The organism is Pseudenhygromyxa sp. WMMC2535 (assembly GCF_011083025.2).
Genome location: NZ_JABJWV010000001.1, coordinates 5,761,716 through 5,877,058, shown reverse-complemented (window position 1 = coordinate 5,877,058; position 115,343 = coordinate 5,761,716). Strand labels below are relative to the sequence as shown.

Annotated in this window: 59 protein-coding genes (2 of these 59 cut by a window edge); 29 read left to right on the top strand and 30 right to left on the bottom strand. The window is 71.9% G+C overall.

Translation table 11 applies throughout. The features are described from left to right. From G6O69_RS22860 to G6O69_RS22845, 4 genes are all read left to right on the top strand, one after another. A protein-coding gene (locus G6O69_RS22860; protein WP_172305633.1) for an SDR family NAD(P)-dependent oxidoreductase crosses the window boundary here: on the top strand, positions 1-12,913 show its 3' portion. The gene continues 5,588 nt to the left of window position 1, outside the view; only the last 12,913 of its 18,501 coding nucleotides appear in the window; its start codon lies beyond the left edge, outside the window; the stop codon is at positions 12,911-12,913. After that, positions 12,910-34,683 (top strand): SDR family NAD(P)-dependent oxidoreductase, encoded by a 21,774-nt coding sequence (locus tag G6O69_RS22855; protein WP_172305632.1) that lies wholly within the window; start codon positions 12,910-12,912, stop codon positions 34,681-34,683. Before G6O69_RS22860 ends, G6O69_RS22855 begins: the two co-directional genes overlap by 4 nt. Further along, a complete protein-coding gene (locus G6O69_RS22850) occupies positions 34,680-48,080 on the top strand; it encodes an SDR family NAD(P)-dependent oxidoreductase (protein ID WP_172305631.1) in 13,401 nt (4,466 codons plus the stop codon). The genes G6O69_RS22855 and G6O69_RS22850 overlap by 4 nt, the downstream gene beginning before the upstream one ends. Positions 48,081-48,201: 121 nt before the next feature. Then, complete coding sequence (locus G6O69_RS22845) at positions 48,202-50,028, top strand: MBL fold metallo-hydrolase (RefSeq protein ID WP_172305630.1); 1,827 nt, start codon at positions 48,202-48,204, stop codon at positions 50,026-50,028. 2 nt (positions 50,029-50,030) lie between these two features. Here G6O69_RS22845 and G6O69_RS22840 read toward each other — a convergent pair whose 3' ends face one another. Then, complete coding sequence (locus tag G6O69_RS22840; protein WP_172305629.1) at positions 50,031-50,576, bottom strand: hypothetical protein; 546 nt, start codon at positions 50,574-50,576, stop codon at positions 50,031-50,033. Further along, entirely contained in the window at positions 50,573-52,327 is a 1,755-nt protein-coding gene (locus G6O69_RS22835; RefSeq protein WP_172305628.1) for a hypothetical protein, read from the bottom strand. Before G6O69_RS22835 ends, G6O69_RS22840 begins: the two co-directional genes overlap by 4 nt. A 169-nt stretch (positions 52,328-52,496) precedes the next feature. On the opposite strand from G6O69_RS22835, the gene G6O69_RS22830 reads away from it, so the two are divergent. From G6O69_RS22830 to G6O69_RS42305, 3 genes are all read left to right on the top strand, one after another. After that, positions 52,497-53,600 carry a radical SAM protein gene (locus tag G6O69_RS22830; RefSeq protein ID WP_172305627.1) on the top strand — a complete coding sequence of 368 codons (1,104 nt, stop codon included), beginning with the start codon at positions 52,497-52,499 and terminating at the stop codon, positions 53,598-53,600. Continuing rightward, positions 53,597-54,580, top strand: a complete 984-nt coding sequence (locus G6O69_RS22825; protein WP_172305626.1) for a hypothetical protein — start codon at positions 53,597-53,599, stop codon at positions 54,578-54,580. The genes G6O69_RS22830 and G6O69_RS22825 overlap by 4 nt, the downstream gene beginning before the upstream one ends. A gap of 615 nt (positions 54,581-55,195) precedes the next feature. Further along, the gene (locus G6O69_RS42305) at positions 55,196-55,594 is read left to right on the top strand and encodes a glutathione peroxidase (RefSeq protein ID WP_346017152.1); all 399 of its coding nucleotides are present in this window, start codon (positions 55,196-55,198) and stop codon (positions 55,592-55,594) included. Between the two features lie 71 nt (positions 55,595-55,665). Here the strand turns inward: G6O69_RS42305 and G6O69_RS22815 are convergent, their stop codons facing one another. Next, on the bottom strand, positions 55,666-56,391 hold the full coding sequence (locus G6O69_RS22815) for a YebC/PmpR family DNA-binding transcriptional regulator (RefSeq protein ID WP_172305624.1): 726 nt from the start codon (positions 56,389-56,391) through the stop codon (positions 55,666-55,668). A 211-nt stretch (positions 56,392-56,602) separates the two neighbouring features. Next, positions 56,603-58,066 (bottom strand): catalase, encoded by a 1,464-nt coding sequence (locus G6O69_RS22810; RefSeq protein WP_172305623.1) that lies wholly within the window; start codon positions 58,064-58,066, stop codon positions 56,603-56,605. 70 nt (positions 58,067-58,136) lie between these two features. Between G6O69_RS22810 and G6O69_RS22805 the strand changes: the two genes are divergently transcribed. Next, the gene (locus G6O69_RS22805; protein ID WP_172305622.1) at positions 58,137-59,063 is read left to right on the top strand and encodes a LysR substrate-binding domain-containing protein; all 927 of its coding nucleotides are present in this window, start codon (positions 58,137-58,139) and stop codon (positions 59,061-59,063) included. Positions 59,064-59,245: 182 nt separating this feature from the next. Continuing rightward, the gene (locus G6O69_RS22800) at positions 59,246-60,421 is read left to right on the top strand and encodes a hypothetical protein (RefSeq protein ID WP_172305621.1); all 1,176 of its coding nucleotides are present in this window, start codon (positions 59,246-59,248) and stop codon (positions 60,419-60,421) included. A gap of 127 nt (positions 60,422-60,548) precedes the next feature. Here the strand turns inward: G6O69_RS22800 and G6O69_RS22795 are convergent, their stop codons facing one another. The 3 genes from G6O69_RS22795 to G6O69_RS22785 all read right to left on the bottom strand — a co-directional run bounded on the left by G6O69_RS22795 (position 60,549) and on the right by G6O69_RS22785 (position 64,584). Beyond that, the gene (locus tag G6O69_RS22795; RefSeq protein WP_176397036.1) at positions 60,549-60,776 is read right to left on the bottom strand and encodes a hypothetical protein; all 228 of its coding nucleotides are present in this window, start codon (positions 60,774-60,776) and stop codon (positions 60,549-60,551) included. 268 nt (positions 60,777-61,044) lie between these two features. Then, complete coding sequence (locus G6O69_RS22790; RefSeq protein ID WP_172305619.1) at positions 61,045-62,865, bottom strand: hypothetical protein; 1,821 nt, start codon at positions 62,863-62,865, stop codon at positions 61,045-61,047. A 12-nt stretch (positions 62,866-62,877) separates the two neighbouring features. After that, positions 62,878-64,584, bottom strand: a complete 1,707-nt coding sequence (locus G6O69_RS22785) for a DUF3556 domain-containing protein (protein ID WP_172305618.1) — start codon at positions 64,582-64,584, stop codon at positions 62,878-62,880. A gap of 56 nt (positions 64,585-64,640) precedes the next feature. On the opposite strand from G6O69_RS22785, the gene G6O69_RS22780 reads away from it, so the two are divergent. Beyond that, complete coding sequence (locus tag G6O69_RS22780; protein WP_172305617.1) at positions 64,641-64,961, top strand: hypothetical protein; 321 nt, start codon at positions 64,641-64,643, stop codon at positions 64,959-64,961. Between the two features lie 62 nt (positions 64,962-65,023). Continuing rightward, positions 65,024-65,932, top strand: a complete 909-nt coding sequence (locus tag G6O69_RS22775; RefSeq protein WP_172305616.1) for a serine/threonine-protein kinase — start codon at positions 65,024-65,026, stop codon at positions 65,930-65,932. A gap of 74 nt (positions 65,933-66,006) precedes the next feature. Here G6O69_RS22775 and G6O69_RS22770 read toward each other — a convergent pair whose 3' ends face one another. From G6O69_RS22770 to G6O69_RS22760, 3 genes are all read right to left on the bottom strand, one after another. Continuing rightward, complete coding sequence (locus G6O69_RS22770; RefSeq protein WP_172305615.1) at positions 66,007-67,689, bottom strand: serine/threonine-protein kinase; 1,683 nt, start codon at positions 67,687-67,689, stop codon at positions 66,007-66,009. 96 nt (positions 67,690-67,785) lie between these two features. Next, the gene (locus G6O69_RS22765; RefSeq protein ID WP_176397035.1) at positions 67,786-68,715 is read right to left on the bottom strand and encodes an STAS domain-containing protein; all 930 of its coding nucleotides are present in this window, start codon (positions 68,713-68,715) and stop codon (positions 67,786-67,788) included. Positions 68,716-68,871: 156 nt separating this feature from the next. Next, the gene (locus G6O69_RS22760; protein ID WP_172305613.1) at positions 68,872-69,147 is read right to left on the bottom strand and encodes a hypothetical protein; all 276 of its coding nucleotides are present in this window, start codon (positions 69,145-69,147) and stop codon (positions 68,872-68,874) included. A 56-nt stretch (positions 69,148-69,203) separates the two neighbouring features. On the opposite strand from G6O69_RS22760, the gene G6O69_RS40470 reads away from it, so the two are divergent. Then, entirely contained in the window at positions 69,204-69,329 is a 126-nt protein-coding gene (locus G6O69_RS40470; RefSeq protein ID WP_255215854.1) for a hypothetical protein, read from the top strand. Here the strand turns inward: G6O69_RS40470 and G6O69_RS22755 are convergent. Continuing rightward, on the bottom strand, positions 69,316-70,146 hold the full coding sequence (locus tag G6O69_RS22755) for an SDR family NAD(P)-dependent oxidoreductase (protein WP_172305612.1): 831 nt from the start codon (positions 70,144-70,146) through the stop codon (positions 69,316-69,318). The genes G6O69_RS40470 and G6O69_RS22755 overlap by 14 nt on opposite strands. Positions 70,147-70,577: 431 nt before the next feature. Between G6O69_RS22755 and G6O69_RS22750 the strand changes: the two genes are divergently transcribed. Further along, entirely contained in the window at positions 70,578-73,817 is a 3,240-nt protein-coding gene (locus G6O69_RS22750; RefSeq protein ID WP_172305611.1) for a LamG domain-containing protein, read from the top strand. Positions 73,818-73,900: 83 nt separating this feature from the next. Here the strand turns inward: G6O69_RS22750 and G6O69_RS22745 are convergent, their stop codons facing one another. The 3 genes from G6O69_RS22745 to G6O69_RS22735 form a co-directional block, all read right to left on the bottom strand. Then, complete coding sequence (locus G6O69_RS22745; RefSeq protein ID WP_172305610.1) at positions 73,901-74,719, bottom strand: SDR family oxidoreductase; 819 nt, start codon at positions 74,717-74,719, stop codon at positions 73,901-73,903. 108 nt (positions 74,720-74,827) lie between these two features. Beyond that, entirely contained in the window at positions 74,828-75,397 is a 570-nt protein-coding gene (locus G6O69_RS22740; RefSeq protein WP_172305609.1) for a TetR/AcrR family transcriptional regulator, read from the bottom strand. Positions 75,398-75,611: 214 nt separating this feature from the next. Then, positions 75,612-76,052 carry a DUF2383 domain-containing protein gene (locus G6O69_RS22735; protein WP_172305608.1) on the bottom strand — a complete coding sequence of 147 codons (441 nt, stop codon included), beginning with the start codon at positions 76,050-76,052 and terminating at the stop codon, positions 75,612-75,614. A gap of 228 nt (positions 76,053-76,280) precedes the next feature. Here G6O69_RS22735 and G6O69_RS22730 point away from each other — a divergent pair, with 228 nt between their 5' ends. Both G6O69_RS22730 and G6O69_RS22725 read left to right on the top strand, forming a co-directional pair. After that, complete coding sequence (locus G6O69_RS22730) at positions 76,281-77,690, top strand: APC family permease (RefSeq protein ID WP_217909890.1); 1,410 nt, start codon at positions 76,281-76,283, stop codon at positions 77,688-77,690. Further along, the gene (locus G6O69_RS22725) at positions 77,690-78,445 is read left to right on the top strand and encodes a DUF4397 domain-containing protein (RefSeq protein WP_172305607.1); all 756 of its coding nucleotides are present in this window, start codon (positions 77,690-77,692) and stop codon (positions 78,443-78,445) included. Before G6O69_RS22730 ends, G6O69_RS22725 begins: the two co-directional genes overlap by 1 nt. 25 nt (positions 78,446-78,470) lie before the next feature. On the opposite strand, the gene G6O69_RS22720 is transcribed toward G6O69_RS22725, so the two are convergent. Beyond that, positions 78,471-79,382, bottom strand: coding sequence for a YegS/Rv2252/BmrU family lipid kinase (locus tag G6O69_RS22720; RefSeq protein WP_172305606.1), 912 nt, complete (start codon positions 79,380-79,382; stop codon positions 78,471-78,473). Positions 79,383-79,725: 343 nt separating this feature from the next. Between G6O69_RS22720 and G6O69_RS40465 the strand changes: the two genes are divergently transcribed. Further along, positions 79,726-79,854, top strand: a complete 129-nt coding sequence (locus G6O69_RS40465) for a hypothetical protein (RefSeq protein WP_255215852.1) — start codon at positions 79,726-79,728, stop codon at positions 79,852-79,854. Here G6O69_RS40465 and G6O69_RS22715 read toward each other — a convergent pair. The 7 genes from G6O69_RS22715 to G6O69_RS22685 all read right to left on the bottom strand — a co-directional run bounded on the left by G6O69_RS22715 (position 79,851) and on the right by G6O69_RS22685 (position 88,088). Then, on the bottom strand, positions 79,851-80,807 hold the full coding sequence (locus G6O69_RS22715; RefSeq protein WP_172305605.1) for a sulfotransferase: 957 nt from the start codon (positions 80,805-80,807) through the stop codon (positions 79,851-79,853). The two genes, G6O69_RS40465 and G6O69_RS22715, sit on opposite strands and share 4 nt — an antisense overlap. A 32-nt stretch (positions 80,808-80,839) precedes the next feature. Then, positions 80,840-82,183 carry a sigma-54 dependent transcriptional regulator gene (locus G6O69_RS22710; protein WP_172305604.1) on the bottom strand — a complete coding sequence of 448 codons (1,344 nt, stop codon included), beginning with the start codon at positions 82,181-82,183 and terminating at the stop codon, positions 80,840-80,842. Then, positions 82,180-85,134, bottom strand: a complete 2,955-nt coding sequence (locus tag G6O69_RS42300) for an ATP-binding protein (RefSeq protein WP_172305603.1) — start codon at positions 85,132-85,134, stop codon at positions 82,180-82,182. The genes G6O69_RS22710 and G6O69_RS42300 overlap by 4 nt, the downstream gene beginning before the upstream one ends. Next, entirely contained in the window at positions 85,131-85,343 is a 213-nt protein-coding gene (locus G6O69_RS22700; RefSeq protein WP_172305602.1) for a hypothetical protein, read from the bottom strand. The genes G6O69_RS42300 and G6O69_RS22700 overlap by 4 nt, the downstream gene beginning before the upstream one ends. Positions 85,344-85,452: 109 nt before the next feature. After that, the gene (locus G6O69_RS22695; RefSeq protein ID WP_255216487.1) at positions 85,453-86,223 is read right to left on the bottom strand and encodes a LytTR family DNA-binding domain-containing protein; all 771 of its coding nucleotides are present in this window, start codon (positions 86,221-86,223) and stop codon (positions 85,453-85,455) included. A gap of 5 nt (positions 86,224-86,228) precedes the next feature. Then, positions 86,229-87,323, bottom strand: coding sequence for a histidine kinase (locus tag G6O69_RS22690; RefSeq protein ID WP_172305600.1), 1,095 nt, complete (start codon positions 87,321-87,323; stop codon positions 86,229-86,231). Positions 87,324-87,335: 12 nt separating this feature from the next. Further along, the gene (locus G6O69_RS22685; protein WP_172305599.1) at positions 87,336-88,088 is read right to left on the bottom strand and encodes a hypothetical protein; all 753 of its coding nucleotides are present in this window, start codon (positions 88,086-88,088) and stop codon (positions 87,336-87,338) included. Positions 88,089-88,548: 460 nt separating this feature from the next. Here G6O69_RS22685 and acs point away from each other — a divergent pair, with 460 nt between their 5' ends. The 5 genes from acs (at position 88,549) to G6O69_RS22660 (ending at position 94,806) form a co-directional block, all read left to right on the top strand. Then, on the top strand, positions 88,549-90,513 hold the full coding sequence (gene acs, locus G6O69_RS22680) for an acetate--CoA ligase (RefSeq protein WP_172305598.1): 1,965 nt from the start codon (positions 88,549-88,551) through the stop codon (positions 90,511-90,513). A gap of 14 nt (positions 90,514-90,527) precedes the next feature. After that, entirely contained in the window at positions 90,528-90,827 is a 300-nt protein-coding gene (locus tag G6O69_RS22675) for a DUF4212 domain-containing protein (protein WP_172305597.1), read from the top strand. 18 nt (positions 90,828-90,845) lie between these two features. Continuing rightward, positions 90,846-92,717: a sodium:solute symporter family protein gene (locus tag G6O69_RS22670; protein WP_172305596.1), complete on the top strand. Its 1,872-nt coding sequence runs from the start codon at positions 90,846-90,848 to the stop codon at positions 92,715-92,717. Beyond that, positions 92,714-94,315, top strand: coding sequence for a hypothetical protein (locus G6O69_RS22665; RefSeq protein WP_172305595.1), 1,602 nt, complete (start codon positions 92,714-92,716; stop codon positions 94,313-94,315). Before G6O69_RS22670 ends, G6O69_RS22665 begins: the two co-directional genes overlap by 4 nt. 95 nt (positions 94,316-94,410) lie before the next feature. Beyond that, positions 94,411-94,806, top strand: a complete 396-nt coding sequence (locus G6O69_RS22660) for a cupin domain-containing protein (protein ID WP_172305594.1) — start codon at positions 94,411-94,413, stop codon at positions 94,804-94,806. 94 nt (positions 94,807-94,900) lie between these two features. Here G6O69_RS22660 and G6O69_RS22655 read toward each other — a convergent pair whose 3' ends face one another. From G6O69_RS22655 to G6O69_RS22640, 4 genes are all read right to left on the bottom strand, one after another. Continuing rightward, complete coding sequence (locus tag G6O69_RS22655) at positions 94,901-95,971, bottom strand: coproporphyrinogen III oxidase (protein WP_172305593.1); 1,071 nt, start codon at positions 95,969-95,971, stop codon at positions 94,901-94,903. Continuing rightward, a complete protein-coding gene (locus G6O69_RS22650; RefSeq protein WP_176397034.1) occupies positions 95,968-98,751 on the bottom strand; it encodes a serine/threonine-protein kinase in 2,784 nt (927 codons plus the stop codon). The genes G6O69_RS22655 and G6O69_RS22650 overlap by 4 nt, the downstream gene beginning before the upstream one ends. A 335-nt stretch (positions 98,752-99,086) precedes the next feature. After that, positions 99,087-100,403 (bottom strand): TldD/PmbA family protein, encoded by a 1,317-nt coding sequence (locus G6O69_RS22645; protein WP_172305591.1) that lies wholly within the window; start codon positions 100,401-100,403, stop codon positions 99,087-99,089. Beyond that, positions 100,396-101,973 carry a TldD/PmbA family protein gene (locus tag G6O69_RS22640; RefSeq protein WP_217909889.1) on the bottom strand — a complete coding sequence of 526 codons (1,578 nt, stop codon included), beginning with the start codon at positions 101,971-101,973 and terminating at the stop codon, positions 100,396-100,398. The genes G6O69_RS22645 and G6O69_RS22640 overlap by 8 nt, the downstream gene beginning before the upstream one ends. 125 nt (positions 101,974-102,098) lie before the next feature. Between G6O69_RS22640 and G6O69_RS22635 the strand changes: the two genes are divergently transcribed. Further along, entirely contained in the window at positions 102,099-102,320 is a 222-nt protein-coding gene (locus G6O69_RS22635) for a hypothetical protein (RefSeq protein WP_176397033.1), read from the top strand. 44 nt (positions 102,321-102,364) lie between these two features. On the opposite strand, the gene G6O69_RS22630 is transcribed toward G6O69_RS22635, so the two are convergent. The 4 genes from G6O69_RS22630 to groES all read right to left on the bottom strand — a co-directional run bounded on the left by G6O69_RS22630 (position 102,365) and on the right by groES (position 107,864). Continuing rightward, positions 102,365-105,049, bottom strand: a complete 2,685-nt coding sequence (locus G6O69_RS22630; RefSeq protein WP_172305589.1) for a carboxypeptidase-like regulatory domain-containing protein — start codon at positions 105,047-105,049, stop codon at positions 102,365-102,367. 262 nt (positions 105,050-105,311) lie between these two features. After that, positions 105,312-105,776, bottom strand: coding sequence for a CBS domain-containing protein (locus G6O69_RS22625; RefSeq protein ID WP_172305588.1), 465 nt, complete (start codon positions 105,774-105,776; stop codon positions 105,312-105,314). A 133-nt stretch (positions 105,777-105,909) separates the two neighbouring features. Further along, a complete protein-coding gene (gene groL, locus G6O69_RS22620; protein WP_172305587.1) occupies positions 105,910-107,538 on the bottom strand; it encodes a chaperonin GroEL in 1,629 nt (542 codons plus the stop codon). A gap of 35 nt (positions 107,539-107,573) precedes the next feature. Continuing rightward, entirely contained in the window at positions 107,574-107,864 is a 291-nt protein-coding gene (gene groES, locus G6O69_RS22615) for a co-chaperone GroES (RefSeq protein ID WP_172305586.1), read from the bottom strand. 335 nt (positions 107,865-108,199) lie between these two features. On the opposite strand from groES, the gene G6O69_RS22610 reads away from it, so the two are divergent. The 7 genes from G6O69_RS22610 to G6O69_RS22580 all read left to right on the top strand — a co-directional run. Continuing rightward, positions 108,200-108,763, top strand: coding sequence for a hypothetical protein (locus G6O69_RS22610; protein WP_172305585.1), 564 nt, complete (start codon positions 108,200-108,202; stop codon positions 108,761-108,763). A gap of 136 nt (positions 108,764-108,899) precedes the next feature. Continuing rightward, complete coding sequence (locus G6O69_RS22605) at positions 108,900-110,339, top strand: trypsin-like peptidase domain-containing protein (protein WP_176397032.1); 1,440 nt, start codon at positions 108,900-108,902, stop codon at positions 110,337-110,339. A 119-nt stretch (positions 110,340-110,458) separates the two neighbouring features. Continuing rightward, positions 110,459-111,658, top strand: a complete 1,200-nt coding sequence (locus tag G6O69_RS22600; protein ID WP_176397031.1) for a hypothetical protein — start codon at positions 110,459-110,461, stop codon at positions 111,656-111,658. A gap of 81 nt (positions 111,659-111,739) precedes the next feature. After that, complete coding sequence (locus G6O69_RS22595; RefSeq protein WP_172305582.1) at positions 111,740-112,378, top strand: sigma-70 family RNA polymerase sigma factor; 639 nt, start codon at positions 111,740-111,742, stop codon at positions 112,376-112,378. Next, a complete protein-coding gene (locus tag G6O69_RS22590; RefSeq protein ID WP_172305581.1) occupies positions 112,375-113,679 on the top strand; it encodes a hypothetical protein in 1,305 nt (434 codons plus the stop codon). The genes G6O69_RS22595 and G6O69_RS22590 overlap by 4 nt, the downstream gene beginning before the upstream one ends. A 168-nt stretch (positions 113,680-113,847) precedes the next feature. Beyond that, positions 113,848-114,477 carry a hypothetical protein gene (locus G6O69_RS22585; protein WP_172305580.1) on the top strand — a complete coding sequence of 210 codons (630 nt, stop codon included), beginning with the start codon at positions 113,848-113,850 and terminating at the stop codon, positions 114,475-114,477. Between the two features lie 112 nt (positions 114,478-114,589). Continuing rightward, positions 114,590-115,343: the 5' portion of a hypothetical protein gene (locus G6O69_RS22580; protein ID WP_172305579.1), read on the top strand. Its footprint extends 350 nt past the window's final position; 754 of the gene's 1,104 nt are visible here — the first part of the coding sequence; its start codon is at positions 114,590-114,592; the stop codon falls past the right edge of the window.

Below are 115,343 nucleotides of genomic sequence, written 5' to 3'. Positions count from 1 at the left end.
GGCCTCGGGGATCAACCAGGACGGGCGCACCGCCGGGATCACGGCGCCCTCGGGCGACGCCCAGGCGGCGCTGATGCGCTCGACCTACGCGCGCTTCGATCTCGACCCCGCGTCGATCGGCTGCATCGAGGCCCACGGCACCGGCACCCGCCTGGGGGATCCGATCGAGTTCGAAGCGCTCAGCCGGATCTACGACGACGGCGGCCCCCGCCAGCGCTGCGCCCTGGGATCGGTCAAGACCAACATCGGGCACACGGCGACGGCCGCGGGCATCGCCGGCGTGCTCAAGGGCCTGCTCATGCTCGGCCACCGCGCGCTCCCGCCCTCGCTGCACTTCGATCGCGCCAACCCGCACATCGATCTCGAGGCCAGCCCCTTCTTCGTCAACACCGCGCTGCGCCCCTGGCAAAGCGAGGGGCCGCGGCGCGTCGCCGTCAGCTCCTTCGGCTTTGGCGGGACCAACGCCCACGTCGTGCTCGAGGAGGCCCCGGCCCGCCCCGCGATCGCCCCGCGGACCCGCGCGGCCGAGCTCTTCGTGTTCTCGGCGGCCTCCGAGGCGGCCCTGCGCGCCCTGATCGAGCGCCACCTCGCGCACCTCGACGCAGGCGCGGCGCTCGACATCGTCGACCTCGCCCACACCCTGGGCGTGGGCCGCAAGCACCTGCGCTTTCGCCTGGCCGTCGCCGCGCGCTCCCTCACCGCGCTGCGCCGCTCCCTGACCGACTGGCTCGCCGGCCAGGCCGACGCCCGCACCTTCGTTGGACCGCGCACGGGCGTGGCCGCCAACGCCGGCCACGATCCAGCCCAGCTCGCGGAGGTCCGCCGGCTCAGCGAGGCCGCCGCGCTCGACGAGGACGCCCGGCTCGAGCGCGCCGAGGCCCTGGCCCAGCGCTACGTCCACGGCTACGTCCCCGCGTGGGCGCAGTGGTTCGCGGGCCTCACGGCCCGGCGCCTGCCCCTGCCCACCTACCCCTTCCAACGCCAGCGCTACTGGATGCAGGCGCGTCCGCAGCACGGCTGGACCGAGCCCCGAGCCGCGCGCGACTCGTCCACCCCGGTCGCCGAGCAGCCCGCGTCCCTGCGCGAGCTCTACGCCACCCCTCGGTGGCGCCGCGCCGCGCCGACGCGCACCCGCGCCCAGATCGGCACCTGCCTGTTCGTCGGCGAGGGCGCCCTCGCTCGGGTGCTCGAGGCCGCGGGGATCGATGTCGTGCACCTCGGGTCGAGCTTCGACGCCCGCGACCCGCGGCGCTGGGCCGAGGCCCTCGCCCAGTTCGCGAGCAAAGATCCGACGCGCGCCCACGGGCTGTCGCTGGTGATCGACGTCGACGCCCCCCAGCTCGCGAGCCACGATCTCGTCGCGCGCTTCATCGCGCCGGTCGAGGCGGCCGCCCGCGCCATGCTCGAGCAGGGCGCGCCCAAGGTCGAGCACCTCTTCGTGCTCCACCGCAGCCCCCGCGCCGCCCCGGATCTCCGCTCGGCCTACGCCGAGGCCGTCGCCGGCTTCTCGGCCTCCCTGCGCCCGCTGCTGCCGAGCACGAGCTCTCGCGTGCTCCTGCTCGAGCCCAGCGAAGACCCGATCCGTCACGCCGAGGCCCTGGCCCGCGAGCTGAGCTGCGTCGATCTGGCCGACCTCGTGGCCTACGCCGAGGGCGAGCGCTGGGTCTTCGAGCTCCAGCCTTTCGAGCTGCCCGAGGCGAGCGAGCGCCCCGACGATCCCCGCGCCTGGGCGCTGCCCGAGAGCGCGCGCACGTGGTTGATCTCCGGAGGGCTCGGGGACCTCGGCCTGCGCTTCGCCGAGGCCCTGGCCGCGCGGCCCGGGACCCAGCTGATCCTCGTCGGCCGCTCGCAACCCGGCCAGCGCCAGCGCCAGCGCATCGCTCGCGTCGAGGCCCTCGGCGCGGCCGTCCACGTGGCCCAGGCCGACGTCGGCGATCCCCAGGCCATGGCGCAGGTCGTGGCCGCGGCCAGGCGTCGCTTTGGCCCGATCCACGCGGTGCTCCACGCCGCCGGCGTGGTCACCCGCCAGACCCTGGGCGACAAGTCGCGCGAGCGCTTCGCCGCGACCTTGCACCCCAAGCTGCGCGGCGCGGAGGTCCTCGACGCGCTCACGGCCGACGATCCCCTCGCGCTCTTCGTGGCCTTCTCGTCCGCCGCCGGCCGGCTCGGCGACTTTGGCCAGTGCGACTACGCCGTGGCCAACCGCTTCCTCGACGGCTTCATGCGCCAGCGGAGCCTCCGCGTCGCCGCCGGCGAGCGCCGCGGGCGGAGCCTGGCCATCGACTGGCCGCTGTGGCGCGGCGAGGGCATGCGCTTCGGCGACGAGCGAGAGGCCCGCTTCTTCCGGGTCAGCGGCATGCGCTACCTCGAGCCCGACGCGGGCCTGCGCGCCTTCGCTAGGATCCTCGCGGGGCTGCCCGCGGGCGTGTCCGAGGTCTTGATGCTGACCGGCGAGGGCGAGCGCGTGGCCTCGAGCCTGCGGGCCTCGGCCGCGACCGCCCCCGCGAGCGAGCGCCAGGTCCCCCCGCCCGCGGCCGCCTCCAGCGCGGCCGAATCCAGCGCGGCCGCGCCGGCGCTCGCAACGATCATCGCTGGCCTGCGCGCCCGCGTGGCCCGGCAGTTCCGCATCGCCGAGGCCCAGCTCGATCCCCAGCGCAACCTCGGCGAGCTCGGCCTCGACTCGCTGATGCTCACGGACTTCGCCGCCACCTTGTCCAGGGAGCTCGGCGCCGAGATCAGCCCCACGGTCTTCTTTCACAACGCGGACCTCGAGTCCCTCGCCGCACACCTCGCGGCCGAGCTCCCGGCAGCGATCGCCCGCGTGTTCGGTGAGGGCACGCGCGCAGCCCCGCGGCGCACGAGCCCACCCACGAACAAGCCCACGAACAAGGGCACGCCCGCGCCCTCCTCCTCGCCCCGCCACGACGCCAGCGCGGACCTGCCCGCCGACGCCGTGGCGATCGTCGGGATGAGCGCGAGCTTGCCCCACAGCCGCGATCTCGACGATTTCTGGCGGCTCCTCGACGCCCGCGGCTGCGCCATCGAGGAGGTCCCCGCCTCGCGCTGGGACTGGCGGACGCTGTGCGATCGCGACGGCGACCCGCGCCCGCGCTGGGGCGGCTTCATCGCCGACGTCGACCGCTTCGACGCGCGCTTCTTCAAGGTCGCACCGATCGACGCCGAGCGCATGGACCCCCAGCACCGGCTCTTCCTCGAGCACGCCTGGCGGGCGCTCGAGGACGGCGCCCAGCGCCCCTCGGACCTGCGCGGCCGCAAGGTCGGGGTGTTCGCCGGCGCCCAGTTCACCGACTACCGCGAGCTGCTCGCGGCCCACGGGGGCGCCGGCGCCCAGGGGCCGATCGGCAACGCCCTGGCGATGATCGCCAACCGCGTGTCCTACCTCCTCGACCTCCACGGCCCGAGCGAGACCATCGACACCGCCTGCTCGAGCAGCCTCGTCGCCCTCCACCGCGCGGTCACGGCCATGGCCACGGGCGCGTGCGAGTCGGCGCTGGTCGGCGGGGTGAGCTTGATGCTCACGCCCAGCTCGATGGTCGCGGCCGCGGACCTCGGCGTGCTCTCGCCCACCGGGCGCTGCTGGACCTTCGACGCCCGCGCCGACGGCTACGTCAAGGGCGAGGGCGTCGGCGTCATCTACATCAAGCCGCTGCGCGCCGCGCTCGCGGCCGGGGATCCGATCCACGCGGTGATCCGCAGCGTCGCCGTCAATCATGGCGGCAAGGCCCACTCGCTGACGGCCCCCAACGCCCGGGCCCAGACCGAGCTGCTCGTCGACGCCTACACCCGCGCCGGCGTGCCCGTCGACAGCGTGGGCATGCTCGAGCTCCACGGCACGGGCACCCGGCTCGGGGATCCCGTCGAGGTCGAGGCCGTCCAGGCCGCCTTCGAGACCCTCGCCGCAGCCCAGGGCGTCACCCCGCGCCCGGGGAGCTGCGCCCTCGGATCGGTGAAGACCAACATCGGTCACCTCGAGCCCGCGGCGGGCATCGCCGGGCTGCTCAAGCTCGCGCTCGCGGTCGAGCGCGGGCGGATCCCCGGGACCCCTGGCCTCGACGCGCAAAACCCCCTGCTCGACCTCGACGGCGGCCCGCTCTTCGTCGCCCGAGAGACCCGCCCGTGGGCGACCGGGCCCGGCCTGCGCCGCGGCGGGGTGAGCTCCTTTGGCTTTGGTGGCGCCAACGCCCACGTCGTGATCGAGCAGTGGCGAGGCGAGGACGCGTCTTCGCCCGCGCCCTCCCCCACGCCCTCCCCCCTTCCCACACACGCTCCCGTGCCGCGGCTCTTCCTGCTCTCGGCGCGGACCTTCGACGATCTCCGCCGCCGCGCCGCCCAGCTGCGCGCGCACGTCGAGGCCGAGCGCGACAGCTTCTCGCGCAACCCCGGGCGCCTCGACGCCCTCGCGGCCACCCTCGCCCGCGGCCGCGAGCCGATGCGCGCGCGCGCGGCCGTGATCGCCCCGAACCTGGCCGAGCTCCTGCGCCACCTCGGCGAGCTCGCGGACACCCAGGTCGCCGGCGAGCCCGAGCACGCGCTCTTGTTTGGTCACGCCCCGACGGAGGCCAGCGATCTCAGCGAGCGCGCCCGGCTGTGGCTCGCCGGCGAGGACTTCGAGTGGCCCGACACCGGCGCGCGCCTGCTCGCCTTGCCGAGCTACCCCTTCGCGGGGCCGCGCTACTGGTTCGACTCCCACGGCGCCGCGCCCGAGCGCGCCGACCAGGCCAGCCAGCCCAACCAGCCCGACCAGCCCGAACAGGCACGCCAGCCCGAGCGTCCGCCACGGGTCAGCCCGCTGCGCCCCCAGCCCTCCCCCGAGCGGCCCGAGATCGCGGCCGCCTGGCACGCCCGCGCCCAGCACTACACGGGCCGCGAGGTCAGCCTCGAGGTCGACGCCAGCGGGGTCGCCACGGTCGTCCTCGACGATCCCGAGCACCGCAACATGTTCTCCGAGGGCCTGGTCCTCGGGCTGCTCGCGGCCTTCGACGCCATCGCCACCCGCGGCGACGTCAAGGTCGTGCTGCTCACCGCCCGCGGGCCCTACTTCGCCATGGGCGGCACCCCCGACGCCCTCGCCGACATCGCCCACGGCCGCGCCCGCTACACGGATCTGCCCTTCTTCTACGAGGGCCTGCTGCGCTGCCCGGTCCCCGTGGTCTCCGCGCTCGGCGGACACGCCGTGGGCGCGGGGCTGATCTTCGCCCTCTACGCCGACATCACCGTGCTCGCCCGCGATCGCAGCTACGCCGCCAACTTCATGCGCTACGGCTTCACCCCGGGCATGGGCGCGACGGTGCTGCTGCCCGAGAAGCTCGGGCCGGCGCTCGCGAGCGAGCTGATGTTCACCGGCGCGAGCTTGCGCGGCGAGGCCCTCGAGCGCCGCGGCGCGCCGCTGCGCTTCGCCCCCGCAGCCGAGGTCGACGGCCAGGCCCGGGCGCTCGCCGACGAGCTCGCTCGCAAGCCTCGGCGCTCCCTCGAGCTGCTCAAGCGCGCGCTGTGTGACGATCTGCTCGAGCGCGTGCGCGCGGCCGTCCCCCTCGAGATCGAGATGCACGGCCAGACCTTCGCCCTGCCCGAGGTGCGCGCGCGCCTCGGCCTCGCCCTCGAGGGTGAGCCGCGAGGCGCGGCCACGGACGCGCCTCCCCGGATCGAAGCGCCTGCGACTGCGCCTGCGAGCTCGCCCCCCGCGCCCGAGGCCCTCGTGTTCGCGCCCATCGAGCGCGTGACCATCCAGCTCCCCGCCAAGTCCTCGCTCGGCCAGGCGCTGCGCTCGGCACCGATCGAGCGCGCGACCATCCAGCTGCCCCCGCGGTCCACCGCCTCTGCCTCGACCTCGGCGGCCTCGACCAGCGCCCCGCGCTCGCAGCCCAGGCCTGCCACAGCTCCCCCTGCGGCCTCGCCCCACTCCCCCCCAGCCGCGCCAGCGCCAGCCCTCGAGCTCGCCGCCGTCGAGGCCAGGCTGCTCTCGCTGATCGCCGACATCCTCCACGTCGGCCCCGACGAGCTCGACGCCCAGACCGTCTTTCAGGAGCTCGGCGTGGACTCGATAAACGGCGTCGAGATCGCCCGCGGGATCCAGCAGACCTTCGCCGTCGACCTCGACTCCGTCGCGCTCTACGACCACCCGACCCCGGCCGCCCTCGCCCGCGCGCTGGTCGAACAGATGCCCGCGCCGGTCCGCGAGCGAGCGCCCGCCCCAGCGCCAGCATCCGCGCCGACCCCTCGCGTCGACGCCCCCGCTGCCGCCCCCCTCGCCAGCCCGAGCCCCGCGCCCTCGCCAGCGGGCCACGGCGAGGCGGAGATCCGCAGCTGGCTGCTCGAGACCATCTCCGAGCTCGTCCACCTCGAGCCCGGAGAGCTCGCCCTCGACACCAGCTTGGCGGACCTCGGCGTCGACTCGATCAGCGGCGTCGAGATCATCCGCGCGCTCAACCGCGAGTTCGGCCTCGAGCTCGACGCGGCCGCGCTCTACGACCACCCAAGCGTCGCCCAGCTCGCGGCCTACCTCGCGGCCCAGCGACCCGCCGCTCCCGCCCAGGCGCGGGCCGAGACGCGAGACCAGGTCGCGACCCCGGCGCGTCGGCCTGCCCCCACACCACCTCGGCGACGCGCTGCCTCCAGGCCGCGCGCCGAGGTCCACGCGGCGGCTTCACCCGCCGGCACCTCGACCGTCCACGCCGGCGGCTCCAACGGCGCCCACGCCAGCCGCTCACGAGCTGTCCACGCCAGCCGCTCCAACGGCTCCAACGGCAACGGCTCCAACGGCAACGGCTCCAACGGCGCCCACGCCAGCGGCTCCAGGCTGCGCAGCGAAGAAGAGCTCACCGCCACGCTCCTCGAGGTCCTCGCCGAGGTCACCGGTCGCGCCCAGACCGAGCTCGATCCCAGCGTCGACTTCGGCAGCCTCGGCCTCGACTCGATCGCCGTGGTCCAGCTCGCCAAGGCCCTCGACGCGCGCTTCGACGTCCCCGTGGACGCGCCGCAGCTCTACGAGCACCCGGACCTCCCCTCCTTGCGAGCGTGGATCGCCGCGCGCACGACCCCGCCCCGGGAGCCGCCGCCGACCAAGCCGGGGCGCGCCCCCACGCGAGAGAGTCGCGCCACGCCGAGCGCGGGCGCGTCGAGCCCCGGCCCCACGCAGGCCAGCGCTGCGCGCCGCGATCCCAGCGCCGACGCGAGCCTCGAGCTCGACGCCATCGCGGTGATCGGCATGGCCGGGCGCTTCCCCGGGGCGGCGACCCTCGACGAGTACTGGCGCAACCTCAGCGAGGGGCGCTGCAGCGTGACCGAGGTCCCCAGCGAGCGCGGCTGGGACCCCGCCTTCTTCGACCCCGACCCCAAGGCTCCGGGGCGCTCGAGCTCCAAGTGGGGCGGCTTCCTGACGGGCGTCGACCGCTTCGATCCCGGCTTCTTCAACATCTCGGGCAAAGAGGCCGAGCTGATGTCGCCGGAGCAGCGCCTCTTTCTCCAGGCGGCCTACCACGCCCTCGAGGACGCGGGCCTGCCCGCCCGCGCCCTGGCCGAGCGCCGCTGCGGGGTCTATGCCGGGGTCTACGCCGGCGACTACCCCAAGCTCGCCCGCGAGCACTACACCCCCTACGCGCTGACGGGCCTCTCGACCTGTGTCCTGGCCGCGCGCATCGCCTACTTCCTGGATCTGCGCGGGCCGAGCCTGGCCGTGGACACGGCCTGCTCGTCCTCGCTCGTGGCCGTGGACCTCGCATGCGAGAGCCTCCGCGCCGGACGCTGCGAGCTGGCCATCGCCGGCGGCGTGTTCACCATGCTCACGCCCGACATGATGATCGTGTCGAGCAAGGCCGGGATGCTCTCGCCCAGCGGGCGGATCTCGGCCTTCGACGCCGACGCCGACGGCATCGTCCTCGGCGAGGGCGTGGGCGCCGTGGTCCTCAAGCCCCTCACCTGCGCCCTCGCCGACGGCGATCCGATCCACGGGGTGATCCTCGCCAGCAGGACCAACCAAGACGGCAAGACCAACGGCATCTCGGCCCCCAGCGCCCGCTCTCAGACGGCGCTGATCCGCGAGACCCTCGCGCGCGCCGGCCTGAGCCCCGACGCCCTCTCCCACGTCGAGGCCCACGGGACCGGCACCCCCCTCGGCGACCCCATCGAGATGCGGGCCCTCGACGCGGTCTTCTCGGGCCGCTCGCCCAGCTTGCCCAAGCTGACCTTGAGCTCGGTCAAGGCCAACATCGGGCACACCAACACGGCCTCGGGCGTGGCCGCCTTGCTCAAGATCCTGCTCGCCCTGCGCCACGAGTCGCGGCCGCCGGAGATCCACTACACCCGCGCCAACCCGATGATCGACTTCGAAGCCTCGGCCTTCCGCGTGCCGGTCGAGGCCGCGAGCTGGCCGCGGACGCAGCGTCCGCGCGTCGCCGGGATCAGCTCCTTTGGCTTCAGCGGGACCAACGCCCACGTGATCGTCGGCGAGGCCCCGGCGCGCCCTCGCCAGGGTCGCTCGCGCGCCGCCCACCTGATCCCCCTGAGCGCCCGGAGCGAGGCGGACTTCATCCGCGTCCGCGACCAGCTGCTGCGCTTCCTCGATCAACCCTCTCCGCCCTGCCTCGCCGACCTCGCGCGGACCCTGGGCGAGGGTCGCAGTCACCTGCGGGTCCGCGCGGCCTGTGTGGTCGGCTCCCTGGCCCAGCTGCGCCAGCTGCTGCCCGGCCTCGAGCCCGGTCAGGTCTGCGGGCCGGTCAGCTCCCAGGTCGCCCGCGAGCTCGTCGGCGTGGCCGAGGCCTACGTCGCCGGCCGAGAGCCCGACTGGGCCGCGCACTTCGAGGGCCTCGACGCCCGCCGCGGCCCCGCGCCGCTCTACCCCTTCGCCGAGCAGCGCTACTGGCTGCCGCCCCTCGACGACGCGGCCGCCTCCTCCCGCGCGCACAGCCCAGCCCAGTCCCAGTCCCAGTCCCAGTCCCAGTCCCAGTCCCAACCTCGCGCCGCCTCGCCCCGCGCGGCCGAGGGCGCGCGCACCTCGTTCCTCCACCTGAGCGCGACGCAGCCCCTGCTCGCCGATCACATCGTCGCCGGGCGGCCCGTGCTCCCCGGCGTGGCCTACCTCGCCGTGATCGCGGCCCTCGCCGCCGAGGGCAGCGAGCCTGGCGAGGTCGCGCCCGTGGTCCTCGAGCGCGTGATCTGGCAGCGCCCGCTCAGCCCCAGCGTCCGCGGCGTCGAGCTGAGCGCGCACATCGAGGCCTCGGCCAACGCCGCGGGGCAGCGGCGCTTCGAGCTGTCCACCGGCGAGGGCGAGGCTCGCGAGGTCCACGCCCACGGCCTGCTCACCTCCGTCGGCGAGCAGCCCAGCCCCTCGACGCTGGCGCCCGTCGATCTCGCGGCCATCCGCGAGCGCTGTCGCCCGCGCGACGCGGCCGCCATCTACCCGCGCTTCGCCGCCCTCGGCGTCGACTATGGCCCGAGCTTCTCCGGGCTCACCGGTGTGTGGGGCAGCGCCAGCGAGGCCCTCGCTCGCCTCGAGCTGCCGCCGAGCGCCAGCGCCCCCCTGCTCGCTCCGCCCGTCGCCCCGGGCGCCCTCGACTGCGCGCTCCAGGCCATCGCCGGCCTCGACGTCGACGCCGGCGACGAGCGCCTGCTGATGCCCTACGCCATCGGCCGCTTCGAGCTGCTCGCCCCCTTCTCGGGCCGCGGCTGGGCGCACCTGCGCCGGACCAGCAGCCAGCGCGTCAGCGTGTCCTTGCTCGACGACGACGGCCGGACCTGCGCGCGCCTCCACGACGTCGCCCTGCTGCCCTACCAAGACCCCCTCGCCGAGTTCTTCTACGCGCCGCGCTGGATCCAGCAGCCGCGCCCCGCCACCCCGACCACCGCGTCCTCGCCAGCCCCCCGCGTGGTGCTCGCGAGCGCCGACTTGCGCCCCCTCGCCGAGGCGGCGGCCGAGCGCCTCGGGGGCGCGCGCGTGGTCACCCTCGACGCCCAGACCTCGGCCGCGACGCTCACCGCCCTGGTCGAGTCCGTCTTCTCTGGTCACTCGACCGGGACCATCGTCCACCTCGGCGGCCTCGAGCGCGACGCCCGGGTCGACCGCGAGGCCCTCGACGCTCGCCAGCAGCTCGGGCTGATGAGCCTGTTTTGGCTGACCCGCGCCCTGCACCGCGCGGGCCTGCACCGCGCGGCGATCCACCTGCGCGTGATCACCAACGACCTGCACCCGCTCGCGCCCACGCGCACGCCTCGGCCGCTGGCCGCGTGCTTGCCGGGGCTGAGCAAGTCCATCGCCCGGGAGTACCCGCGCTGGGACGTGGCCTGCGTCGACATCAGCCTCGAAGAACCGCGCGACAACCAGATCGCGGCGATCGCCGCGGCCCTCGCCGAGCCGGGGCTGCGCTCCGGGATCGACGTCGCCCTGCGCGGCGGCGTCCGCTTCGTCCGCGAGCTGCGGCCGCTCACCCTCGGGCCCGGCCGCCCAGCTCGTGATGGTCGTGATGACAGCGAGGGCGTGCGCCTGCGCGACGCGGGCGTCTACGTGATCATCGGCGGAGCCGGGGGCATCGGACGCGCGCTCAGCCGCGAGATCGCCGAGCGCTGCGCCGACGCCCGCCTGGTGTGGATCGGCCGCAGCCCCCTCGACGCGGACAAGCGTGCGGCGATCACCGAACACGAGGCCCTCGGGGCCTCGCTCACCTACCTGCGGGCCGACATCGCCGCCCCCGGGGAGCTCAGCGCGGCGCTGGCCGAGGTCCGCCGCCGTCACGGGCGGATCCACGGCGTGTTCCACTCGGCCCTCGTCCTCGACGACCGCACCCTCGAGCGCATGGACGACGCGACCATGCGCGCCGTGCTCGGGCCCAAGGTCGAGGGCGTGGTCGAGCTCGCCGCGGCCATCGGCGACGCGCCCCTCGACTTCCTGGTGTTCTTCTCCTCGGGCCAGGCCTTCGAGGGCAGCGCCGGCCAGGCCAACTACGCCGCCGCGACCAGCTTCGCCGACGCCTTCGCCCACTACCTGCGCAGCCTCGGCCGCTTCCCGGTCAAGATCGTCAACTGGGGCTACTGGGGCTCCGTCGGCGTCGTCGCCGATCCCGAGTATGCGCGCCGCCTGGCCGCCCAGGGCATCGGCTCGATCGAGGTCGACGAGGGCCTCGAGGCCCTGCGGCGAATCATGGCCAGCGACGCGCCCCAGGTCCTGGCCATCAAGCTGACCGCGGCCCGCCGCGAGCTCGTCGACGCGGGCGTGGTCGAGCGCGTCCACGCCCGCACGCCCCTCGATCCAGCCAGCCTGCGCCGCCACACCCAGGCGACCCGCGCCCTCAACCGCTTCACCGCCTGGGGCCTGCTCTCGCGCGTCCACGACATGCGTCTCGTCGACGCCGAGGGCCGCGTCCAGACCCCCGAGGCCGCCGCGGTGATCCCCGCCTACCACCGCCAGTGGTGGGCGATCGTCGACGCCCTCGCCGAGCACGGGCTGATCGCGGGCGGCCAGGCCAGCGACTACGTCGGCGCCCAGCTGAGCGCGAAGGCCCGCAGCCCCCACGCGGCCCGGCTGATGCGTGACCTCGAGGGCGTGCGCGAGCGCCTGTGCCAGCGCTACCCCGAGCTGCGCCCGCACCTCGATCTGCTCGCGCCCTGCGTCGAGGCCTACCCCGAGCTGCTCACCGGCGCCCGCGATCACATGGCAGTGCTCTTCCCCAAGGGCAGCCTCGAGCGCGTCCAGGGCATCTACCGCGGCGACCCGATCCTCGACTTTCACCACGGCCTGGTCGCCGAGTCGCTGCGCACGCTGATCGCCGCCAAGCGGCGCGAGCGGCCCGGAGAGCGCCTGACCGTCGTCGAGGTCGGCGGCGGCACCGGGGGAACCACGGCCTTCGTGCTCCCGGCCCTCGCCGAGCACGCCGAGGCCCTGCGCTACGTGTTCACCGACATCTCGCCGGGCTTCACCGTCGCGGCCCGCAGGCGCTTCTCCGAGTACGGCTTCGTCGACTACGCCCGCCTCGACATCGAGAACTTCGCGGCCTTCGCCGCCGCCGCCCCCGGGAGCGTCGACCTCGTCGTCGGCAGCAACGTCTTCCACGCCTCCGGGCGCCTCGACGAGGCCCTCGCCGGCGCGCGCTCCCTGCTGCGCCCAGACGGCGCGCTGGTGCTCTACGAGGGCATCCGCTCCCAGCCCTTCGTGACCGCGACCTTCGGCCTGACCCCGGGGTGGTGGAAGCACGACGGCGTCGGCCGCCTCGCTCACTCCCCGCTGCTCGGCGAAGATCAGTGGGCCGCCCGCCTGCGCAGCGCGGGCTTCGGGGCGATGACCGCCCTCGGCCTGCCTGGCCTCGGCGCGGGTCGGCGCGCCCAGGCCGTGCTCGTCGCCGGCTGCGTGCCGAGCCCCAGCGAGCTGCGCCAGGGCGCCTCACGCTCCCGCGCCGACACGCCCGCCCGCCCCGACGGTGGCCCCAGCCCCGCGCGAGCTCCGGGCGCCACCACCACCGCAGCCGCGCCCAGCGAAGGCGGCCTCGAGCCCGCCTTCGCCTACGTCACCGGCGTGCTCGCCGAGGTGCTCAAGAACCCCCTCGACAGCTTCTCCCTCGACCAGACCTTCGAGGTCTATGGGATCGACTCCCTCGTCGGTCAGGAGATCAACGCCCGCTTCGAGCGCGACCTCGGGCCGCTGCCCGCCTCGCTGCTCTTCGAGCACCCGACGATCCGCGAGCTCGCTGCCCACCTGGCACGCGAGCACGGCGAGCGCCTGGCCGCGGTCCTCGCGGCCCAGCCCTCGGCCTCGCCGACGCCCGCCACCGCCCCCGCGGCCGCGCCCGCCACCGCGCAGGCCCCCACGGCCGCGCGCCCCTCCAGCTTGCGCGAGCAGGTCTCTCGGCTCAGCGACGCCGAGGTCGACGCCATGCTCGCCACCCTCCTGCACCAAGGATCCATGCCATGAAGGTCGACGCTCTGAGCACCGCCCGCAAGCGCGAGCTACTCCTCGAGCTCCTCGAGCGCCGCGCTCGACCCCAGGCCGAGCGCGGGGCCGCGGACGGCGTGGCGATCATCGGCGTCGCCGGCCGCTACCCCGGCGCCCCAAACCTCGCCCAGCTGTGGACGCTGATCGCCCGCGGCGAGTCGGCGATCACCGAGGTCCCGCGCGCGCGCTGGGACTGGCGCCAGCACCCCGAGACCTACGCGCGCTGGGGCGGCTTCATCACCGACGTCGACCGCTTCGACCCCGAGCTCTTCGGGCTCAGCCCGCGCGAGGCCGAGGCCATGGATCCCCAGGAGCGGCTCTTCCTCGAGGCCTGCTGGTGCGCCCTCGAGCACGGCGGGCACACCCGGGCGAGCGCCGCCGCCGACGGGCCCGTGGGCGTGTTCGCGGGGGTCATGAACGGCGAGTACCGCAACCTCGGCGTCGAGGCCCGGGTCCGTGGCCAGCGCGAGGTCGCGGCCTACTCGGACTTCCACGCCATCGCCAACCGCGTGTCCTACTGCCTCGACCTCGGCGGCCCGAGCCTCGCGATCGACACGGCCTGCTCGTCCTCGCTGACCGCGATCCACCTGGCCTGCGAGAGCCTGCGCCGGGGCGAGTGCGCCACCGCCCTCGCCGGCGGCGTCAACTTGATCCTCCACCCCGAGCACTACCGGCGGCTGTGCGCGATGCGGATGCTGTCGAGCGACGAGCGCTGCCGGGTGTTCGGCGAGGGCGCCGACGGCTTCGTCGACGGCGAGGGCGTGGGCGTGGTCCTGCTCAAGCCCCTCGCCCGCGCCCTGGCCGAGGGCGACCGCGTGCTCGCGGTCATCCGCGGCTCGGCGATCAACGCCGGCGGCAAGACCAGCGGCTACACCGTGCCCAACCCCGTGGCCCAGGCCGCGGTCGTCCGCGCCGCGCTGGCCCGCGCGGCCGTCGATCCCGCGAGCGTGTCCTACGTCGAGGCCCACGGCACCGGCACCTCGCTCGGCGATCCCATCGAGCTCGCGGGCCTCGAGCGGGCCTTCTCCGACGCCGGCCTCGGCCAGGGCGAGTGCGTCGTCGGCTCGATCAAGGCGAACATCGGGCACCTCGAGTCCGCCGCTGGCGTGGCCGGGCTGACCCGGGTCCTGCTCCAGCTCCGCCACGCCGAGCTCGCGCCCTCGCTGCACGCGGATCCGCCCAACCCCAAGATCGACTTCGATCGCTTCCGCGTGAACCGATCGCTGCGCGCGTGGCCGGCTGCCCGCGACGCCGACGGCCAGCCCCTCCCCCGGCGCGCAGGCATCAGCTCCTTTGGGGCCGGGGGCGCCAACGCCCACCTGATCGTCGAGGAGGCCCCGCCGCGCCCCGAGCCGGCCCACGTCCCCGGGCCGTGGCTGGTCTTGCTCTCGGCCAAGTCCGAGGCGCGCCTCGCCGCCCTCGCCGAGCGCCTGCTCGAAGCCTGCCCGACCTGCCCGACCCAGACCCAGACCGAAGAAGCCGCGAGTTCGACCCCAGCTCAGTGGCTCGCGCGCCTGGCCTACACCCTGCAAGTCGGCCGCGAGAGCCTCGAGGAGCGCGCCGCCTTCCTCGTCCGTGATCTCCACGAGCTGCACGCCGGGCTCGCGGCGCTCTCGTCCACCGCGACGCCGACGAGCGCTGCCCCCGAGCTCCTGCGCGCGCGCGTGGCCACGGGCGGCCGCGCCCGGCCGCTGACCCGCCCGAGCGAGGCCCCCTCGCTCGGCGAAGCCGTCCCTGCCGAGACCCTCTCCGCCCTCGCCCGCGCGTGGCTGGCCGGCGAGGCGATCGACTGGCGCTCGCTCTACGACAGCGGGCGCCCCGAGCTGCTCGAGCTGCCCCACTACCCCTTCGCGCGCCAGCGCCTGTGGGCCGACGAGCACGGCGGCTTCGCGAGCCTGGCCGCCGCCGCCCCTCTGCACCCCCTCATCGAGCGCCTCCACCTGGCGCGCTGCCTCGCGCTCCCCGGGCTGGTCTTCGAGGTCCGCCTCGCCGCCGAGGATCCCCTGGTCGACGAGCACCGCGTGGGCGGCGTGGCCACGCTCCCGGGCGTCGCCAGCGTCGAGCTGCTCCTCGCCTGCGCCCGCGCGGCCGACCCCAGGGGCGCCGCCGTGTCCTCGCAGGTCGTCGACTTGACCTGGGCCCGGCCCGTGCAGCTGTCCTCGGTGTCCAGCGCCGCGCTCGAGCTCCACCTGCGGCCCTGCGCCGCCCAGGACGGCAGCGAGCCAGACGCCCTCGAGCCGGACGCCCTCGAGATCGAGCTGCGAGATGCGCTCGGCCTGTGCGCCCGCGGGCGCGTGGTCCCCCGCGCCGACGCGGACCAGGCCCTGGGCGCCGCCGCCCTCGACCTCGACGAGATCCTCGCGCGCTGCCCCGAGCGCCTCGACGCCGCCCAGCTCTACGCCGAGTTCGAGGCCGCCGGGGTCCACCACGGCCCGGCCTTTCGCCGCCTCGACTCGCTCCAGCTCGGCGCCGACGAGGTCCTGGCCAGCTTGGACCCCGAGCACCCCGGCCTCCGCGGCTTCGCGCTCGACCCCACCTTGCTCGACGCCGCCTTCCAGGCCGCGGGCCCGCTCTCCCAGCGCGACGCGAGCCCGGGCGGCCTGCTCTTGCCCCACACCCTCGAGCGCGCCCTCGCCCTCGGCGCGGGCCGAGACGCCCGCTACGTCTACGTCCGCCGCCGGGCGCCGCGGCGCTTCGACATCGCGCTGCTCGACGCCCAGGGCCGCCCCCAGATCCTCCTCGCCGGGCTCTCGCTGCGCGAGCTTCGGCCCGCGACCACCGACACGCGCGCCGACACGAGCGCCGAGGCCTCGCTGATCTACGCGCCGGTCTGGGCGCCCTGCGAAGACCAGCCCGCCCCAGCCCCAGCCCCAGCGTCGCCACAGGCAGGGAGCTTGATCCTGCGCGCCGGCGCGACCTCCCTCGCCCTCGCCCTCGAGCGGGCCGTGAGCGCCCGCGGGCCAGTGCACGTCGTCGACACCAGCGCGGCGCCCGAGCGCTGGCGGGCCCAGCTCCTGGCCCACGCCAGCGACGGCCAGCTGAGCGCCGTCTACATCCTGCCGGCGCCGGTCTCCTCGGCGCGCCCCGAGCTCTCCGCCCTCGCCAGTCGCGAGCGCGCCTCCGCCCTCGCCACCCGCGAGCTGCTCGCCGCGCTCATCTCCCACGACGACGACGCCCGCCCCCTCGCGCTGACCGTCGTCGGCGTCGGGACGCGCGGCGCCCCCGACTTCGCCGGCGCCGCGGCCTTTGGCCTGGCCCTGAGCGCGGCCAAGGAGCGCCGGCGCTGGCGGGTCTCCTGCCTCGACCTCGAGCCCAGCGAGCTCACTGATCTCATCAGGGTCGACGCCTGCGCCGCGCGGATCCTCGCCGAGACGCAGGCCGCCCACAGCGGCGGCCGCGAGCTCGCCCTGATCGCGGATCGCCGCCTCGAGCGACGCCTGGTCCCCTGCGCGCTGGCCCCCGCGAGCGCCCCGGTGTTCGTCCGCGGCGGCACCTACCTGATCGTCGGCGGCGCGGGCGGGGTGGGCCTCGAGCTCAGCCGCGAGCTCGCCCGCCGGGCCGGGGCGAAGCTGGCGTGGATCGGCCGGCGCGAGCTCGACGCGGACATCCGCGCGCGCATGGCCGAGGTCGAAGCCTGCGGGGGCGTCGTCGCCTATCGCCGCGCCGACCTCGGCGACGGCGCGGGGCTGCGGGCCGCGATCGCCGAGCTCAGCGCGGCGCTCGGGCCCCTGCGCGGCGTCTTCCACTCCGCGCTCGTGCTCCGCGACCGGACCTTGGCGCACATGAGCGAGGCCGAGCTCCTCGACGTGCTCGCGCCCAAGGTCGAGGGCGCGGCCGAGCTCCTCGACGCCCTCGCCGATCGCCCCCTCGACTTCGTCGCGCTCTTCTCCTCGCTGATCGCCTTCACCCACGCCCCCGGCCAGGCCAACTACGCCGCCGCGAGCCGCTTCCTCGACGCCCTCGGCCTCTCCTTGCACGGCCGCGCCCCCTGGCCGGTGGTGACCATCGACTGGGGCTACTGGGGCGACATCGGGGGCGCCGCCGGGGCCGATCGCGTCGCCCGCTTCGAGGCCGCCGGGGTCGAGGCCCTGGGCGCGCGCGCGGCCGTCGACGCGACCCGCGATCTGATCGCCGCGGGCCTGCGCCAGGCCGCCGTCGTCCGCCTCAGCCCCGCGGCTCGCCGCGCGCAGATCGCCACGCAGCTGCGCGCCCGCGTCGACGCCAGCGGCCACGCCCAGCTCGTCGCCGACCCTCGATCCGAGCGGCCCGAGTCCGCCACCGCGCCCTCTCCAGCGGCCCCCCACCAGCCGCGCGCGCACGTCCAGGCTGCTGCCCAAGGCGGCGCCCAGGCCAGCGCCGGCCAGCTGCGCGCCGCGGCCAGGCGCTACCTCAGCGGCGTCGTCGCGGACGCCCTGCGCATGGACCCCGCGCAGATCCGCCCGGAGACCCCGCTGACCGAGCTCGGCGTCGACTCGCTCGTGGTCCTGTCGATCACCGAGCGCCTCGAGCAGGACTTTGGCGCGCTGCCCAACAGCCTGCTCTTCGAGCACGGCGACCTCGACAACCTCGCCGCGTACTTCGTGACCGAGCACCGCGAGCGCCTCGCCGCGCTGCTTGGGCCGGCCCCCACCGTGGACGCCGACGCGCTCTTCGGCGCCCCCGCCCAGGGCTCCCCCGGCACCGCGGGCGCCCGCGAGGACGACCCGCAGCCCGGCGCCCTCGCCCGGGCGCCCGCGCGCGCCCTCCCTGCCCCCGCCCTCCTCACCTCGTCCTTCGAGGCGCCCCCAGCCCACACCAGCGAGCCCATCGCTATCGTCGGCGTCAGCGGCCGCTACCCCGGCGGCGAGGATCTCGACGCGCTGTGGAACCTGTTGCGCGCGGGCGAGGACGCGATCCGCGAGGTCCCGCCGGCGCGCTGGGACTGGCGCGCGCTCGGGCCCGAGGTCAGCCGCTGGGGCGGCTTCCTCGACGACGTCGAGCGCTTCGACGCGCTCTTCTTCAACATCTCACCGCGCGAGGCCAAGCGCATGGACCCCCAGGAGCGGCTCTTCCTCGAGACGGCCTGGGCCACCCTCGAGGACGCCGGCTACACCCGCGCCGCGCTGCGCGAGCTCGACCGGCGCGTCGGCGTGTTCGCGGGCGTGATGAACGGGCACTACGAGCTGCGCGGCGCGGAGGCCTACGCCAGGGGCCTGCGCAGCGACGCCCTGGCCTCGCACTGGTCGATCCCCAACCGCGTGTCCTACTGCCTCGACCTCCGCGGCCCCAGCCTCGCGATCGACACGGCCTGCTCGTCCTCGCTGACCGCGATCCACCTGGCCTGCGAGAGCCTGCGCCGACGCGAGTGTGCCCTCGCCCTCGCCGGCGGCGTCAACCTGATCCTCCACCCTCTGCACTACCTGCGCATGTCGGCGATGCAGATGCTCGCCAGCGGCCCGCGCTGCCGCAGCTTTGGCGCCGGCGCAGACGGCTTCGTCGACGGCGAGGGCGTGGGCTGCCTGCTGCTCAAGCCGCTGTCCGCGGCCGAGCGCGACGGCGACCCGATCCGCGGCGTGATCCTGGCCTCGGCGATCAACGCCGGCGGCAAGACGGCCGGCTTCACCGTGCCCAACCCCCAGGCCCAGGCCCAGGTCATCCGCGAGACCATCGAGCGCGCGGGCGTCGACGTCGAGTCGATCGCCTACCTCGAGGCCCACGGCACCGGCACGAGCTTGGGCGATCCCATCGAGCTCGCCGGGCTGACCCGGGCCTACGCCCCCTTCACCCAGCGCCGAGGCTTTTGTGCCCTCGGCTCGATCAAGTCCAACCTCGGCCACCTCGAGTCGGCCGCGGGGGTCGTCGGCCTCACCAAGCTGCTGCTGATGCTCGAGCACGGCGAGATCGTACCCACCTTGCACGCCGATCCCGTCAACCCCAAGCTCGACCTCGAGCGCTCGCCTTTCGTGCTCCAGCGTGAGCCGATGGCCTGGCCGGCGACCGACCGAGCTGAAGACGGTGCCCCGCCGCGTCGGGCAGCGCTCAGCTCCTTTGGCGCCGGCGGAGCCAACGGTCACCTGATCGTCGAGGCGTGGCGAGGCGATCGTTTTGCCGCCGACGCGACGCTGGCCGCTGCGCCGTGGATCCCCGTGTTCCCCGTCAGCGCGGCCACGCCTGCGGCCCTCGACGCGGTCCTCGCCCGGCTGCTCGCGCGCCTCGAGGCCGACCCTTCCCTCGACCCGCGCGACGTCGCGGCCACGCTCCAGCGCGGGCGCGAGCCCCTGAGCGCGCGCGCGGCCGTCGTCGCCGAGGATCGCCCGACCCTGCTCGCGGCCCTGCGCAACGCCCTGGCCAGGCGCGGCGAACCCACGGCGCAGCAGACGACGCGCGCCGGCGAACTCGCCCTCCCCGAGGACCCCGAGGCCCTCGCGGCCATGGCCCGGACGTGGCTGGCCGCCCGCGACTGGCAGCGCTTTGCCCAGGCGTGGATCGCCGGCGCCGCCTTGCCCTGGTCGGCGCTGACCCGCGTCGGTCGCCGCGTCCACCTGCCGACCTACCCCTTCGAAGGAGAACGCTACTGGCAGGCCCTGCCCAGCCACGCGCCCGCGCTCCCCACCACCGAGCACACAGCCGCGCCAACACCCGCGACCCAAGAGGGCTGGCGCCTCGTCAACTGCTCGCGCTTCGGAGATCAGCGCTTCACCCTCCAGCTCGACGCCGGCGCGGCCCTGCTCGACGGCCACCGCGTCGCTGGCCGCCCCACGCTCCCCGGCGCGGCCGCCTTGCTGATCATGCTGCGCGCGGCCGAGGCCTCCTCCGGCCACGAGGTCGCCCAGGTGACGAGCCTGCGCTGGCTCCGGCCGCTCGACGTCGACGCCGGCCAGGGCCTCGACGCCGCGCTGCGCCTGCGCGCCCTCGACGGTGGCGCCGCCGTGGAGCTCGGGCGCCAGCTCGGCTCGCGCTTCATCCCCTGCGCTGCGGCCGAGCTGCGCTGGGGCGAGCCCACGCCCGCTCCCCACGACAACCAACATCACGGGGCCGCGAGCGTCCCCGCGCGCAGCGGCGCCGCGATCTACGAGCGCCTCGCGGCCGGCGGCCTCGAGCACGGCCCTGCGCTGCGCGCCCTCGTCGAGCTGCGCACCGACGACGAGGGCGTCCACGCCCGCATCGCGCCGTCGGCCGACGCCCGGGGGCTCACGGCCCAGGTCGCCGTCCTCGACGCGGCCATGCTCGCCATCGCCCCCCTCGCCGAGAAAGCCGGCCTCGAGCCCGGCCTCTACCTACCCAGCGCTCTCGCCGGGCTCCGCTGGCACGCCCCCTTGCCGAGCCGAGCAGATGCCCAGCTCGTCGCGCGCCTGCGCCTGGTCGCGGATGCCACCGCCGAGGGCCTGGCCGCCTCGCTGACCCTCGCCCTCGCCGACGGCCGCGCGTGCATGAGCGTCGAACGCTTCGAACTTTGCCGCGTCCAGCGAGGCGAGCCCGCGGCCAGCGAGCTGCTGCGCTTCGAGACCACCTGGGCGCCGCGCCCGATCCCCGCGTGGTCCGCCGCGCGAGGCCGCGAGCTGGTCCTGGTCGACGTCGACGAGGGCCTCGCCGACGCCCTGGTCCGCGCCTGCGCCGAGCAGACGCCCGCGCCGACGATCTCCCGAGTCACCGGCACCGATCTCCCTCGGCGCCTCGCCGCGCTCGACCACGAGGGAACGCAGCAGCTCGTCGTCATTCACCAGGCCCGCCCGCGCGCGCTCGACCCGCGCGCCAGCGAGGCTGCCCTGCTCGCGGCCACCGAGCGCGTGCGCGCGCTCCTCCGCACCCCCGGGCGCGCGTCGCTGCGCGCGATCGAGTGCTGCTTGGCGGGCGCCCCCACCGAGCAGGCGCTCACGGCCCTGGGCCGCTGCGTCGCCCACGAGGATCCCCGGCTCAGCGTCCGCGTGGTCCTCGGCGAGGGCCTCGCCCCCGACCTCCTCGCCGCCCGCCTGCTCGACGAGTGCAGCGACCCCAGCCCGGCCTGCGAGACCCTGCGCCTGCGCGGGGGGATCCGCGAGGTCCTCGGCTGGCGCGAGCGCGCCGAGCAACACGACGCACCAGCGCAGCGCGGCGAGACCTCGCCCTACCGCCGCGGCGGCGTGTACCTGATCACCGGCGGCCGCGGCGGCCTCGGCCAGGCCTTCGCCCGCGATCTCGCCCAGCGCTTCGCCGCCGAGCTGGTGCTCTGCGGCCGCGCTGCCCCCGACGACGCGAGCGCCCAGCGCTGCGCCGAGCTCCTCGCCCTCGGGGCGACCAGCGCCCGCTACCTCAGCCTCGACATCCGCGACGCCGGCCGGGTCCACGCCGAGCTCGCGAGCCTGCGCGAGCAGCTCGGGGGGATCCACGGGATCATCCACGCCGCGGGCGTGCTCCGCGACGAGCAGCTGGCGACCACCAGCGACGCCAGCGTCCTCGAGGTCCTCGGGCCCAAGCTCCGCGGCGCCCTCGCCCTCGACGCCGCGACGGCCGAGGACCCCCTCGACTTCTTCGCGCTGTGCTCGTCCTTCGTCGGCGTGGCCGGGAACGCGGGCCAGGGCGCCTACGCCCTCGCCAACGCGTGGCTCGACGACTTCGCCGCGGCCCGCGAGGACCTGCGCGCCCGCGGCCTGAGGCGTGGGGTCAGCGTGGCCTTCGCGTGGCCGGCGTGGACGGGCGAGGGCATGCGCCTGCCCGCGGCGACGGCCCGACTGCTCGCGGCCGCCGGCCTCGAACCCCTCGACGCCGAGACCGGCTGCGCCCTGCTCGAGGCCGGCCTGCGCGCCGCCGATCCGCGCTACCTCGCCGTGCGCGGGGACGCAGATCGGATCCGCGCAGCCTGGCGCGCCCAGGCCAACCGCGAGCAAACCAACCCCGGGGACACGGCGCCCCCCCTGCGCCGGGCCCCACACCCACGCCCTGCGTCTTCTCTGCCCGCGTCCTCTCCCGCCGACGCTCGCGTCGAGGCGGCCGTGCGCGAGGTCGTGGTCGAGGCCCTCGCCGCCGTGCTCGAGCTCTCCCCCGAGCTGCTGCGCGACGACGAGACTCTCGATCGCTACGGCGTCGACTCGGTCATGGTCCTCGAGGTCACCGAGCGCCTCGCTACGCGCTTTGGCGCCCTGCCCAAGACCCTCTTCTTCGAGCACCAGAGCGTCGCCGAGCTGACCGAGTACTTCTTGTCCGAGCGCCCCGAGGCGTCCCGCGCCCTGCTCGGGCCCGGCCCGAGCCAGCCCGGCACCTCGCCCCAGCCCGCCGACCACACGGACCCGCACGTGTCCACGGACGGCGAGCCCAATGCCGAGGCTGACGCCAGCGCTGACGCTGACGCCATCGCCATCGTCGGCGTCGCCGGCCGCTACCCCGGCGCCGCCGACCTCGACGACTTCTGGGCGCTCCTCCGCGACGGCCGCGACTGCGTCGAAGAGATCCCCGCCTCGCGCTGGGACCACGCGCCCTACTTCGATCCCGAGCGCGGGCAGCCGGGCAAGACGCCCTCGAAGTGGGGCGCCTTCTTGGCCGACGCCGATCGCTTCGACGCGCTCTTCTTTGGCGTGACCCCCCGCGAGGCCGAGGTCATCGATCCCCAAGAGCGCCTCTTCCTCGAGACCGCGTGGCACACCCTCGAGGACGCCGCCCTGTCCCGCGCCCAGCTGCGCGGCGCCGCCGTCGGCGTCTACGTCGGCGTCATGTATGGGCAGTACCAGCTGATGACCGGGGGCGGCGCGACCCCGGAAGGCACGATCACCGGCTCCTCCCACGCCTCCGTCGCCAACCGCGTGAGCTACTTCTTCGACTGGTCCGGGCCCAGCCTCGCCGTCGACACGATGTGCTCGTCCTCGCTGACGGCGATCCACCTGGCGATCGCGGCGCTGCGCCGCGGCGAGTGCAGCCTCGCCCTGGCCGGCGGCGTCAACTTGGCCCCGCACCCCCACAAGTACCTGCTCCTCGGCCAGGGCGGCTTCTTGGCCAGCGACGGGCGCTGCCACGCCTTTGGCGAGGGCGGCGACGGCTACGTCCCCGGAGAGGGCGTGGGCGCCGTGCTGCTCCAGCCCCTCGCCCAGGCCCGCGCCGCCGGTCGACGGATCCACGGGATCATCCGCGCCTCGGCGATCAACCACGGCGGCAAGACCAAGGGCTACACCGTGCCCAACCCCAGGGCCCAGGCCCGGGTGATCGCGGCCGCCCTCGAGGACGCGCGCTGGGATCCGGCGACGCTCACCTGCGTCGAGGCCCACGGCACCGGCACGGCCCTCGGCGATCCCATCGAGGTCCGCGGCCTCGCCCGCGCCTTCGCCTCGGCGACCACCGCCGCCACAGACCCGCGCCCCCACAGCTGTGCCATCGGCTCGCTCAAGTCCAACATCGGTCACCTCGAGTCCGCCGCCGGCGTGGCCGGCCTGACCAAGCTGCTCTTGCAGATGCGCCACGGCGCCCTCGCGCCCTCGCTCCACGCCGAGACCCTCAACCCCGCGATCGAGTGGGCGGGCACGCCCTTTTACGTGCAGCGCGAGCTCGGCACGTGGCAGCGGCTGCGCGACGCGTCGGGGCGCGAGCTGCCCCGACGCGCCGGCCTGAGCTCCTTTGGCGCGGGCGGAAGCAACGCGCACCTGTTGATCGAAGAGTGGATCGAGGATCGACCGGGCGCCGCGACGACCGACGCCAGCGTCGACACCCCCGAGCTCTTCTTGCTCTCCGCCTGGTCCCGGCCGCGGCTGCGCGCCGTGGCCGAGGCCCTCCTCGCCTTCGCCCAGCGCACGCGCGCGCAAGGTGAAGCCGCGCGTCGCTCGAGCCTGCGGCGGGCCGCCTACACCCTCCAGGTCGGCCGCGAGGCCCTCGACTGGCGCCTCGCCTTCGTGGCCACGAGCTGGTCCGAGGTCAGCGCGCAGCTCGAGGCCTGGCTCGACGATCGCGCGCTGCCTGAGCTCGTCTGCGCCCGCGCGGCCCCTGGCGCCGGCACGAGCGGCGACGCCGAGGCAGCGCCCTGCGCCGAGCTCTGGGCCCGCGACGCGCTCTCGACCCTGGCCACACGCTGGGCCGAGGGCGAGCGCATCGACTGGCTCGCCCTGCGCCGCGACGAGGGGCTGATCCCCTGCGCCATGCCCTCCTACCCCTTCGCTCGCAAGCGCCACTGGGTCGATCCCCTGCCCGCGCCCGCGCGCGCCCAGCCGCCCGCGCTCTCGCCCGCGCCAACACAGACCGACATCGCCCCGCTGACCCTCGCCCCCCTCGATCCTCCCCCGGACGAGACCAGCGCGCTGCTCTTCGAGACCGACTGGGTCCCGCGCCCGCGCGCCCTCGGCTCGGCGACCGCAGCCCCCCGCCGCGGCCGACTGCTGATCGTCTGCGACGATCCCGAACGCCTCGAGCGCCACGCGAGCGCCAGCCAAGACCCGCTCACGGCGACCAGCGACGCCGACTTCGACGCCCTCGTCGACGCCCAGCGGGCCGCGAAGCAGCCGATCACCCGGGTGCTGATGCTCGCCGACAGCGTCTCGCCAGGGCAGGCGCGAGCCGAGGCCCTCGCCCCCGCCCTCGCGCGCAGCTTGTACGCCCTCGTCCGCCTGACCCGCGCGCTGATGCGTGCCCAGGTCGGCGTCGGCGTGCGCCTGCTCTACGCCTACCCCGAGCGCGAGGACGCCCTGCCCGTGGACGCGGCGATCTCCGGCTTCGCCCGCTCCTTGCGCTGGGAGAACGCGACCTACGCCTACACCACCGTCGCCCTCGCCGACGATCCCTCGCCCGCGCGCTTGCTCGCCGAGCTCGACGACGACGGCGAGCCCGAGCTGCGCCTGGCCGGCGCCGACCAGCGCTTCGTCAGGCGGGCGCGGACCCACAGCCCCGGCGACGCGCCGCTGCCCCTGCGCGAGGGCGGCGTCTACCTGATCACCGGGGGCGCCAGCGGCCTCGGGCTGATCTTCGCCGAACACCTCGCCCGTCGCTACCGCGCGCGCCTGCTGCTCGTGTCGCGCTCGGCCCCTTCGACCGAGACCCAGGCGCGCTTCGAGCAGCTGCGCCGCGCCGGGGCCGAGGTCGAGCACCTGGCCGCCGACGTCTCGACACGGCCTGGCGCGAGCGCGGCCATCCACACCGCCCGCGCCCGCTTTGGCCGCCTCGACGGGATCATTCACGGGGCGATGGTCCTGCGCGACAGCTTCGTGCTGCACAAGACCGACGCAGACTACGCCGAGGTCCTCGCGCCCAAGCTCGACGGCGCGCTGCTCCTCGACGAGCTCACCGCCGCCGAGGGGCTCGACTTCCTGTGCCTGTTCTCGTCCATGGCCGGCGCCGTCGGCCAGGCTCTGCAGGCCGACTACGCCTACGCCTGCGCCTTCTTCGATCACTTCGCGCGCTGGCGCGAGCGCGCCCGCGAGGCCGGCCTGCGCCAGGGCATGACCCGGACCATCGACTGGACGCTGTGGGCCGAAGGCGGCACCGCGACCGGTCAAGACGGGCTCCAGGCGCTCTCGCGCGAGCACTATGGCTGGACCGAGCTGCCCACGAAGGACGGATTGACCGCCTGGGAGCTCGCCCTGCGCTCGCGCGCGGCCCAGCTCATCGTCGCCCACGGGGCGCCCCCTCCAGGGCCGCTCTTCGCCGATCTCGAGGCGCCCGAGCCCGAGCCTGCGCCCGCGCCCACACCCGAGCCTGCGCCCGCGCGTCGCGTCGAGCCGTCTACCGAGCCCGCTTCGCCCCTCTCCGCCCTCGGCGACCCCACCCCCGAGCCGAGCTCCCCCATCGCCGAGCCGCGCCCCTCTCTCTCCGCGCTCGACGACCTCGACGACCCCGCTTCCCCCACCTCCCCCGCCTCCCCCACGCCACCGCGCGCGCACGACCCCGGACTTGCGATCATGACTACCCCGGAGCCCTCGCCCACCGCCGCCCTCGAGCGCGCGACCCTCGACTACCTGCGCGAGCTGATCGCCCGCGCGACCAAGATCGACCTCGACGAGCTCGACCCCCAGCGCGAGTTCGCCGACTACGGCTTCGACTCCATCGTCGCCGTGCAATTCGTGATCGATCTCGAGAAGGATCTCGGCGACCTGCCCAAGACCCTGCTGCTCGAGCACACGAGCCTGGCCAAGCTCTCCGCCTACCTGCTCGAGCATCACGAGGCCAGTCTGCGCGCGCGCCTGGCTCCCGCCCTCGCCGCGGCCGCTCCAGCCCCACTTCCAGCCCCACACGCGCCGGCGGCCGCCCCTCGCGAGCGAGGCCACGACCCGCGCCAGGCCAGCGCCGAGGCCTCCCCGGCCGCCCGCCGCCCCGCGCCGGCTCCCCGCCCGACCCCGGCCAGCCCTCGTCACCACGGCCACAGCCACGCCCACGCCACCGTGCCCGACGACGCCATCGCGATCATCGGCATGGAGGCCCGGCTCCCCGGCGCCGCCAACGTCGACGACTACTGGCGCAACCTCGCGGCCGGGCGCGTGAGCGTCACCGAGGTCCCGCGCGATCGCTGGGACGCCCAGGCGCTCCACGACCCCGACCTCGCCCAGGCCTACGCGGGCAAGATCGCCTGCCGCGTCGGCGGCTTCATCGACGAGGTCGACTGCTTCGATCCCCAGCTCTTCGCCATGACCCCCGCCGCCGCCGCGGTCGCCAACCCCGAGGACCGCCACGCCCTCGAGGTCGTGCGCGCGGCCCTCGAGCGAGCGGGCATCGCCCCCAGCGCCCTCGCTGGCGAGCGCGTGGGCGTGTTCTTTGGCATGACCACGAACACCTATCCGCTGCTCGGGGTCGACCAGGGCGAGCGCTTCGAGGGCGCCAACCTCGACTGCTCACACTACTCCCTGGCCAACCGGGTCTCGCACCTCTTCGATCTCGTCGGCCCGAGCTTCACCCTCGACACGGCCTGCTCCTCGGGCATGGTCGCGCTCAACTGCGCCGTCACCAGCCTGCGCGCGGGCGAGTGCGAGCTGGCCATCGTCGGCGCCGCGAACCTCTACCTGCACAGCGCCAAGTACCTGAGCATGTGCAAGGGTCGGCTGCTCTCGCCCACCGGCGGGGGCGGGATGTACCGCGCCGGCGCCGACGGCTTCGTGCCCGGCGAGGGCGTGGCCGCCGTCGTGCTCAAGCGCTACGCCGACGCGATCGCCGACGGCGACCCCATCGACGGCGTGATCCGGGGGATCGGCGTCAGCCACAAGGGCAAGGGCGCCGGCGCGCTGCTGCCCTCGCCCACCTCCCAGGCGCGGCTGATCGACGAGGTCCTGACCCGCGCCGCGGTCGACCCCGCGTCGATCGCCTGCGTGGAGATCCAGGCCTACGGCGGCGAGCTGGCCGACCTCGCCGAGTGGCGTGGCCTGCTCGCGTCCTATGGCGCGCGCCTGAGCGGCCGCGGGCGCCTGGCCGTGTCCACCCTCAAGCCCAACATCGGCCACCTCGAGGCGACCTCCGGCCTGTCTCAGCTGATCAAGGTGCTGCTCGAGCTGCGCGCCGGTCAGCTCGCCCCGGTCAGCGTGGGCGAGCCGATGAGCCCCGAGTTCGACGTCGAGGCCTCGCCCTTCTACATCCCGCGGACCCTCGAGCCCTGGCCCACGCGCGCGGGTGAGCCCGCCCGCGCGGCGATCAACGGCTTCGGCGCGGGCGGGACCCAGGTCCACGTGATCGTCGAGGCGGCGCCGGCGAGGCCGCGCGCGCCCGAGCGCGTCGCCCCTGCGCTGATCTTGCTCTCCAATCGCCGCGCCGAGGGCCTCGACGAGCAGGTCCGCGCGCTGCTCGAGCGCCTCCGCGACCCCCGCGAGGACACCCTCCGCCTGGCCGACCTCGCGCTGACCTTGGCCCACGGCCGCGACGCCATGCGCGAGCGCCTGGCCGTGGTCGCTTCGACCCGCGTCGAACTCGAGGCCGCGCTCGAGGCTCACCTGCGCGGTGAGCCGGCCCGCGCCGGATCGCCGGCCCGCGCCGGATCGCCGGCCCGCGCCGGATCGCCGGCCCGCGCCGGCCGCTGGCGAGGGAGCGCCCGCCAGGCCACCAGCGAGGAGCTCACGCCGCGCCGGGCCGACGAGCTCGGCCACGCCGCCGCGCGCTGGATCGCAGGCGCGAGCGTCGACCTGCGCCCCTACACCGCCATGGACGCGGCCGCCCGCGTGCGCCTGCCGACCTACGCCTTCGAGCGTCGCCGCTGCTGGCTCGACCCCAAGGCGCACCCCTTCGCGCCCCAGCTGCCGCAGCAGCAAGAGCAGCAGGGCGCGGCCCAGCCCGTGGCGCAGCGAGACCCCGCCAGCCCGGTCGCCGCCTACTACGACCAGCTCAGCGATCACTTCGACCACGAGCGCGAGCAAGGCGGGAACCTCCTGCTCGCGCCCTTCCCCGAGATCCGCCCGGGCTTCTCCGCCGTGCGCATGCTCGCCGACCCGGCGCGCTACCCCGAGGCGCAGCGCTACGTGATCGAGCGCCAGCAGTACCTGCGCCAGCGCCTCTACGGCCTCGTCGATCTCGAGCGCGTCGGCCGGGTGCTCGACATCGGCTGCGGCGTGGGCACGGACATCATCGAGCTCGCGCGCTCCCGGCCGTCGCTGCGCGCCCACGGCTACAACATCTCGGCCCGCCAGGTCGAGCAATGCCGGCGCTCGATCGCCGCCGCGGGCCTGTCCGAGCGCGTCAGCGTGTCCTGCTGCGACAGCGCCCGCGACGACTTCCCAGGGGTCTACGACCTGGTCATCGGCTTCGAGGTCGCCTGCCACATCGGCGCCAAGCGAGAGCTGTTTGCGAACATCGCTCGACACCTCGCGCCCGGGGGCAAGGTCGTGCTCGCCGACATGGTCGCGGGCACGGTCACCGACGTCCGCATGCCCGAGCTCGGGCAGTTCACGGCCACCGAGGCCAACCTCGCGACCTTGCTCGCCGACGCCGGCCTGGCCCTGCGCCGGGTCGTGGACGCCAGCGACGCCATCGCCAACTTCCTGCACGACCCGGACTTCGAGGCCAACCTCGCGGCGGTCCACCGCGAGTTCCCCGAGCTCGCCGCGGGCGCGGACGAGCACCGCGGCTGGCACCGCTTTGGCAAGGCCCTGCGCACCCGGCTGTTCCGCTACGTCCTGCTCGAGATCGACGCCGCCCGCGAGGCCGAGCGCGACGATCGCCAGGCCCTCGCGCGGGCCAACCTCGCCGCGCTCGCGTCGGCGGAGGACATCTACCCGCGCCCCGGTCCGCGCGGACCTGCGCCCCAGCCCCGCCAGGCCCAAGGCCAGCATCAGGCCGCGGCGCAGGCACACGCCAGCACGGGCGGCAGCGCCCGCGTCGCGGTGCTCTCGACCATCACCGAGATCGCCGCCGCGGCCCTCGGCTTCGAGGCCGCCGAGATCGACGTCGACACCCCCTTCGCCGAGCTCGGCGTCGACTCGCTCCAGGGGCTCAAGATGCTCGACGACATCAACCGCGCCCTCGGCCTCGAGCTCCACGTCGAGGACCTCTACGACCAGCCGACCCTGCGCCGCCTGGCCCACGCGATCACGGCCCGCCACGGCGACAGCCTGCGCGCGCCCACGCCCGCTCAGCCGGCGCCCTCGCTCGACGCCAGCGCTGCCCACGACCCCGGCGACCGGGTCTCGGACAGCGCCCCCGCAGCTCGACCCGCGCGCCGCGGCCAGCGGGCGGCCAGCGACGACGCCGTGGCGATCGTCGGCATCGCCGGCCGCTTCCCGGGCGCGGACGATCCCGAGGCTTTCTGGGCGAACCTCGCCGCGGGCGTCGACTCGGTCCGCGAGGTCCCCCGCGATCGCTGGGACATCGATACGATCTACGACCCGGCCGGCGGCCACGGCCGCTCGCGCAGTAAGTGGGGCGCCTTCATCGACGGCGTCGACCGCTTCGATCCGCTCTTCTTCCGGATCTCGCCGCGCGACGCCAACTACATCGATCCGCAGCAGCGCCTCTTCCTCGAGGTCTGCTGGCACGCCCTCGAGGACGCGGGCTACGCCGGCGAGGGGCTCTCGCGGGCGCGGGTCGGCTGCGTCGCGGGCGTGGTCAACGACGACTACCGCGCGATGATCGACGCCTCGCGCGACACCCCCGTGGCCCGAGCCATGCTCGGCAACGCGAGCTCGCTGCTGTCCGCGCGCATCGCCTACTTCCTCGACCTGCGCGGGGCGGCGACGACCATCGACACCGGCTGCTCGTCCTCGCTGGTCGCCGTGCACATGGCCTGCCAGGCCCTCGCCCGCGGCGAGGCCGACATGATGATCGCCGGCGGCGTCACCCTCTACCTCAACGAGATGCCCTACGTGCTCATGAGCCACGCGGGCATGCTCTCGCCCACGGGCCGCTGCCGGGCCTTCTCCGCCGAGGCCGACGGCATCGCCCCCGGTGAGGCCGCCGCCGCCGTGATCCTCAAGCGCCTCGACGACGCGCTCGAGGACGGCGATCACATCTACGGGGTCATCCGCGGCTCCGGGGTCAGCCAGGACGGGCGGACCAACGGGATCACGGCGCCCAGCGCCGAGTCTCAGCGCGAGCTCGAGCTCGAGGTCTACGCCCGGGCGGGCGTCGGCGCCGAGCGGATCACCATGGTCGAGGCCCACGGCACGGGCACCCCCCTGGGCGACCCGATCGAGTTCTCGGCGCTGACCCAGGCCTTCCGCGCGCACACCGACGCGGAGCGCTTTTGTGCCCTGGGCACCGTCAAGTCCAACCTCGGACACACCTCGGCCGCGGGCGGCGTGGTCGCGCTGATCAAGGTCTTGCTGGCCATGCGCCACCGCCAGATCCCGCCGAGCCTGCACTTCGATCGCCCCAGCCCGCACCTGCGCCTGGACCACAGCCCCTTCTATGTCAGCCGCGAGCTCCACGACTGGCAGCCCGCCGGCCCGACGCGGATCGCCGCGCTCAGCTCCTTTGGCTGGAGCGGGACCAACGCCCACGTGCTCGTCGAAGAGCACCTGCCCGCGGCCCGCGAGCGCGCGCCCACGGGGCCCCAGCTGATCGTGCTCTCGGCCCGCAACCCCGAGCAGCTGCGCAGGCTCGCCGCCGACCTGCTCGCCGCCCTCGAGCGCGAGCCCCTGGCCCTCGGCGACGTCGCCACGACCCTCCAGCGCGGGCGCCTCGAGCTCGCCCATCGCTGCGCGTGGGTCGTGTCCAGCCACGCCGAGCTGCTCACCGCCCTGGCCGCGCTGACCCGCGGGCAGGTCGTGTCCGGGTGCTCGGGTCAGGTCAGCGCCCCCGACAACGCCGACCCGCTCACGCCGCGGCGTGGCCTGGTCCCGGGCTCCGCCAGCGAGCGCGCGGAGCTCGAGGCCCTCGCCCAGGCCTGGGTCGCCGGCCGGCGCGTGGCCTGGACCGCGCTCCACGAGGGCCGCGACCACCGGCGCGTGTCCTTGCCCGGCTACCCCTTCGAGCGCATGCGCTGCTGGTTCGACGTCGAGGCTGGCGAGCGCGCCTCGACCCCGGCGCCCGCCCCCGAGCCCGCTCCGAGCCCCTCGCCCGCCCCGAGCTCTGCGCCCGCCGCCGAGCTCGAGCGCCCCGGCGCCCGCGTCCGAGACCGCGATCCCGAGGTCGCGCGCTACTTCGCCCACGCCCGCTGGGAGCCCAGCGACACCCCCAACCTCCCCCTCGCGCCCCTCGACACCGGCCTGGTCCTGGTCGTCCATCCGCCAGGGTGGAGCGCCCTCGTCGACGCGGTCCACGGCGGCCTCGACGGCCTCGACCTCCAGGTGATCGGCGTCTGCTTGGGCGAGGTCGAGCGCCGCGTCGACGCGGGCTTCGAGATCGACGCCGACGACCCCGAGGCCTGGGACCGGCTGCTCGCCGAGCTCCTGCGCAGCGCCCCGGTCGCGGACCTGCACCGCGTCTACTGGCTGCCCGCGCTCTTCGACGCCGCGGCCCCCGGTCGCGCGCTCGCCGACTTCGAGCGCGCCCGCGAGCGCGGACTCGTGGGTCTGCTGCGCCTGGTCCGAGCCCTCCACGCCCGCGGCCTGCTCGCGCCCGAGCGCTGCCCGCAGCTGCGCGTGGCCACCCGCGACAGCCAGCGCGTCCTCCCCCAGCACCCGAGCACGCCCCACTACGCCGGCCTCGTCGGCCTGTGCCGCAGCCTCGCGGCCGAGCACCCCGAGCTCGAGGTCGCCTGCGTCGATCTCGACGGCCACGACCTCACTCGCGCCCGCGCCCAGGCGAGCACCGAGGTCGCCGCCTTGACCCGCTGGCTGCGCTGGATCCACCCCGCGGGAGAGCTGCGCACCGGCGGCGACGTGGCGATCCGCGGCGATCGTCGCTACGAGCGGCGCCTGCTCCCCCTGCACCTGCCGGCCGGCGCCCCTGCCATCACCCACGGCGGCGTCTACGTGCTCATCGGTGGCGGCGGCGGCGTGGGCATCGAGCTCGCCTCGCACCTCGCCGAGCGCTACCAGGCCAAGCTGATCCTCGTCGGTCGGCGCGAGCCCGACGCCCGCATGCGCGCGGCCTTCGAGGCCATGGCGGCCAGCGGCGGCGAGGTCGTCTACGTGCGCGCCGACGCCCGCCGCGTCGACGCCCTCGAGCGGGTGTTCACCGGCGCCCGCCGCCGCTTCGGCCGGGTCCACGGCGTGTTCCAGTCGGCCCTGGTGTTCAAGACCCAGGCCCTCGTCGAGATCAGCGACGACGATCTGCGCGACGTCTACTCGGCCAAGCTCGAGGTCAGCCACGCCCTGGCCACGGTCTGCGCCACGCTCGAGCTCGACTTCGTGGCCTTCTTCTCGTCGATGCTCGCCTTCTTCGCGGCCGAGCGTCAGGCCCACTACGCCGCCGCCTCGACCTTCTTCGACGCCTACGCGGCCTCCCTGCGCGGGCGCGTGCCCTGGCCGGTGCACGTGATCAACTGGGGCTTTTGGGACGTCAACGACATCGAGGACTCGAGCCGCGCGCGCATGGCCGGCCAGGGCGTGTTCTTCATGTCCCGCGAGGAGGGCAGCCTCGCCGTCGAGCGCGGCCTCGCCCACCAGCTCTCGCCGCTGCTCTGCGTCAAGGCGGACGACCACGGGGCGCGCTTTTTTGGCCTCGACCCCAGCGCCCGGGTCGAGCCCGCCGAGGCCGCCCCGCTCGTCGACCTCGAGCTCGTCGCGCCCCCCGAGCGCGCCCCGGAAGACCTCGACGCCCTCGAGCTCTTCCGCACGGCCAACGCCGCCGCCGTGCGCTTTTGCGAGGTCCTGCTGCTCGCGGCCTTCCAGCGCATGGGCGCCCTGACCCGCCCCGGCGAGCGCCACCGTCGCGACGATCTGCGCGCCCAGCTGGGCGTCGCCCCCAGCTTCCTCGGCCACTTCGACGTGCTCTTGCGCATCCTCGAGGACGGGGGCTTCGTCGAGCTCGACGGCCGCCAGGTCGTCAGCACCGCGGCGCTGCGCGACCCTGGCGTGCGCGCGGCCGTCGACGATCGCGCGGGCTACCGCGACGCCACCGTCGCCGCCCACGCCGAGGCCAAGGCCGCCATCGAGCTCGCCTTCGCCTGCCTCGAGCGCCTGCCCGAGGTCCTGCGCGGCGAGGTCCCGGCCACGGAGGTCCTGTTCCCCAACTCGTCGACGGCCCTCGTCGAGGGCGTCTACCGCGGCAACCTCGTCACCGACTACTTCAACGGCATCGTCGCCGAGGTCGTGACCGCCCTCGCCAAGGCGCGGGCCGGCACACGCGAGGGCCGCGTCGAGCTGCTCGAGATCGGCGCGGGCACGGGCGGGACCTCGAACTACGTGTTCGACGCCCTCGCCGGCGCCAGCGAGCTCGACGGGCGGCTGCGCTACGCCTTCACCGACATCTCCCGGGCCTTCGAGCTCATGGGCAAGGCCGAGTTCGGCCCGCGCTACTCCTTCGTCGACTTCGGGACGCTCGACATCGAGGGCGACGTCGAGGCCCAGGGTTACACCCCCGGCGGCTACGACGTGATCGTCGCCGCGAACGTGCTCCACGCGACCCGGCGCATCGACGAGACCCTGGCCCGCGTCGATCACCTGCTGCGGCCCGGCGGCGTGCTCGTGCTCTACGAGCTCACCCAGCTCCAGGCGGTGATGTCCCTGACCTTCGGGCTGATGGACGGCTGGCGCCTGTTCGAGGACAGCGCCCAGCGCATCGAGGGCTCGCCGCTGCTCTCCGTCGACATGTGGGAGGCCCGCTTCGAAGCGCTCGGCTGGCGCGCGCTGACCTACGGCGCCGCGGTGGCCGGACCCGAGGGCTGCACCCAGGCCGTGTTCGTCGCCCAGAAGTCCCCGTGGGTCCCCGCCCGCGCCCCCACGGCCGACTCGCCCGCCCTGCGCAGGCCCGCCGCGCCCGCCCTGCGCAGGCCCGCCGCGCCCACGCCTTCACCTGCGCCTTCACCAACACCGCAGGCGACCCCCAGCGCACCCCGACACGCCAGCGCGCCTCGACACACCAGCGCGCCCACGGCCGACTCGCCCGCGGGCATCGAGTCCCGCGTGCGCGCGTGCATCGTCCGCGTGCTCCAGATCCCCGCCAAGGACTACGAGCTCGACCTCCCCTTCGCCGAGATGGGCGTCGACTCGATCCTCGCCGTGGACCTCATCAACGACCTCAACGCCACCCTCGACGTGCGCCTGCGCGGCACGGACATGTTCAACCTGCCCACGCCCAGGGCGCTGTGTGAGTACCTCCTGCAGCACTACCCGCAGCTCGCAGACGCGGGCGGGACCCAGCGCGCAGACACACCTCCGAGCGCCAAAGCGCCGGCTCCACCACCGCCCAAAGAACCCGGCTCCAACGGCCACGACCGCGAGGACCAAGAGCTCCTCGACGTGCTGCGCCGGCTCGGATCGGGGCACGCGAGCATCGCCGAAGCCGAAGGGATCTTGACCGACCGATGACGACCCAGCGCCAAATCCTCGAGCAGGTCCAAGCTGGCCAGCTGTCCTATATCGAGGCCTACGAGCGACTCTCGCAGGTCCCCCTCTCGCCCCGGAGCGCCCGCGAGGCTCGCGGCTCGGGCCGAGCCCCCGCGCCCGAGCAGCCCGCCCCCGAGCAGCCCTCGCCCCGCGCCAGCGCCCCCGCCCTCGACAGCTCGCGGGTCGCCGTGATCGGCATCTCGGGTCGCTTCCCCGGCGCCCCCGATCTCGACGCCCTGTGGACCATGCTCCGCGAGGGCCGCTCGGCGATCACCGAGGTCCCCGCCCAGCGCTGGAACCACGCCGAGATCTACGACCCCGAGGCCAAGCAGCGCGGTCGGACCTACGCCCGGCGAGGGGGCTTCGTCGCCGACATCGATCGCTTCGACGCCCGCTTTTTCAGGCTCAGCCCGCGAGAGGCCCGCTTCCTCGACCCGCAGCAGCGCGTGTTCTTGCAGGAGTGCTGGCGCGCCATCGAGGACGCAGGCTACGCCGCCGACGCCCTCGCCGGCTCGCGCACGGGGATCTTCGTCGGCTGCAAGGGCGCCGACTACCAGCTGCGCTTGCAGTCCCAGGATCTCTCGGCCCTCGACGTGACCGACAGCCACCTCTTTGGCGGCAACGACATCTCGATGCTGCCCGCGCGCGCGGCCTACTTCCTCGATCTGCGCGGCCCGGCGATCCCGATCAACACCGCCTGCTCCTCGTCCATGGTCGCCCTCCACCTCGCGTGCGAGAGCCTGGCCAGCGGCCAGTGCGAGCTGGCGATCGCCGCCGGCGTGGAATTCATGACGACCCCGGGGCTGTTCGTGTCGATGGCCAGCTCCGACGCGCTCTCGCGCTCCGGCAGCTGCAACGCCTTCTCCAACGACAGCGACGGCCTCGTCCTCGGCGAGGGCGCCTGCGTCGTGCTGCTCAAGCCCCTCGACCGCGCCCTCGCCGACGGCGATCCCATCCACGGGGTGATCCGCGCCTCGGGCATCAACCAAGACGGCAAGAGCGCGGGGATCAACGCGCCCAACGGCGCGGCCCAGACCGCCCTCGAGGTCGCGGTCTACGAGCGCGCCGGCGTCGACCCGGCGCAGATCAGCTACGTCGAGGCCCACGGCACGGCGACCGCCCTCGGCGACCCCATCGAGTATCACGCGCTGACCGACGCCTTCCGCCAGTTCACGGATCGCGCGGGCTACTGCCCGATCGGGACGATCAAGACAAATATCGGCCACCCGCTCTCGACCGCGGGCCTCGCCGGCCTGGCCAAGGTCCTGCTCAGCCTGCGCCACGAGCAGCTCCCGCCCTCGCTCAACTTTCACGGCTTCAACCGGCTGATCGACGCCGAGGGCTCGCCCTTCTTCGTCAACACCAGCTTGCGCCCGTGGCCGCGGCGCGCCGACGCCCCGCGGATCGCCGCGATCAGCTCCTTTGGGTTCAGCGGGACCAACGCCCACATCCTCGTCGAGGAGGCCCCCGCGCCCGCGCCCCGCGAGCCACGGGCCGCGGGCGAGCCCCAGCTGATCTTGCTCTCGGCCAGGACCCAGACCGCGCTCGCGGCTCGCCTGCGATCGCTGCTCGACCTGTGCCAGGGCCCCGAGGCCGGGGCGCTCGAGCTCGCCGACCTCGCCCACACCCTGCACCGCGGGCGCGTGCACATGCGCTGGCGGATCGCCTGGGTCGTCGACGATCTCGACGAGCTGCGCGCGCAGCTGAGCGCCGCCCTCGCTCAGCCTAGCTGCGGGCGCGAGCTCGCGCCGCCGAGCCAGGCCCAGCGCGGGCTCTTCGACAAGCTCGGCGCGCTGCTCGCGAGCAGCGCCCTCGACCGAGGCTCTCGCCGCGGAGCCCTCGTCGCCCTCGCCGACCTCTACACCAGCGGCCTCGTCTGCGCCTGGGCGCTGCTCCACGACCCCGCCAGCGCCCGGCGGCTGCGCCTGCCGACCTACACCTTCGACGAGCGCGGCTACTGGCTCGACGCGCCGACCTCGAGCCTGCTGTGGCCTCCCCTCGAGCAAGCAGGGCGCGCCGAGCCTGCCGCCCCAGCGGCCCCAGCCCATCCAGCCCCCGAACCCGCGGCCACCACCTGCTACTTCGAGGCTCGCTGGCGGCCCTACCCGCTGCTTCCCGAGGGCCCGCGCAGCGCCGACGTGGTCGGCGACCTGCTGGTGCTCGACGACGACGGCCGGCTCAGCGCGCGGCTGCGGGCCGCGGCGCCGCGACGTCGCCTGATCCGAGTCTGCGCGAGCGATCGGACCCACGCGACCGAGGACGGCTGGCGCTGCCGCGTCGACGCTGCCGGTCGCTGGGACTGGGAGGCCCTGCTCACCGCCATGCGCGAGGCCGGCGTGCGCCCAGCCCAGCTCATCTTCGCCCCGGCCGACACGGCCGACACGACCAACCAGGCCAACCCAGCTGGAGGCGCCCTCGCCCTGCTCGGCCTGTGCCGCGCCCTGCTGCGCGCCCCCGCCAGCGCCGCGAAGACCGTCGACATCCTCGTCCCCCACCGCGAGCACGCCGGCCTCCCGACGCCGGCCAACGCGGCCTTTGGCGCCTTCGCGCGGACCTTGGCCGTCGAGAGCCGGCGCGTCCGCTGTCGCAGCGTCGGCTTTGGCGACGATATCGACGCAGCGCGCCTGCTCTCCGAGCTCGACGACTTCGCGCGAGAGGCCCCCGAGGTCCGCTGGCACGCGGGCGAGCGCAGGGCCCCGACCCTCGTCCGCGCGCACCAGCCCGCGCCCACGCCGAACACCGAGGGCCTGCGCCGCGGCGGCGTGTTCTTGCTGACCGGCGGCTGCGGCGGCATCGGCTCGCGCCTCGCCGCCCACCTGTGCCAGGCCCACGGCGCCCGCCTGGTGCTCACGGGCCGCGCCGAGGCGCCCCCGCCAGGTCTGCTCGACGAGCTGCGCGCGCGCGGTGGCGAGGCCATCTACCTGCGCTGTGATCTTGGCGTCGCCGCCGAAGTCGAGGCCCTCCTCGCCCAGGTCCGCGCCCGCTTCGGCCGCGTCGACGGGGTCTTCCATCTCGCCGGGGCCCTCGCCGACGCCCTCGTCGTCAACAAGCGCCCCGAGGACGCGGCCGCGACCTTCGCCGCCAAGGTCTCCGGCCTCGAGCACCTCGATCGCGCGACTCGAGACGACGACCTCGCGCACTTCGTGGTCTTCTCGTCCCTCGCGGCCGTGCGTGGAAACCCCGGCCAGGCCGACTACGCCTACGCCAACGCGTTCATGGACGCCTTCGTGCGCCGACGCGAGCGCCAGCGCCTCACCGGCGAGCGCAGCGGACGAAGCCTCGCGATCCAGTGGCCGCAGTGGGACGGGCCCGGCATGCGCCTCGCCCCCGAGGTCCGCGAGCTCATGGCGAGCCTGGGCATGCACGAGCTGCCCTTCGCCGCGGGCGTCGAGGCCCTCGAGCTGCTCTTGCGCAGCGAGGCCCCCGTGGTCGCCGTCGCCCACGGCGACCCCGAGGCCCTCACCCGGCTGATGGCGCCCCCGCCCAGCGCCTCCCCCGAGGCCTCGAGCCCGCGCCAGGACGCCCCCGACTACGACCCCCGCGCCCTCGAGGGCGCGGTCACCCGCCTGCTCGCGCGGATCTTCGCCGAGGTCACCGAGATCCCCCTGTCCGAGATCGATCCCGCGCTCTCCTTCGAGGAGTACGGCGTCGACTCCGTCATGGTCAAGAGCCTCAACGTCAAGCTCGTCCGCGAACTCGGCGAGCTGCCCAAGACCTTGATGTTCGAGTGTCAGACCCTCGGCGAGCTCGGAACCCTGCTCGTCGAGCAGCACGCCGACGCCCTCGCCAGCCGCCTCGGCCTCGCCAGCCCCGCCAGCTCGCCCGAGCTCGCCCAGGCGCCGCGCGACGACCGTCGCACGGACCTGCCCGCGCCCGCGCCCGTCGAGCCAGCGCCCGCGCCCAGCTTTCGCGCCCGCGCGCACGCATCGAGCGAGCCCGCCCCCGCCGAGCCCGGACAGCACCGCGCGCGCGCCAGCTCGGCGCAAGTCGAGGGCCTCGACATCGCCGTCGTCGGCCTCGCCGGCCGCTACCCCGACGCCCCGGATCTCGACATCTTCTGGCGAAACCTCTGCGCCGGACACGACGCCATCTCGGAGGTCCCCGCCACCCGCTGGGAGGTCGAGCGCTTCTTCGATCCCGACCCGCAGACCGCGGCCAAGGGCAAGTCCTACTGCAAGTGGGGCGGCTTCCTCGACGACATCGATCGCTTCGACGCGGCCTTCTTCCGCATCTCCCCGCGCGAGGCCGAGACCATGGATCCCCAGGAGCGGCTGTTCCTCGAGTGCGCCTGGCAGGCCTTCGAGGACAGCGGCCACCGCTTCCCCCTCGCCTCGCCGCGCAAGCGCCCGAGCCAGGCGAAGGTCGGCGTGTTCGTCGGGGTGACCACGAACACCTACCAGCTCTACGGCCCCGAGCAGTGGGCCAAGGGCAACTACGAAGCGCACCCCAGCTCCTCGCCCTGGTCGATCGCCAACCGCGTGTCCTATCTCTTCGGCCTCGAGGGGCCGAGCATGGTCGTCGACACGGCCTGCTCGTCCTCGCTCGTCGCCCTGCACCTGGCCTGCGAGAGCATCGCCCGGGGCGAGTGCGAGGCGGCCCTGGTCGGCGGGGTCAACCTCTACACCCACCCCGCCAAGTACGTGGTCATGTCGCGCATGCACATGCTGTCTCGCAGCGGGCGCTGCCACACCTTTGGCGCGGGCGCGGACGGCTTCGTGCCCGGCGAGGGCGTGGGCGCCGTCTTGCTCAAGCCCTACGCGGCGGCGCTGCGCGACGGCGACGCGATCCGTGCCCGCGTCCGCGGCAGCGCCGTCAACCATGGCGGCAAGACCACGAGCTACACCGTCCCCAACCCCAGCGCGCAGGCCGAGCTGATCCACGCCGCGCTCACCCGCGCCGGCGTCGATCCGCGCAGCGTCGGCTACGTCGAGGCCCACGGCACCGGCACCGAGCTCGGCGATCCCATCGAGCTGCGCGGCCTCGACCGCGGCTACGGCTCGCCCGCCACCGAGGGCGCCGAGCTCCCCGACTGCGCCATCGGCTCGGTCAAGTCGAACATCGGCCACCTCGAGGCCGCCGCGGGCATCGCCGGGCTGACCAAGATCGTCCTCCAGCTTCAACACCGCACCTTGGTGCCCTCGCTGCACGCCGATCCGCCCAACCCCAACCTCGACTTCTCGGCCAGCCGCTTCCGGGTCCAGCGCGCGCTCGCGCCCTGGCCCGCGCCAGACAGCGGCCCGCGCCGCGCCGCGCTGAGCTCCTTCGGGGCGGGCGGAACCAACGCCCACCTGATCCTCGAGGAGGCCCCCGGCCTGGTCGAGGATCAGTCACCCGCGCGCCACGACGCTCCACAGCTGGCGCAGCTCATCGTGCTCTCCGCCGCGAGCCGCGGGCGCCTGCGCGCCTCCGCCCGGGCGCTGCTGCGCTTCGTCGAGGCCCAGCGCGCGGGTGATCCGAGCGCGCGGCTTTGCGATCTCGCCTACACGCTCCAGGTCGGACGCGACGCCATGGCCGAGCGCTTCGCCGTCGAGGTCGACTCGTGGGCGAGCCTCGCCCACGCCCTGCGCCCCCTCGCCCAGGACAGCGCGGCAGTGACGGCCAAGCCCGGCCGAGACGGACACAAACGCGAGCTGCTCGAGCGCCTGCTCGAGGGCGAAGAGGGGGCCGCCTTCCTCGACGGCCTGTGCCGCGCCCGCAAGCTCACCAAGCTCGGGCTGCTGTGGGTCGAGGGCGCCGAGCTCGACTGGTCGCGGCTGCACGACGGCCCGCGCCAGCGCCTCGCGCTGCCGAGCGCGCCCTTCCAAGGTCGCCGCTACTGGTTCCAGACCCACAGCGGCCACGGCCACAATCTCGATCACAGCGGTCAGCGCCCGCACCCCATGCTGCTCGCCAACCGGACCACGCTCTCTGGCCTGCGCTACGAGATCGCCCTCGATCCCCAGGACTATTGGTTTCGCGACCACATCGTCTTCGCCGAGCCGGTGATCCCCGGCGTCGGTCTGCTCGAGCTCGCCCAAGCCGCGGGCTCCCTGGTCAGCGAGCGCCCCGTGACCCGCCTGCGCCGCGTGGCCTGGCTCGAGCCCCTGGCGATCAGCGCCACCGCCACCGAGCAGCGCAGCCACATCGAGCTCGAGCCGCGCGCCGACGCCCTCGCCTTCGAGGTCGACAGCCGCAGCGAGGACGCGCGCCGCGTCCACGCCCGCGGACTGCTCGACTGGGCCCCGCCGAGCAGCGCCTCGCCCACGCGCCTCGAGCTCGCGGCGATCCGCGAGCGCTGCGGGGCCCCCCTCGCCGCCGCCGCGCTCTACCCCGACGCCGAGAGCGTGGCCGCCGACGCGGCCCCGCCCGTGCGCATCGGGCCGTCCCTGCGCTCGATCCACACGCTGTGGGTCGGCGAGGACGAGGTCCTCGTCCGCCTCGAGCAGCCTGTCGACGCGGCCAGCGAGCAGCGCCTCCAGGTCGCCATGCTCGACGGCGCCGTCCAGGCCTCGGTGGCCTTCGGCGGCCTCGACCGCCTCGCCTCGCGCTCGCTCTTTCCGCTGTCGATCGACGCCCTCGAGATCCACGCGCCGATCCCCGCCCGCGCCTACGCCCACTTGCGCCTGGTCGCTACCACCGGCGACGCGCGCCGGGGCACCGCCCGCTTCGACATCACGATCGTCGACGACGAGGGCCGTCCGGTCGTCGACATCCGCGGCTACGTCGCCCGCGTCCTCGCCCTGCGCGAGGCCGAGCCCACCAGCTTGCTGCTCGAGCCCGCCTGGACCCCGCTGCGCTCACCCAGCCCCGCTCGCGCCCAAGCGACGGCGAGCCCCGGCGCCGCGCTGCTCATCGGCGCGGACCCTGCCCTGGCCACGGCCATGTCCGCGGCCATGCCTGGCGTGCCCCTGATCTGCGCCGAGGCTGGCCCGGACTTCAGCGCGCGCTCGGGCGAGGGGTCGCTCGCCAGCCGCGTCGCCCTGCGCCTCGGCCACGCCGGGGATCTTCGCCGCCTCGTCGAGCTCGCCCAATCCCACGCCCAATCCCACGCCCAATCAGGGCCCCTGTGGATCGTCCTCGCCAGCACCCTGGCCGAGCGCGCCCCCCTCGACGAGACCTCCGACGCCGCGACAGCCCTCGACGCCCCGCTCGAGGCCGGGCTGTTCACGCTCTACGGCCTCGCCGCCGCCCTGCTCGAGGGCGGCGATGCGACTGGTCGCAACCCGGCCGGCGGCAATGCGGCCGGCGCCAGGTCCCCGGCGGCGCGCGCCTGCGTGGTGATCGCGACCCGCTCCCCCGAGGGCCGCGAGCACCCCGTCCACGCCTCCCTCGGCGCCTTCACGCGCTCGGCCAATCAAGAGCGGAGCGCCCTTCGCTTCACCCGCCTCGACCTCGTCGATCCCCTCGCGCCGCCGCAGCTCGCCGCGCAGGTCGTCGCCGCGCTCGCGGACATGTCCGCGGGCGACGACGACACCCTCGAGCCCGAGCGCCGCGTCCGAGATGGCCTGCGCTGGCGCCGAAGCCTGCGCGAGCTGGGCGTGGGTGAGGCCGACGTGGCCCCGCCCTGGTCCGAGCTGCTCCCGCCCGCGCCCCGGGTGGTGATCGCCGGCGGCACCGGCGGACTCGGTCTCGCCATCGCCGAGGACCTCGCGCCCCTCGAGGGCGCCCGGCTGCTCCTCCTCGGCCGCAGCCCCGGCGACCACGTGCGCGTGCGCGCGGCGCTCGAGCGCCTGCGCCAGCGCGGCGCCGAGGTCGAGTACGCCGCCCTCGAGCTCGCCGACGACGGCCGCCTCAGCTCGCGCCTCGCCGCCCAGCGCGAGCGCTGGGGTGCCTTCGATCTCGTCGTCCACGCCGCGGGCGAGCTGCTCGAGGGCTACGTCGGCGAGCGCCCCCGGGAGCAGGTCGAGGCCGTGCTCGCCGCCCGCGTGCGCGGGACCGTGGCCCTCGACCGCGCCACGGCCGGCGATCCCCTCGCCCGCTTCGTGCTCTGCTCCTCGCTCTCGGCCGTGCTCGGCAACCCCGCGCAGACCGACAGCGCCTTCGCCCACGCCTTCATGGCTCACTTCGCCAGCTGGCGCGACGCGGCCGTCGCCGCAGGCACCCGCGCTGGCGCGAGCCTGACCATCGACTGGCCGCTGTGGGAGGTCGGCCGCGTCGGCGACGTCTCGCCCCAGGTCCTGGTCTGGCTCGAGCAGACCCTCGGCGTCCGCCGCCTCCACGCCGACGAGGGCCTCGCGCTCCTGCGCCGCGGGCTGGCCAGCGGTCGGCCGCGCCTCGCCGCGCTCGCCGGCGACCTCCCCCGCATCCGCAGGCAGCTGCTCGACGACGGCTCCACCCGCCCCGCGGCGAGCCGCGCCTCACAGGCCCCGAGCGCGCCGACATCGGCCGCAGCCACACCGAGCGCAGCGCCGAGCGCCCCCGCATCGGAGGACCCCAAGCGCCTCACCGCCGAGGTCACCGCGGAGCTGCGCCGCATCGCCGCCGAGCTGCTCAAGCTCCCCCTCGACGAGCTCGACGTCGACGCCGACCTCGCGCACTTCGGCTTCGAGTCGATCACCACCATCGACTTCACCAACGCGCTCAACCGCCGCTACGGCGTCGACGCCATGCCGACGATGTTCTTCGAGTCGCGGACCCTGGCGAGCGTCGCCAGCCAGCTGATCGCCGAGTTCCCCGAGGCCGTCGCCGCCCACCACGGCCCCGCCCCAGCTCTCGCCCCCATCCAAGCCCAGGCCCAGCCCCCTTCGACCCCCACGCTCGCGCGCGAGCCTGCCGAAGACCCCCTGGCCTCGCCGTGGCTGGCCGCGGCCGCGCCCGCTGCCACCGTCGAGCCCGCGCGGCCCCAGCCCGCCGCGCGCCTCGTCGACGAGCCCGTGGCGATCATCGGCATGAGCGGAGCCATGCCCGGCTCCCCCGATCTCGAGGCCTTTTGGGCCAACCTCGTCGAGGACCGCGAGCTCGTCGTCGAGGTCCCCGAGGAACGCTGGCGCTGGCGAGACCACGCGACCGATAAATTCTCCCCGCGCTGGGCCGGCCTGATGGACGAGGTCGACCACTTCGACCCGCTCTTCTTCGGCGTGTCGCCACGCGAGGCCGCGCTCATGGATCCCCAGCACCGCCTGGTCCTCGAGCACGGCTGGCGCGCGCTCGAGGACGCGGGCGTCCGCCCCTCGAGCCTCGCCGGCTCGCGCACGGGCGTGTTCGTCGGGGTCGCCAACGCCGACTACGCCGACCTCGTCCGCGAGCGCCTGCCCGAGATGGAGGCCCACGGCGCCCTCGGCCTGTCCCAGTGCATCCTGCCCAACCGCCTGTCCTTCATGCTCGACCTGCGCGGGCCCAGCGAGCCGGTGAACACGGGCTGCTCCAGCGCCGTGGTGGCGATCCACCGCGCCGTCGAGGCGATCCGCAGTGACCGCTGCACCCTGGCCCTCGCCGGCGGCGTGCACGTGCTGCTCAACCCCCTGGTGCCCGTGTTCTTCGGCCACGCCGGAGCCCTGAGCGCGGACCACCGCGTGCGCGCCTTCGATCGCGGGGCCTCGGGGACCTTGCTCGGCGAGGGCGTGGGCATGATCGCCCTCAAGCCGCTCTCGGCCGCGCTCGCCGACGGCAACCCGATCCACGCGATCATCCGTGGCGTCGGCGAGAACCACGGCGGCCACGCCTCCTCGCTGACGGCCCCCAACCCCGAGGCCCAGGTCGAGCTGATCGAGTCGGTCTACACCGCCGCCGACGTCGACCCGGCGACCGTCGACTACGTCGAGGCCCACGGGACCGGGACCTTGCTCGGCGACCCCATCGAGCTCAAGGCGCTGCGCGAGGCCTTCACGCGCCTGCACGCCGCCCGCGGGCGAGCGCTGCCCAGCGAGCCCGCGATCGCCGTCAGCTCGGTCAAGTCGAACATCGGCCACCTGATGACCGCGGCCGGCATCGCCAGCGTGTTCAAGGTGGTCCTGGCCTTCGCCCACCATCGCCAGCCCGGCACCCGCCACTTCGAGGCGCTCAACAGCTTCGTCGATCTCCGCCGCTCGCCCTTCACGGTCCGGGCCGAGCACCGCCCCTGGCCCGCGCCCACGGACGCCCTCGGCCAGCCTCGCCCGCGCCGCGCGTCGGTGAGCTCCTTTGGCATGGGAGGCGCCAACGCCCACCTGATCCTCGAGGAGCACATCGAGGCGCGCCCGCGCCTCGCAGACCCCCGCGCCCAGCTCGTCCCGATCTCCGCCAAGACCCCCGAGCGCCTACAGGCCCAGCTCCTCGCCCTGCGCGAGGCGATCACGGCCTGGCCGGCCGACCCCGCCGCCCTCGCCGAGATCGCCTTCACGCTTCAGACCGGCCGCGACGCCATGCCAGCGCGGGTGGCGATCCTCGCCGAGGACCTCGACCAGCTCGGTGAGGCCCTCGACGCCGCGCTGGCCGGCCGCGAGCACCCGCGCTGCTGGCGAGGCGCGCTCCAGCCCGAGCCGCGCAGGCGCCCCAGCCAAGACCCCAGCCTCGCGCCCTTGCTCGCCGCGCGGACGCTGAGCGAGCTCGCCCAGCGCTGGGCCGCCGGCGCCGAGCTCGACTGGCTGGCGCTGTGGCCCGACCAGCGCCCGCGCCTCGTCCACCTGCCGACCTACGCGTTCGCGCCCATGCGCTGCTGGCTGAGCCCCAGCGGCGAGACCATCTTCGAGCCCGCCCAACCTGTCCGACCTGATCAGGTTGATCAGGTTGATCAGGTTGATCAGCCTGGCCCGCGCCCCGCCTACTACGGTTACCGCTGGCGCCCCGCCCCGCTCGCCGCCCCCACCGGCGACGCCACGCCCCCCGCCCCCGCGCTGATCTTCGACGCCGCGGGGGCGAGCCTGGCCAGCGCTGGCCTCGACGGCCCGCGCGAGGCCCTCGACATCGAGCTCACCCGCGAGCCCAGCTACGAGGAGGCCCTGCGCCGCCTGCACGAGCGCGGCCTCCTGCCCGCCCAGGTCGTGCTCACCAGCGCCTTCGCAGGCGACCCCATCGATGCGCTCTTCTTCATCTTCCGTGGCTACGCCGCGCTCAAGCAAAAGCGCGCCCTCGAGCAGGTGATGATCGCCTACCCGCTCGAGCCGGGCCGTGAACAGGGCGAGCGCGCCGGCTTCGAGGCCCTCGCGGGCTACGGCGCCGCGCTGCCGACGATCTTCCCGCGCGCGCGTCTGACCCTCGTCGGCCTCGACGCGGCGGCCCTCGAGCGCGAGCTCGCCCTGCTCACGGCCGAGCTCGACGCGCGCGAGGCCGGCGAGCCCAGCTTGGAGCTGCGCTACCGCGGCGCGCTCCGTGAGCGCCGCCGGGCCACGGCGCTGCCGATCCCCCCGGCCAGCGCCGCGACCACGAAAGACAGCGCGAGCGAGCGCCCCGTCGTGCTGATCACCGGCGGCCTCGGCGGCCTCGGGCTGATCTTCGCCCGCTACTACGCCCAGCGCTACCACGCCCGGCTCGCGCTCCTCGGCCGCTCGGCCCTCGACGAAGGCAAGCGCGCCGCCCTGGCCGAGCTCGAGGCGCTCGGCGGCGAGGTGATCTACCTGCGCGCGGACGTCTCCGATCCGACCCAGCTCGAGGCCGCCGTGGCCGACGCCCGCGCGCGCTTCGGCCCGCTCGAGGTCGTGCTGCACAGCGCGGGCGTGGCGAACCAGCTCCCCCTGACCCAAAAGGACCACCAGCGCTTCCGCTCGACACTCGCCCCCAAGCTCGAGGGCACCCGCAGCCTCGACGCGCTCACCCGCGAAGACCCCCTGCGCCTCTTCGCCCTGTTCTCCTCGACCTCCGTGCAGTTCGGCGACATGGGCCAGGGCGACTACGCCGTGGGCAACCGCTACATGGACGCCTTCGCCGGCCAGCGGGCGAGCGAGGGCGCCCCGGGCCACTCGCTAGCGATCAACTGGCCGCTGTGGCGAGAGGGAGGCTTTCGCCTCGAGGGCGCCGACGAGGCCGCGGCGCTCGAGTTCTCGGGCATGGCCTACCTCGAGATCCCCGCCGGGCTCGAGGCCTTCGAGGTCGCCCGCGGCCTCGGCGAACATCAGGTGATCGTCGTCGTGCCCAAGCAGCGCGCGCGAATCGAGCGCTTCCTCGGCGTCACCGACGAGAGCCCCGCGCCCCTCGCCGCCAAGCCCCCGCGCGCAGCCGCGACCCGGGCGGCGCGCCCAGCTGGCGAGGCGCCTGCCCCTGCGCCGACCCAGCCCAGCTCCGCGCCCAACTCCGCGCCCAACACAGACCTGACCGAGCGCCTGATCGCGGAGCTGACCGCCCTCGCCTCGGGCGTCCTCGACCTCGACGCGGCACAGATCCCGCCCCAGGCCGACCTGATCGGCTTTGGCCTCGACTCGATCAAGGTCGCCGAGTTCATCAGCGCCCTCAACGAGCGCTTCTTTGCCCTCGACCTCAACCAGACCGAGATCTTTGGCCGTCAGACCATCGCCGAGATCGCGGAGCACCTCCTGGCCGAGCATGGCGATGCGCTCGCGGCCGAGCTCGCCCCCGAGCGCTCCCCCGAACACTCCCGAGGCGAGCAGCCCCCCGCGGCGGCCGCGAGCGCCAAGGGCCGCCCTCGCCTCGCGCCCGAGCTCGTCCCGCTCCAGCGCCCGGCCGCGCCAGCCGCCCCGCCCTCGTTTTGGATCCCGGGCTCCTACGGCTTCTCGCAGAGCTTCGTGAACCTCCCCGAGGTCCTCGGCCCCGAGCAGGCGATCTACGCCTTCCACGCCCGCGGCAACGACGGCAAGCGCATGCCCTTCCACCGCCTCGAGGACATGGTCGCGCACTACATCGAGAGCGCGCGAGCGGCCGAGCCCGGCGGCGGCTGGCGCCTCGGCGGCTACTCCTTCGGCGGCCTCGTCGCCTTCGAGATGGCCCAGCAGCTGGCGCGCGCGGGCGAGCCCCCCGCCGCCCTGGTGCTCTTCGACACCTACCCGCCGACCCAGTGGATCTACGACATGACCCAGCGCGAGGCCGACGTCACCGCGATGATGCTCACCCTCGCAAACTTCCTCACGGGCTACGGCGAGGACGCCCAGCGCATCCTCCCCGCCGATCTCGAGGGCGTCCCCCCGCGCCTGCACATCGCTCGCCTCGTCGAGCTGATCCACGAGCGCGGGAAGACCAAGCTCCCCGCCGACGAGCTGTTTGGGATCTTCCGCGGCTCGAGCGAGGTCAACGACTACGCCTCCGAGGTCTACCGCAGCTACGAGCCAGCGCCCTACACCGCCTCTGCGGTGCTCTACGTCCGCGCAGGCGCCGGCCTCGACCCCTACATCGCCGACTACGACTACCTCGATGTCTGGCGCGCGCTGATCCCCGCGCTCGAGGTGATCGAGGCCCCCTTCTCCCACGCCAAGCTCATGCAGCCCCCGGCCCTCGCCCACGTCGGCGAAGCGCTCCGCGACTTCTTCAACCGATAGCCAGCGCACACATCGCGCGGTGCGCCCTCTCCCACCACCTTCACCCCTCGACGACCGCCCACTCTCCACCATGAGCTACATGCGTCCTTTGGGGCGCGCCAACATCGATAGGTTCAGCGAAATGCAGATCAAGCTCAAATACCACGACTTCTCGTTCATCGAATACGAGATCAACGGCACAACAGTCTTCATCGACCCCTGCTTTTCTCGCTATGACAAGGGCGACTGGGTCGAGAACGAGCCCGTCCGCCCCTGCGACATCGTGGCGGTCACCTCGGGCGACTTCGATCATTACCTGGACACCCTCGACGTCATGGAGGACAGCGCCGCGCTGATGCTCGGCAGCAAGCGGATGTGCAAGGCCGTGGCCGACAAGCTCGACCTCCCCAGCCAGCGCTTCGTCGCCCTCGACGACGGGGAGGCGGCCAAGGGCCCCGACTTCCGCATCGAGGGCTACCAGGTCTTCCCCGACCGCTTCCGCGACATGGCCAAGGACTTCTCGCGCAGGCCCTTCGACCTGCCCAAGTTCATGATCAACTACTACAAGGGCCGGCCCAACGACCCCGGCCGGGCCTACGTGATCGAGATCGGCGAGCGCCGCCTGATCCACCTGGGCAGCGCGCTCAACGAGAAGGTCAAGTGGAAGGACGTCCGCGCCATCGACGAGCAGTCCGTCGACCCGATCCTCGTGGTCGGCTGCCTGCTCGAGAACACCGACACGATCATCCGCGCGATCCGGATCTTCGATCCCTCGGAGGTCTACCTCTACCTGCCCCGCGAGGTGTTCTACCAGCGCCTCGATCTCGACCGCGACTCCATCGAGGAGTGCGCCAGGAAGATCAAGTACGCCGTCGGCGACAAGGTCGAGATCGTCTGCCTCGGCCTGGGCACGACCGAGACCATCGACATGAGCCCGCGCGAGCGCAAGCAGATCACGTGGAGCATGCGCCAGCAGATGGTCACGCTCTCGCTGCTCTCCTACGTGGGCGTGGCCTCGATCAAGGGCAACCCCAAGCGCCTCTCGGAGCTGATCCAGGGCTTCCTCGACAAGTACGAGGGGGTCATGGGCGACTGGAAATTCGTGTGGGGCCCCGGCGTCTCGCAGAGCATGTTCGCCGACGAGCACGTGTTCTTCGTGGTCCAAAACACCAAGCGGCCCAACGAGGTCACGATCGTGATCCGCGGGACCAACCCGCTGGCGCTCGAGAACGTCATCGTCGAGGTCAACGGCTTCATGGAGCAGGTCGACTGGGCCTACGGCAAGCCGGGCGAGGACGAGGGCACCCCGCGCATCGCCAAGGGCGTGCAGGTGGGCATCAGCGCCCTGCTCAACCTCGTCCCCGACGAGGGCCTGCCCGGCGCTGGCCTGACCATCCTCCAGTATCTCAAGCGGATCGAGGACGCCAGCCCCGAGCCCGTCCACGTCATCGTCACCGGCCACAGCCTCGGGGGGACCTTGTCTTCGACCCTCGCGCTGCTCCTGCAAAACGCCCTCGAGGACGAGGAGGTCGCCAAGAAGATCGACCTGCGCCTCGACAAGCGCAGCAAGGTCTCGTGCTACCCGATCGCCGGCTTCTCCGCGGGGAACCCCGACTTCGCGATGTACTCGGACAAGCGCCTCGAGAACACCGACCGGATCTGGAACGACCTCGACGCGGTCCCCTTCATGTACTCGGCCCAGGACCTCGCCCAGGTCCCGCGCCTCTTCGAGCCCGAGATCGACTCGATGGTGATGAAGGTCGGCGTGAACAGCACGATCCAGAAGCTCAGTGACGCCAACTTGGTCTACGAGCAGATCATGCGCCACCAAGAGGCGATCCCCGGCTCGGTCAGCACGACCAGCAGCGGCTTCATCGCCGAGATGCTGTGGCAGCACACCGAGGGCTATATCGAGGCCCTCGATCTCGAGGACTACGTCCACCTGCTCGAGCTGCTCAACGCCAAGTAGCTCTAACCCTCGCCTTCGTTGGCCCGGACCCGCTCGGCGATCGCGGTGATCACCGCCGAGAGCTCGCGCGGGTCCGGCTTGGGCACCATCGGGTTCGGCCGGTCGTAGTAGATGTCCCAGCGCTCGGTGTGCATGGGCGCGAGGCGCTCGTCGCTGCCGCGCGCGCGCAGCCACACGCGAAAGCGCTGGCCCTCGCGCAGGGTCAGCACACCGATGCTGCCGTCGTCGAGGGGGCCCTCGACGCGCTCCACCTCCCAGCCATGGCCGAGGTCCTCTCCGGGCGCGAGGCCGCCGAGCAGGGCCCTGGCCGCGGGCAGATAGGGCGGCGGCGGCGGTGGGGGCGGCGGCTCGTAGCGCTGCGCCGACTCGTCTCGCTGGCGCCTGAGGCTCAGCTCGACGTCGAGGCTGACCATCACCCAGCGACCCAGGGCGACCAGGCTGATCAGCATGGCGACGCCGGCGATCCAGCGATCCTTGGGCCGCGTCGCGGGCGGCGTTGGTGTCGGCGCCGGCGTCGGCTCGCTGCTAGCCGTGGTCGCGCGGCTCACGGTTCGCGCTCCTCTCCCGCGTCCGGGTTCGCTTCTGCTGGGGGCGCCCCGCCCTCGGCGTCCTCCGGCAGGCGGACGAGCCGGGCGATCACCAGCTCGCCCTCGCCGACCTCCACGGCCACGGACATGCGTGGACGCCAGCGCTCGAGGTCGATGGTCCGACCCAGGCGATCGTCGTCTTCGAAGATCACGATGGTCCCCACCGGCCAGTCGAGAGGGTCCTGGCGCGTGAGCACCGGGCGACCGTAGAAGTGCTCGTCCATGGCCGTGAGCAGCGCGCGATCCTGGCCGACCTCGCGGTCGAAGAGCGCGCCGAGTTCGAAGGCCATGTCCTCCTGGAAGAGGATGTGAACGCGCTGCGGCCGAGCGAGGAGGTCGCGGTGCTCGAGCCAGGCCTTGGCCAGGCGCGAGTTCGTGAGCACGGCGACCTCGTCCCCCGCCTCCGGGCCTTCGCGTAGCCACCACGCCTCGAGGGCGTCGAGCTGGGCCCGCGGAGGCTCGAGCCAGCTCGGCCCGCGCCAACGCGGGAAGCTGAGCACGGTCACGGCGATCCACAGGCCCGCGGCCAGGCGTGACCAGCCGAGCCGCGACAGGCCCATGACCCCCGCCCAGGTCGCGACCATCGGCAGCAACAACCTGCTGGGCTCGTCGCCGAGGGTCGCCACCCCCAGGAGCGTCGCCGCGGCCAGGGCGACCAGGCTCGCGACGCCGCCGTCGCGCGCGTCGGCGCCCGCCAAGCCGTGCGCACAGTCGCTGTGGCGGCCGATCAGCAGCGCGAGCGCCGGCAGCCCGACCAGCAAGTAGCGCGGCGAGGCGTCGAAGTTGAACAGGCCGATCATCGGGAAGCCGCGGATCATCAGCAAGAACAGGCCCAGGCCGACCGCGAGCGCGCGCTCCTCTCGGCCCAGCGCCCGCGGGCGCAGCAGCACGATCAGCCCGACCGCCGGGGTCAGACACATCAGCGCCGTGGCCGTCTCGCCCAGGCGCGCGAGCAGCTCTCCAGCCTGGACCCAGCCGGCGTTGGGTGTCGGGCGCATCAGCGTCGGCGGATAGTGGAGCATCCACAGCAGGTCGCGGTGATAGAGCGAGCCCGCCAGCGCGTAGATCCCAGGGACGAGGGCCATGCCCACGAGCGGCCGCCAGTCCCGGGCGAGGGCGCGCTCGAGGGCGATCGCCACGAGCAGCGGGGCGACCTCCGAGCGCACCAGGAGCATCGCGCTGAGCACGGCCCCGCCGGCCAGGCCGCGCTCCTTGACCCACAAAAGGTACATGCCCAAGAGCAGCCCGATCGCCGCGTCGGTGTTCGAGTGGCCGCCCGGGGCCGTGAACAGCATCAGGGGCGAGCTCGCCATGATCAGCGCGGGGACCACGAAGGTCCGCACGCCCAGGCGCTGGGCGATCGCCGCGGCCAGGGGGATCCCCGCGGCCGCGACCAGCACGTGCATCACCGCGAAGGCCTCGAAGCCGAGGGGCGCGACCGGGGCATAGCAGAGCGCGAGCACCGGCCGGAGCTTCTGGAAAAAGAGCCCGGGGATCGGCGCCGCACCCAGGATGCTCGCGTAGTGCCAGGTCAGCACGCCCTCGTCGTGGAGGGCCCGCCCGCTGATCACCGCCTCGACGCCGACGGCGACGAAGATCGCCGTCAGCACCCAGACAGCGCGCCAGTCTGCGAGCAGCGCCAGCCCTGGGGGCGATGTCGCGCCCCCTTCGCGGCCCCGCTCGCGGCCCTGCTCACGCGCCCTCATCGGCATCGGCGGCGATGGTAACCGACCCCAGGCGCTCGAGATCCACCCCTGGCGCTCGCCTGCGCCCCTGCGAGCGTCGCGTCACCAGAGCGCGCGCTCCCGAGGCTGTGTCGCTTTCGCCCTCGAAGGCGGCGCTCAGCGACGCGCTCGCGGGCCTCGGGCTATGCTCCAGGCCGTGCCGGCTCCTCCCACCGGATCGCTCCAGCGCCTGCGCAAGCGCGCCGAGCTCGTCGCGCGGCTGAGCGAGACCTGGCTGCACCGCCTCGACTCCCCCAACCGCGTGGTCTTCGACGTCACCCGCCGCTGCAACCTGCGCTGTAGCATGTGCAGGACCTGGGAGGACCCGCGCCGCGACGAGCTCTCGGTCCCCGAGATCGCGGACATCATGCGTCAGCTCCCGCGCCTGACCTGGCTCGACGTCACCGGCGGCGAGCCCTTCTTGCGCAAGGACGCCAAGCAGCTGCTGCTGACCATCGCCGACACGACGCCGGCGCTGACCGTGCTGCACTTCCCCACCAACGGCTGGTTTCACGCGCGCATCGTCGACACCTGCCGGGCCATCGTCGCGCGCCGGCCCGAGCTCCAGCTGATCGTCACCGTCAGCATCGACGGCCCGCCCGAGGTCCACGATCGCATCCGCGGTCGCGCGGGCGCCTTCGACCGGGCGCTCGAGACCTTCGCGGTCCTGCGCGCCATGCCGGGCGTCGACGTGTTCCTGGGCACGACCTTGACCCCCGAGAGCGAGCCCAGCCTCGCCGCCCTCGAGGCCCTGCTGCGCGCGCGCTTCCCCGACTTTCACGCCCGCGAGTGGCACTGGAACCGGCTGCAGATCTCCCAGCACTTCTTCGCCAACGCCGACCTCGCGGGCGCCGAGCCGCGCCGCCCCGGCCTGGCCCGCGAGCACCTCGCCCGCCGCGGGGCGCCGCGCTCCTTCGTCGACGCCATGGAGCTGGCCTTCCTGATCAACCTCGAGTTCTACCAGCGCGGCGAGGCCTCGGGGATCGGCTGCGAGTCCCTGCGCAGCACCGCCTTCATCTCGCCCGAGGGCGAGCTCTACCCCTGCCACGTCTGGGACCGGCCGCTGGGCAACCTGCGCGAGCGCAGCTTCGCCGAGCTGTGGCACGACCGCCGGACCCTGGCCGCCCGCGCCGAGGTCGAGCGCCTCGCCTGTGGCGGCTGCTTCACCCCCTGCGAGGCCTACCCCGCCCTCGCCGGCAACCCCGGGCAGACGATCCGCCAGACCGCCAAGCGATCCCTGCGCCTGGTCCTCGCCCCATGACCGCGCCAAGCCGCCGCGCCGATCCCGAGCGCGCCCTCGATTGGCTCTCGGCCCTCGCCCTTCGCCACGGCGGCGCGCTGCCCTCGTGGCAAAACCCCGCGCACCCCGGCTACGCCTACCCGGAGGCCGCCGGCCTCGCGCTCACGGCCCTCGCCCAGCCGCGCCCCCGAGATCCTGCCGTCGAGCCCATGGCCCGCTGGCTGCTCACCCAGGTCGACGCGCGCGGCCTCGTCGGTCGCGGCGGCGTCGCCTATGTGTTCGACACGGCCATGGCCCTGACCGGTCTGCTGTGCGCGCGGCGAGCCGGCGTCGCCCTCGATCCCGCCGCGCTCGCGCCGATGCTCGAGGCGATCTTGGCAGCCATCGCCGACCGCCGCGCCTGCGACGACCCCCAGGCTCCGCCGCGCTGGAGCACGCGCTGGTCCTGCCACCAGCTCAAGCTCGCGTGGTCGCTGATCGCCTGGGACGAGGACATCGGCGATGCCCGCGTGGCGCCGGCCCTCGCCGCGCTGAGCGAGCTCGCGGCCCTCGAGCACGACGGCCGCTTCGCCCTGCGCCCCGACGACGCGCGCAGCTACGTCCACGCCAGCTGCTACGCCCTCGAGGGCAGCTTGGCCCTCGTCCGCCGAGGCATCGACGTCGCGACCAACCGCGCGCGCCTGCGCCGTGGGGCCGACTGGCTGACCTCGATCCAGGCCGAGGACGGCAGCTTGCCGTGCTGGATCGGCGAGGGCAGCGAGGTCGAGCGCCGACCCAGCGACGTGATCGCCCAGGCGTTGCGGATCTGGGCCGTGGTCGACCCCGGCCGCCACGCCGAGCCCATCGCCCGAGCCCGCGCCGCCCTCGCTCGCCGCCAGCACCCCAGCGGTGGCCTGCGCTACCTGGAGGCCAGCGACGACGTCAACAGCTGGTGCAGCGCCTTCGCCAGCCAGGCGCTGCGCTGGGCCGAGGATGAGGCGCGCGACACCTCGCTGTGCTGAGCAGCCGCCCGCTCATGCACTGCCATCTTCGCGCGCGCCAATTATTTTCGCGCGTCTCGCATCGCCTCCTACGTCGGCCTCGTCATGGATCAGCACGACTTCCCCGTGCACCTCGTCCTCGTCTGTCTCGACCCTTAAGTGTCCCAAGGTCTGGCCGATCTACGCCTCGACTCTGCCCTCTCCATCCACCCATTCATCCTCGATCCGACCTCCGTCCCGCGCATCTGCTCCATCCAAGAACCCGCTCGAACCCCACGGACGCCGTCTTATCTGCCGTAATTCACGGTCACCGGGGCGACCTCGAGACGGTGGCCTGCACGCTGGCCATGATCCAGGAGATGATGCCCGATGCCCAGGGACGGGCGACTGCTTTTGTGTTCCGGCGCTCCTGCTGCGCGCATCCGCTCGCTGCAGAGACCCTGCGCACGAGGCGGTGCCTCTCGGCTCGTCGTCGCGCCCCATTCACGCCGCACATCACCCCATCGCCCCCATCCGCTTGCATCGACTGCTCGCGATGCCTCTAATGCACGGGTGACCAATATCTACGATTTCGAAGTCGAGACGATCACCGGCGAGACCTACTCGATGAGCAGGTACCGCGGCGACGTCTTGCTCATCGTCAACACCGCTAGCAAGTGAGGCTTCACGCCGCAGCTAGGTGAGCTGCAGGAGCTTCACGTGCGCTACGAAGACCGGGGACTGCGGGTCCTCGCCTTCCCTTGCAACCAGTTTGGCAAGCAAGAGCCCGGCACGAACGCCGAGGTCCTCGCCTTTGCCCAGCAAAACTATGGCGTGACCTTCCCGATGCACGCCAAGATCGAGGTCAACGGCGGGGGGGCCCACCCCCTCTACCGTCACCTCCAAGCCAAGGCCCCGGGGATCCTGGGCATCAAGGCGATCAAGTGGAACTTCACGAAGTTCCTCGTCGACCGCCACGGTGAGGTCGTCGAACGCTACGCGCCCAAGACCGCCCCCTCGAGCCTCGTCGAGAAGATCGAGGCCCTCCTCGGTTAAATGAGCGCGGCCCCATCGCTACGCCGATGGGGCCGTCTTCGCTCGACTCGAGCGCATGCCCACAGCTCGAGCTACTCGAGGTTGTGATACACGCGCTGCACGTCGTCGTCGGCCTCGAGCTTCTCGATCAAGGCCATGATCTCGTCGGACTCGCTCTCCCCCAGCTCCGTGGTGGTCTGCGGGACCCACTCGAAGCCCGACTCCACGACCTCGATGCCCTTGCCCTCGAGGCCGGACTGAAGGTTGCCGAAGTCGTCACGGGCGCAGCGCAGCACCAGCACGTCCTCGCCCTTGTCGTCGAAGCCCTCTTCGAGCTGCTCGAGGCCATGATCGATGAGCTCGAGCTCGAGCTCGTCGACCTCTCCGGCGCTCGGGGAGATCTTGAAGTAGCCGAACTGATCGAACATGAAGGCCACGCTGCCGCTGCTGCCCAGGTTGCCGCCCTTCTTTTTGAAGGCCGAGCGCACGTTGGCCACGGTTCGCGTGGGGTTGTCGGTCGCGGCCTCGACGATCATCGCGATGCCGTGCGGCCCGTAGCCCTCGTAGAGCACCTCTTGATAGTCGACGGCGTCCCCGACCCCAGCGGCGCGATCGATCGCGCCTTGGATCTTGTCCTTGGGCATGTTGACGCCGCGGGCGTTTTGGACAGCCCGGCGCAGCGCCGTGTTGTTGTCGGGGTCTGGACCCCCGGCCTTGACGGCCATGCTGATCTGCCGCGCGCAGCGGGTGAAGGCCTTGGCGTCACGCGCCCCGCGCTTGGCCATGGCGAGCTTGCGGTTTTCAAAGGTGCGACCCATGCAGTGTCTCCGGCCCGCCCTTGTACCGCGTGCGGCGGCGGCCGTCACGACTCCCCGTAGGTAGCCCTAATCCGATGAATTCCGACGAATTCCCCGAAAGGAGGGGACACCGGGGGCCCGCCTCGCCAGCCCGCAGGGACCCGCTGGAGGCCCGCCGGGGTGCCACCTCAGCGGGCCCCGCGCGGCCAGGCTCGGCGCTTCGCCGCGAGCCTCATTTGTCCTCGCACCGCTTGGCGATCGCCTTCTCGACGCGCTCCCCGAGCTCCGCGTCCGCGCTGCGGAAGTGGCCCACAGAGCGCTCGACCACCCCAGGCAAGGTGACCTGCGACAAGCTGTCGGCGAGGTTGTCCACGAGGCGCTGCTTGCCGTCCGCGCTCATCACCCGATAGAGCGCCCCGGCCTGGCCGAAGTCGTCGTCCTCGGGGTGCTCGTGCGGAACGTAGTGCCCGCTCGGCCCGTCGGACGCGATGCCCTTGCTCAGCGGCTTCCCGGTCTCGACCGGACCTCCGCGCGAGTTGGGCTCGTAGTTCACGGAGCCCCCGCCGTTGCTGCCCACGGTCATGAACCCGTCCCGCGTGTAGTTGCTCGCGCCCCCCTCGACCTTCTTGGCCGAGTTGACCGGCAGCCGGGTGTGGTTGATCCCCAGGCGGTAGCGGTGCGCGTCACCGTAGGCGAACAGCCGGGCTTGGAGCATGCGATCGGGGGACGGGCCGACCCCCGGGACGAAGTGTGAAGGATCGAAGGCTGCCTGCTCGACCTCGGCAAAGTAATTGTCCGGGGTGGTGTGCAAGGTCATTCGCCCAACCTCGATGAGCGGGTAGTCTTCATAAGGCCAGACCTTGGTGAGGTCGAAGGGGTTGAAGCGATAGTTCTGCGCCTCCGCCTCCGGCATCACCTGCACCTTGAGGGTCCACGTGGGGTGGTCCCCGCCCTCGATGCGCGCGTAGAGCTCCTTTTGAAGGTACTCGGGATCCGAGATCCCCGCGGCCTCGTCAGCGGTCAGACACTTGATGCCTTGATCCGTCTTGAAGTGAAACTTGACCCAAAAGCGCTCTCCCTCGGCGTTGACCCACTGATAGGTGTGCGAGCTGAACCCATCCATGCAGGCGTAGGAGGCCGGGATGCCGCGGTCACCAAAGAGCCAGACAAATTGATGGGTCGCCTCGGGAGACCCCGCGAAGAAGTCCCAAACATTGTTCGGCTCCTGGCTGTTGGTATGGGGGTCGTACTTCTGGGAATGGATGAAGTCTGGAAACTTGATGCCATCTCGAATGAAGAAGATCGGCGTGTTGTTTCCAACCAGGTCCCAGTTCCCATCCTCCGTATAGAACTTGAGCGCAAAGCCGCGTGGATCGCGAGCCGTGTCTGGGGCACCGCGAGACCCCGCGACCGTCGAAAAGCGCGCGAACATATCGGTCTTCTTGCCGACCTCGGAGAACAGCTTCATTCGAGTCCAGCGCGGCACCTCGGCGCTGGTGACCTCGAAGGTCCCGTAGGCTGCGGTCCCCACCGCGTGAACCACACGCTCGGGGATCCGCTCGCGGTTGAAGTGGGCCAGCTTCTCGAGCAGGTGATGATCTTGAATGAGGACGGGCCCACCAGCACCGGCGGTCTGAGAGTGCTGGTTATCCGTGACGGGCGCGCCGCTTTCGGTGGTCAACGTCTTCTTGGTCATGGAAACAGACTGACAGCGGGTATCCATAAGCGCCAACACATCGGCTCTATGCTAGGCATAGGAAGGTCCTATGACCTCTTTCCATACCCCCGCCTTTTCGCTCAGGCAGCTCCAATACGCCGTAGCGGTCGCCGAGCGCGGAGGTTTTGGTAGCGCGGCCGAACACTGCGGCGTCTCCCAGCCGTCACTGAGTGCGCAGATTGCCAAGCTCGAGTCCTGTCTGGGTGTTCAGATATTCGAGCGCCATGCACGCGGGATCCTGGTCACCGAGGCGGGCCGTCGACTCCTCGAGCGGATGAAGGCCGTGCTGCGAGAGAGCGACCACCTCCGAGATCAGGCCGCGCTGCTCACCGACCCCTACGCCCTGCGCCTGCGTGTGGGCGTCATCCCGACCATCGCCCCTTACCTGCTCCCCCCGACCGTCGCAGAGATCCGTGCGCGGGATCGAGCCCCACGCGTGCATTGGATCGAAGAGCGCACGAGCCAGTGTGAGCACGCCCTGATGTCGGGAGACCTCGAGGCCGCCCTCATCGCCGACGCGCCCAGCATCCCCGGTCTCGAAGCCGTCGAGATTGGCTGGGAGCCCTTTTGCCTGCTCGTCCCCACAGACCACCACCTCCGAGCTCCGGTCGCCATGAGCGACATCTCGCCCGAGGAGCTGCTCCTCCTCGAAGACGGCCATTGCCTGCGTGATCACACTCTCGCATTTTGCGCATGGCCCAATTTCCGCGAGTCCCCCTTTCGTGCGACCAGCCTGCCGACCGTCGTGCAGATGGTCGCCGCTGGCCTCGGGGTCAGCGTGCTCCCCGCCAGCGCCATCCCCATCGAGTCGCGTCAGCAGGGGATCCGCTGCGTGCCCTTCGAATCCCCATCAATTGGACGGACCATTCGCCTGGCGCGGCGCACCCGAAGCCCTCATAGTGAACCCCTCGCCACCCTCGCAGAGCTGCTACGAAAGGCGCTCTCGAACGCGCTGAACACACCAGCGCGATATTGAGCACGCGAATGGGGCGCTATCCGAGCTCTCACCTTTGTGTGATAGAGGTCTTCGCGCTTTTAATGCACTTGTCACAAAGTGAAGACAGCCCTGACAAAGTTTCACGCCTTGCCAAATTAATCGACATTTAGACTAAAGATACTTCTTTTCTCGGTCAGGACTTGCACCTATACCTTTCCGGTATGAAGCTGGCCCCAGTATCCCAAAAACTTCAGAAGTTCATTCGTCCGACTATCGGGCTGTTCGCCGTGACCATGGTCCTCGGCGGCTGCGTTGAAGCGGAAGATGACTTCATCGATCAGGACCTCGAAGAGGAGCCTGCCACCACCAGCCCCGAGGCCGTCGAAGCCAACGTCCCCGAGGCCATCCCGGTCGCCGACAGCTGCGTCGGTGGTGAGCCCGACGGCGTCGTCGCTGCGACCGAGACCTGTGACGACAACGCGTCGTTCACCGAGACCTGCTCCGACATCGACTCCAAGTACAACAGCGGCACCCTGTCTTGCAGCGGCTGCACCTGGGACACCACGGACTGCCTGGTCCCCGGTGAGGGCAACGCCTGCGTCTACAACTCGCACTGCGGCTCCGAGGCCCCGGCCTGCGTGAACGGCTTCTGTAGCGCTGGCGAAGAGGGCGATCCTTGCGACTACGACTCGCACTGCAACGAGGAGACCTCTCCCGTCTGCGTCGATAGCGTGTGCTGGGACGGCGGCGTTGGTGACTCCTGCATCAACGACAACGACTGCATCGGCGCCCCCTACTGCGTCGACGGCGAGTGCCGCATGGGCGACGTGGGTGACCCCTGCATCTACGACAACGACTGCAACTCGGGCTCCCCTTATTGCGCTGGCGGGACCTGCTCCGCTGGCGAGCTCGGTGACAGCTGCGTCTATGACAGCGACTGCTCCGAGGACGCCCCCAAGTGCGCCGTCGACCAGTGCTCCGAGGGCCTCGTCGGTGACTTCTGCGCGGTGAACGAGGACTGCAGCGAGTCGGCGCCGCACTGCGCCATCGACCAGTGCTCCGAGGGCCTCGAGGGTGACCCCTGCGAGATCGCCATCGACTGCAGCGAGTCTGCGCCCTTCTGCGGTGGCGGTTACTGCACCACCGGTGAAGAGGGCTCCGCCTGCGACCACTGGGACGGCGACTGCTCCGAGAGCGCCCCCAACTGCGTCGACAACGTCTGCTACGACGGCTCCGAGGGTGACGGCTGCGCCAACGACAACGACTGCACCGCCGAGGCGCCCTACTGCTCCAACTACACCTACACCTGCACGACCGGTGCGCAGGGCGAGAGCTGCCTGTACACCACCGACTGCGTCAGCGCGCACTGCAACTACGCCGCTCACGTCTGTAACTGAGCCCAGCGTCTCGCAGCATCACTCGACCGACCCGTGCGCCACGCGGGTCGGTCGACCTCGTTTCGCCCGCTCGCCGCCCTCGGCCTCGCCGACGCTTGGCGTTTCGGCGCGAGCCCATCACCGGCGCTCAGCCGATGCCCAGCTCCTTGGCGCGCTGTCGCGCCCAGCTCTGGGTAGCGATGTAGAACTCGGCGTCCGCGCGGACGTCGGCTGGGGAGTAGCCGCTCTCACGATCGAGCTCGCGCTGACCGATGCGCGCGCGGACCATGTTGACGAGCTGTAGGTGGAGCGCGACCTTGTCCCACTCCGTGTCCGGGACCTTTGGTTGGTCGGCTCGTACTTCCAAGAGAACCATGACTATTTCGTGAGCGAGACCTGCCCTTTTGCCAAGTCCTGATTCTGGGCCGCGTCTCAAAGTCATCGTGGGCTGCGCTTCATGCTGCTTTTGCACCGTGTGGAGCGCTCACGGCGTCGAGCTCGAGCGAGCTGCGCGGTGAACTCGGCCCTGCGCGCCGCTCGAAACCGACAGTCGAGCTCGCTTTGCAGCCTGTGCGATAATGTGGACACCCTCGGCGCACGCGTCACCGCAGTGAAGCCTGGCCGTCACGGCGTTGGTCTCGCGCTCACAGCCAGGCTTCGACAGCGTCGCGCAGCTGAGCGGGCGCGTCCAGGCTGACCGCGTGCGAGGCTTCGAAGCGCGGCGCCGCGACCTCCCGCGAGCCCACTGGAGGATCATCGGGAAAGGCAGCGGCCGCGTACTCGACGATCCACCGCGACTGGAGCTCGTCGACGTCCACGGAAGAGACCAGCTCGACATAGGCCGCGAGCGCGAGCGGCATCGCCGGCGTGTGGACGACGAGGTCGTAGTCCGTGACCGTGATCATCGTGTCCACCCAGCGCAGGTTCGACAAGAAGAGCTCGCCAAAGTGCTCGTCGTCGGGGTTGACCCCCATGTTCTTCGCCGCCGCCCCGTTGAAGCGGCTGAGCACCTCGTGGTGAAAGGGCACGAAGTAGCGATCCCAGGACTCGAGCTCCCCGAGGCTCGCGGGCCAGCTGCCGATGTCCGCGTCCGCCGGGAAGGCCGCGGCGCTGATCGCCCGCCAGGCCTGAGCGCGCGCGCCTGCGTCGAGGCCGACGATCTCCTCGGCCGTGACGCCAAACATCGCCTGCGCGGTCTCGGCGTCGTTGAGTCGCAGGTTGACCAGGGCGAAGAGATCGTTGAGCCAGCTCGCCGGCGATCGATAGTCATAGGGGCTGCGGCCGTGCGCGCTCGCAAAGTCGAGGGCGTGGTCGTAGGGCGAGCACGCCTCCATCAGCTCGGCGCAGCTTTGGTAGACGACGCCGAGATCATCTGCGAGCGCGAGCAAAGGCGAGTCGGGACCCTCGAAGTACTCGCCAGCGGCGATCTTCTGCGTCTTCCCGGTCATCGCCGGCTGGATCAGCACCTGGCGGCCAAACTGCGCGGCGATCATCTGCGGGCCGGGCTCGTCGGCCCCGAGCACGAGCTCGTGGTGGGCCTGGATCTCCGCGCTCAAGGCCGGGTCGATCATCCGCCGGCTCGCGTCTGCGTAGGCCCCAGGGTAGAGCAGCATGTCGAGCATGATCTGCGCCCGGGTCCCCCCGTAGCTCTCCGCGACCAGGACCACCGGGTTGTCCTCGAGGCTGGGGTGCGCGGCCAAGAAGCGCAGCAGCACGCGCACGAAGTCGCCGGCGTCGGCGTAGGCGTTGAAGCTCCCCACGCTCATCGCGGCCCCGCGAGCGGCCGCCTCGCTGGGGTCGTCGAGCAGCCCGTAGCCAAAGCCCGTGTTGCGAGCGTCGATCCACAGCAAGTTGCCGAGGCTGGTCCAGCTCGCGGGGTTGGCCGCGTGGCTGAGGCCCGGCTCGACCGCGGCCGGATCGAAGGTCCGCGGGCCCACGTTCAGGCCGAGCAACATCCCGCTGCTGACCCCGGGCCCGCCGTTGAAGAACACGAAGAGCGGGCGATCGTCCGAGCCGAGCGCCGCGGGCCAAAACGAGTAGAACGAGCGCGCGTCGGTGGTCTCGAGGGCCTGGGCCTGCTCGCCCTCGCCCAGGGTGTAGGCGACGGCCTCGAGGGCCACGAAGCCAGCCTCGGGCCCGAGCCCGGCGCAGTCGCACAGCAGCTCTCCCGCCTCGCACACGCAGGCCTCGCAGGGCGCCGGCGGGCAGGGCGAGCCCACGTCGGGCTGGCCGAGATCCGCGATCGGGCCGTCGCTCTCGCTCTCCCCCTCCCCCTCCCCCTCGCTCTCGGCTCCGCTCTGGCCGTCCTCGGAGCCGAACTCGTCGTCGCTGCTCTGCCCTGGCTCGAGCGCCTCGTCCGCCCCAGGCTCCCCGCCACAGGCCACCAGCCACAGCGCGCAGCCGAGGCCCAAGACACGCGCACGAGCGCGAGCGAGGACCGCAGATGCCGTGGCAGCGCTCACCATGGCCGCGCCTGCTCAGATCCCCGCGGCCTCGGGCGCCGGCGCCCCCTCTTGGCCCTCGAATTGCGCCTCGAATCCCGGGGGCAGCTCCCAGGGCTGGCGCTCGAGGATGTCGGCGACCACGACCTCGCCCTCCTCGATCACTCCGCTGGCCGCGTCGACGATCGACCAGCGCTGGGTCCGGCCAAAGAGCGGCTGGGACTCGAGCACCACGCAGCGCAGCTCACCGGGCTCGAAGCCGCACTGGGCCTGCACCCCTCGCAGCAGCTGCTCGCCGTGGAGGTGGCCGTCGCCAAAGTTCCAGCCGAGGATCATCCCCGAGATGACCTCGCCCTCGGCGTAGACGCGCTCGTCGAGGTCCGGGGCGGCGCGGTGGAGCAGCCCGGGCAAGAAGCGGCCGTGGAAGTGCATCAGCCGAAAGGCCATGACCCGCGCCTGCATGGTCAGGACCGTCGGGCGCTCGTAGAAGAAGCCGAGCTGATCGTCGATCCAGCGCGAGGGCGTGACCAGCTTGTCGAGCTTCTTGCGGCTGTCGCCGCGAAACAGCCACACGCTGATCGGCCAATTGCCGGCGTAGTAGCGCATCGCCAACAAAAACGAGACCAGCCGCGGGAAGAAATTGCCGATCAGCGGCAGGGCGATCAGCATCACGGCCAGCGCCGCCGCCATCGGCAGCGAGCCGATATCGAGGATCGTGACCTCGGGGTGGGCCCAAAACAGCGCGAAGCCGCCATAGACCATCATCACGTTCCACTCGAGGGGCACGGCCATCGGCACGTTGCTGGTGATGTAGCCGTGCAGCATGAGCATGAGCACCATGCCGACGAGCAAGGGCGTGCCCTCGCCGGCCCAGATCAGCACCGAGGGCACGGCGAACTCGAGCACCGTGCCCACGTGCGCCATCGCGGTCGCCAGCCTCGAGGGCCGCAGGTCGTCGGGGTAGCTGCGATACATCCGCCGGCGCAGCCAGGGGAAGCGGGTGAAGGGGCCGTTGCTGGTCATCACGCACACGACCGTGGGGAAGTGGCGGTTGAGCTTGGAGACCCCGGCCCAAAACCACAGCGCCAGCTGTACGGCCTTGGCCCCGGCGATCCAGTTGCCGGCGAAGGCGAAGCACAGCAGCACCGCCCAGTAGTGCTCGGCGCGAGCGACCAGGAACAGGGTCTTGTCGAGGACGCCCAGCAAGGGCACGAGCACGATCAGCGCGTAGAGCTGAGTGTCGCTGACCGTCGGGGAGAACAGCGCCCAGCCGAGCGCCACCAAGGTCACCGCGTAGACGCCCGCGTCGAGCAGCGTCCGCCGGGGGCCGCCGATCAGCGGCGCGCCCTCGAAGAGCGGCAGCTTGGTCGTGCCCGGGCGCATGAAATAGAGCGCCCCGCCAAAGGGCGGCATGTAGCGCCCGGTCAGCGGCCCGCTCCCGCAGCCAAAGCCGAGCAGCTCGAAGAGCATGCTCCAGATGATCGCCTTTTGAAACGCGAGCGGCTCGAGCCACCATTGCTCGATGTTCGCCAGCCCGCCCAGGCTCGGCGAGCGCGAGCAAAAGAACACCCACGCCCCGATGTAGCCGGCGATCTTCAGCGCGTAGGCGAGGTAGACCGGCACGGGCGCGCCATAGCCCTGCATCGCCCAATCCTGGCAAGCCAGGCGGGCGCGCTCGTTGAACGGGCGCTTGGACCATTCCTCGGGATCGAAGGGCGGCGGAGCAGGATCGAGCAGGCCCATTGGCGCATAGCATGCCCCATCCCCTGGTGTTGGCGCGACCCTGATACCATCGGCGCATGCAAGGCAGCCGATCACGAGACCCACACCCTCGGGTCAGGATTCAGCGCTCGGCCCTGGTCGGCCTCTCCCTCGCCTCGCTGCTCGGCTGTGTCGACCGCCCCTCGCAGGAGGAATGCCAGGCCATGGTCGACCACGTCGCCGCGCTCTTTCGCGCCGAACAACAAGGTCGGGCCGCCGAGATCGCCAGCGAAGTCGCCAGCGAGCATGGACCCGAACTACTCGACGAGTGCCGTGAGGCTGGGACGGCTCGAGAGGTCCGCTGCGTGCTCGAGGCCGCGACCTTGGACGAAGTCCGTGCCTGCGCGCCCGCGGAGTGAGGCGCTATAGATTTCTACACCCTCACGGTCGCTGGACACCTCCTGTCAGACTATCGCGCAGCTTGACCTACGACCACACGGTCGGCGAGCGTGGGCAGGTGTCGAGCCAGACCCTCCTCGAGCGATACACCCTCCAGGAGCCCCTCGGCGAGGGCGGCATGGGGGTCGTCTATCGGGCCATCGACGAGCACGGGCAGACCGTGGCGATCAAGCGCCTGCACGCCGACGTGGCCTCCTCCCCCGAGCTCGCGCTCCGCTTCGAACGCGAGGCCAGGGCCCAGTCGATGCTCGCGCACCCGAACATCGCGGCCCTGCACGCCGTCGGCCTGACCCCCGAGGGCGGCATGTTCTTCGTGATGGAGTACGTCGAGGGCCACGACCTCGCCGACGAGCTCGACCAGCGCGGCGCCCTCGCGGCCACCAGGGCCGTGGATCTGGCCTGCCAGCTGCTCAGCGCCCTGCACCACGCCCACCAGCTCGGCATCGTCCACCGCGACCTCAAGCCCGAGAACATCCTCCTTGCGCGCGACGCCGACGGCCGCGAGCAGCTCAAGATCATCGACTTCGGCCTGGTCAAGATGCTCAACGACGTGCTCGGCAAGCAAGAGTGCATGCGCCTGACCACCAAGGGCATGATCTTCGGCACCCCCGAGTACATGGCCCCGGAGCAAATCCTCGGCGAGGAGGTCGACCCGCGCACGGATCTCTACGCCGTGGGGATCTTGCTGTGCGAGATGCTGACCGGGCGCCGGCCCTTCGAGGCCGAGGAGGTCAACTTGCTGTGGCGCGCCCACCTCAACGACCCCGTGCCCGCGCTGGCCGAGCTCGCCCCGAGCCTCGGCGCGCAGCCGGACCTCGACGCGATCTTGCGCCTGCTCCTGGCCAAGCGCCCCGAGGAGCGCTTCGCCAACGCCCACGCGGCCCGGCGCGCCCTCGCCAGCGCCGAGCTGGGCCTGGGCACGCCGGGCTGAGCTCGGCCGCTCGACCCTGACCCAGCCACGCCTGCTCCTGGATCTGACCTGATCAGGACCTGATCAGGACCCGCTCAGGGCCGGCTGAAGGGGTTCTTGAGCTCCTCGTGCGCCTTGTCCTCGCTCTCGTCGGTGGGCGCGGGCGCCGGCTCGGCGGTCTCGGGCTTGGCCTGCCCCGAGCTCGCCGGGGTCTTTTTGGTGGCCTTCTTGCTCGCCCCCGCGAGCGGGATGAGCTCGTACTCGTAGGACTTGGCGCGGTTGGGGACGATCTTGATCGAGAGGTCCTCGTAGCCCTCGGCCCTGAGCACGAGCTCGATCGGATCATCCGAGCGCTCGAAGCTCAGCGGCGCCTCGGCGTCGTTGGTCACGCCGTAGCGCGCGCCATCTTCGGCGTCGAGGACCAGCGCGGAGACGTTGGCGCTCAGCTCGAGCTCGACCAGCTCGACCCCGGCCTGGCTGTCTGCCTTGGGCAGCGCTACCGCGCCCCCACCTTCGCCCTCGCCAGCCGCAGGCGGATCCGCGCGCGCGACCTCGCTGGCGGCGTCGCCTGCTTCCGCGCCGCCCGCTTCATCGTCGTCGCCGCCCAGGAACAAGAAGAGCCCGAGGGCGATCAGCCCCGACACGAACATGCCGGCGAGCCCGACCCACATCACCGTGCGCGTCGAGTTGTGGCGGACCGGCGCCGCGACCGGGGTGATCCCCGACTGCGCGCCCGCGGACATCGACCCCGTCGCGCTCTGCCAGCCCGGCTGCGACGAGCCAGCCGGCATCGCCCCTGCGGGGGTCGAGCCAGCCGCGCCGCCCCGCCACTCGAACTGCGACGAGCTCGCCGCCGGCAAGCTGAGATCCTCGGACACGACCTGCACGGCCCTCGCCCCCGTGCCCACGGACTCGAGCGCGGCGATCATCTCGGCCATCGACCCAAAGCGCAGGTTGGGGTCCTTTTGCATGCACTTGAGGACGATCGCGTCGAGCTCCGGCGGGATCCCGGCCCCCGGCGCGACGGCGCTCGGGGCCTTGGGCGCCTCGAAGAGGTGCAGCTTCATGGTCTCCATCATGTTCACGCCCTTGAAGGGCGGACGCCCGACGAGCAGCGCGAACAAGATGACGCCGGAGGAGTAGATGTCGGCGCGGTGATCGATGGTCGAGCTGCGGACCTGCTCCGGGGCGATGTAGGACGGCGTCCCGACGATCATCCCCGTGCGCGTGAGGCCCTTGCCGTCGGTCCCGTCGTCGATCTTGGCGATCCCGAAGTCGAGGACCTTGATGAAGTCCGCGTCGCGGCCCCGCGTGATGCGGAAGCAATTGTCGGGCTTCATGTCGCGGTGGATGATCCCCGCGGCGTGGGCAGCTTCGAGCGCCCGGCAGATCTGCAGCATGAAGTGGCGGACTCGCGGCCACGGCTGCAGACCTTCGCGGCGGATCATGTCGCGCAGGTCCTCGCCCTCGAGCAGCTCCATCGCGAAGAACACCGTCCCGCCAGGCGCCTCTCCGAAGTCGGAGATCTCGACCACGTTCTCCTGACGGATGATCGACGCCGCCCTCGCCTCGCGAAGAAAACGTTGGACGAATTCGGGTTTCTTGGCGAGCTCGGGGCTGAGCACCTTGATCGCCACCCGCTTGTGGATCGCCACGTGCTCGGCGAGGTAGACCGAGCCCATGCCTCCTTTGCCGAGGCGCCCGAGGATCCGGTAGCGAGCGAGGAGAATCGCCCCGAGCATGGGGTCCCGGGGAGGCGGCTGGGGCGGCGCAGGCATCAGCTCGCCAAGGCTACAGCAGCCCCGCGGCTGGCGGAAGTCGACGGCTCCCCGCCCCTCAGAGGGCCTCCTCGCTGTCCTCGGGCGAGCCGCCCCCTACCCTCGCCTGGCCCGCCCGAGTTCGATCACCAGCGTACGCAGGGCTGCCGCCAGGCTCTGAAAAACTCGGAGCTCACCAAAGTCCAGGTCCAGCCCGACCATGGTCTGGGCGATCGTCGGCGAGACCCCCGAGAGCACACACTCACAGCCCAGCAAGCCGACGGCGCGGATCATGCGATCGAGGTGGAGGACCGTGGAGGTGTCGATGTCCTCGACCCCCGTGAGGTCGAGGACCGCCCGGCGCACCGGGGCCTGGCTGACACGCTCGAGCAGTTCCTCGGTGACAGACGCCGCGCGGGCGTCATTGAGTGGCCCGATGAGCGGAACGGTCAGCACCCCCTCCCAGACCTGAACGATGGGCGTGCCGAGGTTGTCGATGATCGCCAGCTGCTTGCGGATCAGCTCGTCGTTGGCCACGCGATCGCTGATATCCATGATGTAGCCATAAAAGTGAGTCGCCTTCCCCTCGGCGTCGCGCAATACGACGGTGTAATCGTGGACCCAGAGCACCCGCCCGTCCTGGTGACGAATGCGATAGGGCGCGTGCTCGAACCACATCGCGCGCTCGCTGTGCTCGGTTACCTCCTGCACGACCCGCTCCATGTCCTTGGCCACGATCAAGCTCGCGTAGGGCAGGCGCCCGCTCGCAAACTCCCCCGCGGGATAGCCGGTCAGCGCCTCGACGTTGTCGGACACGAACTCCACCGGCCACCCCTCCGCATTTCGCCAGCGAAACACCACCACGGGGCCGTGGGAAAACAGCGCTCGATCGGCGGGACCACCGTAGAGTCGCCCCGCGAGCTCGTTGAGGCCCTTCGCCAGCCGTGCGCTCGCGGCGTCCTGCCCCTCGTCGAGGGGGCTCGCCGGCTTCCCCGCGAGCAGGTCCTCAATGAACACCGCGAGTTCCTCCATACAATTCGAACTCATTGTTCAAATACGATGGTCCCTCGCAATTCACGCTTCAAGGATCGTTTTCACACAATGCCATCATGACCAGGCCGTCTGCGCGTAAATGTAGCTATCCCGGCGGCCACGCGGGACAACGCGCGAGCGCCGGGATATATCGTCGCAGGGGTGAAACGCTCAATGAGCGCGCATGAAGACTTCTGCATCGCGCTCGGTTTGCGCGGGCGAGAGCAGCTCTCGTGCGTCGCTCCCCTCCGCCGGCAGCAGCTCGGGATGCTCCGCGCGCGCGGCCGTCATGAAGGGCTGCTCGTCTTGCGCCCGCCGCGGCACCTCGAAGGCCTGCGCGGGATCGAGGTGCGCCGGCAAGAACACCTCCGGCGCTGACTGCGTGGACTCCACCGGAGACGAGGCCTGCGCTGCGAAGAGCACCGAACACAGCAAAACAGCGTTCATGAGCGTTCTATGACATCCTTCTCCGCCCCGCGCGAGGAAAAGGTGAAAATTTATCCGTGCTGAGCGTGTCCCGCCGCAGCGCTGTCACCGAGCCGGCGCCGGGCGCCGCCGACGACCGCGGCGAGCACCCGGCACCTCGGGCCAAGGCACTCGCCGGCAGCCCCGGACTCAGCGACGCATGAAGCGACGCAGGAGCTTTGGGTTGAGCAGCGCCCGCCCGGCCATGCCGTGGAAGCCCTGGCCCATCAGCCGCTTGGCGCCCCACATCAGCTTGCCGTCGAGCTGCGGGATCACATAGAGCTCGCCGCGCTCGAGGCCCTCGATGGCGATGTCGGCGATGGCCTCGGCGCTCCACTTGGATCCGGTGATCAGCTTGGAGGTCTGCTCGAGGATCGGCTCGCTGCTCGCCCGCGCGTTCTTGTGAATGTTGGTGCGGAAGAAGGTCGGGCACAGCGCGCTGACGTGCACCTTGGTGTCGAGCAGCTCGCCGTAGAGCGTCTCACTCAGCGCGATGACCCCGGCCTTGCTGACGTTGTAGGGCCCCATGGTCGGCGCCGAGAGCAGGCCCGCGCTCGAGGCCACGTTGAGGATCCAGCCCGAGCCCTGGGCCCGCATGCGCGGCACGAACACGTGGCAGCCGTGGATCACCCCCCAGAGGTTGATCTCGATCTGCCAGCGCCAGTTCTCGAGCGGCACGTCGCCCACGCGACCGGCCACGGCCACGCCGGCGTTGTTGATCACCACGTCGGTGCCGCCCCACGCCTCCTCGGCGAGATCGGCCTGGGCCTCGACCTGCTCGGGCTCGCGCACGTCACAGGCGATGGTCCGGACCTCGCCGCCAGCTTCGCGGATGAGCTCGGCCGTCTGCGCGAGGCCCTCCTCGTCGATGTCGCTGATCACCAGGCGAGCGTGGCGGGCGGCGAGGCGAAGGGAGATGGCGCGGCCAAAGCCGCTGGCGGCTCCGGTGACCACGGCGCGGGGAGAGCTGGGCAGTCGCATGCCGGGGTAATACCCGATTTCGCGCGCGAGCCGGAGGACTCCCCGCGTACGGCCCGCCACGGGCCTGTCTCCGGGTAGCCGGGGTTACCAGCCCGTCAGCCCGCGAACTCGACCGCGTGCCGCCTGCCCCGAGTCGGCACCTTCTCCCGCGTCCTTCACCCCGCGACCCGCCAGCGCATGGCCGATGACCACGAATCCGTCATCGCCCAGGCAAAAACACGCGGTGAGAAATGGCAACACATATCCATTCGCGCTGCACCGCGGGCACACCTATTTTTCATACAATGCGGAAGTCGAAACATTCACCTCGCTCAGGCCATGAATCAATATTATCTACACACGATGACATCGGCAATCGGGCTCGGGCTCGGTGCTCGACGCTTCGCCGAGCACCGAGCCCGCGCGGGCTTCGGCTCGGGGCAGGCGCGCTCTTGTCTTGCCTCGGCGCCATCGGATGTGACGCCCTCGACGCGCCAGAGCCCACGATCGACATCGAGGGAGAGGCGCTGATCGGGCCGCCGGGTTCGCAGGCCGTGCCCGTCGACGGTGAGGCCGCGTGTGGCCCAGAGCTCGTCGTGCCGGCCTCGCCCCTGCCCGAACGCGGCTACAACACCCGCGCCTGCGGCTTCGACCTCGACCGCGACGGGATCGTCGGCGAGCCAGAGGACTGCAACCTCTGCGACGGATCCACCAACGACGGCGACGACAACGGCGCCAACACGATCTATGTCAGCTGCGCCAAGGGGGCCGATACGACCTACCCCGCCGGCGACGACTACCCCTCGCAGGGCACCTGCGGCTCGCCCGAGCAGCCCTGCGAGACCATCGCGCGGGCCATCGAGCTCGCGGCCGCGTCCTCGCCGACGAGCGGCGCGGACGAGGACGTGATCTGCTTTCGCAACATCTGCGTCGAGGAGAACCTCAGCCCGCCCGCGGGCCACGGCGGCTTCCCCGACTGCCACCGCGTCGCGCGCAGCGGCAGCGAGGCCCGCGAGTGGCGGCGGCCCAGCGACCCCTTCATGCTCGTCGGCTGGGATCGCAACGACAACGGCCAATATCCGCCCTACGACACCGGCGACCTCGCCGTGCTCGAGCCGCCCGAGACCTGCCCGGGCGCGCCCAACAAGGGCTGCGCGGCCGCCCCCGCCGCCGACGAGGAGGACCCCCAGGATGTCCATCAAAAGGACGACGAGCGCGCGATCTACCTGGCCAACGACGTCTCTCACGTCGAGCTCGCCCACTTCACGGTCCGCGACTACGGGCGCTACACCCTGACCGACAATTCGGGCTTCTTCGACCTCCACGCCGACCCCGAGGGCGATCCGCCCAGCGCGGACACCAACTACGTCTACGTCCACGACATCGAGACCTACGACCTCAACCGCGACAGCAACTACAACGGCAGGAGCTCGGCGATCAACGCCTTCAACTGGCGGGCCGCGTACATCGAGTTCGAAAATCTCCTCTTCCAGGACACCGGCTACTGGGTCACCCGCGGCGGCGGCTCCTACGGCCCCGACGCCGACGGGCCGTTTCGCTGGAAGAACATCACCGCGAACATGGACGCCTGCGCGACCCAGCCCGAGGCGCGCTGCGACCCCGACAGCGTCTACGACCTCGACTGCGCCCTGGACTATGTGTGCACCGATCTCGCGCAGTGCGAGCCCGAGGCCGGGGAGCTGTGCAAGCCGCGGGCGAGCACGGCCTTCAAGATGTGGGGCTACTACGAGGGCGTCGAGATCCTCGACTCGGTGTTCGACGCCCAGCTCGAAGGCCGCGACGCGGAGGACTTCGAGCTCACGGGCGCCGGCCGCCTGCGGGCGATCGCCGCGACCCCCTGCACCCAGGACTGGACGATCCGCAACAACGAGTTCGTCGACGCCAACGTCGCCGTCGAGCTCGTGCCCGAGTCCGACGGCCCTTGCGAGTCCATTCCCCGGCCGCTCGAAGACTTCATCATCGACCGCAACCTCGCGCGCCACGACGCCCCGACCGGGATCTACGACGCCGGGTTCCTGCTCCAGGCCGGCAGCGACGACGTCCCCAACCACGTCATCGGCGAGGTCACCATCTCGAACAACATGATCTCCAGCGACGACGGCCTCGAGGCCTGCATCGAGGTCCTCGCCGGCCACGATCACCCGGCCATGGCCGAGGTCCCCGGCGCGATCAACATCATCAACAACTCCTGCTACGGCCCGATCACCGGGACCGCCGCGCTGATGATCGGCGCCCGCGACGGCAACAACCAGGGCACGATGCAGCAGGACATCGTCGTGCGCAACAACCTCGTCGGCGGCAAGAGCTCGCTGGCCAAGAACATCGCGGTCAGCTACGTGCCGACGCACTTCGACGCCGACACCAACGCCTGGGATCCCGACGGCGGCTACGCCTGGGCCGGGACCACGACCGTCGACCTCGCGACCTGGGCGAGCGCCTCGGGGGAGCTCGGCGCGCGCGAGTGCGTGCCCACGCTGCTCGACGATCGCGGCGACAGCTACCCGAACGGGGACGTCGCGGCCCTCGCCGGCGACCTCCACATCTCGCCGGCCGACAGCTGCGTCCTCGACCAGGGCAGCGACGCCTCGGCCTTCATCACCCACGACTACGACGGCGTCGCGCGGCCCAACGGGGACTTCGACATCGGCGCCGACGAGTTCACGCCGCGCCCGCTGAGCGAGCCGCCGCTGCGCTTTTTGGGCGCGCCCGAGGGCCTGCTCGCCTACGGCACGCAGACCACGGACATGACCGTCCAGACCGACCAGGAGGCGCTGTGCAGCTACCGCAACGCCCCCGCCAGCGGCGCCTGCGGACCCTACTGGTGGAACACCTTCACGAGCTCGGGCCAGACCACCAGCCACGCGACCACGCTGACCGGCCTCGTCGACGGCCACAGCTACCGCTACTGCGTGCGCTGCGAGAACGCCGACCAGGTCGCCAACACCGACGACTACTTCATCGCGTTCACGGTCGCGGATCCCAGCGTGGACCTGCGCGGGCGCTGGGCCCTCGACGAGGGCACGGGCTGCACCACCGCCGACGCCGCCAACGCCAACACCGGGACCTTGGCGGGCAGCGCGGCCACCTGTCCTGGCGCCGGCCCGGTCTGGGCCACCGGTCAAAGCGGCGCCGCCCTCGACTTCGACAAGGACGCGCACGTGCTCGTCCTCGATGACGAGCACCTCGATACGCCCGCCGGGCTCACGCTCAGCGCGTGGATCAAGCCGTCGAGCTTCGGCGACCACAGCTACGGCCGCGTCGTCTCCAAGCAGCAGTACACCGGCAGCTACGGCCCCGGGTTCTCGCTCTACCTCGGCGACCAGCCCAGCGGAGCACCGGCGAGCAGCGAGAGCCTGTGCGCCAACATCAACACGAGCTGGTCGGGTTGCGCGGCCGACGGGGTCATCACCCTCGACGTCTGGCAGCACGTCGCCCTGACCCTCGAGCCCAACGCCGACGCGGGCGCCCTCCCCCACCGGATCACCTTTCATGTCGACGGGGTGGCCGTCGGCAGCGAGCTGATCGCCGCGCTCCCGGGGGAGAACGACGCCGCCTTGACCATCGGCGACCGCGAGGGCTTCCAGCGCGGCTTCGATGGGCTGATCGACGAGGTCCGCGTCTACGGCCGCGCGCTCTCCGAGGACGAGCTCGCGCTGCTCGCCGAACCCTGATCCGAACCCAGCTCCAAGCCCAGCTCCAAGCCCAGCTCCAAACGCCTGCGGGCCCGAGCCTCGCCGCCCGGGCCCGCGCGCGCTCAGCCGCCGTACATCGCCTTGGCCAGGGCCATGTGAAAGCCCTGGTCGCCGAGCTCGCGGCGCTGGGCGATGTAGGCCTTCGCGTCCTCCCCGGCGAAGTAGCGCAGCTTGTCCTCGCCGTCGGTGGCCGCCTCGTAGACGACCTCGGCGATAGCCTCGGCGGTCGAGCGCCTGGCCGCGCGCTCGGGGCTGGTGAAGGCCGCGAGGATCGTCTTCAGCTGATCCTCATAGGCGGGGTGGCGGACGAGGTTCATGGACCGGCCAAAGAAGTCCGTGGCGATCCCGCCGGGGGCCACCGTCTTGACCTCGATCCCAAAGGGCCGCAGCTCGAAGGCCAGGCTCTCGCTCCAGCCCTCGAGCGCCCACTTGGTCGCGTGGTAGGCCGAGTTGAGCGGCATCGCGACGTGCCCGCCGATCGAGGTCGTGGTGATGATCGTCGCCCCGCCGCGCTCGCGCAGGTGCGGCAGCAGGGCCCGGGTCACGCGCATGACCCCGAACACGTTGGTCTCGAACTGCTGGGCGATGGCCGCGTCGCTGGCCCCCTCGAGCGGTCCGGCCAGCGAGTAGCCGGCGTTGTTGAACAGCACGTCCACGCCCCCGAGTTCGATGGCGCGGGCGACCGCGGCCTCGACCTGCGCCGGCGAGGTCACGTCGAGGGGCAGCAGCGTCACGCCCTCGACCTCGCCGAGATCGGCGTGGGCCTCGGGCCTGCGCATGGTCGCGTAGACGGTCCAGCCGTGCTTGGCGAAGGTCAGGGCCGCGGCGCGGCCGAGGCCGGAGGAGGCACCAGTGATGAAGATGGACTTGGAGTTGGTCATGGGAGCGTCTCGATGGTTGGAAGAGTTCGTGTCGTTAGGCGAATATTTATTCATTATCTGGTCGAAAGAAGCGGCCCCCTCGCAGCGAGGAGGCCCCTCGGACCGCGCTCAAGCCTTGATCGCGTCCCAGACCAGCTGGGCGACGGACGCGAAGGTCTGCGCGCGCTGCTTGCGGGGCTGAGCCCCGGCGAAGCCCGCGAGCTCGGCCAGGGTGCCGTGGATGAAGGCGATGAGCAGGGGCGTGGGCAGGTCCTTGATCAGCCCCTCGGCCTTGCCGCGCTCGAGCAGGGCCGAGAGCGGCAAGATCGTCTGGGCCGCCATCTCCCTGGACTGCTCGTGCAGGAAGCTCGAGTGCTGGAGCTGGCGCATGAGCAGCACCGCGGGCTGGTTTTCGGTCACGTAGCGCAGGTAGGCCACGCTCATCTGCTCGAGCGAGGGGCGCACCGGGAGCTCGGCGTCGACGCCGAACACAGCCCGAGAGAAGCCCGCCTTGGCGTGGAGGTAGAGCTCGTTGATCAGCGCCTCCTTGCCCTTGAAGTAGACGTAGATCGTGCCCACGGACACGCCCGCGGCCTTGGCCACCGCCTCGATGGACAGGCTCGCGAGGCCCTGCTCGCCGACCACTTCCATGGCAGCTTCGAGGATCCGCAGGCGCTTGCTCTCGTCCTTGGGTCGCATGACAGGCGGGACTCTACCCGCGAAGTTAAATGAATAAATATTCGCTCGAGTTCAAGACCGCCCCTGCACTTTTGCGGGAGGAAAGCTCACGCGCTCTTGGCGACACACGAAGACACCCGCCTCCGGCCGTGGCCGTGATCGGCCAGGGCGAGGCGGGTGTCTTCGTGCGCGCGGGTCGGCGCGCGGTCGCTTGGGGGGAGGCGCTGACCGTGGCTCAGACGAGCTCTTGCAGACGCGAGAGGACATTGTGGGAGCGCTGCTGCTCGGGGATGATCTGCGTGCGGACGAAGCCGCGGTTGGCGAGGCTGAGGTCCTCGAGGCTGTCCTTGTAGAGCTTCTTTCCGTGGTCCTCGCCCTCCTCGAGCACGGAGATCGCCGCGGACTTACCAAAGAGCTTGGCGCCGCCCTCGGCCATCTTGGCGAAGGTGCCCCAGGCGCCCGAGGAGCTGTCGGGCTCGCCGCCCATCGCGACGATCCGCGCGGTCAGCTTGTTGACCCGAGCCGCGTGGGAGTTTCGGAGTAGGGACAAGCTCTCGCGCATGCCGGCGTTGTCCTCGAAGGCGCCGATGCACTGGTCGTAGGTCTCGACCGCGGCGAGCTCGCCACGGAGAAACTCGTTGAACTGGTCGATGTCTTGGCTGGTGACTTGGTCCATGGTCGACGAGTTGTGCAACCGGGATGCCAAGCCCTGCGATATCGCGCAGACGACCTCGCAGCACCCACTGGCGCGTCTTCGCCCCATCCTTGGGAAACGCCGACGCTGGAGCAGGGCGCGAGCCGGTATGACGAAGAGGGGTGTCATCGAGCCTCGACCGTGACGAAGCGACTCACACACCGCCGGACCTCGCCAACGCTCCTCGCGTTTGCCGGCTGGAGACTTCCCTTGCAGACTCCTCGCTGGGCGATGTCCTCGAGCGAGCCAGACAAAGGAAGCCACGGTCACGGCCATGACCAAGACCAGCCCGTTGACGGCGACGGCGAGAAGATGGGCCTCAACGCGTCGTGGTCCATGGCCGTCGGGGGCATGGTCGGCGGCGGGATCTTCTCGGTCCTCGGGGTGGTGATCGCCATCGCCGGGCAGTGGGCGTGGCTGAGCTTCCTGCTCGCCGGGCTGATCGCCCTGGCCACCGGCGACAGCTACGCCCGATTGACCGTGGCCCACGGCTCGGGCGGCGGCGCCTTCGAGTTCCTGCGCAGCGAGGGTCGCGAGGCCTTCGCCGGCAGCCTGTCTTGGATCTTGATCATCGGCTACGTGCTGACGATCTCGGTCTACGCCTTCACCTTTGGCCACTACCTGGCCCACGTGCTCGGCGGCGGAGGCCTGACCGCGCGCGTCGCTGGCGTGGCGATCATCGTGACCCTCGCGGCCGTGAACCTCCGAGGCGTGCGCAACTCGGCCAAGCTCGAGATCTTCATGGTCTGGGGCAAGGTCGCCGTGCTCGTCGCCCTCGCCGTCTTCGGCCTCTCGCTATGGGAGCCCAGCAACCTCGCCGAGGGCGTCGAGCCGCGCCCGCTGATCGCCGCGGCCATCGGCGCCGGCGCGGTGTTCATGGCCTACGAGGGCTTTCAGCTGCTGACCTACGACTACGGCGACATGAAGCAGCCCGACCGCACCCTGCCGCGGGCAGTCGTCCTGGCGATCGTCAGCGTGACCGCGATCTACGTGGTCGTGACCCTGGGCACCGCCGTGCTCGTGGGCGCCGGCACCTTGGTGGTCGAGCGCGAGACCGCCCTGGCCGTCGCCGGCAAGGTCGCCCTCGGCACCGCGGGGCTGTGGATCGTGACCATCGCCGCCGTGCTCTCGACCGGCTCGGCGATCAACGCGACATTGTTCGCCACCGCCCGCCTGGTCGAGACCGTGGCCAGGGACAAGGAGCTGCCCGAGGCCGCCGCCAAGCGCAACGCCGCCGGCGTCCCCGCCCGAGCGATCGTCGGCCTGGCCACCGCCGCCGCCGTGCTGGCCTCCCTCGGCGCGCTCTCGAAGCTCGTCGAGGCCGCGAGCATGACCTTCTTGTTCACCTTCGCCGTGGTCAACGGCCTGGCCGCGCGCGAGAGTGAGGCGCGCGCCTGGGTCAGCTGGATCGGGCTGATCGGCGCGAGCTTGGCCGCGCTGATCCTCGCCGCGCGCATGGCCATCGCCTCGCCCTCGACCCTCGCCTTCCTCGGGGTGCTCGCGGCCATCGCCGTGTTCGCCCGCCCGGCGCTGCTGCGCAGGCTCGGCGATCGCCCCCCAGACAACGACAACGACAACAACGACAACGATGCAGGGTCGAAGTCAGGAGAGCCCACGTGATGCATCGCCGCCGCTTCTTGAGCCTCGCGCCCGGCCTCGCCCTGCTCGGCTGCGCCTCGCTGCCCCATGGGCCCGCCTCGCTGCGGCTGATCAACTACGTCGCCGGCGGCCCCGTCGAAATTCGCCTCGAGGGCCCCTCGACCACCCTCGAGCCTGGGGCCTTGGCCTACGCGGACCCGCGCGCCGGCCTCGAGGTCGAGCCCGGGCAGTGGACGCTGATCGCCACGCGCGAGGGCGTCGAGATCGCCCGCTGCCCCTTCGCCGTGGGCGTCGGCCGCGGCTACACCCTGCTGCTCGTCGGCGAGGCCCGGCTCAGCGGCGCGGGCGAGCGACCGGGGCGCCTCGAGCACGCCCTCGAGCTGCTCGCCGCCGGCAGCGAGCACGCCCGCCCGCGCGGACTGTGGCCGCGGCTGATCATCCTCGAGGACAACCTCGAGCGCGACCAGGACCGCGTCCACCTGCGCTTCGTCCACGCCGCCCCGGGGACTACGCCCCTCGAGATCGAGGAACTCGAGCCCGAGCCCCGCGCCCTCGCCGAGCTCGCCTATGGCGAGGCCCCGGTGCTCACGGCCGTCGACCCTGCGCAGCTGAGCCTGGAGTTTCGTCAGCAAGACGCGGGCGTCGGCGGGCTGCGCCAGCGCTTCACCGGGGAGGCCGGTATACTCTATACGCTGATCTTCGTTGGGGATCCGATCGCTGGCGAGGCGCTGCGGATCGAGCGGATCGCCACCCGGGCGAGCTTCACCGCGGGCTAGGAGCCCATGGTGAAACCCAGCACGCTCACCAGACGAAGCCCAGCAGCCCGCAGCGCGGCGGCAAGCATGCGCCCAGCGAGCGCGCCTGGACCTCGAACTCGACGTCGCTGACCTCGAGTGGCTCTCCGTCGGCGTTGAGGTGGATCGGCCGCGCCGCCTCGAGGCGCAGGCGATCGCTGCGCACCCGGATCACCCGCTCACAGCCGACCACCGAGCGCGCCAGCAAGATGTTCACGAGCTCGCCGCTCTCGAGGTCCGCGGGCAGGATCGTCAGGTCGAGCAGGCCGTCGTCCATGAGCGCGCCCGGGCACAGCTCGAAGCCGCCGCCGGCCGAGCGAGCGTTGCCCACGGCCAGGGCGAGCACGGGCCCCGACCAGCTCCAGCTCGGCGTCGTCGCGCGGATCTCGATCGGCTCGATCGAGGGCAGCTGGAGCAGGCCGGCCAGGGCGTAGGCGCTGTCGCCGAGCACTGCCTTGATCCCCGGATCCAGGCTCGCGGTCGCCTCGCTCATGACCCCGCCGGTGACCACGTTCAAGAACGCCCGCTCGCCGATCTTGCCGACGTCGACCGGGCGCGGCTCGGCGCCCAGGGCCAGGCGCAGCGCCTCGGGCAGCGCGGTGGGCAGCTCGGCGATCGACGCGAGGTCGTTGGCGGTCCCGAGCGGGGCGATCCCCAGGCTCGTGCGCGCGCCGGGGACCCGCGCGAGGCCGTCGACGACCTCGTTGATCGTCCCGTCTCCGCCCATGGCCACGACCCGCTCGACGCCAGCGCGGGCCGCCGCCTCGGCGATCTCCCGCGCGCTCAGGTCGACCCGAGTCAGGCGGATATCGACCTCCTCGGGCGCCTGCCCGCTCGCGACGAGGGCCTCGAGCAAGGTCGGGCGATCGATCTTTGCCCCGTGGGCGATCAGCCAGGCGTGGGCGCTCGGCTTCGACACGGACCGCTCGCCCCGCTCCGCCGAGCTCGGCCTCGCGCCGGCGCCCAGAGGCGCTGCGGGGCTCGGGCCGCCCTGGGTAGAGGACGCGGGTTTGGGAGCAGGGCGGGGCTTGGCGGTCGGCGTGTACATGGGCACAGACATTCAGTGCAGGGCCCATGCCAGCGGGCCCCCGGCCCCACGCACCGACAAAGTCCGCTCTGCCACGTCAGGCCGAGCGATCAGCCCGAGCAGCGCGTGCCAGTTTGGCACACCCACCCACGAAAAATGCTCACCTCGTTTTGAAAGAACCCCCCCTCGGCGGCCATGGGCATGGGTGAGCTCACCGAGCCCACCTGGAGCCGACATGCCAACGATCAAAGCACCCCACGTCCTGCTGCTCAGCCTGCTGAGCTTCGCCTGCGACGACGGCCAAGACCCCCTCGACGACGAGTTCGAGGCCGCGTCGCACAGCGCGTATTGCCTGGTGTACTAATAGCCGTACTCGCTCAGGTCCACGCCGATGCGCTCGCCGAGCCGGCGGTTGTTGTCGCGGTGCAGCTGCATCAACGCCTCGGCCAGCGCCTCGGGCATGGCCCGGGCCTTGGATCCCGGGCGCACCTGGGCCAGGCCCTCGGCGACCAGGGCCGCGGGGTGCCACTGCGAGCCCACGCGATCACGGACCGCGCGCTTGATCGGCATCGGGACCTTGTTGACGACCCGGGCCACGCCGGCGGCGAGGGGCGACCAGCTCTGGTTGACCCGCTCGCTGGTGTCGGGGTGCGGCGCCCGCTCGGCGTCGAGGCCCATGAACGCGTAGATCCGCGCCAGGAAGTCCTCGCTCGACGCGCCAAAGAGCTCGAAGGGCAAGGTCAACACCGACTGCTCGCCGAAGCGCTGGCGATAGTAGGCGTCGAAGGCCCCCCAGTCGAGGTCGCGGGCGTCGACGTTGGGGCCGTTGTAGAGCCCGACGTTGTAGCGATCGAAGCGCCCGCTGCGATAGTTGAGGTAGCGCTCGATGCTGGTCGAGAAGCCCGCCTTGAGCAGCTGGTTGTAGGCCGAGTTGACCCACTTGTCCTGGCGCCGGACCACGAGCATGACCTTCGCGTCTGGAAAGATCTCGGCGAGGCGGTCCGTGTTGACGCAGAAGTTGGCGTGGTTCTCGATCGGCCAGCCGACGAGGGCCTCGGAGCTGATCAGCAGCGCGGGCTCGTCGACCTCGTCTTCGATCCACCGGTAGATCGCCTCGCGGTGGGCCGCGTAGTCGATGTGCGCGGCGTTGCGAAAGAAGAGCTCGAGCATGAAGCGCTCGATCGGGCCGTCGCCGGTGCGCGGCACGTGCAGCGGGTGGACGAAGCGGACCCCCTCGAGGGCGGGGAAGACCCGCTCTTGCAAGAAGGTGGTGCCCGTCTTGTGCAGGCCGACGTGGAGGAAGACGCGCTTGTCCATGGCTTCGCCGCGAGCATGCCACGGCCAACGCCCTATTTGGACTTCTTCGACTTGCGCGGACGCGGGATGCCGTAGCGCTGGCGTCGCTCCCACAGGCTCTTGCGGCTGATCCCCAGCTGCTTGGCGATCGCGGTCTCCGACATCGAGTCTTGGTTGGCGAGCACGAAGCTGCGGAAGTAGCCCTCGAGCGAGGGATCCGCGAGGTTCCCGGGGCCGAGCTCGGCGCTCGCGCCTGCGCCAGCGAGCTGGAGCCCAAAGCCCTCGGGCTCGATCTCACCGCGCTCGTGCAAGGTCGCCGCGCGCTCGATGGCGTTCTCGAGCTCGCGCACGTTGCCCGGCCATCGGTGGGAGCGCAGCACGCCGCGGGCGGCGTCGGACAGGCGCAGCTGCGGCTTGCCCAGCCGCGCCCCGACGCGCTCGAGGAAGGCCTCGGCGAGGATCACCACGTCCTCGCCGCGCTCGCGCAGCGGAGGCAGGGCGAGCTCGAGCACGCGCAGGCGAAAGTAGAGGTCCTCGCGGAAGGCCTGGCTGGCGACCATCTCGCGCAGATCTCGGTGCGTGGCCGCGAGCAGGCGGACGTCGACGCGGGTGGTCTTGCTCGAGCCCACGCGGCGGATCTCTTGCTCCTGGACCAGCCGCAGCAGCCGCGCCTGGGTCGGCAGCGGGAGCTCGCCGACCTCGTCGAGGAACAAGGTGCCCGTGTCGGCGGCCTGGACCAGGCCCTCGGCGCTGGTCACCGCGCCCGTGAAGGCACCGCGCGCGTGGCCAAAGAGCTCCGACTCGATCAGACCCTCGGGGATCGCCGCGCAGTTGACGACCACGAAGGGCCGCTCCGCCCGCGGGCTCTGCTCGTGCAGCGCCCGCGCGACCAGCTCCTTGCCCGTGCCCGACTCGCCGACGATCAGCACGCGCCCGTCGCTGGTCGAGAACTTGGTGATCTTCGCCCGCAGCTCACGCATGACCGGGCTGTCCCCGAGCATGCCGGCGTGCTCGCTGGCCGCCTCGAGCTCGACCTCGGCCGCGGCCGGCTTGGCGCGATCGAGCAGGCGCTGGACGATCAGCAGCAGCTCGTCGGGGTCGAAGGGCTTCATCAGGTAGTCCACGGCCCCGCGCTTCATGGCGTCGACGGCCGAGGGCACGCTCCCGTGGGCGGTCATCAGGATCACCGGCACGTCGCCCGCGCGCTCGAGCAGCACGTCGCCGTCGAGGCCCGGGAGGCGCAGGTCACTGAGGATCAGGTCGAAGCTCGAGAAGCCCGCGCGCTCGGCCTCGATGACGTCGCCGGCTTCGACGACCTCGTGGCCCGCCCGCGCCAGCGCCCTGCGCAGCTCGGAGCGGATCACGGCTTCGTCCTCGACGATGAGGATACGACTCATGCAGACACCTCGCGCTCGCCCCTGAGCATATCAGGCAGGTGTACAACAAATCGCGCGCCCCCTCCGTCTCGGGGGGACCAGCTCAGCGTTCCGCCGTGCGCGGCGATGATCCGGTGGCTGACGGCCAGGCCCAGACCAGTACCCTCTCCGGCCGTTTTCGTGGTGAAGAAGGGCTCGAACACGCGCTCCGCGAGCTCCGCCTCGATGCCCCCTCCGCGGTCGAGGACCTCGAGCTGCGCCCCGTCCTGCGTCGGTGTGCAGCGCAGCTCGACGCGCTCGCCCTCGGGCGACGCGTCGATTGCGTTGGTCAGCAGGTTGACCAGGACCTGGATTAATTGCTGGCCATCGACCTCGATCTCCAGCCCCGTGGGACACTCGACCCCGACCTCGACGCTGCGCTCGCGCCGAGCCAGGCGGGCGATCCGAACCGCCTCGTCGACGAGGGGCTCGAGCTCGACCCGGTCGCGCTCGAGCTCGGCGGCGCTGTCGTACTTGCGCCCGCGGCTGAAGGTCAGCAGCCCGCGGACGATGACCTCGATGCGCTGGGCCTCGGAGACCACCGTGCCGAGGCGCTCGGGCAGCTCGAGCTCGGGATCGAGCTCGGCGCCGTCCTCGAGCTGCTCGAGCTCGCGGGCGAGGTTGCGCGCGACCATCAAGATGCCCGTGAGCGGGTTGAGGACCTCGTGGGCCACGCCCGCCGCGAGCCGACCGACGGAGGCCAGACGATCGCGGTGGCTGAGCTCGGCGAGCAGCGCTCGGCGCTCGCTGAGGTCCTCGACCAGGAGCACCGCGCCCATGGCCTCGACGTCGCCCTCGTCGAGGCGCGTACAGGTCAGCCGGAGGATCTGTGGGCCGGCCCCCGTCCGCCGGATCCGTCGCTCGCGCTGGCCGCCCTCGGCCAGCGCGGTGGTCAGCAGCTCGGCCCAGGGCGCGGACAGATCCCGCGGCCGCGCGCCGAGCACCCGCCCGCCCTCGATCCGCGTGAGCTCGACCAGGGCGCGGTTCCAGACCACGATCTCGCCCTCGCGGTCGACGGCGCACACGCCCAGGGGGAGCTCGGCGAGCACCCGGCTGAGGTAGCGACGGACGAGGTCGAGGGCGCGCTCGAGCTCGGAGCGCGCCGGCGCCTCGCCGCGGCGCTCGAGGAATTGCAGCTCGGCGGCGAGCTTGGTGCTGGTCTCGGCGTCGGGTCCCGAGACCACCATGCTCGCCGCGAGCGGGCCGATGTGCTCGGAGAGGTTGCGCTCGATGGTCTCGGCGAGCTCGCGCAGGTGCAGCGGACGACGCTCGTCGCGGTCGAGGCCGAGCGCCGCGAGGGCGCGCTCGAGCTCGGCCGTGGCCACCTTCGACTCGAGCACCTGGGCCAGGCGCTGCTCGAGATCCTCGACGTCCGCGGGCACCGAGCCGCGCACGCCTCCGGCCCGACCGCGCACGCAGGCCGCGGCCGCGGCCGCCTCGGCGGGACGCTGGCGATCCAGGAGCGAGACGATCGCCAGCAGGCCGCTGTTGACGAGCAGGCTCAGCCACATCGCGTCGGCGAAGCGCGCGGCGGTCGAGCGCGGCGTGCCGACCCCCGGCGCGACCGCGAGGGGATCCATGGGACCCGCGAGCAGCGGCAAGAAGGTGACGCCGGCCCACACCAAGATCCCCGCGCTCAGCCCGAGCAAGAAGCCGCGCCGCGTCGCCCGCGGCCAAAACAACGCCGAGAACACCCCCGGGACCAGCTGCGCCACGGCGGCGAAGCTGACCAGGCCGAGGTCGACGAGCAGCCCGCGGCGCATCCCCATGTGGACCACGAAGCCGGCGAGCACCAGGGCCACGATCACCACCCTGCGGATCAGCGGCAGCCGCCGCAGCGCCCCGGCGGGCGAGGTCTTGACCGCCAGGGGCAGGACCACGTGGTGCACGAGCATCCCCGCCAGCGCCACGCAGGACACGAGCACCATGGCGCTCGCGGCCGAGATCCCGCCAATGAAGACCAGCAGGCCCAGGCCCTCGCGGCGGGCGAGCTCGAGCACCCACAGGTCCGCGCGCATGTCTGTGAGCCCCTCGGCCTCGCCGGCCCAGTAGAGCACCGGCAGCGGCAAGTTGAGCGCCAGGAGCAGCGCCGGGAAGGCCCAGATCGCGTGGCGCATGGCCCGGTCCGTGGGGCGCTCGACGAAGGCGACGTGGAACTGGCGCGGGAGCAAGAACGCGGCCAAGAAGGCGCCCAGGCACAGGGCCGTCCACGGCGCGTCGTTGACCGGGGCGACCATCCGCGTGAGCGACTCGGGGTGCTCGGCCAGCCAGCGCTCGAGGCCCGCGGGGCTCTCGAACACCTGGACCAAGATCAGCGCGCCGACGATCAACAAGACCGCGCACTTGATCAGCGACTCGAGGGCCAGGGCGCCGAGCAGGCCCGCCCGCCGCCGCCGCTCGCTGCCGGGGGCGTCGGCCCAGCGCGCGCCCACGCCCGCGGCGAACACCGAGAGCACGCCGGCGTAGACCGGGCCGAGGGTGTCGGACATCCCCGGGGCCAGGGCGGCCACGGTCTCGACGATCGCCCGCAGCTGCAAGGACAGGTAGGGCAGCAGCGCGAGGACCATGAAGGTCGTGACCAGCACACCCGCGGCCTGGGACTGGAAGCGAAAGGCGAGCAGGTCGGCCACGCTCTGAAAGCGCTGGCGACGGACGAGGCCGGCCAGCGGTCGCCACAGCACGGGGATCGCCAGGCAGGACACGGCCACGCCCATGTGGATCGCCAAGAAGCCGTAGCCCACGCGCGCCGCGAAGCCGACGCTGCCGTAGAAGCTCCAGGTGGTCGCGTAGACCCCCAGCGCCAGGCAGTAGACCGCCGGGTGCTTGGCCAGACGACGCAGCCGCTCGCGGCGCTCGACGAGCTCGGCGAAGCCGGCGAGCATGGCCAGGTAGACCACGGCCGCGAGCAAGGGGACCCAGCCGGCCGCGCTCACGCGCCCTCCCGCTCGTCGTCGATGGCGTCGGCGGCCTTGCCCCCGCGGCTGAGGCCCAGGCCGCAGACGAGCATCGCCAGCCACAGGGCGAAGGGGCTCCACCACGGCAGACCCGGATCCGCCCACAGCGCCCGCCCGGCGGTCATGCTCACCACGGCGAGCACGAGCACCACGAAGGTCGCCGCGCGATGGTCACTTCGGGAGGTCACCCGCGGAGATTGTACCCACTGGCCGAGACACGGTAGCCCTCGCAACACCGCAAAGTGAGCACAAAGACGCGCTCGAGTCGACGATATCACGCGATCTCGGCGCTCGCCCTCACAAGCCCAGATCGCGCTTGACCTTGGCGACCATGCGTCGGCTGACCGGCGCGCGCTGGCCATCGCGCAGCTCGAGCTCGACCCCGCCGGGCTCCTGATGCAGGGCGGACACCCAGGCCAGGTTGACGAGCTCCGAGCGATGCACTCGGGCGAAGCCGTGGGCGCTCAGGCGCAGCTCGAGCTCGCTGAGGCTCTCGTCGAGGACGTGCTCGCGCCCACCATGACGAAAGAGGGTGTACTTGTCGGCGGACCAAAAGCGGCCGATCTCGGCGACCTCGAACAAACGCACGCTCGCGCCTTCGCGGGCGCCGACCCGCGGCGCCAGACCTGAGGACGCGACAGCGGGGGACGCGACAGCGGGGGCCACCGAGGGACCCGCGAGCCGAGCCAAGGTCGCGCGGAGATCGTCGAGGCCGGCATCGGCAGGGCCGGCGACGCGCTCGCGCAGGCGCTCGACGGCGGCGGCCAGGCGCTCGCGCGAGACCGGCTTGAGCAGGTAGTCGACGGCGCCCACGTCGAAGGCCGCGAGCGCGTGCTCGTCGTAGGCGGTGACGAAGACCAGCGGCGGCAAGCTCGCGACCCGGGCCAGGCTCAGCCCGTCGCGGCCGGGCATCTGAATGTCGAGGAAGAGCGCCTCGGGGGCGTGGCTCGCCAGGCGCTCGAGGGCCTCGACCCCGTCGCCGGCCTCGGCCACGACGTCCACGTCCTCGATGCGCTCGAGCATGCGCCGCAGCCTCCGGCGCGCCGGCGCCTCGTCGTCGACGATCATCACCTTCACGCCGCGACCTCCCGCCTCGGCGCGCGCGGCAGATGCAGCGTCGCTCGATAGCCACCCTCGCTCAGCGGGCCGGCCTCGAAGCGCGCCGCCTCGCCGTAGAGCAGGCGCAGGCGCTCGCTCACCGTGCGCTGGGCCGTGCCCGTGCCCGCGCTGGGGCCCGCGTGCGCGCCGGGGCCGTCGTCGCTGACCGCCACGCGCAAGCCCTCGCCTTCGGCGTCGACCGCCACGCATACGGTGACCGGCGCGCGGCTGCGGGCGACGCCGTGCTTGACCGCGTTCTCGACGAGGGGCTGGATGATCAGCGGCGGGATCATCACCTGCGTCACCCGAGCCAGGGCCTCGTCGATGTCCACGCGCACGCGCAGGCGCTCACCGAAGCGCGCGCCCTCGAGGGCCAGGTACTCCCGAACGCAGCGCAGCTCGTCGGCGAGGGGAACCAGCGTGTCGCCGCTGCGCTCGAGGGTGTAGCGCAGCAGCTCGCTCAGGCGCTCGACCGCGAGCACGGCCGCGTCTCGATCCTCCTCGATCAGCGCCGCCACGGTGTTGAGGCTGTTGAACAAGAAGTGCGGGTTCATTCGGCTCTGGAGCGCGTCGAGCTTGGCCTCGAGGGCCTGACGCCGGGCCTGCTCGGCGCGCAGCTCCACGGCCCGCGCCCGCTCGCGCAGGCGATCGTAGGTCACGCTGATCGCCGCGACCACCGCGGCCACGATGCCCCCCACGACCCACAGCCCGCGCCGGACCATCGCCGGGTCGAAGCCGGCGAAGAGGCGCAGCGAAGCGAGGGCCAGCTCGGTCCCCAGCGCCACGCCGGCGAGGACCAAGAGCGGATAGTGCAGACCGAGGGGCAGACCAAAGCCGCGGCGCTCGGCCAGCAAGAACACAGCCTGAGAGCTCCCACCGATGCACAGCGTGACGCAGAAGTTGAGGGCGAAGGCCTCGACCGTGGGCACCCCCCAGTCCGCGGCCCCGAGGGCCGTGAGCACCACGGGCACGAGCGCGTAGATCCACCAGGCCCGGCGCAGCTCGACGAGCAGCGCCGCCCAAAAGGGCCGCGCGCGCGCGTCGGTCTCGAGCTCGGCGGCGCTTGCCATGACCGCCACACTCTACTCCCGACCCTGGGTGGCTCGACGCTTCGCGCCCAGGCGGCGCCTCCAGCTGCGCGTCCAGGCCACCGAGCCGAGCACGCCGAGGGCCACGGGGACCAGCCAAAAGAGCAGCGAGAACGACCCCTCGGCGTCGATATAGCGGCGCAGGGTCAGGGCCGAGAAGGCCGTCAGCGCAGCCGTCGCGCCGCCGATCATCGACTGAATGTGGCGGATGATCCACGCCGCGCGGCCCTGTGGCGGGCGCAGCACGAAGCGCGCGTCGGCGATCCCGTTGACGAGCGCGAGCGCACCGAAGGCGATGAAGAGCGTCGCCCCTGCGCGCGCACCCATGACCAGCAGCGGCGCCCCGCAGGCGACCATCGCAACCCAGGCCATGTGGTCCAAGGCGCCAGGGCGACCGCCGGCCTTGATCCGCAGCGCCGAGATTCCCTGCCAGATCGAGGTCCCGGAGATCACCCCCACGGTCGCAAAGAAGAGCGCGAAGCGACGATAGCTGCGGGTCAGCTCGGCCAGCTCCTCGGGGGTCGCCGCGGCGCTCGGCGGCTTGACGAGCAGCGGGCACAGGCCCCAAGCCAGGGCCAAGAGCAACCCCGTGACCGCCACGATCGCCATGGCGACGACGAACACCCAGCCCGCGCGACGGTGGACCTCGCGGCCCTTCTTGGCGATGAGCGGCACGGGGAGCACCGCGACGGCCGTGAGGCCGGCGAGCGCATGGATGGCGAGGTCGATGGTGTAGGCGAGCTGCATGGTGTCCTCACTGCTCGGAATAGCGGGCGTGGTCAGGCCCGCCGGCCGCCTCCGACGAGCGGCCGCGAGGGTCGACGAGCGGTCGCCGACCCGGCGCGAGCGGTCGTCGACGAGGACCCGAGAACATCAGCGCTTCCTGCGCGATCCCTCGAAAACCCAGAACATTGTTATCGAACCAAGAAAATCTCCATCACCCGAGACACCGCGCGACCTGCCTTCGCCAATCACTCGGGCGCTTCGCTACCCCACACCTCGGCGATCTCGAGGTCGCTTCATTCGGCCACAACGTGGCGTTCTCGAGTTGTTCCTTCAGGTAACGTTACCCGGCGTAACGATGGGATACCGCAAGTAACAATCAATGTGTGAAAGAGCGAGCGCAGTTCGCGGCTAGACCTTCGGTCTGCATGGCTAGAGCGCACTTGCACAAAGTCGGTCCCGTGTTTGCACAGCAGGCGGGGACATGGCTCCCCCCCCGACGCACCATCCTCCCCCATCCGAGTTTTCAGCTCGCGCCCGCGTCCGCAGCCTCGACGAGTATCAGAGCCTCTACGAGCGCAGCATCAACGATCCAAAGGGCTTTTGGGGAGACCAGGCCAGCGCCCTGAGCTGGTTCCATCCGCCCAACTCGATCGTCGACGCCGACCTGCCCGGAGAATTCGTGTGGTTCTCCGGCGGGCGCCTCAACGCCACTTACAACTGTGTCGACCGTCACGCCGACAAGACCCCAGACAAGACCGCGCTGATCTGGGCCAAGAACGAGCCCGGCGAGTACGAGCACATCAGCTATCGCCAGCTCAAGCACCGCGTCGGTCGTATGGGCAATTTGCTGCGCTCGCTCGGGGTCGGCCGCGGCGATCGGGTGTGCATCTATTTGCCGATGGTCCCCGAGCTGCCCGTGGCGATGCTGGCCTGCGCACGGATCGGGGCGATCCACTCCGTCGTGTTCGCGGGCTTCTCGGCCGACGCCCTGCGCGATCGCATCGTCGACGCCGGCGCCAAGCTGCTGATCACCGCCGACGTCGGCCTGCGCGGGACCAAGGTGATCCCGCTCAAGGCGATCGCCGATCAGGCCGTCGCCGGTCTCGAGCAGGTCAAGAACGTGCTCGTCGCCCGGCGCAAGCCCGAGGTCGAGATCGCCTTCCACGAGGACCGCGACCTGTGGCTCGACGAGGAGCTCCCCCGCTTTCGCACGGCCTGCCCCGCCGAGTGGATGGCCGCCGAGGACCCGCTCTTCATCCTCTACACCTCGGGCTCCACCGGCAAGCCCAAGGGCCTGCTGCACACCACCGCCGGCTACCTGCTCTACACCTCGCTGACCCACCGCTACGTGTTCGACGCGCGCAGCGACGACGTGCACTTTTGTGCCGCCGACATCGGGTGGATCACCGGGCACAGCTACATCGTCTACGGGCCGCTGGCCAACGGCGTGACCTCGGTGCTCTTCGAGTCGATCCCGACCTGGCCCGACGCCAGCCGCTACTGGCAGGTGATCGACGACCTCGGGGCCACCACCCTCTACACCTCGCCCACGGCCCTGCGCGCGCTCAAGCGCGAGGGCGACGAGCACGTCGCCAAGAGCAGCCGCAGCACCTTGCGCCTGCTCGGGACCGTGGGCGAGCCGATCAACCCCGAGATCTGGCACTGGTATGACGAGGTCGTCGGCGAGCGGCGTCGGCCGATCGTCGACACCTGGTGGCAGACCGAGACCGGCGGCGTGCTGATCGCCCCGCTGCCCGGGGCCACGCCGACCAAGCCCGGCTCGGCCACGCTGCCCGTGTTTGGCGTCGACCCGGTGCTCGTCGACGCCGAGGGCAAGGAGCTCGACGGCCCCGGCGAGGGCCTGCTGTGCATCCGCCAGCCCTGGCCCGGACAGGCGCGGACGATCTGGGGTGACCACGAGCGCTTCTTGGACACCTACTTCTCGCGCTTCGACGGCATGTACTTCACCGGCGACGGCTGCCGGCGCGACGAGGACGGCTACTACTGGATCACCGGCCGGGTCGACGACGTCATCAACGTCTCGGGCCACCGGATCGGCACCGCCGAGATCGAGAGCGCGCTCGTGGCCCACGAGTCCGTGGCCGAGGCCGCGGTCGTGCCCTGCCCCCACGACGTCAAGGGTCAGGGGATCATGGCCTGGGTGACCGTGCGCGCCGGGATCGAGAGCTCGCTCGAGCTCGTCGGCGCCCTCAAGCAGCAGGTCCGCCACGTGATCGGACCGATCGCCACCCCCGATAGGATCGTATTCGTCGACGCCCTGCCCAAGACCCGCTCGGGCAAGATCATGCGTCGAATTCTCCGCAAGATCGCCGCCGGCGCCCGCGATGGCTTTGGCGACACGTCGACCCTCGCCGATCCCGGCGTGGTCGACTCCCTCATCACCGTCGGGCACCCCGACGCCAGCGCTCAGCACGGCGCAAAATAACGAGGATCATCACAATGAGTGAACAGGACAAAGCAACACAAGAGGAGCTGGACAGCCTCGTGCACACGCGCGAGACGGCCTACTGGCAGCTCAACCTCCGCATCCTCGGCGCGCTGCTGACGGTGTGGTTCTTGGTCTCCTATGGCGCGGGGATCATCTTCGCAGACGCCCTCAATCAGTTCTCGCTGGCCGGATTCCCGCTCGGGTTCTGGTTCGCGCAGCAGGGCGCGATCTATGTATTCGTCATACTGATCTTCATCTATGTCGTGGTCATGAACCGCATCGATCGACGCTTTGGCGTCGCCGATGATTGATTGAGAGGTCGAGTCATCATGGGTGTACAAACCTGGACATTCATCATCGTCGCCGCGAGCTTCGCGCTCTATATCGGCATCGCCATCGCCACGCGCGCGGGCTCCACCAAGGAGTTCTACGTCGCCGGCGGCGGCGTCCCTCCCCTGGCCAACGGCATGGCGACCGCCGCCGACTGGATGAGCGCCGCGAGCTTCATCTCCATGGCCGGGATCATCTCCTTCGCCGGCTACGACGGCTCGGTCTACCTGCTCGGCTGGACCGGCGGCTACGTGCTCCTGGCCCTGCTGCTCGCGCCCTACCTGCGCAAGTTCGGCAAGTTCACGGTGCCGGACTTCGTCGGTGACCGCTACTACTCCAAGACCGCGCGGATCGTCGCGGTCGTATGTGCGATCTTCGTGAGCTTCACCTACGTGGCCGGGCAGATGCGCGGCGTCGGGGTGGTGTTCTCGCGCTTCTTGGAGGTGCCGATCGAGACCGGGGTCTACATCGGCATGGGCCTGGTCTTCGTCTACGCCGTGCTCGGCGGGATGAAGGGCATCACCTATACGCAGGTCGCCCAGTACGTGATCTTGATGATCGCGTTTTTGATCCCCGCGATCTTCATCAGCTTGATGCTGACCAACAACCCGATCCCCCAGCTCGGCTTCGGCGCCAACGTGACCGGCGAGCAGGTCAGCTTGCTGTCCAAGCTCGACGGGCTCCACGCGGAGCTCGGCTTCGCGGCCTACACGGACGGGACCAAGGGCATGCTCGACATGCTGTGCATGACCGCGGCCTTGATGGTCGGAACCGCCGGCCTGCCCCACGTGATCGTCCGCTTCTACACGGTCCCCAAGGTCAAGGACGCGCGCTCGAGCGCGGGCTGGGCCCTGCTCTTCATCGCCGCGCTCTACACCGCGGCCCCGGCCGTGGCCGCGTTCGCGCGCACCAACCTGATCACCAGCGTCGACGGAGCCCGCTACGCCGACCGCACCGAGCAAGTCGAGGGCAGCGAGACGCCCGCCCCCGAGGCGGCTGAGGCCGCAGAGGCCGCTGGCGAGGCCGCCGGCGCCCAGACCAAGCAGATCCCCGAGTGGTTCCGCACCTGGGAGGACACCCAGCTGATCGCCTGGGTCGACAAGAACGGCGACGGCGTCGTGCAATACCGGGCCGGCACGGCCTTCGAGGGCAAGCCCGACTTCAGCCGCGACGCGGCCGGTGAGCCGCTGCGCGGCGACAACGGCGAGTGGCTGGTCGAGAACGCCCCGAGCGACAGCGAAAACGAGCTCTACATCGACCGCGACATCATCGTGCTCGCCAACCCGGAGATCGCGGATCTCCCGGACTGGGTCGTCGCCCTGGTCGCCGCTGGCGCCCTCGCGGCGGCGCTCTCGACCGCGGCGGGTCTGCTCCTGGTCGTGAGCACCGCGATCAGCCATGACCTCGTCAAGCGGGTCATCGCCCCGGACATCTCCGAGCGCCGCGAGCTGATGCTCGCCCGCGTCGGCGCAGCCGCGGCGGTGATCATCGCAGGCTACTTCGGCATCCATCCACCGGGCTTCGTCGCCCAGGTCGTCGCCCTGGCCTTCGGCCTCGCCGCCTCGACCTTCTTCCCCGCGATCATCCTGGGCATCTTCTCGACCCGGGCCAACCGCGAGGGCGTGGTCTCGGGCATGCTCGCCGGCCTGTTCTTCACCTCGGCCTATATCGGCTACTTCAAGTTCCTCGGCGGGACCCCGGACCAGTACTGGCTGGGCATCTCCCCCGAGGGCATCGGCACCGTCGGGATGTGCCTGAACTTCGTGGTCGCCATCGTGGTCGGTCGCCTGACCCCGCCGCCGCCCCCGGAGATCCAGCGCCTGGTCGAGGATCTGCGCGTGCCCAAGCACGGGAAGGCTGGTGAGGCGTGAGCGCGCTGAGCCTGACCTTGTTGGCCGTGCTCGCCAGCCCACCAGCTGGCGACACTCAGCCGGTGCTCACGGCCCCGGCCCCCGCTGACGTCGACGCTGACGCCGACGCCAATACCGACGTCGACGCCTCCGCTGACGCCGACGTCGACGCCCCGGCCGCCGACGCTCCCGTCGAGCCAGCCCCAGCGCCAGCGGCCGAGCCGCCCGCGCCCAAGGTGGAGCCGCCGCCCGAGGACGGGGATCAGATCCCGCCGCTCGAGCCGGCGGACGAGCCGACGGTCGACATGACCAAGTCGCCCGTCGGCCCAGCCGGCTCGATCACCTACGTCGAGGCCAACGACCCGGCGCAGGTCTACGACGGCGGCGTGCAGTGGACCTTTGGTAAGCGGGGTCAAAACTCGCTGCGGATGATCACCTGGCACCAGCTGTGGAACCGCTACACGCACCTCAACCCGGGCTCGGAGGTGTCGGGCAACCCACGCGAGCACCAATACGACGTCGGCCTGCGCCGCTCTCGGGTGCTGTTCTTGGGCAACATCGCCGATCGCTTCCAGATCTTGATGCACTTCGGCATCAACAACCAGACCTTCAACAACGCCCGCAAGCCCCAGCTCTTCGTCCACGACGCCACCGCCCAGCTGCGCGTGTTTCGTGACTACATCTGGGTGGGCGGCGGTCTGCACTACTGGAAGGGGATCTCGCGCATGACCAACGCGAGCACCCTGACCATGCTGGGGATCGACGCGCCGATCCTCAACTGGCCGACGATCGAGAAGTCGGACCAGTTCGCGCGCAACCTCGGCGTCTACGTCAAGGGCAAGATCGGGATGCTCGACTACCGGGTGGCCCTCAACAAGCCCTTCGTCCCCGGCGCGACCGTCGACGAGACCGTCGAGGCCCCGGTGATGGCAGCGGACTACGATCCGCACAACAACACGGTCGAGCTCGCGGGCTACTTCAACTTGCAGTTCTTCGACCGCGAGAGCAACTCGGTGCCCTTCACCGTCGGCACCTACCTGGGCTCCAAGCGCGTGCTCAACGTCGGCGCCGGTGTCCAGTGGCACCCCAAGGCGATGTGGTACCAGGACACCGAGGGGGTCGAGTACAACCACGACCTGTTCGCCTTCGGTGGTGACATCTTCGCCGACATCCCCTTCGACCGCCAACGCGGCGCGCTGACGGTCTATGGGGTGTACTACTACTACGACTTTGGTCCCAACCACCTTCGCAACGTGGGGATCATGAACGTCGCAACCGGCGGGACCACGAGCAACGGGGCCGGCAACGCCTACCCGGTGATCGGCACGGGCCACCACACCTTTGCCCAGCTCGGCTACATGCTGCCCCAGAACCTGCTCGGCGTGCACCGGCTCCAGCCCTACGTGTCCGGTCAGCTCAGCAAGTTCGAGGCCCTCGACCAGCTGGCCTTCGTGCCCGAGGTCGGCATCAACTGGTACCTGCTCAGCCACCACGTGAAGCTGACCATGACCTACCGCAACCGCCCCGTCTTCGACTCCGTCGAGGTCGACGGCGAGACCGAGCAGCGCCAGTCGGTCCGCCGCAGCGAGGCCATCTTGCAAGCTCAGATCTTCTTCTAGGTCCGAGCACGCAAACAACAACGCATGAAACACCCCGGCCGCAATTGCGGCTGGGGTGTTTTCGTATTCGATTTTCGTGTCACCCTCATCGGGTCATGGCCAAGAAGATAGCCGAGCAATGGATCCATCTGGGCCTGGGCGCGACCGCCACCCCGGAGCCGCCCTTCACCGACATGAGCTGGTATCAGGACTATGCCGCCCGCCACGAGGCAGACGGGCGCGAGGGTCGACTGGTCGCGATGTTCACCTTCGACTCGTCATGGACGAGCTGGGAGGTCCACCCCGAGGGCGCCGAGGTCGTGCTGTGCACCGCCGGTCGGATCACGCTGATCCAGGAGCAACCAGGCGGCGAGCACACGCGGGTCACCCTCGAGCCCGGCGAGTACGCCATCAACCCGCCGGGGGTGTGGCACACCGCCGACGTCGAAGACAGCGCGACGGCGGTGTTCATCACCGCGGGCCAAGGCACGCAGCACCGCTCGCGCGAGTGAGCGCGCTGTCCTCGGTCGCCCACGAGCTGCAGGGCGAGTTCGGGGCGAGCGAAGCTTTGCGGCCCCTCGAAGACCCCCGCAAAACCCAGCTGGCTCAGCTCGAGCTGCGCTCGTGGTTCTCGACCGTCGGCGGGAGCACGTCGCCCGAAGCGAGCAGCGCGGCGGCCTCTGGGTGCGCCTGATAGTGGGCGCGCACGGCCGCGGCCAGACGCAGGCGCGCCGCGTCGTCGACGTGACTCGCCTGCCCTGGTGAAGCCCCGGGCGCGAGGGCCTCGACCAGCGATTCGACCAGGGGTCGCTGCGGTCCAGGCGTACGCTCGACCCACGACGCGAGGCGCTCGCGGTCGACCCAAGCCGGCAGCGAGCCCATGATCCCGAGGTCGTTTTGATCGTGGACCAGCAGCCCCGAGGTCGTGCCGCGGTCGAGGGTCAGGACCTGGAACAAGTAGAGCGTGTGGTAGGCGAGCTGGGCGGCGCGCTCGTCCGCGCTGGGCGAGCCGGCCGCGACCGTGGCCAGGGCCTCGCCGAGCAGGGTCACGTAGCCGTCGATCGCGGCCTCACCGACGCCGCGGGCGAGGGCGAGGTCGGCCTCGGGATCCTCGCTGGCGTAGGACTCGAGGTAGAAGTGCGTGGCCCCGCGGTGGCGCTCGAGGGCGGGGATGTAGAAGTAGCGGTCGCCCTGGTCGCGGGCGGCCGCGTAGAGCGTCGGCGCGGCAGCCCGCAGGATCTCGGCGAAGCGCGCGGTCTGGGCGTCGTCGGGGATCGCCGGGTTGAGGTCGGCCATCATCCGCCAGTAGCCCCCGCCGGCCTTCATCTCGGTCCAGCTGAAGTGCATGTGCACCGAGGGCGCGCGCGGGTGCGCAGGGTGGATGATCGTCGACAGCGCGGTGGCCGAGGCCAGGCGCCGGCTGGGGTCGTCGTCGTAGTGGACCTGCGAGACGTTGATCGCCGCCCGGTTGAAGGCAGGCGTCTCGCCGGCGGCGTAGCGGGCCCCGCCGCCGTGGCGGCCCTCGTCGCGCAGCCACTCGTGGCGCTCGAGGGCCGGCTGGTCGTGGCCGGCCGCGCGGGCGCAGGCCTCGAGCTTGGTCTTGAAGCGCTCCTGGAGCCCCTCGACCACGGCGAGAGCTCGGGCGGCGGCCGCAGAGCGCGGTCGAGTCAGGGTCACGGTGTCTCCTTCATGGTGCCCACGTTGTCCATGTTCTCGAGCCAGGCGTCGAGCTCCGCGACGGCCGCGTCCTGATCGAGGGCGCGGTAGAGCCGACGCGCCTGCTCGGCGAGCGAGCGGGCGCGCTCGAGATCGGGCTCCTCGCCCGCGGCGACCGCCCGCGCCAGCTGGTGGTGGATCGACGCCGCGAGGGCGCTGCCCTCCGGGCCCTGGGCGTCGACGATCTCCAGCGCCCGGCCCAGCGCGCCGCGGGCATCCTCGACCCGCTCGAGGGCGAGCAGATCCTCGCCGAGGTGACACAGGGCGCCCGCGAGATCGGCGTGCTTGGGCCCGCGCGCGGCCTCCCACAGGCCCAGCGCGCGCTCGTGCAGATCCAGGGCCTCGTCGGCGTCCCCCTGGGCGCGGCGCAGGCTGCCCTCGGCGTCGAGGACCGCGGCCAGGGCCAGGCGGGCAGGCTCGCCCTGCGCCTCGAAGACCACGCGCGCGCGCTCGTAGGCCGAGAGCGCCTCGTCCTCGCGACCGAGGGCGCGCAGCGTGTCCGCCATGGCGGCGGCGCAGACCCCAACCTCGCGCGAGTCGGCGCCAAAGGACTGCTCGTAGATCGGCAGCGCCGCCTGGTACTCGGTCAGCGCCTGCTCGAGCTCGCCCTGCGCGAGGGCGACCTCGGCGAGGTGGACCCGCGCCCGCGCGACCATCGGGTGCTGCGGGCCGTAGTCCTCGCTCCACTGGTCGCGGGCGAGCACGAGCGCCGCCTCGGCCTCGGGGTAGCGCCCGAGCTCGAGCTCGACCACGCCCAGCGCGTCGCGCAGCTCGGCGAGCTGGCTGGGCGGCGGGCGGTTGTCCTCGAGCGACACGATGGCATCGCGCAGCTGGCTGCGCGCCTGCTTGGGCCGACCCGCGGCCAGCTCGGCGAGGCCGGAGACCGCGGCCAGCTCGGCGTAGGCGAGCTCGTCGGCGTGAATGCGCTGGAGAACCGCGCGGGCGTGCATCACCCGGCGCCCGGCCCGAGCCGCGGCCCCGTTGCGGACGTGGACGCGGGCCAAGTTGACGATGATCTTCGCGCGCAGGCGGTCGTCCCCGGAGCGCTCGGCCGCGAGCTCGGCGTGCTCGAGCAGCGCCGCGGCCTCGTCCAGGCGCTCGCTCGCCAGCAGGATGTCCGCCCGGCCGAGCTGCGCGCGCGCGAGCAGCTGCTCGTCGCCAAAGGCCTCGGCCTGGGTGATCGCGCGCTGCGAGCTCGCCAGCGCCTCCTCGAAGTGGCTCGTGGTCTCGAGGTTTCGCGCGCGGGTGATCGCGTCTTCGATCTGATCCACCGCCAGGCGCTGGGCCTCGTCGTAGGTCGGCGTCGAGGCCGTCGCGACCGTGAGCGCCGCGGCCGAACAGGCCTCGATCTTGGGCAGGTCGGCGAGGGTCTCGCGCGCGCGGACCATGGCCTGGACGTCGCCCGCGCTCAGCACCGCGACCATGTCCTCGACATCGTCGAGCTGACGGTCGAGGCAGATCATCCGGCGGTCGAGCATCTCCTCGGACTGGGTCTGGCTCAGCGTCGCCTCGCAGGCCTCGCGGCGCGCCTCGGTCCAGCGCTCGCCCCAGTCGTCGAGGGTCTCGCTGACGCCGCGGGCGGCCGCGTCGGCCCAGGCCTGACCGGAGGCCGCGAAGGCCTGCTCGAGCGCCTGTTTTTGCTGCGGCCCCCAGACCTCGGCGAGGGCCTCCTGGCTCCCGGCGCAGCCGACCGGGTCCGCCCCCTCGTCCTCGTCGCCGCCGACGAGCTGGACGAGCGCGAACGCGAAGGCCATGAGGATCAGCGCCGCGCTCGCCCAGACCACCACGCCCCGCCACTTGCGGTAGGGGTCTCGGGACAGCGCCGAGAGCAGCTCGCCCATGTCCGCCCAGCGGCCATTGGGATCGGGGTCGAGGCCGCGCAGCAGGGCCCAGCGCACCCAGCTGGGCACCGTCGCGCCCTTTGGCACCGAGCCGACCTGGCCGTCGGTCACGGCGAGCGCGAGCTCGAAGCGGGTCTTGGCCGAGAAGGGCAGCTCGCCATAGAGCGCCTCGTAGAGCGCCACGCAAAACGAGAACTGATCCGTGCGGTGGTCGAGCTCCTTGCCGAGGTGCTGCTCCGGGGACATGTAGGCCGGCGTCCCGGCCTCACGGTCGCGGCGCTTGTCCCCGCTCTCGCGGCTGTCGAAGCGCCGCGCGAGGCCGAAGTCGAGCACCCGCACCCGGCCGTCGTCGCCGACCAGGACGTTGTCGGGCTTGAAGTCGCGGTGGATGAGCCCGGCCTTGTGCGCCGCCTCGAGCCCGCGCCCGGCCCGGGTGAAGACCTCGAGCTGGTCTTGCCAGCCGAGCCCGTCGCGGCGCATCCAATCGGACAAGGGCATGCCCTCGACGAACTCCATGGCGATGAACACCCGATCGCCGATGGTCCCCACGTCGTGGACCGTGATCACGTTTGGGTGGCTGAGCTGGGCGATGGCCTTGGCCTCGGCGAGCAGGCGCCTCGAGGCCCGCTCGACCTCCTCTTCGGAGTCGCCCTGCTGGTGCATGAGCTTGACGGCCACGCGGCGGTCGAGCTCGGGGTCGTAGGCCGCGTAGACCTCCCCCATGCCGCCGGCGCCCATCTTGGACAGGACCACGTAGCGCCCGAGCTTGGAGCCGGAGGGGAGGTCTTCCTGGTCGTCTTCGAATTCTGCCCCGACGAGCGTGCCTTCTTCCGGCTCGCTCGACCCGGGCTCGGTCCAGCTCAGCTCCTCAGGCTCCAAGGCGAGCGCCCCCAACCGCATGGTTGGCCGCGCTTGCAGCCTCGCGCATGGCAGGCGTCCGCTCGGAGGACACCTGCACGAGTCCCTGCGCGTGAGTGCCTACGCGCAACTCGCCCGCTTCGAAGCGGCGTCGTCCTCGGCTCGACACTTGGCTCAAAGGTACCCCGACGTCGTCGATCCTAGCTCGATCGACGCCGGTGCGCCCTCACCGAAGGTCACCAAAAATGGGACGTGTCCAGCTTGGTGCCGACCATTACGTATGGATCGCTAGACAATTTGCACGCTCGAATGCGTACATCCTGCGACCCGCGCACCCGCGAGTTCGCGCGCTCCGCGATGGCCGGCTCGATACCCGCTCAGGCGCCGCTGAACTGCACGTCCTCGAAGACCATCGTCGGCGCCCGCACCTGGCCATGATTCCAGGGATCGCCACCGACTTCGGCGAGCCGAGCGAAGAGCGCGATCAGGTTCCCGGTGACATTCATCTCCCCGACGGGCGCAGCGATCGCGCCGCCGCTGATCAGATGTCCGCGCAGGCCAAAGGAGAAGTCTCCGGTGGTCGGGTCGGCGTTTCCACCCAGCCAGGAGGTCACGTAGACGCCCTCGCCGACGTCCTTGGCGATCGCCTCGAGGCCGCGCTTCCCGGGGCTGACCACGAGGTTTCCGAGGCTCATGGTCGTCGGCGCGACCCCGAGCTTGCGGGCGTAGTAGGTGTCGAGGAGGTAGTGGCGCAGGGCCCCGCCCTCGATCATCGGCATGCGGAAGGCGGCCACGCCCTCGCCGTCGAAGGGGTGCGAGCCGAGGCCGCGGGGAATGAGCGGATCCGAGACCAGGCTGAGCTTCGGGCTGATCACCGGCTGATCGAGCTTGTCGAGCCACATCGAGCGACCCTGCTGCACGCTCTGGCCAAAGGCGGGCGAAAGCAAGCGCCAGATCATCGAGCCCACGGCGTGACGATCGACGACCATCGTGGTCCGCGTCGTGGGCCCCTTGGCCGCGCCGAGGCGGGCGCGGGCGCGGGCGAGGGCCTCGTCACCGATCACCTCGGGCTCGAGCAGATCTTCGAGGTGCCGGGCGCTCATGCCAAAGCCGCCCTCGGGCCGGCGCTCGTCTCCATCGCGCAGCGTCGCGCTGGCGTAGTAGCCGGTCCCCGTGCTGCGGTAGGCGCCCTCGAAGCCGTTGGAGCTCACGGCTCCGCTCTCGCCCTCGGCCTCGTAGACGGTGGCGCTCGCGGAGATCACCTCCTTCCCCGTGAGCTTGGCGCTCAGGCGGCGGCCGCGCTCGAGGCGTTGCTCTGCGCTCGACGACGAGAGCGCCGGATCGTGGAGATCCAAATTGGTGACGGCCCCGGCGTAGCGGGCGGGATCCGGGAGCGCGCGGAACTCGTCGACCTCGAGGGCCCGGGTCAGGGCCACCGCGTCGGCGATGAAGCCCTCGAGGCTGTCCGCGCGCAGGTCGTTGGTCTGGTGGCTCGAGTAGCGCCCGTCGACATAGAGCTCGATCGACAGCCCGCGATCGGTGCTCTCCTCGACCTTCTCGAGCGCCCCGTCGCGCAGCGTGCAGGTCGTCGAGCGCGAGCGCGAGACGTGGACGAAGCTGCCGCTGGCCCCGGCGCGCGCGGCGATGGCCACCGCCTGCTTGGCCCCATCGATGAGCTTGTTGGGATCAGCCATTGTTCTCACCTCCGACGTTCATGCCCGAGACCAGCACGGTCGGCAGGCCCTGAGAGACCGGCACGCCCTGGCCGTCCTTTCCGCATGTCCAGCCCCCGGTATCGAGCTTGCTGTCGTTCGCGGCCATGGTCACCTTGCGCAGGGCCTCGGGGCCGTTGCCGATGATGTTCGTGTCCTTGATCGGGGCGGTGATCTTGCCGCCTTCGATCAGCCAGCCGTTCTTGATGTAGAAGGTGAAGTCGCCGGCGCCGATCTGGACCTGACCGTTGGTGAAGGTCTCGGCGATGATCCCGTGGTCGACGGACGCGATGATCTCCTCGCGCGAGTGCGGCCCGTCCTCCATGAAGGTCGAGCGCATGCGCGGGAGCGGCGGGAAGCGGTAGGACTCGCGCCGACCCGAGCCCGTGGGCGCGACGTCGTAGTGCTTGGCGCTGATGTGGTCGTGCAGGTAGCTGACGAGCACGCCGTCCTCGACCAGGGTCGTGCGCTGGCAGAGGTTGCCCTCGTCGTCGACGTTGAGCGAGCCGCGCTCGTTGTCGATCGTCCCGTCGTCGACGATGGTCACGAAGTCCGGGGCGATCTTCTGGCCGAGCATGTCGGCGTAGATGCTGATCTCCTTGCGGTTGAAGTCGGCCTCCATGCCGTGGCCGATGGCCTCGTGGAGCAGGATGCCGCTGGCCCCGGCGGCGAGGACCACCGGCATCTCTCCGGCCGGCGGGCGGCGGGCGTCGAAGAGCACCATGGTGCGATCGCGGGCCTCGCCGACGAGCTGCTCGATGCGCGCGCGGGTGTACCAGTCGATGCCCTGGCGCCCGGCGAGGTTCGAGCCGTTGGACTGGACCTCGCCGCCTCGCTTGGCGCTGAGGTTGAGCCACAGCCGGGTCATCGGACGCTCGTCCGCGATCAGCCGCCCGTCCAGGGTCGCGATCAAGATCCGCTCCTCGCCGTCGTTCCAGCGCACCGAGACCTTGTCGACGGCGGGATCGCTGGCCACGGCGAGGGCCGCGGTCTCGCGGATCAGCGGGAGCTTGCGGTCGACGCCGACCTCCGACCAGGGCACGGCGAGCTCGTAGTAGCTCGGGCGCTCGACCGGCGAGAAGTGCTGCGGACCAGCCACCGCCGAGCCCTTGGCGATGGCCGCGGCGCTCTTGGCCGTGCGGACCAGCGCCTCGGGGGTGAGCTCCTCGGTGTAGGCGTAGCCGACCTGCTCGCCGATCACCACGCGCAGGCCCACGCCCTGGGTGATCGAGGTGTTCGCGCTAGCCACGACCCCGTCTTCGAAAGTCACTGCGTTGCTGCGCGAGTGCTGGAGGTAGATGTCGGCGTGGTCGGCCCCGCGCTCGCTGAGGGCGGACATCGCCCGGCGAATGGCGACCTCGTCGAGGCCGAACCACTCCGAGAAGAGCGCGGCGCTCGGCGGCGGCGCGCCCCCCTCGAGGCCCGGCGAGACGCTGCTCGAGGCGCCCCCGCGGCCCTTGTCGCAGCCGATCAAGAAGCTGGGCGCTGTGAGGATGGCGGCGCCAGCGGTGGCACCTTGGAGGAAATGACGACGACGAATTGATTGGGACATGGGCGCGAGCCGACGCTATGCGGATTCAGCGCGGCTTTGACACGAAGGTTTCGACGCAGGTTTCATCTATCATTCAATTCCCTCCAACACGGAGCCCGACCCTGGAACACAACGTCAAAGCACTTGTGCGAACCGCCAACTGTCGCATCGATCGCTGTAGCTGCGGCGCCGTGCACATCACCGTCGGCGGGACCACCGTCCGCTTGCGAGAGCCCGCCGCCCGCGAGCTTCAAGCCGCGCTCACGGGTGCCTTTGCGCAGATCGATGGCGAGCGCCGCTCGACCGGCGCGCCGACCCCCGCGATCCACCTGGTCCCGCCGCCAAAGAAAGACGACGAGCTGCACTGAAGCCTCGCGGCCGCGCTTCGTGACCGGGCCTCGAACGCGGCGCGTCAGAGGCTCGTCAGCGCGATGTCACCGACATCCTGCTCGTCGCCCTCCCCCACCTCGATCGCCGGCTCCACGCTCTCCAGGCCGGCCCCGCTCGGGCCCGTGACGAGCAGCTTGTTCTTGCCCTGGGCCACGCTGACCTCGAAGCGACCGTCGGCCCCGGTCTCGACCCAGTCGACGTAGCCCGGGCCCATGTCGAAGCTGCGCCCGCCGATCAGCGGGCGCAGCCGGGCGCCAGCGAGGGGGGCGCCCTCGCCATCGACGACCCGACCGCGCACGCGCACGCGCACGGCGAGCTCGATGCGCAGATCCTCGACCACCTGACCCGGCGCGAGCTCGACCTCGCGCTCGGCGTCCCCCCAGGCCGAGGCCACGCGCAGCGCGTAGTGTCCCGGGGGCAGCTCGCCCAGGCTCCACAGCCCAGCCGCGCTCTCCCAGGCGTCCTCGTAGCTCAGCCCCGACTCGGCGTGCTCGGCCACGATCTCGAAGTGCAGCGCGCCCTCGGGGCGCGGCGCGTCCTCGGGCAGGGCCACGACCCCCGCGAGGCTGGCCTGGGCGGGGATCACCAAGGTCACGCTCCGCTTGCCGGGGCGCAGGTTCGCCACCGCCGCGTCGCCGCCTTGCTTTTGCCTGGCGAAGACCGTGTAGAGCCCCTCGGGCAGGCCAGCGATCTCGAAGCCGCCATCGACGTCCGAGAGCACCGGCCGCCCCTTGGCGTCGGCGTAGCTCAGCCGCCCCGGGCTCGCGCCCTTGTCGAGCGGCCCGGCCTGGCGGGTGATCGAGACGAAGGCGTCGTCGATGGCCGTGCCCGCCTCGTCGACCACGCGGCCACGGATCACGCCCTGGCCGCGGGGGACCTCGAGGTCGAGCTCGGCAACAGCGCCCGCGAGGATCTCGACCTCGCCGCTAGCGACCTCGAGCTGCCAGCGACCGTCGATGGCGATGACCCGGCAATCGCCCGGGCCGAGCCCGCGCAGCTCGAAGTTGCCCGCGTCGTCGCTGTGGATCTCCCGCGCCTCGCCGCTCTCGGGGTAGGCGCTCACCGTGATGTTGGCGACCCCGGTGCCCTGATCGTCGAGCACCCGACCGCGCAAGGTCCCCGGCAGCGGCGCCTCGATGCGCACGCCCTCCAGGCCGGGGGCGCGCAGCTCGACCTCGATGGACTCGTCCAGCGCGGGCCCCGAGGAGCCGCCGATCTGAAGCTCGTAGGTCCCCGCCACGAGACCTTCGAAGCGAAAAGCCCCGGACTTGCTCGCGGGCTCGGACTCGGTCCTGGCCGCCATCCTCCCCAGGCGCTCGCCGGGCTCGGCCTGGCGCTCGGCGAGGATCACCACCCCGGGGATCGGATCCCCGGCCGCGTCGACGACCACGCCGCTGAGCGGGTAGCCGCTCGCGACCTCCCAGCGCTGCGCCTCGAGCTCCCCACCCGCGTCCCCCGCATCCCCCACATCCCCCGCATCGATGTGGAGCTCGTCCAAATCCGTGATCGTCCGCCCCCGGCAGCTCAGCGAGGGCCTGTAGTCTCCCGGCGCCAGCCCGCCGATCTCCACCCAGCCCTTGGCGTCGACCTTCGCGTGGTAGCGCGACATCGGTAGCCGCGTGAGCGTGAGCCTCTCCCCCACGCAGGTCGGCTCGCCGGCCTCGTCGACCACCTGGCCCTGGACCACGGCGCCCCGCCCGACCACGATCTCCACCGGGTCCGAGGTCTCGCCCAGGCCGAGCTTGACGCTGAGCGCGGCGCGGCCGCGGTGACGACCGCTGGCCACGAAGGGTCGGTAGGTCCCCGGCGCGAGCTCGGCGATGCGGAACTCGCCCTTTGCGTCCGTCTGCGCGTAGCCGCCGGCAGCGTCGACGAAGAACTCCAGCGTCCCGCCGCCGCTCCCGGGCTGCACGCCGATCCCGGCCATGGGCGCGCCCTGCTCGTCGATCACTCGGCCGATGAGCACGGACTCCGGCACCAGATAGAGCTCGACGCTCGCCCCCGGGGCCGTCGTGTGGAGCAGGCGCCACGAGTACCCCGGCGCCCCCGCGCTGACCTGCACCCGGCCGCGCCGAACCCAGAGCTCGAAGCGCCCCTCGGCGTCGCTGACGGCCAGCCCCAGGTCGATGGGATCGCCGCTGAGGAAGTCGTTGCGCACGCGGATCTGCGCCCCTTCGACCTCCCCACCAGCGAGGTCATGGACCACGCCCCGGAGCAGCACCGCGCCGGGGAGCAGCTCGAGGTCGAGCTCGGACTTGGCCGTCGCGCGTAGATCCACCTCGGCGCTGCTCGGCTGGTGCTCGCTGGCCGTGGCCGAGACCTGGTACTCGCCCGGAGGCATGCCCGCGAGGTGATAGCGGCCCTCGACGTCGCTGCGGGTGCAGCGAGGGGCGCTCCCCCGGGCCGAGATCAGCGCGCAGACCTGGGCGTCGGCGAGCGCCTTGCCCTCGAGATCGCTGACCTTGCCAAAGACCTCGACCTGGCTCGGCGCAGGCCCATCGCGGCCCGCGTCGAAGCCGTCCTCGTCGACCCCCAGGCCAGAGAGCCCATCGGCGACTCCTCGCTCGTCCTCGCCCGAGGACGCGCTCGAACCCTCCCCGCCGAGCTGCCGCCACAGCACCAGCGCCAGGACGAGGAGCGCCAAGATCACCCAGATGGGCCAGGCCCGCGCGATCACGGAGGACGACGAAGACTCGCGCTCACCCATGCCCAGCACTGTGTCCCGAGAGCAGGGCCGGCGACAATCCCACGCGTCCGCTTTTCTAGTGTGCGCGGCAGAGGACTTGAAGGGTCCCAGGCGCCGGACCGCCGGTTGCTGACGAGGCGCGAGGAGGGAGTTTGTCGGGCACAAATGACTGACGAGCAACGAAGTCAGCGGCCGGTGCTCCAAGCCTGGGGCCCTTCAAGTCCTCTGCCGCGCACACTAGAGCGCCGGGATCTGCCGCCCTCGTCACCGCGTGCAAGCCAAGCTATCGCCGCGCCGCGATCAGCTCGTAGGTCGTCGGCTCGTGCTGCTTGCCCGCGCTCCGGCGCAGGTCGTCGAGCGCACGCATCAGGTCGCGGCGGGTGAGCAGGCCGACCAGCTTGCCCTCGCGGACCACGGGCAGGCGACGCAGCTTGGCCTTGGCAAAGGCGCGCGCCGCCGCGAGCACGTCCTGACCAACGTCGACGGTCACGGGATCTTTGACCATGTGATCCCCCACCTTGCCCGTCGGCCAGTCCTCGTAGAGCGACTCGGCGAGCACCCCCACGCAGTCGTGCTCCGAGAGCACGCCGATCGGCTTGCCCTCACCATCGACCACGGGCGCGCCCGAGTAACCGCGACGCAAGAGCAGCTGGATCGCCTCGGCGATCGGCAGGTCCGGCTCAAAGGCCTCGACGCGCCGGTTCATGATCGACTCGACGGAGGGGATCTCGATGTCCTTGGTCTTCATGGCGGGATGATGAGCCCGCAAGCGGCGATGTCATCCCGCAGAGCTTGCGCACCACGAAATTAAACAAAAGAGGCCGCAGCCAGAGCTGCGACCTCCTTCGTGTGAGCGTCGGACACGAGGTCCGACGCGCGGCTCACATGCCCATGCCGCCCATGTCGGGGGCACCACCAGCGGGGGCCTCCTTCTTGGGCAGCTCGGCGATCATCGCCTCGGTGGTCAGCATCATGCCGGCGACCGACGCGGCGTGCTGGATCGCGGTGCGCACGACCTTGGTGGGGTCGATGACGCCCTGGGCGACGAGGTCGCCGTACTCCTGCACGCGAGCGTTGAAGCCGAAGCCGCCCTCGCCCTCGAGCACCTTGTTGACGACCACGCTGGGCTCGCCACCGGCGTTCGAGACGATCTGGCGCAGGGGCTCCTCGACGGCGCGACGGACGATGCCGATGCCGACCTGCTGCTCGGCCGTGGGGGCCTTGAGGTCGTCGAGGACCTTGCCGGAGCGAAGCAGCGCCACGCCACCGCCGGGGACGATGCCCTCTTCGACGGCCGCACGGGTCGCGTGCAGGGCGTCCTCGACGCGGGCCTTCTTCTCCTTCATCTCGACCTCGGTGGCAGCGCCGACCTTGATCACCGCGACGCCGCCGACCAGCTTGGCGAGGCGCTCTTGCAGCTTCTCACGGTCGTAGTCCGAGGTGGTCTCCTCGATCTGCCCGCGGATCTGCTTGACGCGGCCCTGGATGTCGTCCTTCTTGCCGCCGCCGTCGACGATGGTGGTCGCGTCCTTGTCGATGGTGATGCGACCAGCGGTGCCGAGGTCGCTGACCTGGAGGCTCTCGAGCTTCTCGCCCAGGTCCTCGGTCAGGGCCTTGCCGCCGGTGAGCACGGCGATGTCCTTGAGCATCTCCTTGCGGCGGTCGCCGAAGCCCGGGGCCTTGACGGCCGCGACCTCGAGGGTGCCGCGCAGCTTGTTGACCACCAAGGTGGCCAGGGCCTCGCCGTCGACGTCCTCGGCGATGATCACCAGCGGCTTGCGCTGCTTGGCGACCTGCTCGAGGACCGGCAGCAGGTCCTTCATGTTGGAGATCTTCTTCTCGTGGAGGAGCACGTAGGCGTCCTCGTAGGCAACCTCCATGCGCTCCTGGTCGGTGACGAAGTAGGGGCTGAGGTAGCCGCGGTCGAACTGCATACCCTCGACCACGTCGAGCTCGGTGTTGTTCGCCTTGTTCTCCTCGACGGTGATCACACCCTCTTGGCCGACCTTCGACATCGCCTGGGCGATGAGCTTGCCGACTTCCTCGTCGCCGTTGGCCGAGATGGTGCCGACCTGGGCGACCTCTTCTTGGCCCTTGGTCTCGGTCGACAGACCGTGGACGTGGTCGACGACCTTCTCGACGGCGATGTCGATGCCGCGCTTGAGCTCCATGGGATCGTGGCCCGCGGCGACCATCTTCAGGCCCTCGCGGTAGATCGCCTGGGCGAGCACCGTGGCGGTGGTGGTGCCGTCACCGGCGACGTCGGAGGTCTTGGAGGCGACCTCCTTGACCATCTGCGCGCCCATGTTCTCGAACTTGTCCTCGAGCTCGATCTCCTTGGCGACAGTCACGCCGTCCTTGGTGACCGTGGGCGAGCCCCAGGACTTCTCGATGACGACGTTGCGACCGCGCGGCCCGAGGGTGACCTTGACGGCGTTGGCGAGGGTGTTGACGCCGTTGAGGATGGCGTCGCGAGCGTTGGAATCGAAGCGGACTTCTTTGGCAGCCATGTTTTTAGCTCCTTGAATCTCTCAGTGAGTGCGGATCACTTCTCGACGACCGCGAGGATGTCTTCCTCGCGCATGATGATGAGCTCCTCACCGTCGACCTTGATCTCGGTGCCGGCGTACTTGCCGAACAGGACCTCGTCCCCTTCCTTGACGTCGAGGGGCTTGCGCTGACCCTCGTCGTTGGCGCGGCCGTTGCCGGCTGCGACGACCTTGCCGCGGGTGGGCTTCTCCTTGGCGGCGTCGGGGATGTAGAGGCCGCCGGCGGTCATCTGCTCTTCCTCGAGGCGCTTCACGAGCACGCGGTCATTGAGTGGACGAACTTTCATGATTGAGATCTCCCTGTACGATGGGTTGGGTGACGCTGGAGTTGGCGCGAGGGGCGAGCCATCGGCGGCCCCGTGTGCGCGGTGAACTTCGGCCGTCCGCATCCTGCGCATGCGTGTTCGACACGCGGGACTTGGGCCTGGCAGCGCTTGGCAATCGGAAGCTCCGACTGCCAGCGGCGCGAGGGTAAGGCGGTGAAGGAGCGAAGCAAGGCCGTACAGGGATTTTCTTGCCCCCACCTATCAGCGAGGCTCCTCACAGATCGATACAAACGCGCCTTGTCGCATTTAGTGAGGATGCTATCGTGAGTTTCACTACATAAAGGCGCGACCCAGTCATGAGCAGCACCGACGATCTGAGCTTTGATGGCACCTTGGAGTCCTTCTTCTACGAGCAGGTCGAGGACGCCTGCCAAGAGAAGGGCAGCTCACTCGAGCAGGACGTCGAGGCCTACCTCGTCCACCTGCTCGCGCACTACGCCCGGCGGCCCCAGGTCCAGGGCCGAACCAGCCCGGCGCTCGCCACCCAGTATCTCGCGGCGCGAGAGCGCGGGGCGACGGCGCTGCGCGAGGTCGGAGATCGGGCGCTCTACATCGCCGGCGTGGTCCCGCGATCCCTCGAGCGCAGCCCCGTGAACGTCGACTATGTCGCTGGCATCGGTGAGGCCGCCTACCGAGAGATCTATGCCCAACGCTCTCGCCTCGAGATCTTCGCCCGCCTCGCCGAGGGCTTCCGCGAGATCCTCGCCGTGCTCGGCCGCATGCTCGGCCCCGCGAAGCCCGGCGATGACCTCTTGGCGCTCTACGAGCGCTGGCGAAGGAGCGCCGACCCCGCTGACGCCAAGCGCTTGATCCACGCGGGCGTCCTCCTCGACCCCGAGACCAGCGATCTGCTCCAGTAGCGGATCGCTCCAGCAGCGGATCGGTCCAGCAGCGGATCGCCGGCCACGACTCGCGGGCGGGGGAAGTCCGAGGGCACCCGGAATAGATGTGTGATCGATCGGTTGTGCGCGCCCGATGACTGCGCGCAGGCGAACATTGAGTCCACACGGTCTGTTCTTCCTCGCCTTTTGCTCCCTCGGCGCCCCGGCACTCGCCTTTGGCACCGGCTGCTCCAACGAGGCTCAGGCCAGCCAACCCACCACCCCCGAAGAGGCCGCAGAGGTCCCCGGTGAGGACGCCGCGAGCGAGCCCGCCCTCGCCCTGACCCGCGCCTACGATCCCAACGAGAGCCTCGCTCCCATGCTCGACCGGGTCCAGCCCGCGGTGGTCGCCATCGTGGCCGCCAGCGACGGACCCTTCGGGATGCAGTCCGGCGGCATCGGCAGCGGCTTCATCATCTCGGCCGACGGTCGCGTGGTCACCAATCACCACGTGGTCGCCGGCCGCGATCGCTTCGAAGTCGAGCTCGAGGACGGCCGACGCTTCCGCGCCCAGGTGATCGGCAGCGACCCCCAGACGGACATCGCGGTGATCCAGCTCGAGGGCGCCCACGACCTGCCCGCGGTCGGCCTCGGCTCGAGCGAGGACCTGAAGGTCGGCGACTGGGTCGTTGCCGTGGGCAGCCCCATGGGCCTGCGCCAGACGGTGACCCGCGGCATCCTCTCGGCCAAGGGTCGCGGCAGCCTCGGGCTCTACCAAGACGGCTACGCCGACTTCTTGCAGACCGACGCGGCGATCAACCCGGGCAACAGCGGCGGCCCGCTGTTCTCGCTCACCGGCGAGGTCGTGGGCATCAACACCGCCGTCGGCGGCCACGACGGGCTGGGCTTCGCGATCCCCGTGGATCAGGCCAAGATCGTGATCCCCAAGCTGATCGACGACGGCAAGATCACCCGCGGCTGGCTGGGCATCGTCGGCCGCGACACGCCCCCAGAGTACGGCCAGTTCCCCGAGGCAGGCGCCCTGGTCGAGGAGGTCCACGATGGTACGCCGGCGGCCACCTACGGCCTGCACGCCGGCGACCGCGTGCTCGCGGTCGACGGCCGCGAGGTCAGCGACTTCGACGATCTGCGCGGGCGCATCGGCGAGTACGCGCCCAAGGATCGCGTGACGCTCACGCTGCTGCGCGCGGGCGAGCAGACCAAGCTCGAGGTCGAGCTCGGCGAGCGACCCACGCCTCGAGCCCTCGGCGGCCTCGCCAGCTTCCGCGGGCAGCCCGGTGTTCAGCAGCCCCAGACCACGCCCAAGTCGAAGGCGCCTCAGCAGCAAAGCGGGGATCTCTACGGGGGTGGGCGCGCCCGCCTCGGCGTCGAGGTCCGCGCGAGCGAGGACGGCCTGGCCGTCGTCCGCGTGCTCTCGGGCAGCGTGGGCGAGCGCCTCGGGCTGCGCGCTGGCGACATCTTGATGGAGGTCAACGGCAAGCCCGTCCGCAGCGTCGAACAGGTCGCCGCGGCCCTCGAGGCCGACCGCGGGCGCGCCTCGGTCAGCGCGCGCCGGGGCCAGAGCACGCACACCTCGATGATCAGCGTGAACTGAGGTACAGACTGAGGCACAGATCGCCGAGTCAGCTCGGCGGCGCTCTCCTTCGCGGCCCGCAGCCCTCGCTGCGGGCCGCGCTTGCGTCGAGCCCTCGACCAACGTAACCCATGAGCTCGATGCTCCGTCGAGACCCGCGCAGGAAGCAGCGCCCGCGTCGGCGCTCGTGCCCGAGTCTGGCCCTGAGCTCGAGGCTGGTTGTGGGGTTGGGGCTGGGGTCGAGCCTGTGGCCGGGCCCCGCGCTCGCCCAGGCGCCCGCGCCCGCAGAAAATGGGGAGGCATCGGCCGCGGCGGTGATCTTGATGCTCCCCGAGCGCGACGACGACCGTGACGAGCGGGCCGAGGCGACCATCGCCGCCCACCTCCAAGACGCGGCCTTCGAGGTCGAGATCCGCCGCTACGACCCCGAGGGCTTCGAGCTGCGCGCGCTCTTCGATGAGTCCGACGAGCTGCTCGGCGCGAGCGCGGCTCGTGGGGTGCTGTGGGTCGACCTCGAGGACGAGGACGCGCTGGCGCTCTATGTGATCGTCCGCGGAGATCCACAGCTTCACGGCCGGCGCATCGACGCCGCCGACGTCGGCGAGGCCGTCGCCATCGAGTCCCTCGCCAACGTCAGCGCGACCGCGGCCCTCGCCCTCGCCCAGGGGCGCGCCGTCGTGCTCGAGCCCGCCCTCGCACCCGAGCCCGAGCCCCCCTCCGAGCCCGAGCTGCCGCCCGAGTCTCCGCCTCGGCCCGCGCACACCCACCTCCTGGTCGACGGCGTCGTCGTCCCCCGCGGCCACGCCCGCGTCCGCGCCCGCGTGGGCTACCTCGGGCAGAGCTACGCGCCCGGCCTGCCGTGGATCTCCTCGGCCGTCCTCGCCTTTGGCTGGCGACCAGTGTCAGCCGCTCACCTCGAGCTGGTCTACGAAGCCGGCCCCTCGATCAGCGTGACCGCGCCCAGCGTGGGCCTCGAGCTCCAGCTCTTTCGCCTGCCCTTCGCCCTCGCCGGCGGCTACCGCTTCGACCTGCCCCGCGGCTGGGGCATCGAGCTCGCCGGGCGCGTGGGCGTCGAGCCCACCCGTCGGCGCACCGTGGTCATCGGCGAGGCCATCGAGGGCGCCGCCCCGAGCTGGCGCGTGCAGGCCAGCGCCGGCGTCGACGCCCGCGCCACGCTGGCCGTGCGCGACGATCTTCGCCTGTTCATGGGCCTGGGCCTCGTCGCGGTGTTCCTGCGCAGCGCGTACGTGCTCGAGGACGTCGAGGAGCCACTGCTGAGCCCCAGCGCGGTGCGCGGGAGCGCCTCGATCGGCGTGGACTTCGACCTCGTCCACCGCTGAGGCCCGGGCTCGCGTTTTTTTCTGACCCGATCCGCAGCCGCGCGGGTACGAGTTTGAGACCGCGAGCTCCGCCCTCCTCCGATGTCCTCCTCCGCTCAGGCCCTCGACCCCGATCTGTCCGCGCGCAGCCGCGAGCAGGCCGAGAAGATCGCCTCGGGGCGCGACGAGCTCACCCTCGCCAGGGTCCGAGCCGCCGGCGCGGGGGACCGCCGCGCCCAGCGCTGGCTGGCCGAGGCCGTGCTCGCCGACGTGCGCACCGTCGCCCGCTCCCTGTCGCGCTGCAGCGTGGAGGCCGACGACGCCGCCCAATTCGCAATCATCCAGGTGCTCGCCGCCGCCGCCCGCTTCGAGGGGCGCTCGAGCGTGCGCCACTGGGCGCGCCGCGTGGCGACCTTGGCGGTGCTCAAGCACCAGCGCCGCGTCCGGAGCCGCCAGGCGCGGGAGCAGGCCCTCGAGCCCACGCTGCTCGAGCCGCCAAGGGGGGCCAGCGCCCCGAGCCTCGGCGAGGCCCTGCCTCGGAGCCTGCGCGAGTACCTGGCCGAGCTCCCCCAGGAGCAGGCCGAGGTGTTGATCCTCAAGCACGCCCTCGGCCACTCCGTCCCCGAGATCGCCGAGCTCACCGACTCCAGCCCCAACACGGTCAAGAGCCGCCTGCGCCTCGGCACCAAGGAGCTGCGCCGACGCGTCCGCCAGGACACCTTCACGGGAGGATCACGATGAGCGAGGTCGAGCGAAAGATCGCGGCCGCCTTCGCCGAGCTCGGGGCGCCCGGAGCCCTGGGCGAGGAGCTGTCCGACGCCGAGCTCCTCGCCGGGCTCTTCGACGAGGACGAGCGCGCGGCCCTCGAAGCCCACGGCGCGCGCCTCGAGCGGGCGCCCGATCCAGCGCCGCAGCCCACCGGCGAGCCCGGCGAGCCCGGCGAGACCGGCGAGACCGAGCGCCGCAGGCTGCTCCCGCTCGTCGTCCTCGGCCTGTCCGCGGCCGCCTGCGCCCTGCTGCTCGCGGCCGTCGAGCTCCCCGGCAGCGCGGCGCAGCGCGAACATCAGGCGCCCCAGGCCGGCGCGAGCGCGGCGATGACCAACGCCCACCCGCGCCAGGTGAGCTGGGCGCGGCCGGGCGAGCGCCACCAGCTGCGCCGGGACGACTGCCGCCGAGTCGATGGAGACGTGAGCCTGTGCTCCCCCGGCGCGGCCAGCTTCCGCGTCGCCGAGGGCTCGAGCGCCGAGGCCGTCACCCTCGAGCTCGAGTCGGGGGCGCTCGAGCTCGACGGTGAGCACGCGAGCGCGACCTCCGTCGAGCTGCTGACCCCCGCGGGCCGGGTGATCCAGCGCGACCACGCCAGCCGCTTTCGCGTGTCCTTCGACCGCGATGGCCGACGCCTGAAGGTCGAGGTCCTCGCGGGAGAGATCGTCGTCGAGCCGCGCGAGGGCGAGCGCGTGACCCTGGGCGTGGGCGCCCACGTCGGCTTCGACCTGCCCGATCACGGCGCGCCTGCGTTCTCGTCTCCGGCCCCCTCCCCCTCCGCGAGCGAGCTCGACCCCTTCGCCAGCTCTCCAGCCGATCCCGCGCCTCGTCCTCGCACTCGCCCAGAGCTGAGCAGGCCGACCCCGGCCGCCGTGGCGCCGACGCCCAACACCCCCGACGAGCTGCTCGCCGCGGCCCAGCGCGAGCTCGCGGCCGGCGAGCGCGAGGCCGCCCTGGCCCTCTATCGCAGCCTCGTCGAGCACCACCCCGAGAGCGCGGCCGGCCGCACGGCGCGGATCTCCTTGGGCCGCATGCTCCTCGGCGCGGGCCAGCACCGGGCCGCGCTCGCCGAATTCGACGCCTACCTCGACGAGGACGCGGGTCGCCAGGCCCTGGGCGAGGAGGCTCGCTACGGGCGGATCCGCTGCCTGCGAGCGCTCGGCCGCGACGCCGAGCTGCGCGCGGCCATGGACGACTTCACCAGCCGCCACCCCGGCAGCTTGCACCTGCCCCGCATCGAGCAGTGGCGCGACGTGCTCGAGGTGGCTCGACCCTAGGAGCCCGTGGTGAAACCCAACACGACACCTCGCTTGGTCTTTTCGCCGATGGCGTTGTCGCCAAAACTTGCGGTACGCCCGGTACAGCGGCGTTTTGGCTTCGCGCCCTCGACGAAAACCCCGGCGCGAGGAGCCGCGCTGGGTTCCACCACGGGCTCCTAGGAACTCATGCCTCGCGCCGCCTCGCTGCTCCTGCTCGCCCTGAGCGCCTGCACCTTGCCCGCGGACGTCGTCGGCCAGCTCGCCGGCGAGTCCGAAGACAACGACTCGTCCGCGAGCGCGAGCGACGACACGGACGGCACGAGCGAGGGCGCCGGCGAGACCGCCGAGGACGGCTCCAGCGACCAGACCGAGACCGAGACCGGCTGCCTCGACGCCTGCCCCTGCGAGACCGAGCTATGCGAGCAGTCCTGCGGCGCCAGCGAGTCCGAAACGTGCAGCTTCGAGTGCCCCGAGGGCACCTACTGCGAACAAAGCTGCGGTGAACAGCCCTGCACCAGCACCTGCCTGGGCTCGATCGGCTGTCACCTCGACTGCACCCTCGCCGGGGGCTGCGATCTGACCTGCCTCGACACCATCGACTGCATGACCAGCTGTTCGAGTGGTTGTTCGCAATACTGCGAGGGCGGCATCTGCAACCTCGAGTGCCCCGAGGGCGACTGCACCATGCACTGCAAAGGCAGCGACGTATGCATGATCGGCACCTGCCCCCACGGCTGCACGCTGCTGTGCGAGGACGCCGGGACCTGCGAGCTCACCTGCGAAGACCCCGACAGCTGCACGATCATCACCCTCTGATCCAGTCCACGCGAATCACCCGATTCCATTGACCCGATCACCGCGCGGCGCGGGACAAGAGAGCATGGAGACGACGGTAATCAATCGCCCGTCGTCGAGGATGCCAATCAACATGTTCGACCTGAGCAAATTTTCCCTACGCCGCTCGACCAGCCTGTCCTTCGTGGCCACGCTGCTGAGCTTCACCGCCTGCGACTTCGGCCTGCACATCGACGGCCTCTACCCCGACGACGGGGCCGACGAGGGCGGGCCCATGGAGCCCTGCTTCGAAGACTTCGACCTGTGCCTGGCCGAGGCCGGCGAGGACCCCGAGGCCATCTCGAGCTGTCACGACGCCCTCCAGAGCTGCCTCGACAGCGGCGACGACGACCCCCTGCCCGAGGACGAGGGCTGGGGCGACGACGACCCCCTGCCCGAGGACGAGGGTGAGCTGCCGCCTTGCGAGCTCGAGCTCGAGCTGTGCCTCGAGAGCAGCCCCGAGCCCGAGCTGTGCATCGAGGCGTACGAGCAGTGCACCGGCGGCGGCGGTGACTCCGGCGGTAATTCCGAGGGCTGCGACGAGGGCGAGCCCGATCCCTGCACCTTCGAGTTCGAGCTGTGCCTCGAGAGCAGCCCCGAGCCCGAGCTGTGTGTCGAGGAGTACGAGCTGTGCACCGGCGGCGGCACCACCGGCGGCGACTCGGGCGGCTGCGAGCCCGACCCCGAGCTGTGCCAGGCGGAGCTCGACGCTTGCCTGGACACGAACCCCGAGGACCCCGAGCCCTGCTTCTTCGCGTTCGAGAGCTGCATGACCTGCGAGCCCGTCGATACCTGCGAGCTCGCGTTCGAGGCCTGCATGCTCGAAAACCCCAACGAGCCCGAGGTCT

Excerpts from the sequence above, each read along its gene's own strand:
- G6O69_RS22855 (WP_172305632.1), top strand. The coding sequence starts at position 12,910 with ATGAAGGTCGACGCTCTGAGCACCGCCCGCAAGCGCGAGCTACTCCTC.
- G6O69_RS22850 (WP_172305631.1), top strand. The coding sequence starts at position 34,680 with ATGACGACCCAGCGCCAAATCCTCGAGCAGGTCCAAGCTGGCCAGCTG.
- G6O69_RS22845 (WP_172305630.1), top strand. The coding sequence starts at position 48,202 with ATGCAGATCAAGCTCAAATACCACGACTTCTCGTTCATCGAATACGAG.
- G6O69_RS22835 (WP_172305628.1), bottom strand. The coding sequence starts at position 52,327 with ATGCCGATGAGGGCGCGTGAGCAGGGCCGCGAGCGGGGCCGCGAAGGG.
- G6O69_RS22825 (WP_172305626.1), top strand. The coding sequence starts at position 53,597 with ATGACCGCGCCAAGCCGCCGCGCCGATCCCGAGCGCGCCCTCGATTGG.
- G6O69_RS22815 (WP_172305624.1), bottom strand. The coding sequence starts at position 56,391 with ATGGGTCGCACCTTTGAAAACCGCAAGCTCGCCATGGCCAAGCGCGGG.
- G6O69_RS22810 (WP_172305623.1), bottom strand. The coding sequence starts at position 58,066 with ATGACCAAGAAGACGTTGACCACCGAAAGCGGCGCGCCCGTCACGGAT.
- G6O69_RS22805 (WP_172305622.1), top strand. The coding sequence starts at position 58,137 with ATGACCTCTTTCCATACCCCCGCCTTTTCGCTCAGGCAGCTCCAATAC.
- G6O69_RS22800 (WP_172305621.1), top strand. The coding sequence starts at position 59,246 with ATGAAGCTGGCCCCAGTATCCCAAAAACTTCAGAAGTTCATTCGTCCG.
- G6O69_RS22795 (WP_176397036.1), bottom strand. The coding sequence starts at position 60,776 with ATGGTTCTCTTGGAAGTACGAGCCGACCAACCAAAGGTCCCGGACACG.
- G6O69_RS22790 (WP_172305619.1), bottom strand. The coding sequence starts at position 62,865 with ATGGTGAGCGCTGCCACGGCATCTGCGGTCCTCGCTCGCGCTCGTGCG.
- G6O69_RS22785 (WP_172305618.1), bottom strand. The coding sequence starts at position 64,584 with ATGGGCCTGCTCGATCCTGCTCCGCCGCCCTTCGATCCCGAGGAATGG.
- G6O69_RS22780 (WP_172305617.1), top strand. The coding sequence starts at position 64,641 with ATGCAAGGCAGCCGATCACGAGACCCACACCCTCGGGTCAGGATTCAG.
- G6O69_RS22770 (WP_172305615.1), bottom strand. The coding sequence starts at position 67,689 with ATGCCTGCGCCGCCCCAGCCGCCTCCCCGGGACCCCATGCTCGGGGCG.
- G6O69_RS22765 (WP_176397035.1), bottom strand. The coding sequence starts at position 68,715 with ATGAGTTCGAATTGTATGGAGGAACTCGCGGTGTTCATTGAGGACCTG.
- G6O69_RS22760 (WP_172305613.1), bottom strand. The coding sequence starts at position 69,147 with ATGAACGCTGTTTTGCTGTGTTCGGTGCTCTTCGCAGCGCAGGCCTCG.
- G6O69_RS22755 (WP_172305612.1), bottom strand. The coding sequence starts at position 70,146 with ATGCGACTGCCCAGCTCTCCCCGCGCCGTGGTCACCGGAGCCGCCAGC.
- G6O69_RS22745 (WP_172305610.1), bottom strand. The coding sequence starts at position 74,719 with ATGACCAACTCCAAGTCCATCTTCATCACTGGTGCCTCCTCCGGCCTC.
- G6O69_RS22740 (WP_172305609.1), bottom strand. The coding sequence starts at position 75,397 with ATGCGACCCAAGGACGAGAGCAAGCGCCTGCGGATCCTCGAAGCTGCC.
- G6O69_RS22735 (WP_172305608.1), bottom strand. The coding sequence starts at position 76,052 with ATGGACCAAGTCACCAGCCAAGACATCGACCAGTTCAACGAGTTTCTC.
- G6O69_RS22725 (WP_172305607.1), top strand. The coding sequence starts at position 77,690 with ATGCATCGCCGCCGCTTCTTGAGCCTCGCGCCCGGCCTCGCCCTGCTC.
- G6O69_RS40465 (WP_255215852.1), top strand. The coding sequence starts at position 79,726 with ATGCCAACGATCAAAGCACCCCACGTCCTGCTGCTCAGCCTGCTGAGC.
- G6O69_RS22715 (WP_172305605.1), bottom strand. The coding sequence starts at position 80,807 with ATGGACAAGCGCGTCTTCCTCCACGTCGGCCTGCACAAGACGGGCACC.
- G6O69_RS22710 (WP_172305604.1), bottom strand. The coding sequence starts at position 82,183 with ATGAGTCGTATCCTCATCGTCGAGGACGAAGCCGTGATCCGCTCCGAG.
- G6O69_RS22695 (WP_255216487.1), bottom strand. The coding sequence starts at position 86,223 with ATGATCGTCGACGACGAGGCGCCGGCGCGCCGGAGGCTGCGGCGCATG.
- G6O69_RS22690 (WP_172305600.1), bottom strand. The coding sequence starts at position 87,323 with ATGGCAAGCGCCGCCGAGCTCGAGACCGACGCGCGCGCGCGGCCCTTT.
- G6O69_RS22685 (WP_172305599.1), bottom strand. The coding sequence starts at position 88,088 with ATGCAGCTCGCCTACACCATCGACCTCGCCATCCATGCGCTCGCCGGC.
- acs (WP_172305598.1), top strand. The coding sequence starts at position 88,549 with ATGGCTCCCCCCCCGACGCACCATCCTCCCCCATCCGAGTTTTCAGCT.
- G6O69_RS22675 (WP_172305597.1), top strand. The coding sequence starts at position 90,528 with ATGAGTGAACAGGACAAAGCAACACAAGAGGAGCTGGACAGCCTCGTG.
- G6O69_RS22670 (WP_172305596.1), top strand. The coding sequence starts at position 90,846 with ATGGGTGTACAAACCTGGACATTCATCATCGTCGCCGCGAGCTTCGCG.
- G6O69_RS22660 (WP_172305594.1), top strand. The coding sequence starts at position 94,411 with ATGGCCAAGAAGATAGCCGAGCAATGGATCCATCTGGGCCTGGGCGCG.
- G6O69_RS22650 (WP_176397034.1), bottom strand. The coding sequence starts at position 98,751 with ATGCGGTTGGGGGCGCTCGCCTTGGAGCCTGAGGAGCTGAGCTGGACC.
- G6O69_RS22645 (WP_172305591.1), bottom strand. The coding sequence starts at position 100,403 with ATGGCTGATCCCAACAAGCTCATCGATGGGGCCAAGCAGGCGGTGGCC.
- G6O69_RS22640 (WP_217909889.1), bottom strand. The coding sequence starts at position 101,973 with ATGTCCCAATCAATTCGTCGTCGTCATTTCCTCCAAGGTGCCACCGCT.
- G6O69_RS22630 (WP_172305589.1), bottom strand. The coding sequence starts at position 105,049 with ATGGGTGAGCGCGAGTCTTCGTCGTCCTCCGTGATCGCGCGGGCCTGG.
- G6O69_RS22625 (WP_172305588.1), bottom strand. The coding sequence starts at position 105,776 with ATGAAGACCAAGGACATCGAGATCCCCTCCGTCGAGTCGATCATGAAC.
- groL (WP_172305587.1), bottom strand. The coding sequence starts at position 107,538 with ATGGCTGCCAAAGAAGTCCGCTTCGATTCCAACGCTCGCGACGCCATC.
- groES (WP_172305586.1), bottom strand. The coding sequence starts at position 107,864 with ATGAAAGTTCGTCCACTCAATGACCGCGTGCTCGTGAAGCGCCTCGAG.
- G6O69_RS22610 (WP_172305585.1), top strand. The coding sequence starts at position 108,200 with ATGAGCAGCACCGACGATCTGAGCTTTGATGGCACCTTGGAGTCCTTC.
- G6O69_RS22600 (WP_176397031.1), top strand. The coding sequence starts at position 110,459 with ATGCTCCGTCGAGACCCGCGCAGGAAGCAGCGCCCGCGTCGGCGCTCG.
- G6O69_RS22595 (WP_172305582.1), top strand. The coding sequence starts at position 111,740 with ATGTCCTCCTCCGCTCAGGCCCTCGACCCCGATCTGTCCGCGCGCAGC.
- G6O69_RS22590 (WP_172305581.1), top strand. The coding sequence starts at position 112,375 with ATGAGCGAGGTCGAGCGAAAGATCGCGGCCGCCTTCGCCGAGCTCGGG.
- G6O69_RS22585 (WP_172305580.1), top strand. The coding sequence starts at position 113,848 with ATGCCTCGCGCCGCCTCGCTGCTCCTGCTCGCCCTGAGCGCCTGCACC.